Annotated in this window: 98 protein-coding genes, 1 tRNA gene and 3 pseudogenes (2 of these 102 cut by a window edge); 44 read left to right on the top strand and 58 right to left on the bottom strand. The window is 61.6% G+C overall.

Annotated elements, in window-relative coordinates; genetic code table 11:
* The 8 genes and pseudogenes from gltB to pilM form a co-directional block, all read right to left on the bottom strand.
* Positions 1–3,385, bottom strand: partial view of a glutamate synthase large subunit gene (gene gltB / locus FX984_RS28875; protein WP_027605001.1) — the 5' portion only. Its footprint begins 1,061 nt before the window's first position; only the first 3,385 of its 4,446 coding nucleotides appear in the window; it begins with the start codon at positions 3,383–3,385; the stop codon falls past the left edge of the window.
* A 351-nt stretch (positions 3,386–3,736) separates the two neighbouring features.
* The gene (locus FX984_RS28885) at positions 3,737–5,281 is read right to left on the bottom strand and encodes an SPOR domain-containing protein (protein ID WP_027605003.1); all 1,545 of its coding nucleotides are present in this window, start codon (positions 5,279–5,281) and stop codon (positions 3,737–3,739) included.
* Between the two features lie 10 nt (positions 5,282–5,291).
* Positions 5,292–6,392: a 3-dehydroquinate synthase gene (gene aroB / locus FX984_RS28890; protein WP_027605004.1), complete on the bottom strand. Its 1,101-nt coding sequence runs from the start codon at positions 6,390–6,392 to the stop codon at positions 5,292–5,294.
* A 125-nt stretch (positions 6,393–6,517) separates the two neighbouring features.
* Entirely contained in the window at positions 6,518–7,036 is a 519-nt protein-coding gene (aroK, locus tag FX984_RS28895; RefSeq protein ID WP_003171222.1) for a shikimate kinase AroK, read from the bottom strand.
* Between the two features lie 4 nt (positions 7,037–7,040).
* Positions 7,041–8,306 (bottom strand): annotated as a pseudogene (locus tag FX984_RS28900) (type IV pilus secretin PilQ); the annotation flags it as partial.
* A 129-nt stretch (positions 8,307–8,435) separates the two neighbouring features.
* Positions 8,436–9,407, bottom strand: a complete 972-nt coding sequence (locus tag FX984_RS28905; protein WP_092358753.1) for a pilus assembly protein PilP — start codon at positions 9,405–9,407, stop codon at positions 8,436–8,438.
* A complete protein-coding gene (locus FX984_RS28910; protein WP_065940788.1) occupies positions 9,404–9,955 on the bottom strand; it encodes a PilN domain-containing protein in 552 nt (183 codons plus the stop codon). The genes FX984_RS28905 and FX984_RS28910 overlap by 4 nt, the downstream gene beginning before the upstream one ends.
* Positions 9,952–10,608 carry a type IV pilus biogenesis protein PilM gene (pilM, locus tag FX984_RS28915; protein ID WP_027605008.1) on the bottom strand — a complete coding sequence of 219 codons (657 nt, stop codon included), beginning with the start codon at positions 10,606–10,608 and terminating at the stop codon, positions 9,952–9,954. Before pilM ends, FX984_RS28910 begins: the two co-directional genes overlap by 4 nt.
* A gap of 221 nt (positions 10,609–10,829) precedes the next feature.
* Here pilM and FX984_RS28920 point away from each other — a divergent pair, with 221 nt between their 5' ends.
* Positions 10,830–13,289, top strand: a complete 2,460-nt coding sequence (locus FX984_RS28920; RefSeq protein WP_371263358.1) for a penicillin-binding protein 1A — start codon at positions 10,830–10,832, stop codon at positions 13,287–13,289.
* Positions 13,290–13,489: 200 nt separating this feature from the next.
* Here FX984_RS28920 and FX984_RS28925 read toward each other — a convergent pair whose 3' ends face one another.
* The 3 genes from FX984_RS28925 to rpmE form a co-directional block, all read right to left on the bottom strand.
* A complete protein-coding gene (locus FX984_RS28925) occupies positions 13,490–14,758 on the bottom strand; it encodes a malic enzyme-like NAD(P)-binding protein (protein ID WP_146476829.1) in 1,269 nt (422 codons plus the stop codon).
* 181 nt (positions 14,759–14,939) lie between these two features.
* Positions 14,940–15,746 carry a thermonuclease family protein gene (locus FX984_RS28930; RefSeq protein ID WP_146476828.1) on the bottom strand — a complete coding sequence of 269 codons (807 nt, stop codon included), beginning with the start codon at positions 15,744–15,746 and terminating at the stop codon, positions 14,940–14,942.
* 14 nt (positions 15,747–15,760) lie between these two features.
* Positions 15,761–15,994, bottom strand: a complete 234-nt coding sequence (gene rpmE / locus FX984_RS28935; protein WP_005784030.1) for a 50S ribosomal protein L31 — start codon at positions 15,992–15,994, stop codon at positions 15,761–15,763.
* 230 nt (positions 15,995–16,224) lie between these two features.
* On the opposite strand from rpmE, the gene FX984_RS28940 reads away from it, so the two are divergent.
* From FX984_RS28940 to FX984_RS28985, 10 genes are all read left to right on the top strand, one after another.
* Entirely contained in the window at positions 16,225–18,444 is a 2,220-nt protein-coding gene (locus FX984_RS28940; protein ID WP_027605012.1) for a primosomal protein N', read from the top strand.
* A 110-nt stretch (positions 18,445–18,554) separates the two neighbouring features.
* The gene (gene argS / locus FX984_RS28945) at positions 18,555–20,291 is read left to right on the top strand and encodes an arginine--tRNA ligase (protein ID WP_098480515.1); all 1,737 of its coding nucleotides are present in this window, start codon (positions 18,555–18,557) and stop codon (positions 20,289–20,291) included.
* 1 nt (position 20,292) lies between these two features.
* Positions 20,293–20,994 (top strand): SPOR domain-containing protein, encoded by a 702-nt coding sequence (locus tag FX984_RS28950; protein ID WP_027605014.1) that lies wholly within the window; start codon positions 20,293–20,295, stop codon positions 20,992–20,994.
* 258 nt (positions 20,995–21,252) lie between these two features.
* Positions 21,253–21,783 (top strand): ATP-dependent protease subunit HslV, encoded by a 531-nt coding sequence (gene hslV / locus FX984_RS28955; RefSeq protein ID WP_010563201.1) that lies wholly within the window; start codon positions 21,253–21,255, stop codon positions 21,781–21,783.
* A 37-nt stretch (positions 21,784–21,820) separates the two neighbouring features.
* Positions 21,821–23,158 carry an ATP-dependent protease ATPase subunit HslU gene (gene hslU, locus FX984_RS28960; protein WP_027605015.1) on the top strand — a complete coding sequence of 446 codons (1,338 nt, stop codon included), beginning with the start codon at positions 21,821–21,823 and terminating at the stop codon, positions 23,156–23,158.
* Between the two features lie 149 nt (positions 23,159–23,307).
* Entirely contained in the window at positions 23,308–23,685 is a 378-nt protein-coding gene (locus FX984_RS28965) for a gamma-butyrobetaine hydroxylase family protein (RefSeq protein WP_027605016.1), read from the top strand.
* Positions 23,686–23,934: 249 nt separating this feature from the next.
* Complete coding sequence (gene phaC, locus FX984_RS28970; RefSeq protein ID WP_108573662.1) at positions 23,935–25,614, top strand: class II poly(R)-hydroxyalkanoic acid synthase; 1,680 nt, start codon at positions 23,935–23,937, stop codon at positions 25,612–25,614.
* A gap of 137 nt (positions 25,615–25,751) precedes the next feature.
* Positions 25,752–26,597: a poly(3-hydroxyalkanoate) depolymerase gene (gene phaZ, locus FX984_RS28975; RefSeq protein ID WP_027605018.1), complete on the top strand. Its 846-nt coding sequence runs from the start codon at positions 25,752–25,754 to the stop codon at positions 26,595–26,597.
* A gap of 88 nt (positions 26,598–26,685) precedes the next feature.
* Positions 26,686–28,368, top strand: a complete 1,683-nt coding sequence (gene phaC / locus FX984_RS28980; protein ID WP_027605019.1) for a class II poly(R)-hydroxyalkanoic acid synthase — start codon at positions 26,686–26,688, stop codon at positions 28,366–28,368.
* A 27-nt stretch (positions 28,369–28,395) separates the two neighbouring features.
* On the top strand, positions 28,396–29,016 hold the full coding sequence (locus FX984_RS28985) for a TetR/AcrR family transcriptional regulator (protein WP_027605020.1): 621 nt from the start codon (positions 28,396–28,398) through the stop codon (positions 29,014–29,016).
* 38 nt (positions 29,017–29,054) lie between these two features.
* Here FX984_RS28985 and FX984_RS28990 read toward each other — a convergent pair whose 3' ends face one another.
* Complete coding sequence (locus FX984_RS28990) at positions 29,055–29,717, bottom strand: response regulator transcription factor (RefSeq protein WP_043293466.1); 663 nt, start codon at positions 29,715–29,717, stop codon at positions 29,055–29,057.
* 370 nt (positions 29,718–30,087) lie between these two features.
* On the opposite strand from FX984_RS28990, the gene FX984_RS28995 reads away from it, so the two are divergent.
* From FX984_RS28995 to FX984_RS29020, 6 genes are all read left to right on the top strand, one after another.
* Positions 30,088–30,669: a fimbrial protein gene (locus FX984_RS28995; protein WP_027605022.1), complete on the top strand. Its 582-nt coding sequence runs from the start codon at positions 30,088–30,090 to the stop codon at positions 30,667–30,669.
* Positions 30,670–30,759: 90 nt separating this feature from the next.
* The gene (locus tag FX984_RS29000; protein ID WP_027605023.1) at positions 30,760–31,536 is read left to right on the top strand and encodes a fimbrial biogenesis chaperone; all 777 of its coding nucleotides are present in this window, start codon (positions 30,760–30,762) and stop codon (positions 31,534–31,536) included.
* An 8-nt stretch (positions 31,537–31,544) separates the two neighbouring features.
* Positions 31,545–32,312: a fimbrial biogenesis chaperone gene (locus tag FX984_RS29005; protein ID WP_098480519.1), complete on the top strand. Its 768-nt coding sequence runs from the start codon at positions 31,545–31,547 to the stop codon at positions 32,310–32,312.
* Positions 32,313–32,470: 158 nt separating this feature from the next.
* Complete coding sequence (locus tag FX984_RS29010) at positions 32,471–35,056, top strand: fimbria/pilus outer membrane usher protein (RefSeq protein WP_146476827.1); 2,586 nt, start codon at positions 32,471–32,473, stop codon at positions 35,054–35,056.
* Complete coding sequence (locus FX984_RS29015; protein ID WP_315899008.1) at positions 35,043–36,062, top strand: fimbrial protein; 1,020 nt, start codon at positions 35,043–35,045, stop codon at positions 36,060–36,062. Before FX984_RS29010 ends, FX984_RS29015 begins: the two co-directional genes overlap by 14 nt.
* 18 nt (positions 36,063–36,080) lie before the next feature.
* Positions 36,081–36,602, top strand: a complete 522-nt coding sequence (locus FX984_RS29020) for a fimbrial protein (protein ID WP_027605026.1) — start codon at positions 36,081–36,083, stop codon at positions 36,600–36,602.
* A 69-nt stretch (positions 36,603–36,671) separates the two neighbouring features.
* Here FX984_RS29020 and FX984_RS29025 read toward each other — a convergent pair whose 3' ends face one another.
* From FX984_RS29025 to FX984_RS29035, 3 genes are all read right to left on the bottom strand, one after another.
* On the bottom strand, positions 36,672–37,640 hold the full coding sequence (locus tag FX984_RS29025; protein WP_146476826.1) for a phasin family protein: 969 nt from the start codon (positions 37,638–37,640) through the stop codon (positions 36,672–36,674).
* A gap of 12 nt (positions 37,641–37,652) precedes the next feature.
* Positions 37,653–38,075 carry a phasin family protein gene (locus FX984_RS29030; RefSeq protein ID WP_027605028.1) on the bottom strand — a complete coding sequence of 141 codons (423 nt, stop codon included), beginning with the start codon at positions 38,073–38,075 and terminating at the stop codon, positions 37,653–37,655.
* Between the two features lie 105 nt (positions 38,076–38,180).
* A complete protein-coding gene (locus FX984_RS29035) occupies positions 38,181–38,456 on the bottom strand; it encodes a polyhydroxyalkanoic acid system family protein (protein WP_027605029.1) in 276 nt (91 codons plus the stop codon).
* Positions 38,457–38,600: 144 nt separating this feature from the next.
* Between FX984_RS29035 and ubiE the strand changes: the two genes are divergently transcribed.
* From ubiE to FX984_RS29090, 12 genes and pseudogenes are all read left to right on the top strand, one after another.
* Positions 38,601–39,371, top strand: coding sequence for a bifunctional demethylmenaquinone methyltransferase/2-methoxy-6-polyprenyl-1,4-benzoquinol methylase UbiE (ubiE, locus tag FX984_RS29040; RefSeq protein WP_003171186.1), 771 nt, complete (start codon positions 38,601–38,603; stop codon positions 39,369–39,371).
* The gene (locus FX984_RS29045; RefSeq protein WP_027605030.1) at positions 39,371–39,994 is read left to right on the top strand and encodes a ubiquinone biosynthesis accessory factor UbiJ; all 624 of its coding nucleotides are present in this window, start codon (positions 39,371–39,373) and stop codon (positions 39,992–39,994) included. Before ubiE ends, FX984_RS29045 begins: the two co-directional genes overlap by 1 nt.
* Entirely contained in the window at positions 39,991–41,595 is a 1,605-nt protein-coding gene (ubiB, locus tag FX984_RS29050; RefSeq protein WP_027605031.1) for a ubiquinone biosynthesis regulatory protein kinase UbiB, read from the top strand. Before FX984_RS29045 ends, ubiB begins: the two co-directional genes overlap by 4 nt.
* A 41-nt stretch (positions 41,596–41,636) precedes the next feature.
* On the top strand, positions 41,637–42,029 hold the full coding sequence (hisI, locus tag FX984_RS29055) for a phosphoribosyl-AMP cyclohydrolase (protein ID WP_012721796.1): 393 nt from the start codon (positions 41,637–41,639) through the stop codon (positions 42,027–42,029).
* A gap of 2 nt (positions 42,030–42,031) precedes the next feature.
* A complete protein-coding gene (locus FX984_RS29060; RefSeq protein ID WP_027605032.1) occupies positions 42,032–42,364 on the top strand; it encodes a phosphoribosyl-ATP diphosphatase in 333 nt (110 codons plus the stop codon).
* Positions 42,365–42,390: 26 nt separating this feature from the next.
* The gene (locus FX984_RS29065; RefSeq protein ID WP_003171180.1) at positions 42,391–42,669 is read left to right on the top strand and encodes a twin-arginine translocase TatA/TatE family subunit; all 279 of its coding nucleotides are present in this window, start codon (positions 42,391–42,393) and stop codon (positions 42,667–42,669) included.
* Positions 42,670–42,679: 10 nt separating this feature from the next.
* Positions 42,680–43,102, top strand: a complete 423-nt coding sequence (gene tatB, locus FX984_RS29070; RefSeq protein ID WP_027605033.1) for a Sec-independent protein translocase protein TatB — start codon at positions 42,680–42,682, stop codon at positions 43,100–43,102.
* The gene (gene tatC / locus FX984_RS29075) at positions 43,099–43,890 is read left to right on the top strand and encodes a twin-arginine translocase subunit TatC (protein WP_027605034.1); all 792 of its coding nucleotides are present in this window, start codon (positions 43,099–43,101) and stop codon (positions 43,888–43,890) included. Before tatB ends, tatC begins: the two co-directional genes overlap by 4 nt.
* Positions 43,887–44,594, top strand: a complete 708-nt coding sequence (locus FX984_RS29080) for a 16S rRNA (uracil(1498)-N(3))-methyltransferase (protein WP_092358737.1) — start codon at positions 43,887–43,889, stop codon at positions 44,592–44,594. The genes tatC and FX984_RS29080 overlap by 4 nt, the downstream gene beginning before the upstream one ends.
* Positions 44,595–44,871: 277 nt before the next feature.
* Positions 44,872–45,840 (top strand): annotated as a pseudogene (locus FX984_RS33315) (methyl-accepting chemotaxis protein); the annotation flags it as partial.
* A 144-nt stretch (positions 45,841–45,984) separates the two neighbouring features.
* On the top strand, positions 45,985–46,698 hold the full coding sequence (locus tag FX984_RS33320) for a methyl-accepting chemotaxis protein (RefSeq protein WP_370671261.1): 714 nt from the start codon (positions 45,985–45,987) through the stop codon (positions 46,696–46,698).
* Positions 46,699–46,863: 165 nt separating this feature from the next.
* Positions 46,864–48,771 carry a methyl-accepting chemotaxis protein gene (locus tag FX984_RS29090; protein ID WP_027605037.1) on the top strand — a complete coding sequence of 636 codons (1,908 nt, stop codon included), beginning with the start codon at positions 46,864–46,866 and terminating at the stop codon, positions 48,769–48,771.
* A gap of 12 nt (positions 48,772–48,783) precedes the next feature.
* On the opposite strand, the gene FX984_RS29095 is transcribed toward FX984_RS29090, so the two are convergent.
* The 22 genes and pseudogenes from FX984_RS29095 to hutC all read right to left on the bottom strand — a co-directional run bounded on the left by FX984_RS29095 (position 48,784) and on the right by hutC (position 75,424).
* Positions 48,784–49,518: an amino acid ABC transporter ATP-binding protein gene (locus tag FX984_RS29095; RefSeq protein WP_027605038.1), complete on the bottom strand. Its 735-nt coding sequence runs from the start codon at positions 49,516–49,518 to the stop codon at positions 48,784–48,786.
* On the bottom strand, positions 49,511–50,470 hold the full coding sequence (locus FX984_RS29100) for an amino acid ABC transporter permease (RefSeq protein WP_065925730.1): 960 nt from the start codon (positions 50,468–50,470) through the stop codon (positions 49,511–49,513). Before FX984_RS29100 ends, FX984_RS29095 begins: the two co-directional genes overlap by 8 nt.
* 94 nt (positions 50,471–50,564) lie before the next feature.
* Positions 50,565–51,362: a transporter substrate-binding domain-containing protein gene (locus tag FX984_RS29105; RefSeq protein ID WP_027605040.1), complete on the bottom strand. Its 798-nt coding sequence runs from the start codon at positions 51,360–51,362 to the stop codon at positions 50,565–50,567.
* A gap of 210 nt (positions 51,363–51,572) precedes the next feature.
* On the bottom strand, positions 51,573–52,382 hold the full coding sequence (locus tag FX984_RS29110) for a transporter substrate-binding domain-containing protein (protein ID WP_027605041.1): 810 nt from the start codon (positions 52,380–52,382) through the stop codon (positions 51,573–51,575).
* Positions 52,383–52,557: 175 nt separating this feature from the next.
* Positions 52,558–55,130, bottom strand: a pseudogene (gene mdoH / locus FX984_RS29115) (glucans biosynthesis glucosyltransferase MdoH); the annotation flags it as partial.
* Entirely contained in the window at positions 55,123–56,802 is a 1,680-nt protein-coding gene (locus FX984_RS29120; RefSeq protein ID WP_222935589.1) for a glucan biosynthesis protein G, read from the bottom strand. The gene FX984_RS29120 and the pseudogene mdoH, both read right to left, overlap by 8 nt.
* Positions 56,803–57,125: 323 nt before the next feature.
* A complete protein-coding gene (dtd, locus tag FX984_RS29125) occupies positions 57,126–57,563 on the bottom strand; it encodes a D-aminoacyl-tRNA deacylase (RefSeq protein ID WP_027605044.1) in 438 nt (145 codons plus the stop codon).
* Positions 57,560–58,531: a prolyl aminopeptidase gene (gene pip / locus FX984_RS29130; protein WP_027605045.1), complete on the bottom strand. Its 972-nt coding sequence runs from the start codon at positions 58,529–58,531 to the stop codon at positions 57,560–57,562. The genes dtd and pip overlap by 4 nt, the downstream gene beginning before the upstream one ends.
* A 103-nt stretch (positions 58,532–58,634) precedes the next feature.
* Positions 58,635–59,564, bottom strand: coding sequence for an alpha/beta hydrolase (locus tag FX984_RS29135; protein WP_027605046.1), 930 nt, complete (start codon positions 59,562–59,564; stop codon positions 58,635–58,637).
* 337 nt (positions 59,565–59,901) lie between these two features.
* On the bottom strand, positions 59,902–60,849 hold the full coding sequence (locus FX984_RS29140; RefSeq protein ID WP_027605047.1) for a choline ABC transporter substrate-binding protein: 948 nt from the start codon (positions 60,847–60,849) through the stop codon (positions 59,902–59,904).
* Between the two features lie 131 nt (positions 60,850–60,980).
* The gene (gene hutG, locus FX984_RS29145) at positions 60,981–61,781 is read right to left on the bottom strand and encodes an N-formylglutamate deformylase (RefSeq protein WP_027605048.1); all 801 of its coding nucleotides are present in this window, start codon (positions 61,779–61,781) and stop codon (positions 60,981–60,983) included.
* Between the two features lie 11 nt (positions 61,782–61,792).
* Positions 61,793–62,998 (bottom strand): imidazolonepropionase, encoded by a 1,206-nt coding sequence (gene hutI / locus FX984_RS29150; protein WP_146476825.1) that lies wholly within the window; start codon positions 62,996–62,998, stop codon positions 61,793–61,795.
* A 15-nt stretch (positions 62,999–63,013) separates the two neighbouring features.
* Entirely contained in the window at positions 63,014–64,423 is a 1,410-nt protein-coding gene (locus tag FX984_RS29155; protein WP_027605050.1) for an amino acid permease, read from the bottom strand.
* Positions 64,424–64,582: 159 nt separating this feature from the next.
* Positions 64,583–66,121 (bottom strand): histidine ammonia-lyase, encoded by a 1,539-nt coding sequence (gene hutH, locus FX984_RS29165; protein WP_146476824.1) that lies wholly within the window; start codon positions 66,119–66,121, stop codon positions 64,583–64,585.
* A 33-nt stretch (positions 66,122–66,154) separates the two neighbouring features.
* Positions 66,155–67,663: a histidine ammonia-lyase gene (gene hutH, locus FX984_RS29170; RefSeq protein ID WP_146476823.1), complete on the bottom strand. Its 1,509-nt coding sequence runs from the start codon at positions 67,661–67,663 to the stop codon at positions 66,155–66,157.
* 117 nt (positions 67,664–67,780) lie between these two features.
* Positions 67,781–68,605, bottom strand: coding sequence for a quaternary amine ABC transporter ATP-binding protein (locus FX984_RS29175; RefSeq protein WP_108573672.1), 825 nt, complete (start codon positions 68,603–68,605; stop codon positions 67,781–67,783).
* Positions 68,602–69,453 carry an ABC transporter permease gene (locus FX984_RS29180; protein ID WP_027605053.1) on the bottom strand — a complete coding sequence of 284 codons (852 nt, stop codon included), beginning with the start codon at positions 69,451–69,453 and terminating at the stop codon, positions 68,602–68,604. The genes FX984_RS29175 and FX984_RS29180 overlap by 4 nt, the downstream gene beginning before the upstream one ends.
* A gap of 71 nt (positions 69,454–69,524) precedes the next feature.
* Positions 69,525–70,490, bottom strand: a complete 966-nt coding sequence (locus FX984_RS29185) for an ABC transporter substrate-binding protein (protein ID WP_027605054.1) — start codon at positions 70,488–70,490, stop codon at positions 69,525–69,527.
* 70 nt (positions 70,491–70,560) lie between these two features.
* Complete coding sequence (locus FX984_RS29190; protein ID WP_146476822.1) at positions 70,561–72,009, bottom strand: purine-cytosine permease family protein; 1,449 nt, start codon at positions 72,007–72,009, stop codon at positions 70,561–70,563.
* Between the two features lie 69 nt (positions 72,010–72,078).
* Positions 72,079–73,749 carry a urocanate hydratase gene (gene hutU, locus FX984_RS29195; RefSeq protein WP_027605056.1) on the bottom strand — a complete coding sequence of 557 codons (1,671 nt, stop codon included), beginning with the start codon at positions 73,747–73,749 and terminating at the stop codon, positions 72,079–72,081.
* A gap of 407 nt (positions 73,750–74,156) precedes the next feature.
* Positions 74,157–74,717, bottom strand: coding sequence for a HutD/Ves family protein (locus tag FX984_RS29200; RefSeq protein ID WP_027605057.1), 561 nt, complete (start codon positions 74,715–74,717; stop codon positions 74,157–74,159).
* Complete coding sequence (gene hutC / locus FX984_RS29205; RefSeq protein WP_223841674.1) at positions 74,714–75,424, bottom strand: histidine utilization transcriptional repressor HutC; 711 nt, start codon at positions 75,422–75,424, stop codon at positions 74,714–74,716. The genes FX984_RS29200 and hutC overlap by 4 nt, the downstream gene beginning before the upstream one ends.
* Before the next feature lie 147 nt (positions 75,425–75,571).
* Between hutC and FX984_RS29210 the strand changes: the two genes are divergently transcribed.
* A complete protein-coding gene (locus tag FX984_RS29210) occupies positions 75,572–76,936 on the top strand; it encodes a formimidoylglutamate deiminase (protein ID WP_146476821.1) in 1,365 nt (454 codons plus the stop codon).
* A gap of 54 nt (positions 76,937–76,990) precedes the next feature.
* Here the strand turns inward: FX984_RS29210 and FX984_RS29215 are convergent, their stop codons facing one another.
* From FX984_RS29215 to FX984_RS29240, 6 genes are all read right to left on the bottom strand, one after another.
* Positions 76,991–77,560: a lipocalin family protein gene (locus FX984_RS29215; RefSeq protein ID WP_027605060.1), complete on the bottom strand. Its 570-nt coding sequence runs from the start codon at positions 77,558–77,560 to the stop codon at positions 76,991–76,993.
* Between the two features lie 30 nt (positions 77,561–77,590).
* Positions 77,591–77,845 (bottom strand): hypothetical protein, encoded by a 255-nt coding sequence (locus FX984_RS29220; protein WP_027605061.1) that lies wholly within the window; start codon positions 77,843–77,845, stop codon positions 77,591–77,593.
* A gap of 176 nt (positions 77,846–78,021) precedes the next feature.
* Positions 78,022–79,032: a class 1 fructose-bisphosphatase gene (locus FX984_RS29225; RefSeq protein ID WP_027605062.1), complete on the bottom strand. Its 1,011-nt coding sequence runs from the start codon at positions 79,030–79,032 to the stop codon at positions 78,022–78,024.
* Between the two features lie 108 nt (positions 79,033–79,140).
* Entirely contained in the window at positions 79,141–80,493 is a 1,353-nt protein-coding gene (locus FX984_RS29230; protein ID WP_146476865.1) for a DUF3999 domain-containing protein, read from the bottom strand.
* Positions 80,493–84,008 (bottom strand): DUF2339 domain-containing protein, encoded by a 3,516-nt coding sequence (locus FX984_RS29235; RefSeq protein ID WP_146476820.1) that lies wholly within the window; start codon positions 84,006–84,008, stop codon positions 80,493–80,495. Before FX984_RS29235 ends, FX984_RS29230 begins: the two co-directional genes overlap by 1 nt.
* A gap of 157 nt (positions 84,009–84,165) precedes the next feature.
* Positions 84,166–86,616: a glycogen/starch/alpha-glucan phosphorylase gene (locus FX984_RS29240; RefSeq protein WP_027605065.1), complete on the bottom strand. Its 2,451-nt coding sequence runs from the start codon at positions 86,614–86,616 to the stop codon at positions 84,166–84,168.
* A 240-nt stretch (positions 86,617–86,856) separates the two neighbouring features.
* Here FX984_RS29240 and FX984_RS29245 point away from each other — a divergent pair, with 240 nt between their 5' ends.
* Entirely contained in the window at positions 86,857–87,291 is a 435-nt protein-coding gene (locus tag FX984_RS29245) for a YkgJ family cysteine cluster protein (RefSeq protein WP_024072902.1), read from the top strand.
* Positions 87,292–87,484: 193 nt separating this feature from the next.
* Here FX984_RS29245 and typA read toward each other — a convergent pair whose 3' ends face one another.
* A complete protein-coding gene (gene typA, locus FX984_RS29250; RefSeq protein ID WP_034117299.1) occupies positions 87,485–89,305 on the bottom strand; it encodes a translational GTPase TypA in 1,821 nt (606 codons plus the stop codon).
* A gap of 139 nt (positions 89,306–89,444) precedes the next feature.
* Entirely contained in the window at positions 89,445–90,899 is a 1,455-nt protein-coding gene (gene thiI / locus FX984_RS29255) for a tRNA uracil 4-sulfurtransferase ThiI (protein WP_065940748.1), read from the bottom strand.
* Positions 90,900–91,233: 334 nt separating this feature from the next.
* On the opposite strand from thiI, the gene glnA reads away from it, so the two are divergent.
* The 4 genes from glnA to ntrC all read left to right on the top strand — a co-directional run bounded on the left by glnA (position 91,234) and on the right by ntrC (position 96,083).
* Positions 91,234–92,640: a glutamate--ammonia ligase gene (glnA, locus tag FX984_RS29265; protein WP_024072899.1), complete on the top strand. Its 1,407-nt coding sequence runs from the start codon at positions 91,234–91,236 to the stop codon at positions 92,638–92,640.
* An 85-nt stretch (positions 92,641–92,725) separates the two neighbouring features.
* Positions 92,726–93,262, top strand: a complete 537-nt coding sequence (locus tag FX984_RS29270; RefSeq protein WP_146476818.1) for a chorismate mutase — start codon at positions 92,726–92,728, stop codon at positions 93,260–93,262.
* Positions 93,263–93,564: 302 nt separating this feature from the next.
* Complete coding sequence (gene glnL, locus FX984_RS29275; protein WP_024072896.1) at positions 93,565–94,650, top strand: nitrogen regulation protein NR(II); 1,086 nt, start codon at positions 93,565–93,567, stop codon at positions 94,648–94,650.
* Complete coding sequence (gene ntrC, locus FX984_RS29280) at positions 94,647–96,083, top strand: nitrogen regulation protein NR(I) (protein ID WP_027605069.1); 1,437 nt, start codon at positions 94,647–94,649, stop codon at positions 96,081–96,083. The genes glnL and ntrC overlap by 4 nt, the downstream gene beginning before the upstream one ends.
* A gap of 529 nt (positions 96,084–96,612) precedes the next feature.
* On the opposite strand, the gene FX984_RS29290 is transcribed toward ntrC, so the two are convergent.
* Entirely contained in the window at positions 96,613–97,053 is a 441-nt protein-coding gene (locus tag FX984_RS29290; protein ID WP_092358719.1) for a hypothetical protein, read from the bottom strand.
* Here FX984_RS29290 and FX984_RS29295 point away from each other — a divergent pair.
* Positions 97,052–97,507, top strand: coding sequence for a tRNA (cytidine(34)-2'-O)-methyltransferase (locus tag FX984_RS29295; protein WP_046070509.1), 456 nt, complete (start codon positions 97,052–97,054; stop codon positions 97,505–97,507). The two genes, FX984_RS29290 and FX984_RS29295, sit on opposite strands and share 2 nt — an antisense overlap.
* A 126-nt stretch (positions 97,508–97,633) precedes the next feature.
* Here FX984_RS29295 and secB read toward each other — a convergent pair whose 3' ends face one another.
* The 3 genes from secB to FX984_RS29310 are packed head-to-tail and all read right to left on the bottom strand — an operon-like array spanning position 97,634 to position 98,825.
* Positions 97,634–98,113: a protein-export chaperone SecB gene (secB, locus tag FX984_RS29300; RefSeq protein WP_014716520.1), complete on the bottom strand. Its 480-nt coding sequence runs from the start codon at positions 98,111–98,113 to the stop codon at positions 97,634–97,636.
* 42 nt (positions 98,114–98,155) lie between these two features.
* Positions 98,156–98,410, bottom strand: coding sequence for a glutaredoxin 3 (gene grxC / locus FX984_RS29305; RefSeq protein WP_010213876.1), 255 nt, complete (start codon positions 98,408–98,410; stop codon positions 98,156–98,158).
* Position 98,411: 1 nt separating this feature from the next.
* Positions 98,412–98,825 (bottom strand): rhodanese-like domain-containing protein, encoded by a 414-nt coding sequence (locus FX984_RS29310; protein ID WP_027605071.1) that lies wholly within the window; start codon positions 98,823–98,825, stop codon positions 98,412–98,414.
* Between the two features lie 151 nt (positions 98,826–98,976).
* Between FX984_RS29310 and gpmI the strand changes: the two genes are divergently transcribed.
* From gpmI to FX984_RS29330, 4 genes are all read left to right on the top strand, one after another.
* Entirely contained in the window at positions 98,977–100,503 is a 1,527-nt protein-coding gene (gene gpmI, locus FX984_RS29315) for a 2,3-bisphosphoglycerate-independent phosphoglycerate mutase (RefSeq protein WP_146476817.1), read from the top strand.
* Positions 100,504–100,749: 246 nt separating this feature from the next.
* Positions 100,750–102,045, top strand: coding sequence for a murein hydrolase activator EnvC family protein (locus FX984_RS29320; RefSeq protein ID WP_146476816.1), 1,296 nt, complete (start codon positions 100,750–100,752; stop codon positions 102,043–102,045).
* A gap of 30 nt (positions 102,046–102,075) precedes the next feature.
* Complete coding sequence (locus FX984_RS29325; RefSeq protein ID WP_027605074.1) at positions 102,076–103,392, top strand: S41 family peptidase; 1,317 nt, start codon at positions 102,076–102,078, stop codon at positions 103,390–103,392.
* A gap of 1 nt (position 103,393) precedes the next feature.
* Positions 103,394–104,173 carry a divergent polysaccharide deacetylase family protein gene (locus tag FX984_RS29330; RefSeq protein WP_098480537.1) on the top strand — a complete coding sequence of 260 codons (780 nt, stop codon included), beginning with the start codon at positions 103,394–103,396 and terminating at the stop codon, positions 104,171–104,173.
* Here the strand turns inward: FX984_RS29330 and FX984_RS29335 are convergent.
* From FX984_RS29335 to FX984_RS29365, 7 genes are all read right to left on the bottom strand, one after another.
* Positions 104,164–104,919 carry a substrate-binding periplasmic protein gene (locus FX984_RS29335; protein ID WP_027605076.1) on the bottom strand — a complete coding sequence of 252 codons (756 nt, stop codon included), beginning with the start codon at positions 104,917–104,919 and terminating at the stop codon, positions 104,164–104,166. The genes FX984_RS29330 and FX984_RS29335 overlap by 10 nt on opposite strands.
* A 66-nt stretch (positions 104,920–104,985) precedes the next feature.
* Positions 104,986–105,756, bottom strand: a complete 771-nt coding sequence (hisF, locus tag FX984_RS29340) for an imidazole glycerol phosphate synthase subunit HisF (RefSeq protein WP_146476815.1) — start codon at positions 105,754–105,756, stop codon at positions 104,986–104,988.
* A 9-nt stretch (positions 105,757–105,765) separates the two neighbouring features.
* Positions 105,766–106,503 carry a 1-(5-phosphoribosyl)-5-[(5-phosphoribosylamino)methylideneamino]imidazole-4-carboxamide isomerase gene (gene hisA / locus FX984_RS29345; protein ID WP_027605077.1) on the bottom strand — a complete coding sequence of 246 codons (738 nt, stop codon included), beginning with the start codon at positions 106,501–106,503 and terminating at the stop codon, positions 105,766–105,768.
* A 39-nt stretch (positions 106,504–106,542) separates the two neighbouring features.
* Complete coding sequence (locus FX984_RS29350; RefSeq protein WP_027605078.1) at positions 106,543–106,800, bottom strand: DUF2164 domain-containing protein; 258 nt, start codon at positions 106,798–106,800, stop codon at positions 106,543–106,545.
* Entirely contained in the window at positions 106,801–107,439 is a 639-nt protein-coding gene (gene hisH, locus FX984_RS29355) for an imidazole glycerol phosphate synthase subunit HisH (protein ID WP_027605079.1), read from the bottom strand.
* Positions 107,439–108,032 carry an imidazoleglycerol-phosphate dehydratase HisB gene (gene hisB / locus FX984_RS29360; RefSeq protein ID WP_017849940.1) on the bottom strand — a complete coding sequence of 198 codons (594 nt, stop codon included), beginning with the start codon at positions 108,030–108,032 and terminating at the stop codon, positions 107,439–107,441. The genes hisH and hisB overlap by 1 nt, the downstream gene beginning before the upstream one ends.
* Before the next feature lie 168 nt (positions 108,033–108,200).
* Complete coding sequence (locus FX984_RS29365; RefSeq protein WP_027605080.1) at positions 108,201–109,862, bottom strand: OFA family MFS transporter; 1,662 nt, start codon at positions 109,860–109,862, stop codon at positions 108,201–108,203.
* Positions 109,863–110,187: 325 nt separating this feature from the next.
* On the opposite strand from FX984_RS29365, the gene FX984_RS29370 reads away from it, so the two are divergent.
* The 4 genes from FX984_RS29370 to FX984_RS29385 all read left to right on the top strand — a co-directional run bounded on the left by FX984_RS29370 (position 110,188) and on the right by FX984_RS29385 (position 113,910).
* Positions 110,188–112,398: an AsmA family protein gene (locus FX984_RS29370; RefSeq protein WP_146476814.1), complete on the top strand. Its 2,211-nt coding sequence runs from the start codon at positions 110,188–110,190 to the stop codon at positions 112,396–112,398.
* Positions 112,395–113,462: an A/G-specific adenine glycosylase gene (gene mutY, locus FX984_RS29375; RefSeq protein ID WP_027605082.1), complete on the top strand. Its 1,068-nt coding sequence runs from the start codon at positions 112,395–112,397 to the stop codon at positions 113,460–113,462. The genes FX984_RS29370 and mutY overlap by 4 nt, the downstream gene beginning before the upstream one ends.
* Positions 113,459–113,731: an oxidative damage protection protein gene (locus FX984_RS29380; protein ID WP_027605083.1), complete on the top strand. Its 273-nt coding sequence runs from the start codon at positions 113,459–113,461 to the stop codon at positions 113,729–113,731. The genes mutY and FX984_RS29380 overlap by 4 nt, the downstream gene beginning before the upstream one ends.
* 103 nt (positions 113,732–113,834) lie before the next feature.
* Positions 113,835–113,910: transfer RNA gene (locus FX984_RS29385), tRNA-Phe, on the top strand.
* A 129-nt stretch (positions 113,911–114,039) separates the two neighbouring features.
* Here the strand turns inward: FX984_RS29385 and FX984_RS29390 are convergent.
* Together FX984_RS29390 and FX984_RS29395 are read right to left on the bottom strand one after the other, a co-directional pair.
* Entirely contained in the window at positions 114,040–114,309 is a 270-nt protein-coding gene (locus FX984_RS29390) for a hypothetical protein (RefSeq protein ID WP_027605084.1), read from the bottom strand.
* A gap of 94 nt (positions 114,310–114,403) precedes the next feature.
* A protein-coding gene (locus FX984_RS29395) for an ArnT family glycosyltransferase (protein ID WP_146476813.1) crosses the window boundary here: on the bottom strand, positions 114,404–115,343 show its 3' portion. It continues 665 nt past the right edge of the window; only the last 940 of its 1,605 coding nucleotides appear in the window; its start codon lies beyond the right edge, outside the window; its stop codon occupies positions 114,404–114,406.

Raw genomic sequence — 115,343 nt, forward strand, 5'->3', positions numbered from 1 at the left:
TGTAGTGATCCTTGCGCAGCTTTTCGTTCTGAGTGGCGACGCCGGTGGCGCAGTTGTTCAGGTGGCAGATGCGCAGGTATTTGCAGCCCAGGGCGATCATCGGCGCGGTGCCGAAGCCGAAGCTCTCGGCGCCGAGGATGGCGGCCTTGATCACGTCGAGGCCGGTTTTCAGGCCACCGTCGGTCTGCACCCGCACTTTGCCGCGCAGATCGTTGCCGCGCAGGGTCTGGTGGGTTTCCGCCAGGCCCAGTTCCCACGGTGCGCCGGCGTACTTGATCGAGGTCAGCGGCGATGCGCCGGTGCCGCCGTCGTAGCCGGAGATGGTGATCAGGTCGGCATAGGCCTTGGCCACGCCGGCGGCGATGGTACCGACGCCCGCTTCTGCGACCAGTTTCACCGAGACCAGGGCCTGCGGGTTGACTTGTTTCAGGTCGAAAATCAGCTGCGACAAATCTTCAATCGAGTAGATGTCGTGGTGCGGCGGGGGCGAGATCAGGGTCACGCCCGGTACCGCATAACGCAGCTTGGCGATCAGGCCATTGACCTTGCCGCCCGGCAGCTGGCCGCCCTCACCGGGCTTGGCGCCCTGGGCCACCTTGATCTGCAGCACTTCGGCATTGACCAGGTATTCCGGGGTCACACCGAAACGGCCAGTGGCAACCTGCTTGATTTTCGAGCTCTTGATCGTGCCGTAGCGCGCCGGGTCTTCACCGCCTTCACCGGAGTTGGAACGCGCGCCCAGGCGGTTCATGGCTTCGGCCAGGGCTTCGTGGGCCTCAGGGGACAAGGCACCGAGGGAAATACCGGCAGAGTCGAAGCGCTTGAGGATCGATTCCAGCGGTTCGATTTCGCTGATGGCCAGCGGCGTATCCAGGGTCTTCACCTTGAACAGGTCGCGGATCATCGACACCGGGCGGTTATCCACCAGCGCGGTGTATTCCTTGAACTTGGCGTAGTCGCCCTGCTGCACGGCGGCTTGCAGGGTGCTCACCACGTCCGGGTTGTAGGCGTGGTATTCGCCACCGTGCACGAACTTGAGCAGGCCACCTTGCTGGATCGGCTTGCGCGCGCTCCAGGCTTCGGCGGCCAGGGCTTTCTGTTCGGCTTCGATGTCGACGAACCGCGCACCCTTGATGCGGCTCGGCACGCCACGGAAGCTCAGCTCGCAAACTTCTTCCGACAGGCCGATGGCTTCGAACAGCTGCGCGCCACGGTAGGAGGTGACGGTGGAGATACCCATCTTCGACAGGATCTTCAGCAGGCCCTTGGTGATGCCCTTACGGTAGTTCTTGAACACCTCGTAGAGGTCGCCCAGTACTTCACCGGTACGGATCAGGTCACCCAGCACTTCATAAGCGAGGAACGGGTACACCGCCGAGGCGCCGAAGCCGATCAACACCGCAAAGTGGTGCGGGTCGCGGGCGGTGGCGGTTTCCACGAGGATGTTGGAGTCGCAGCGCAGGCCTTTTTCGGTCAGGCGGTGGTGCACCGCGCCGGTGGCCAGCGAAGCGTGGATCGGCAACTTGCCTGGAGCGATATGACGGTCGGTCAGCACGATCTGGGTACGCCCGGCGCGCACGGCTTCTTCGGCCTGGTCGGCGACGTTGCGCACAGCGGCTTCAAGGCCGAGGCTCTCGTCGTAGTTCAGGTCGATGATCTGGCGGTCGAAACCCGGGCGCTCCAGGGTCATCAGCGAACGCCACTTGGCCGGGGAAACGACCGGCGAGCTGAGGATCACGCGGGAGGCGTGCTCAGGCGACTCCTGGAAGATGTTGCGCTCGGCACCGAGGCAGACTTCCAGGGACATCACGATGGCTTCGCGCAGCGGGTCGATCGGTGGGTTGGTCACCTGGGCGAACTGCTGGCGGAAATAGTCGTACGGCGTGCGCACGCGCTGGGACAGCACGGCCATCGGCGTGTCATCGCCCATGGAGCCGACCGCCTCGTAGCCTTGCTCGCCGAGCGGGCGCAGCACCTGGTCGCGCTCTTCGAACGTGACCTGGTACATCTTCATGTACTGCTTGAGCTGGTCGATGTCGTAGAACGCCGAACCGTGGTCGTTGTCTTCCATGGTCGCCTGGATGCGCAGGGCGTTCTTGCGCAGCCATTGCTTGTACGGGTGACGGGACTTCAAGCGATTGTCGATGGCATCGGTGTCGAGGATCTGGCCAGTTTCGGTGTCCACGGCGAGGATCTGCCCAGGGCCTACACGGCCTTTGGCGATCACGTCTTCCGGCTTGTAGTCCCACACGCCGATTTCCGAGGCCAGGGTGATGAAACCGTTAGTGGTCGTGACCCAGCGGGCCGGGCGCAGACCGTTACGGTCGAGCAGGCACACCGCGTAGCGACCGTCGGTCATGACCACGCCGGCCGGGCCGTCCCACGGTTCCATGTGCATCGAGTTGTACTCGTAGAATGCACGCAGGTCCGGGTCCATGGTCTCGACGTTCTGCCACGCAGGCGGAATGATCATGCGCACGCCACGGAACAGGTCGATGCCGCCGGTGACCATCAGTTCGAGCATGTTGTCCATGCTGGAGGAGTCGGAACCCACACGGTTGACCAGCGGGCCGAGTTCTTCCAGGTCCATCAAATCGTTGGCGAACTTGGTGCGACGGGCCACGGCCCAGTTGCGGTTGCCGGTGATGGTGTTGATCTCGCCGTTGTGGGCGAGGAAGCGGAATGGCTGGGCCAGCGGCCATTTCGGCAGGGTGTTGGTGGAGAAGCGCTGGTGGAACACGCAAATGGCGGTTTGCAGGCGCTCATCGCTCAGGTCTGGATAGAAGGCGGTCAAGTCCGCCGGCATCATCAGGCCTTTATAAATGATGGTCTTGTGGGAAAAACTGCAGATGTAGTGGTCGGCATCGGCGGCGTTGGCCACGGACGAGCGACGACGGGAGGTGAACAGCTTGATCGCCATATCCTGGTCGCTCAGGCCGTCGCCTGCGATGAACACTTGTTCGATCTGCGGCAGGCGCTCCAGGGCCAGGCGGCCGAGCACGCTGGTGTCGATCGGCACTTTGCGCCAGCCCACCAGCTGCAGGCCGGCAGCGACGATCTCGCGGTTCATGTTCTCGCGAGCGGCTTCGGCTTTGGCCGGGTCCTGGTTGAAAAACACCATGCCCACGGCGTACTGCTTGGGCAGGTCGACCGCGAAATGCTCTTTGGCGACCGCGCGCAGGAACTGGTCGGGCTTTTGAATCAGCAAGCCGCAACCGTCACCGGTCTTGCCATCGGCGTTGATCCCACCGCGGTGGGTCATGCAGGTCAGGGCCTCGATGGCCGTTTGCAAAAGGGTATGACTGGGCTCGCCCTGCATATGGGCTATCAGGCCGAAACCGCAGTTATCCTTGAATTCATCGGGTTGGTACAGACCTGCTTTCATAGACACTTTCTCACCAGGCTGCCTCTTATATCGAGGCAAATTTCTTTTCAATTCAACCGGTTACCTTCCACGCCGAACGTACGCCGGCTTAGCGGGGGCAAAAGGGAGGTCATTGTACACACCGACACGAACGCTCACAAATTTAGCGACGAAATGTCGCAAATCTATGTCGCATTTATGAAAGGTTTAAAGCGATATGCTGTGCTAGTCAAAACTTTTTTAATTCTGACCGCTACGACTCAAAAGCTACTGTAACGCAGACACCACAAAGCGCGCGGCCTGGAGGGGCTGCACGCCTTGCGATCTTTTTTGAGGTGCCGGGAGGGCGGCCTGGGTAAGGCCGCCGGATCTTCAGCGAGTTGCTGCCAGTTCTTGTTGAACGCTGGCGACAGTGCGAGGCCAAGGTTTACCAGCCTGAACCTTCGCTGGCAAGGCTTTGATGGCGGAATCAGCTGCGGCACGGCTTGGGAAGCTGCCGTAGGTGATCACGTAGAGAGGCTTGCCGTTGAGCACTTTCTTGAAATAACGGTATTCGCCGCCCTGCTCTTTCACGAACGCCTGGGCGTTCGCTTCGGAGCTGGTGCCGAGGATCTGCACGACGAAGTTGCCGGTGGGCTGGCTGCTGTACCAGCTGCTGCCGGCCTTGGCGACGGTGGCTGCCGGTTTTTCCGCCGGTTTGGCGGCTGGCGCCGGAGCCGGCTTCGCCACTGGCGCCGCAGGCTTGGCAGTGGCCACGGTCGGTGCCGGGGTCGGCTTGGCGGCTGGCGCCACAGGGGTCGCTGGCGTACCCGCGGGAACGCCCGCAGGTGGCGCAGTAGTGGTCACGGTCGGCGGTGTGGCGCTGGAGCCTTCCACCGGCACACCGTCGTCGCCTTCGGAGATACCACCGGCTTCTTCGGCGAGCGGGCCACGCATCACCGGCTGGCCCACCATCGGCAGGTTGGTCGGCTGACCGGAATTGGCGAACTCGACATTCGGCGTGGGCTTGCCCAGTGGCAACTGCGCCTGTTCGGTTGGCGCACCGGCGGTGGTCGGTGCCTTGCTGCGACCCGGAATCAACCAGGCGGCGGCAACCGCAACCACGACAACGGCGGAAATTGCCAATACGTGCTTCTTAGGCATAGTGAACCCCATCTTTGGACGCTTGACCGCAGAGCGGCTGGCAATCATGGCTTCGATCATGGCATCGCGGGCGACCTGGTTGATGGTGCCAGGCCAGCCGTCGGAGCTTTCGTGAATATCAGAGATCTGCGCAGCGGAGAAAAGTTCGATGCCCTGCCCTGCGCCTTCGAGGCGTTGAGCCAGGTATTCCCGGGTTTCGTCCTCTTCGTACGGCTGCAGTTCGATAACGTGGAACAGCTCCTGATCACCGCTGATCTGCTCCAGATCGGCGATCAACGACGATTCACCGAACAGGAACACATGGGGGCGACCTTCCGGCGTGCCCGCCGCCAGCGCCAGCAGCGCTTCCAGGGCGGATTCGTCGAGCTGCTCGGCGTCATCCACCAGCAGGTAGACTTCCTGGCCGGTCAGACCCAGTTGCACCACCTGCTTGAGGATCGCATTCGGCTCGGCAGTGGCGACGTCCAGCGCCTGGGCTACCTGACGCAGCACGCCCGCCGCATCACCGGCACCACGGGCCGACACCACCACGCTCTGTACGGACTGTTTGTTGGTGCTGGCCACCAGGGCCTGGCGCAGCAAGGTCTTGCCGCTGCCCAACGGGCCCGTGACGACCAGCAGCAGTTGGCTGTAGCGCGCGAGATGGTGCAGTTGCCCCAGCACCGGCTTGCGCTGGGCCGGGAAAAATTTGAAACCAGGCACCCGTGGAGCAAAAGGGTCGTGGCTTAACTGGTAATGGCCGAGGAACGCCTCGTCGGCATGCAAACTAGTCATCGGGATCTTATTAACCTTTCAGCTGAGCCAGGGCGCGGTAATCCGCTCCCAGCGTGGCCTGTAAAATCTCTTTCGGATAATCGTCGGTCACCACCGCTTCGCCCATATGGCGCAACAGCACCAGTCGCAGGCGACCGTCGATCACTTTCTTGTCTATTGCCATATGTTCGAGGAAGTCCGCCTCGGTCATCTCTTCCGGCGGGATAACCGGCAAACCGGCACGCTGGAACAGGCGAATACCGCGATCACGCTCCTGGGCGCTGATCCAGCCCAGACGTTGCGACATCTCCAATGCCATCACTGTGCCAGCCGCTACGGCCTCTCCATGCAACCACACACCATAGCCCATGTGGGTTTCGATCGCATGGCCGAAGGTGTGGCCCAGGTTCAAGGTGGCCCGTACACCGGACTCCCGTTCGTCGGCGTTCACCACCAACGCCTTGGCGGCGCAGGAGCGGGAAATCGCCTCGGTGAGCGCCACCTGGTCGAGTGCGCGCAGGGCGTCCACATGTTCTTCCAGCCAGGCCAGGAAGGGTTCGTCGCAGATCAACCCGTACTTGATGACTTCCGCCAGGCCCGCCGACAGTTCCCGCGGTGGCAAGGTGTTGAGGGTCGCGGTGTCGATCAGCACGGCCTGGGGCTGGTAGAACGCGCCGACCATGTTTTTGCCCAGGGGGTGATTGATGCCGGTCTTGCCGCCCACCGACGAATCGACCTGGGACAACAGGGTGGTCGGCACCTGGATAAAGTCCACGCCGCGCTGGTAGCAGGCCGCTGCAAAGCCGGCCATGTCGCCGATCACACCGCCGCCCAGGGCAATCACGGTGGTTCGGCGGTCATGGCGCGCGGTCAGCAGGCCGTCAAAGATCAGTTGCAGGGTTTCCCAGTTCTTGTGGGCTTCGCCATCGGGCAGAATCACGGAGATCACTGAGTACGCCGCCAGGCTGCGGCTCAGACGCTCAAGATACAGCGGCGCGACCGTCTCGTTGGAGATGATTGCCACTTGCCGCCCGGCAATGTGCGGGGCCAGCAATTCGGGCTGGTCCAGCAGACCTTCGCCAATATGGATCGGGTAGCTGCGCTCGCCTAGATCGACCTTAAGTGTCTGCATGTGTCCCCGCGTTGAAGATGTATTGACGACCGGTAACGTCGAGATCAGACGTTGCCTGATGGCTCTACGCCACACCCCGCAGGGTGATAGCGCGCCGCCGAGAATAGCGCATTTCGGGCCTGGCTTTAACGGGGTGGCAGCCGTTGCAGGCGCTCGAGAATGTCGAGAACCACCATCCGAGGCGGCCGCTCATCGGTTTCCACCACCAGATCGGCGATTTCCCGATACAGCGGATCGCGCAGCGCGAGCAGGTCGCGCAAGGTTTTTTCCGGGTTCGCCGTGCGCAGCAAAGGACGATTGCGATCACGAGCGGTACGCCCCACCTGCTGCTCGACCGACGCATGCAGATAGACCACCCGACCACCGGCATGCAGCGCCCGCCGATTTTCATCGCGCATCACCGCGCCGCCGCCGGTGGCCAATACCACGCCATCGCAGCCGCACAGCTCGGCAATCATCGCCTGCTCGCGGTCGCGAAAGCCCAGCTCGCCTTCCTTATCGAAGATCCATGGGATATTGGCACCCGTGCGCAATTCAATTTCCTTGTCGGAATCTTTGAATGGCAGGCGCAGCTCTTTGGCCAGCAATCGGCCGATGGTGCTTTTTCCAGCCCCCATCGGTCCTACAAGAATCAAATTTCGCACAGAATCAACGACTCACAGCAATCGCCTGGTTATTCATAATACGCGGAGTCAGGAATACCAGCAGCTCGGATTTTTTCTCCGCCAGCACATCGCGCCGGAAAAGGCGGCCAAGATACGGCACATCGCCCAAAAATGGCACTTTATCTACCACTTTGCTTTGGGTATTGGAGAAAACCCCGCCGATGACGATGGTCTCGCCATCCTTGACCAGCACCTTGGCATTCACCTCGTTTTTCTTGATCGGCGGTACGTCATTGAGTTTGTTGAGATAGTCGGGCTCGTCCTTGGTGACCTTGACCACCATGATCACATGGTCATCGGGGGTGATCTGCGGCGTGACCTCCAACGACAGGGACGCCTCCTTGAACGACACCGAGGTAGCACCCTGGGAGGTGGATTCCTGATAGGGAATTTCGGTGCCCTTCAGAATGCGCGCGGTTTCCTTGTCGGAAGTGACCACCTTGGGCTGCGAGACGATTTCGCCATTGCCGGTTTTCTCCATGGCGGTCAGTTCCAGGTCCAGCAGGAGGTTATCGGTGATAAAGGCGATGCCCAGTCCCGATGTACCCGTGAGTGAACCCAGGTCGACAAATGGCGAGCCGGGCACGTTTTCCGGCGCCTGGGCACCGTCCGGCAAAGGCTTCTGGATCCCCCCGGCAGCCCAATTCCCGCGAGTGAGCCGCCCACCCCAGCGCGCGCCCAGGCTTTTGTCGTAGTCGACATTGGCCTCGACAATCCGCGCTTCGATCATCACCTGGCGCACCGGCACATCCAGTTGCGCCACGATCCGCCGCAACTCTTCCAGGCGCTCGCCGGTCTGGAAGGCAATGATGTTATTGGTGCGGTCATCCACTGCGACTGAACCACGCTCATCGGTCGTGCCTTCAAAGCCGCTCACCGACTGAAACAGCTTGGCCAGGTCTGCCGCCTTGGCATGGTTGACTTGCAGTAGCTCACGGCGCAGCGGCGCCAGGTCGGCCATCTGCTTGCGCGACTCCAGCGCCAGCAGTTCCCGTGCAGCCAACTCCTCGGCCGGCGCCACCAGCAGGACACCAGCCTTTATCCGTTTATCCAAGCCTTTGGTTTGCAGCACCAGGTCCAGCGCCTGATCCCAGGGCACGCCTTTGAGCCGCAGGGTGATAGAGCCCTGTACGTCATCGCCGACCACCAGATTGAGGCCCGCCACGTCGGCAATTTGCTGCAAGGCAGCACGTAGTCCGATGTCCTGGAAGTTGAGGTTCAACTTTTCACCGCTATAGACACCCGAATCCGCGCTGCCGGGAGGCGGTAGCTGGATCAGGTCCACACGATTGGGCACAGCAGCAGCCATCGGTGCCGTGAACGCTATCCATAGCGCCACACCGAAGGACGAGAAAGTCCTTTTCATTGTTTGATTCCGTTATGAGTTGACGTTTAGCACGAGGGTTCGCGGACGCTCCAGCCATCCCCCCTGTTCATCGGGAAACAACTCGACCAGTTCGATATGGCCGTCATGAATCGCTGTAACTCGACCATGGTCCGGCCCCAGATAGTCGCCGACTGCCAGGCGATGCACGGTCGAGGCCTGGCGCAGCAAGGCGAAGGTCTGCGCCCCACGGGACAACGTGCCGACCATCTCGAACTGATCCATTGGGTGGCCTTCCAAGGCTTCCCGCGGGCGAGCGAGGTCCGGCGCAGCGGCCGTCCGCCCTGGCGCGCGGTCGACTTGCAGGGCAATGGGCTGGAACGGATCGCGAATACCAGAAGCACCGTATACAAACGGTTGCCCTTGCATGACAGCCGCGTCCCGCTTGATGCCTCGTCGCTCATGCCAGTACGTCTTGGTCAGCAGATCAAGGCGCAGCAGCTTGCCATCCCGCCTTATGGCAATGTCGTGCGCCGTGGCGATTCGCGAAAGGCCGCCCAGGGCACTCACAAAGGTCGCCAGGTCGTGATAGGTACCGGTGGCGCCGATGCGAACGGGCTGTTCGTGATAGAACGGCCTAGACAGCTTATCCAGCGGAGTGACGCTCTCAATCACCAAACCGTTGGCCAGCGCCATCCTGGCGATGTCCTCAAGAAAGCCGGGCATTTCGGACTCTTCGGGCATTTGCTGCAAAAGCCCGCTGACCTTTTCCTGCATAAGCTGGACCTGGCGAGCCCGCTCTTCAAGGTCCGCAGCCAGGACGGCTTTTTCCGCAAGTTGCTGCTGCAAGCTCACTTCCTGCACCTCGACCTCGCGCAAGCGCTCCCGCGACGGGCTGAGGTACACAAGGTCGCCCAACAGCATCACCACGCCGGCCAGCGCACAGCCCAGCAAGATCCTGCCAGGTAAGGGCCATTTGGCAGCATTGTGAGTCAGCGCGGAAAATTCGAGCCAGGACCGGCTCATGGCTGGGCCTCGGAAGATTCTCCCTGGCGCACCATCAACTGGAATTCATTGTTGCCGCGAGTGCCTTCGGTTCGTACATGCTGCAGGCGAGTGGCGTGGGCGCCTTCGGATGCCTCCAGGCGACGCATCAGTTGGGCAATATCCTGGCTGGATTCAGCACTGCCGCTGATACTCACCGTATCGCCCTTCGCCACGACCTCATGCAAATGCACACCGTCGGGCACCGCACGGGCCAACTGATCCAGCAGCTGTGCACCGGCGGAGCGATTATCGTGCAGGTCCTGCACGACTTTCATGCGCTCCGCCAGTTGCTGGCTTTGCACCTGGAGGTCGTCAATGGTCTGGATACGCGAGTCCAGGACGCCGACGTCCTTGCGCACATGATCGTTTCGCGTCACCTGCCGGTCGATCGCCTGGTCGATCACCTGGTCCGCCAGCCACACCGTCGCGAGCGCGACACAGGCAAACGCCACCAGCAGTATCAGGAAATATTTACGCCTGCGCTCCGCCAGCGCCTGGCGCCAAGGCAAAAGATTGATTCGTGTCATCCAGCGAAACTCCTCAGGGCCAACCCGCAAGCGACTCCCATCCCAGGGGCATCCACGATCCACTGGGCACCATCGACTCGATGACCCGGCGTGAAGCTGGCGAAATCCTGACGGCAAGCGCGCGCCAATGCAAACCCTTCGACATCCACCACCCTGGGCACCAGCCCCGCCAGGGCCAACACGGCTTCACGGACCTCGACGTGCTCCTTCAGACACGCGGCCAGCAACACCTCGACCCGCGCGGGATCCTGCGTCGACGGCCCCTGGACCTGAAAGTCCAGCGCCACCTCGTCCAGCGGGTAGGGAATGTATTGCTCTGCCTCCACCTGGATCCTCCGGGCCATTTCGTCGTCGCCAAGCCCCGCCTGCATTTCAATGACCCGTGTAATGACCGAAGGACCGGAAACGGCGACCGCCGCCTGCCTGGCCGACGTGCGCAGCCGGGACAGCGCCGTGTACAGCGCATGGCCTATGCCTTCCAGGTCCAGCCAGACGCCGTCGACCACCGCCTGGGCCGGCAGCGCCTGTGTGGCGTAGCCCTGCACGGTGTAACGGTTGGCTGAACAGTTCAGCTCTACCAGCCTGATCCCTGCCTCATTGATGTCGACGCCAAGGACGGTGTCGACTTTGCGCCTGAAAAATCCCTTTCCCATAAAACTCCCCAAAGCTTTGCCTGTCTTAACGCCTGATTGCCGCCGGAAGCCCTGCATTCGGTCGACTTGTTGAGCCGGCGCGAATGACGCCCCAAGGCGAAAAATGCTTTAATGCCCAGCGTTTTTCCCCGCTTTTTATCTGCAGCTCGGGTCGATCCATCGTTTGCCATGCATGCCCCGACGCGTAACCCATTCTTTTCTCTGGAAATCCAAAAGCCTTGATCCGTCTGCTGAAGTTTTTCGGGTACTCCATTGTCGCGATCGTCTGCGGGCTGCTGCTCGTACTCAGCGGGGCCTACCTCTACCTTAGTCCGGGTTTACCCTCCGTAGAGGCCCTCAGAAGTATCCAGTTGCAGATTCCTTTGCGGGTCTACAGCAGCGATGAAAAGCTGATCGCGGAGTTCGGCGAAATGCGCCGCACACCGATCCGTTTTGCCGACATTCCACCTAATTTCATCAGCGCATTGCTGTCGGCCGAAGACGATAATTTTGCCAACCACTATGGCGTCGACCCCAGCAGCCTGGTGCGTGCGGCCACACAACTGGTAAAAAGCGGACACATTCAATCCGGCGGCAGCACCATCACCATGCAGGTGGCGAAGAACTTCTTCCTCACCAGCGAGCGCAGTTTTTCGCGCAAAGCCACTGAAATCCTGCTGGCATTGCAGATCGAACGTCAGCTGACCAAGGACGAGATCCTCGAGCTGTACGTCAACAAGATCTACCTGGGCAACCGTGCCTACGGGATCGAGGCGGCCTCCCAGGTCTACTACGGCAAGTCGATTCGTGACGCCAGCCTGGCGCAGATGGCGATGATTGCCGGCCTGCCCAAGGCCCCTTCGCGCTTCAACCCCCTGGCCAACCCGGCGCGCAGCAAAGAGCGCCGCGACTGGATCCTGGGGCGCATGTACAAGTTGGGCAAGATCGACCAGGCCGCCTATGAAAGTGCGGTGGCCGAGCCGTTGAACGCCAGCTACCACGTGCCGACGCCGGAAGTGAATGCCCCGTATATCGCCGAAATGGCGCGTGCCGAGATGGTCGGTCGTTACGGCAGCGAGGCCTACACCGAAGGCTTCCGCGTGACCACGACGGTTCCGAGCGACTTGCAGGAGATCGCCAATGACTCCGTGCATTCCGGCCTGATCACCTACGACCAGCGCCACGGCTACCGAGGGCCTGAGTCGCGCCTGCCAGGCAAGACCCTGAGCGCCTGGACGGCCGAGCTGGGCAAACAGCGTGCGATCAGCGGCCTGGAGCCGGCCATCGTCACCCAGGTGAAGAAAGATGGCGTGCAGGTACTGACCCGCACCGGCGAAGCCCACGTGGCCTGGGACAGCATGAAATGGGCGCGCCCGTTCCTGAACACCAACAGCATGGGCCCGATGCCGAAGCAACCGTCGGATGTCGCGCAAGTGGGTGACCTGATCCGCGTGCAACGCCAGAAGGACGACAGCCTGAAATTCAGCCAGGTGCCGCTGGCCCAGGGCGCCCTGGTATCGCTGGACCCGCAGAACGGTGCAATCCGCGCCCTGGTGGGTGGCTTCGCATTCGAGCAGAGCAACTACAACCGGGCCACCCAGGCCAAGCGCCAGCCGGGCTCGAGCTTCAAGCCGTTCATCTACAGCGCCGCCCTGGATAACGGCTACACCGCCGCCAGCCTGGTCAACGATGCACCCATCGTGTTCGTCGACGAGTACCTGGACAAAGTCTGGCGCCCGAAGAACGACACCAACACTTTCCTTGGCCCTATCCGTATCCGTGAGGCGCTGTACAAGTCACGCAACCTGGTGTCCATCCGCCTGCTGCAGGCGATGGGTGTCGGCAAGACCATCGACTACATCACGCGCTTTGGCTTCAACAAGTCGGACCTGCCGCCGAACCTGTCCCTGGCCTTGGGTACCGCGACCCTCACGCCGATGGAAATCGCCACCGGTTGGAGCACCTTTGCCAACGGCGGCTACAAGATCGCGCCGTACCTGATCGACAAGATCGAAAGCCGCAACGGCGACACCCTGTTCACCGCCAACCCGCCACGCGTGCCGGGTGATGTGGTCAACGGCATCGCTGCAACGGATGGCCTGGCGGCGCCAGGCAATGGCGGTATCACCATCGAGCCGACCCCAGGAACCGCGCCAGCCACCAACCCCGCTGCAACCGAACCGCAGGCACCCGCCGTGGCCGAGCGCATTGTGGATGGCCGTACCACCTATATCCTCAACAGCATCCTGGAAGACGTAATCAAGAAAGGCACCGGCCGTCGTGCCCTGGCCTTGGGGCGCGCGGACATCGCGGGCAAGACCGGTACCACCAACGAATCCAAGGATGCCTGGTTCTCCGGCTACAACGCCGACTACGTGACCACTGTGTGGACCGGCTATGACCAGCCGGAAAGCCTTGGCCGCCGCGAGTTCGGCGGTACCGTAGCGCTACCGATCTGGATGAGCTACATGGGCGCGGCCTTGAAGGATAAGCCGCTGCACACCCAACCGGAGCCGGAAGGCATCCTCAGCCTGCGGATCGACCCGGTCAGTGGCCGTGCGGCCTCCCCGAGCACGCCGAATGCGTACTTCGAACTGTTCAAGAGCGAAGATACGCCGCCGTCGGTCAATGAACTGGGCAACGGCGTCGTACCGGGCAGCCCGCTGCCGGCGGATGAGGCGGCGCCGATCGATCTGTTCTGACAGAGCCTGTGTTTAAACACAGATCCAATGTGGGAGGGGGCTTGCCCCCGATAGCGGTGGACCAGCCAGTTTATCTGTAGCTGACCCACTGCAATCGGGGGCAAGCCCCCTCCCACATTCGGTTCTCCGAGTTAATTACCACACAGCAAAAAGCCCCGACTCGCGAGAGCCGGGGCTTTTGGTTGGTGCGCTACAACGGCTTAGCCGTTGAACACATCATCCACGCTTTGCAGCGGGTAGTTTTTCGGATACGGCAGGGTGGCCACACCGGTCTCGATCGCGGCCTTGGCCACGGCATCGGAGATCAGGGTGATCAGGCGCTTATCCATTGGTTTCGGGATGATGTACTCACGACCGAATTCCAGCTTGGCGCCACCGTAGGCGTCGCACACGTCCTGAGGCACCGGCAGCTTGGCCAGTTCACGCAGGGCGTTGGCGGCAGCCACTTTCATCTCTTCGTTGATGCGCTTGGCGCGAACGTCCAGGGCACCACGGAAGATGAACGGGAAGCCCAGCACGTTGTTGACCTGGTTCGGGTAGTCCGAACGACCGGTGGCCATGATCACGTCGTCGCGGGTGGCGTGGGCCAGTTCCGGGGCGATTTCCGGATCAGGGTTGGAGCAGGCGAACACGATCGGGTTGGCCGCCATGGACTTCAGGCCTTCAGCGCTCAGCAGGTTCGGGCCGGACAGGCCGACAAACACGTCGGCACCGTTCAGGGCGTCAGCCAGGGTACGCTTGGAGGACGGGTGAGCAAACATCGCCTTGTACTGGTTCAGGTCGGTACGCTCGGACTGGATCACGCCCTTGCTGTCGATCATATAGATGTTTTCCAGCTTGGCGCCCATGCTGACGATCAGCTTCATGCAGGAGATGGCCGCAGCGCCGGCGCCCAGGCAGACGATCTTGGCGTCAGCCAGGGTCTTGCCGGCGATTTCCAGGGCGTTGATCATGCCGGCCGCGGTGACGATCGCGGTGCCGTGCTGGTCATCGTGGAATACCGGAATGTCGCACTGCTCGATCAGGGCCTTTTCGATCTCGAAGCACTCAGGTGCCTTGATGTCTTCCAGGTTGATGCCACCGAAGGTGATGGAAATGCGCTTGACCGTGTCGATGAAAGCCTGCGGGCTCTCGGAGTCGACTTCGATATCGAAAACGTCGATGCCGGCGAAGCGCTTGAACAGCACGCCCTTACCTTCCATGACTGGCTTGGAGGCCAGTGGGCCGAGGTTACCCAGGCCGAGAATCGCGGTGCCATCGGAAATCACTGCAACCAGGTTGCCTTTGCCGGTGTACTTGTACGCCAGTTCGGGGTCGCGGGCGATTTCACGTACGGGCTCGGCCACGCCAGGGCTATAGGCCAGCGACAGGTCGCGGGCGGTGGCGGTGGCTTTGGTGAGCTCTACACTCAGCTTTCCTGGACGAGGATGGGCATGATATTCGAGAGCGGCAGTTTTCAAATCAGACATATCGGCATTCCGCTTTTACTGTTGGTCGACGGACCGCCGAGGATACTCGTGTCGTAAAGTCCCTACAAGACTGGGCAGTCACAGGTGTCAAGGGCCCTGCACTAAGACTTTCGGCCAAGAGCCACGGGATACAAGGGCTCAACTGTTCACAATCGACTTAAAAAATGTCTACAATTTTTTCTCAAGGCGTCGATTTGAGCATGCCCGGATCGGTCAACGGCAGAAGCCAGCGCGCCTGACCTTTTTTCAGCCCGCCGCGTCGCGAGCGATCCTGTACCCAGCCCCGCGCCTCAACAGTGCGGCCTTGCAGACCATTGAGCGTGGCAGCATCGAATTGGCTGACCAGAACAGGGGCGATGCGTAATACCAGTGATCCCTGCATTTCAATCCAGATACCGCCACGATTGCGCTTTACCTGGCTGACCCGGCCACTGAGCACGGCAAACCCGGAGCGTTTGAGCTGCGCCACAGACTGTACCGGCGATTGGCGCCACAGGCCCAGGCGCGCTTTACGGGCGCTGTTTTCAGCCGCCTGCTGACAGGCGACGAGATCGACATTCGGCGCCACGCCGACCTGGAACCCCAGGCCCTCGGCCAACAGTTGCGCCTCCAGGTTCTCACCGTCGGCACCATAGAGGTGGGCCAGGGTGCGGCCGTAATGATCCTTGCGATCACGCCCCGGCACCAGGCCGACACGACCACCGCTGGCATCCACCAACGCCTGCAGACGTTGGCGCGCGGCGACCGCGAAAGGCTCGTCGGCGCGCCCCTTCTTGCCGGTTTCCGGGGCATTGATACCGATCATCCGCACACTGCGGCCATCCTTGAGGCGCACCGTATCGCCATCCACCACCCGCTGCACGTCCACGCGGGCCAGGGCCGTCGGCGCGGGGCAGAATACCTCGGCCTGCACGGCCGTCACCCAAATCGCAGGCACAAAAAAGGCGCCCGCAAGGGACGCCTTTTTCAACAGCTGGCAAAAGCCCATAAGGCTTTTGAGCCTTACTCTGCTGGAGTAGCAGCAGGCTTCTTGCCGAAAGCACCAAAGCGATCTGCGAAGCGCTGTACACGGCCGCCGGTGTCCAGAGTTTTCTGCTTACCGGTGTAGAACGGGTGGCACTCGTTGCATACGTCAGTACCCAGTGGCTTGCACAGGTTCGAGCGAGTTTCGAACTTGTTGCCGCAGCTGCAGGTTACTTCGATGGTTTCGTACGCTGGATGGATATCGGCTTTCATGGTGACTTCCTCGGGCTAGCGTGCCGCCACTCGACACTATTGTCGAATACCGCACGTAATTAGGCCGCGGATTCTACCAGACCTTTTTAAACGCGCAAGCGGCGACACCCATCGCGTGTCAACATAAAAGCACCTTTCATCAGAAAACTGGCGGCTACCCCAAGCCTCTCCCGGTCTGCTAGGCTCCCGCCCCTGCGCCACCGCCTGCCTTTATAGATGAGACCTCTCGCGTGCCCGACGCCATTTTGCGCCTAGCCCTGCCCTCGCCCCTGCGCCGCCTGTTCGACTACCGGGCCCCGGCCGGTGTGCTGCGTGCGCAGTTGCAGCCGGGCATGCGCGTGCGCGTGCCGTTTGGCCGTCGGGAGATGATCGGCATCCTGGTGGAAGTCGCCGACCACAGTGAAGTGCCGGCCGAGAAGCTCAAGCCGGCCATCGCCCTGCTCGATGCCACGCCGCCGTTGCCGCCCGCGCTGTTCAAGCTGTGCCTGTGGACCGCCCAGTATTACCAGCACAGCCTCGGTGACACGCTGAGCTGGGCACTGCCGGTGCTGTTGCGCCAGGGCGAACTGGCCGAAACGCGCCAGGAGCGCTTCTGGTCGACGGTGCCCGGCGCACGCCTCGACGACCCGCGCATCGCCCGCGCCCCGCGCCAGCGTGAAGCCCTGGCGACCCTGGCCCAGCATCCCCACGGCGTCGCCCATCAGCTATTGAGCAAGCTGATGCTGAGCAAGGACAGCCTCGACCTGTTGCTGGCCAAGGGCCTGGTACAGGTGGAAATCCGCAGGCACGCCCCCGACCCGCGCCACGAACACTGGCTGGCCCAGCCCGAACTGCCGCTGAACCCTGAACAACGCGCCGCCTATGAAGCGATTCGCGCAGGTTTCGACAGCTTCCATGCGTTCCTGCTGGCGGGCGTCACCGGCAGCGGCAAGACCGAAGTCTATTTGCAGCTGATCCGCGAAACCCTGCAGGCCGGCAAACAGGCACTGGTGCTGATCCCCGAGATCAACCTGGGCCCGCAGACCCTGGCGCGCTTCGAGCAGCGTTTCAATGCGCGCATCGCCCTGGTGCACTCGGCGGTCAATGACCGTGAACGCCTGGAGTCGTGGCTGGCGGCGCGGGATGGCGAAGCCGACATTATTATCGGCACCCGCTCGGCGCTGTTCACGCCGATGAAAAATCCCGGGCTGATCATCATCGACGAGGAGCACGACGGCTCCTATAAACAGCAGGAAGGCCTGCGCTACCACGCCCGCGACCTGGCGCTGGTGCGCGCGCGCCAGGAAGACATCCCGATTGTGCTGGGCTCGGCCACACCCTCCCTGGAAAGCCTGCACAACGCCTACACCGGTCGTTACGGGCTGCTGCGCCTGAACGAGCGCGCCGGCGGCGCCAAGCAACCACGCTTCCTGCGCCTGGACGTAAAAAGCCGGCCGCTGGACAGCGGCATTTCCGGGCCGATGCAACAAGCTATCGGCCAGACCCTGGCGGCCGGCCAGCAGGTCTTGGTGTTTCTCAACCGCCGGGGCTTTGCGCCGACGCTGCTGTGCCATGACTGCGGCTGGATGTCCGAGTGCGAGCGTTGCGATGCGCGCATGACCGTGCACCAGCGCCATGGCGAACTGCGTTGCCACCATTGCGGCCATGTGGAACGTGTACCGCGCCATTGCCCGCAGTGCGGCAAGGTCGACCTGCGTCCGGTGGGCGCAGGCACCGAGCGCGCCGAGGAGCGCCTGGGCATTCTGTTCCCGGACTACCCGGTTTTGCGGGTCGACCGCGACAGCACCTCGCGCAAGGACGCCATGAACCAGCTGTTCGCCACCATCCAGAAGGGCCAGCCGTGCATCCTCGTGGGCACACAGATGCTCGCCAAAGGGCACCACTTCCCCCGGGTGACCCTGGTGTCGATCCTGGATGCCGACGGCGGCCTGTTTTCCGGCGACTTTCGCGCCAGCGAGCGCATGGCGCAGCTGATCGTGCAGGTCGCCGGGCGTGCCGGGCGCGCCGAGGAGCCGGGCAAGGTGATTATCCAGACCCACCTGGCCGACCATCCGTTGCTGATTCAACTGACCGAACAAGGCTACTTTGCCTTCGCCGAACAGGCGCTGAGCGAACGCCGCTCCGCCGGCCTGCCGCCCTTTGCGCACCTGGCGCTGTTGCGCGCCGAAGCCCATAAACCGGGGCAGGCCGAGGGTTTTCTGGATGAAGCCTGCAGCGCCGCCGAACGCTTGCTCGGCGAGCTGGGGCTGAGCGGCATCGAATTGCTCGGCCCGGTACCCGCGCCCATGGAGCGTCGTGCCGGGCGTTATCGTGCCCAGCTACTCTTGCAGGCCACGTCCCGCGCACCGTTGCATCGCCTATTAAGTAGCTGGTTACTTGCGCTGGAGCAAATGCCCAGTGGCCGCCAGGTGCGATGGTCGTTGGATGTAGACCCGGTAGATTTGTATTAAGCCTGGCCATAGGTCCTGCGAAGGTTGGCAAGCCCGCCCTCGCCACGGATAATGCCCAGTTTTTCCACCTGCGCATCGCGCGCCGCCGCTTGCGGTCGAAAGAGAACACCATGAAAGACACCATTCGCCAGCTGATCCAACAAGCCCTCACCCAACTCGTCAACGAAGGTGTGTTGCCTGAAGGCCTGACGCCGGCGATCCAGGTGGAAAACACCCGCGACAAGACCCACGGCGACTTCGCCAGCAACATCGCGATGATGCTGTCCAAGCCGGCCGGCATGAAGCCGCGCGACCTGGCGGAAAAAATCATCGCCGCGCTGCCTGCCGACGAGAGCGTTACCAAGGCCGAAATCGCCGGCCCGGGCTTTATCAACTTCTTCCAGAACACCCAGGCCCTGGCTTCACGCCTGGATGCGGCCCTGGCCGACGCCAGGATCGGCGTACGCAAGGCCGGCCCGGCTCAGCGCGTGGCCATCGACCTGTCGGCGCCCAACCTGGCCAAGGAGATGCATGTCGGTCACCTGCGCTCGACCATCATCGGCGACGGCGTGGCCCGGGTCCTGGAGTTTCTCGGCGACACCGTGATCCGCCAGAACCACGTAGGCGACTGGGGCACTCAGTTCGGCATGCTGATGGCCTACCTGCAGGAAAACCCGATCACCAGCAACGAGCTGTCGGACCTGGAGAACTTCTACCGCGCCGCCAAGAAGCGTTTCGACGAATCCGAAGAGTTCGCCGATCGCGCCCGCGGCCTGGTGGTCAAGCTGCAAGCCGGCGACAAGGAATGCCTGGAACTGTGGGGCCGCTTCCGCGAGATCTCGCTGTCCCACTGCCAGGAAATCTACGAGTTGCTCAACGTCAAGCTGACCATGGCCGACGTGATGGGCGAAAGCGCCTACAACGACGACCTGATCAACGTGGTCAACGACCTCAAGGCCAAGGGCCTGCTGGTGGAGAGCAACGGCGCGCAGTGCGTGTTCCTCGATGAATTCAAGACCGCCGACGGCGAGCCGCTGCCGGTGATCATCGTCAAGGCCGATGGCGGCTACCTCTACGCCACCACCGACCTCGCGGCCGTGCGCTACCGCAGCGGCGTGCTCAAGGCCGACCGTGCGCTGTATTTCGTCGACCAGCGCCAGGCCCTGCACTTCCAGCAGGTGTTCGAAGTGGCACGTCGCGCCGGTTTCGTCACCCATCCGATGCACATGGAGCACATGGGCTTCGGCACCATGAACGGCGCCGATGGCCGCCCGTTCAAGACCCGCGATGGCGGCACCGTCAAGCTGATCGACCTGCTCAACGAAGCCCAGGACCGCGCCTACAACCTGGTGAAGGAAAAGAACCCGGAGCTGGCCGAGGCCGACCTGCGCAATATTGCCCGCGTGGTGGGGATTGGCGCGGTGAAATACGCCGACCTGTCCAAGCACCGCACCAGCGACTACAGCTTCAACTTCGAACTGATGCTCAACTTCGAGGGCAACACCGCGCCGTACCTGCTGTACGCCTACACCCGCGTGGCCGGTGTGTTCCGCAAGCTGGGCAAGGACTTCAGCGAAGTCGAAGGCCGCATCGTGCTGGACGCGCCCCATGAACAGGAGCTGGCCGCCAAGCTGGCGCAATTCGGCGAAGTACTGAACAGCGTCGGCGAGAAAGGCACGCCGCATATCCTGTGCACCTACCTGTACGAAGTCGCCGGGTTGTTCTCCAGCTTCTACGAGAACTGCCCGATCCTCACCGCCGACGACGAAGCCCAGAAGCAAAGTCGCCTGCGCCTCGCCGCACTGGCTGGACGGACCCTCAAGCAAGGCCTGGAACTGTTGGGCCTGGAAACTCTGGAGCGTATGTAAGTTGGCTGCCAAGAAAAAACCTGCACCCAAGCGCGGCGCCAGCCGCTACCAGGCCCCGGCGAAGAAGCCGATCCCAGGCTGGTTGTGGATGGCCATCGGCCTCACGGTCGGCGCGTTTATCGTGTTCCTGATGAAGCTGGACCCAGGCCAGGGCGATGACGTCAAACGGGTCAAGCAGGAGCAGCAGAAGGCCACGAAAATGGCCGAAGCCAACAAGACTGCACCGAGCCCGACAGCACCGGTAAAGCCGAAGTACGACTTCTATACGCTGCTGCCGGAATCGGAAGTGATCGTGCCGCCTGACGCCGTGCCGGAGAAAACCCTGCCGACGCCGCAAGTGCCGACCACCCCGGTAACCCCGGCAGAAGCCGCGAAAATCGATACCGCCCGGGCCCAGGCGGCGTTGGCCGGGATTACTCCGCCGCCAGCACCACCGGTTGCCGAAACCAAGGCCGCGCCGGTGACCAAGTTCTTCCTGCAGGCGGGCTCGTTCCCGAAGCAGGCCGATGCGGATCGCGTGCGTGCGCAGATCATTCTGTTGGGCCAGACTGTGACGGTGGAGTCCGGCACGGTGAAGGACGCGACCTGGTATCGCGTGCTGGTGGGGCCGTTCAGCAACCGCGAACAGCTCACCGTGGCGCAGAAGCAATTGGCCGGCGCCGGGTTTAGCAACCTGTTGTTACAACAGCGCCAGAGCCGCTGATTCGGGCTCAACTTCGATAAAAATGTGGGCGGGGGCTTGCCCCCGATGGCGGTGTATCAGTCGCCGAAAATATTGACTGATCTACCGCTATCGGGGGCAAGCCCCCTCACACAGTTGGTTTTGCAGCGCTCTGAAATGGGTGTCAGACCGATAAACACCACTCGTCCGCCATAAACCCCCATGGTTGAAATCCCCCCCGCCACCCCCATATGAGTTTCCATCAGGGCATTTTCGCCCCGCTGCGTGGAGACTCTCCCCTTGACCACCATCGTTTCAGTACGTCGCCACGGCAAAGTCGTCATGGGCGGCGACGGCCAGGTTTCCCTGGGCAATACCGTGATGAAAGGCAATGCGAAAAAAGTGCGTCGCCTGTATCACGGCCAGGTCCTCGCCGGTTTTGCCGGTGCAACCGCCGACGCCTTCACCCTCTTCGAGCGTTTCGAAGGCCAGCTGGAAAAACACCAGGGCCACCTCGTACGCGCCGCGGTCGAACTCGCCAAGGAATGGCGCACCGACCGCTCCCTCAGCCGCCTGGAAGCCATGCTGGCCGTCGCCAACAAAGATGCGTCCCTGATCATCACCGGTAACGGCGATGTGGTTGAACCTGAACATGGCCTGATCGCCATGGGCTCCGGCGGCGGGTATGCACAAGCCGCAGCCAGCGCACTGTTGAAGAAAACCGACCTGTCGGCCCGCGAAATCGTCGAGACCGCCCTGGGCATCGCCGGCGATATCTGCGTGTTCACCAACCACAACTTCACCATTGAGGAGCAGGACCTCGCCGAGTAAGCCACAGGCTTATTCCCGCTTGAGGCCGCCAAACACTATGTCCATGACTCCCCGCGAAATCGTCCATGAACTCAATCGCCATATCATCGGCCAGGACGATGCCAAGCGCGCCGTTGCCATCGCGCTGCGTAACCGCTGGCGCCGGATGCAACTGCCCGAAGAATTGCGCGTTGAAGTAACACCGAAGAACATCCTGATGATCGGCCCGACCGGCGTCGGTAAAACCGAGATCGCGCGACGCCTGGCCAAGCTGGCCAACGCGCCGTTCATCAAGGTCGAAGCGACCAAGTTCACCGAAGTCGGCTATGTGGGCCGCGATGTCGAGTCGATCATTCGTGATCTGGCCGACGCTGCCCTGAAGCTGCTGCGCGAGCAGGAAATGACCAAGGTCAGCCACCGCGCCGAAGACGCCGCCGAAGAACGCATCCTCGACGCCCTGCTGCCACCGGCGCGCATGGGCTTCAACGAAGATGCCGCACCGGCCTCGGATTCCAACACCCGCCAGCTGTTCCGCAAGCGCCTGCGTGAAGGCCAGTTGGACGACAAGGAAATCGAGATCGAAGTCGCTGAAGTCTCTGGCGTCGACATCTCCGCACCGCCTGGCATGGAAGAAATGACCAGCCAGTTGCAGAATCTGTTCGCCAACATGGGCAAGGGCAAGAAGAAAAGCCGCAAGCTCAAGGTCAAGGACGCGCTGAAGCTGGTACGCGATGAAGAAGCGGGACGCCTGGTCAACGACGAAGAGCTCAAGGCCAAGGCCCTGGAAGCCGTTGAGCAGCATGGCATCGTGTTTATCGACGAGATCGACAAGGTCGCCAAGCGCGGCAACTCCGGCGGCGTCGATGTATCCCGCGAAGGTGTGCAGCGCGACCTGCTGCCGCTGATCGAAGGCTGCACCGTCAATACCAAGCTGGGCATGGTCAAGACCGACCACATCCTGTTTATCGCTTCGGGTGCGTTCCACCTGAGCAAGCCAAGCGACCTGGTGCCCGAGCTGCAAGGCCGGCTGCCGATTCGCGTAGAGCTGAAGGCGCTGACCCCCGGCGACTTCGAGCGCATCCTCAGCGAACCCCATGCGTCGCTCACCGAGCAGTACCGTGAGCTGCTGAAAACCGAAGGGCTGGGCATCGAGTTCCTGCCGGACGGTATCAAGCGCCTGGCGGAGATTGCCTGGCAGGTCAACGAGAAGACCGAGAACATCGGTGCGCGCCGCCTGCACACCTTGCTTGAGCGCCTGCTTGAGGAAGTGTCCTTCAGCGCCGGCGACATGGCCGGGGCGCAGAATGGCGTAGCGATCAAGATCGACGCCGACTACGTCAACAGCCACCTGGGCGAATTGGCGCAGAACGAGGACTTGTCGCGGTATATTCTGTAAGCCTCACACAGAACTGCTTTGCTTCAAATGTGGGAGGGGGCTTGCCCCCGATAGCGGTGGATCAGTCAGCTTATCTATAGCTGACCCACTGCAATCGGGGGCAAGCCCCCTCCCACATTTTTAAGCCGGTTTATTCAAGAGCACCTCATATGGCCAAGTTTCCTACCGCTGTAAACCTGCACAAAACCTCCAACACCCTCGGCCTCACCTATGGGCCCGACGAGGTCTACCAGTTGCCCGCCGAACTGCTGCGGGTGCATTCGCCTTCCGCCGAGGTCCAGGGCCACGGCAAGCCCATCCTGCAATTCGGCAAGCTCAACGTGCGCCTGACCAAGATCGAACCGGCCGGCCAGTACGCACTGAAATTGACCTTCGACGACGGACATGACAGCGGACTGTTCACCTGGGACTACCTCTACCAATTGGCCGTGCGTCAGGACGCGTTGTGGGCCGATTATCTCGCCGAGCTCAAGGCAGCCGGCAAAACCCGTGATCCGAGCGAGTCGGTCGTGCGGCTGATGCTCTAGTCCAGGCTTCTTGCTCTTTAGAGGGCATTTTCTAATTTCATCTGCTTGAATGCCCTGTCGCGTGGCCAACGATTGGCCCGCTTGCGAAAAAAATTAAACTCGGGTAACCAATGGAACTGGCAAGTTCCCTGCATTTGACGATGCGGTATCAACGGTCACCCGAGTCGCAGTACCTGGCTTGTGTTGTGTATCGAAACCTGGTGCGCAGCGGTACCCGGTACTCGTCTTTCGGACAATGGAGCGTCGTAGATGAGTAACAAGAACAACGATGACTTGAAACGCCAGGCCTCGGAAAACACCCTGGGGCTCAACCCGATCATCGCGTTACGTAAAAAGGATTTACTGGCCTCGGCCAAGATGGTGCTGACCCAAGCCATCAAGCAACCGTTGCACAGCGTCAAGCACGTCGCCCATTTTGGCGTTGAATTGAAGAACGTGATGTTCGGCAAATCGCAGCTGCAGCCCGAAAGCGATGACCGTCGCTTCCACGACCCAGCCTGGAGCCAGAACCCGCTCTACAAACGCTACCTGCAAACCTACCTGGCGTGGCGCAAGGAACTGCACGACTGGATCGGCCACAGTAACCTGTCGGAACAGGACATCAGCCGCGGCCACTTCGTAATCAACCTGATGACCGAAGCCATGGCCCCTACCAACAGCGCGGCCAACCCGGCGGCGGTCAAACGCTTCTTTGAAACCGGCGGCAAGAGCCTGCTCGACGGCCTGTCACACCTGGCCAAGGACATGGTGCACAACGGCGGCATGCCGAGCCAGGTCAACATGGGCGCGTTTGAAGTGGGCAAGACCCTGGGCATCACCGAAGGGGCGGTGGTATTTCGCAACGACGTGCTGGAGTTGATCCAGTACAAGCCGATCACCGAACAGGTGCACGAACGCCCGTTGCTGGTGGTACCGCCGCAGATCAACAAATTCTATGTATTCGACCTGAGCCCGGAAAAGAGCCTGGCGCGCTTCTGCCTGCGCAATGGGCAGCAGACCTTTATCGTCAGTTGGCGCAACCCTACCAAGGCCCAGCGCGAATGGGGCCTGTCGACCTATATCGAGGCGCTCAAGGAAGCGGTCGACGTGGTCACCGCGATCACCGGCAGCAAAGACGTGAATATGCTCGGCGCCTGCTCCGGCGGCATCACCTGCACCGCGCTGCTGGGCCACTACGCGGCGCTGGGGGAGAAGAAGGTCAACGCCCTGACCCTGCTGGTGAGCGTGCTGGACACCACCCTGGACACCCAGGTAGCGCTGTTCGTGGATGAGCAGACCCTGGAAGCGGCCAAGCGCCACTCCTACCAGGCCGGTGTACTGGAAGGCCGCGACATGGCCAAGGTGTTCGCCTGGATGCGCCCCAACGACCTGATCTGGAACTACTGGGTCAACAACTACCTGCTGGGCAATGAGCCGCCTGTGTTCGACATCCTGTTCTGGAACAACGACACCACGCGCTTGCCTGCGGCCTTCCACGGCGACCTGATCGAACTGTTCAAAAACAACCCGCTCGTGCGCGCCAATGCCCTGGAAGTGTGCGGCACGCCGATCGACCTCAAGCAGGTCACGGCCGATATCTATTCACTGGCCGGCACCAACGACCACATCACGCCGTGGCAGTCGTGCTACAAATCGGCCCAGCTGTTTGGCGGCAAGGTGGAATTCGTACTCTCCAGCAGCGGGCATATCCAGAGCATCCTCAACCCGCCCGGCAACCCCAAGGCGCGCTACCAGACCAGCGACAGCCTGGCGGGCAAGCCACTGGAGTGGCAGGAGAATGCGACCAAGCATACTGACTCGTGGTGGCTGCATTGGCAGGCGTGGCAAGCGGAACGGGCGGGCAAGCTGAAGAAGGCACCGACGACTTTGGGTAACAAGACCTATGCCGCAGCGGAAGCAGCCCCCGGGACTTACGTACACGAACGCTGAATTGAAATGCGTTCAAATGTGGGAGGGGGCTTGCTCCCGATGGCCGTGTGTCAGCCATCTGATCAATTGCAATCGGGGGCAAGCCCCCTCCCACCGTTGGCCTGCATTCCAACCGTCACATCTCACAGGGCTTGAGCATGCCGCAACCGTTCATCTTTCGTACCATCGACCTGGATGGCCAGACCATCCGCACGGCGGTACGCCCGGGCAAGCCCCACTTGACGCCGTTGCTGATCTTCAACGGCATCGGCGCCAACCTTGAGCTGGTGTTTCCGTTCGTCCAGGCCCTGGACCCGGACCTGGAAGTGATCGCCTTCGATGTGCCGGGCGTGGGTGGCTCCTCGACGCCCAACCGGCCTTATCGTTTTCCCGGCCTGGCCAAGCTCACTGCGCGCATGCTGGACTACCTGGACTATGGCCAGGTGAATGCGGTGGGCGTGTCCTGGGGCGGCGCCTTGGCACAGCAGTTTGCCTACGACTACCCGGAACGCTGCAAGAAACTGATCCTGGCGGCGACCGCGGCCGGTGCCTTTATGGTGCCAGGCAAGCCGAAGGTGCTGTGGCTGATGGCCAGCCCCCGGCGCTATATCCAACCGTCCCACGTGGTGCGCATCGCACCGATGATCTATGGCGGTTCGTTCCGCCGCGATTCGAAACTGGCGGCCGAGCACGCGAGCAAAGTGCGCTCGGCCGGCAAGCTGGGCTACTACTGGCAACTCTTCGCGGGGTTGGGCTGGACCAGCATCCACTGGCTGCACAAGATCCGCCAGCCGACCCTGGTGCTGGCCGGGGACGACGACCCGCTGATCCCGCTGGTCAACATGCGCATGCTGGCCTGGCGCATTCCCAACGCACAGTTGCACATCATCGATGACGGCCACCTGTTCCTGATCACCCGGGCTGAAGCCGTGGCGCCGATCATCATGAAGTTTCTCGAGGAGGAGCGCATGCGGGCCGTGATTCACCCGCGACCTGCGGTGTAAGGACCACACCGCCGCGCAACTTGCCGAGAACCGACTATGGTTCTGAATTGGCGTGCCTGTTGATGGCTTGACGAAGGAGTGTTGGCTCATGCGAGAAAGACCCGTGACGAACCCGGCGCCCACCCCTGCCGCGTTCATCAACGCACAAAACGCGATCACCGGCCTGCGCGGTCGGGATTTGCTGTCGACCTTACGCAGCGTTGCCGCCCACGGCTGGCGCAACCCGGTGCATACCGCCCGTCACGCCCTGGCCCTGGGCGGTCAACTGGGTCGTGTGCTGCTGGGTGAGACCGTGCACGAGCCCAACCCACGGGACAGCCGCTTCAGCGACCCGACCTGGACGCTCAACCCGTTCTACCGACGCAGCCTGCAAGCCTATTTGAGCTGGCAGAAGCAGACCCGCCAGTGGATCGATGACAGCTCACTGAGTGACGACGACCGCGCCCGCGCGCACTTTGCCTTCGCCTTGATCAACGACGCCGTGTCGCCCTCCAACACCCTGCTCAACCCGCTGGCCGTCAAGGAACTGCTCAACTCCGGCGGCAACAGTGTGGTGCGCGGCGTGAGCAACCTGTTCGACGACCTGCTGCACAACAACGGCCTGCCGCGCCAAGTGAGCAAACAGGCCTTTGAAGTCGGCAAGACCGTGGCCACCACCCCAGGCTCGGTGGTATTTCGCAATGAGCTGCTTGAGTTGATCCAATACAAGCCCATGAGCGAAAAACAGTACGCCAGGCCGCTGCTGATCGTGCCGCCGCAAATCAACAAGTACTACATCTTCGACCTGAGCCCGGCCAACAGCTTCGTGCAGTACGCCCTCAAGAACGGCCTGCAGACCTTCATGGTCAGTTGGCGCAACCCGGACGTGCGCCACCGCGAATGGGGCCTGTCCACCTATGTGGCGGCGCTGGAGGAAGCACTCAACGTCTGCCGGGCCATCACCGGTGCCCGCGAGGTCAACCTGATGGGCGCCTGCGCCGGTGGCCTGACCATCGCCGCCCTGCAAGGCCACTTGCAAGCCAAGCGCCAGCTGCGCCGCATCTCCAGCGCCAGCTACCTGGTGAGCCTGCTGGACAGCCAGATCGACAGCCCCGCCATGCTGTTCGCCGATGAGCAAACCCTGGAAGCCGCCAAGCGTCGTTCCTACCAGCAAGGCGTGCTGGACGGCCGCGACATGGCCAAGGTGTTCGCCTGGATGCGTCCCAACGACCTGATCTGGAACTACTGGATCAACAATTACCTGCTGGGCAAGGAACCGCCGGCCTTCGACATTTTGTACTGGAACAACGACAACACGCGCCTGCCCGCCGCACTGCATGGCGACCTGCTCGATTTCTTCAAGCACAACCCGCTGAGCCATCCCGGCGGCCTGGAAGTGTGCGGCACGCCCATCGACCTGCAGAAGGTCACGGTGGACAGCTTCAGCGTGGCCGGGATCAACGACCACATCACGCCGTGGGACGCGGTGTATCGCTCCACGCAATTGCTCGGTGGCGAGCGGCGCTTCGTGCTGTCCAACAGCGGGCATATCCAGAGCATCCTCAACCCGCCGGGCAACCCCAAGGCCAACTACGTCGAAAATCCCAAGCTGAGCAGCGACCCGCGTGCCTGGTACTACGACGCCAACCACGTCGAGGGCAGTTGGTGGCCGCAGTGGCTGGCGTGGATCCAGCAGCGCTCGGGCGTACAGCGCGAAACCCTCACCGCCCTGGGCAACCAGAATTACCCACCGATGGAAGCGGCGCCCGGCACCTATGTGCGAGTGCGCTGAGCTCAACGATCAGATTAAGAAGACTGGATGAAGACCCGCGACCGTATCCTTGAATGTGCCTTGCAGTTGTTCAACCAGAAGGGCGAGCCGAACGTGTCGACCATGGAGGTGGCCAATGAAATGGGGATCAGCCCCGGCAACCTCTACTACCACTTCCATGGCAAGGAACCGCTGGTGCTGGGGTTGTTCGAGCGCTTCCAGGGCGAATTGGCGCCGCTGCTCGACCCACCGGCGGACGCGCAACTGCAGGCCCAGGATTACTGGCTGTTCCTGCACCTGATCATCGAACGCATGGCCCAATACCGGTTTTTGTTTCAGGACCTGTCGAACCTGGCGGGGCGCCTGCCGAAACTGGCCAAGGGCATTCGCAACCTGCTGACAGCACTCAAGCGCACCCTCGCGTCCTTGCTGGCGCGCCTGAAGGCGGACGGGCAACTGGTCAGTGACACCCAGGCGCTGGGCCAGTTGGTGGAGCAGATCACCATGACCCTGCTGTTCTCCCTGGACTACCAACGCATTCTCGACCGTGAGGGCGAGGTGCGGGTGGTGGTGTATCAGGTCATGATGCTGGTGGCGCCGCATCTGCTACCTGCGGCGCGGCAGGCCACGGAGCGATTGGCGCTGCGCTATCTGGACGATCATGTTTAAGCATTATCCGGAAATCTGCGGCTGACAGTTGAGCCGAATCATTCAAACTCCCCGAATTGCTGGGTAAACTTGAATAACTCACTGTCATTCTTGATTCCCAATTTTCTATAAGCCGATTGTTTCTGCGTACTGATCGTACTCGCACTGCGTGAAAACTTTGCGGCAATCGAATTCACCGACATTCCATCCAGAAAACATCGCAGCACCTCCTGTTCTTTAGGCGTAAGACAGGCGTTCAAGCGCAACGGCGTTGCATAGTCCATTTTCGACTTCATACTCACGACTTCCAGCATTGATTGCATGCCCTGCAAAGCAGGCACCATGCAAGGCTGCAGATAAATTCGACCTTGGGCGACGGTTCGAATAGCCGTGATCAACTCCGTCAGGTTCTGGGTTTTACCCAGGATTCCCCAACAGCCAGCCTTCAGCGACAGTGATACGGTAGCGGGCGTGTAATGCGAACAGACAATCAACGGCCGGCACTGGCTGAAGCGCCGGTTCAGCGCTTGTATAAGACTCAGGCCATCGTTGTCCGAAGGGGCCAGGATGAAGTCCATTACCACCACATCCGCCGGGCGCCGCGCAAGGGCTTCCAGTAATTCCTTGGCCGTCCCGAAAGAGCCGACCACATGGAGGTCGGCCTCGTTGCTCAACCCCAACTCGATCCCCTGCCGAAGCATCGCATGGTCATCTAGCAGCATGACGGTATACGTAGTGGATATTGAAGTAGGCATAAATAAACCCGCATAAGTAAATACAACACCGCAACATTATTCGCTGCTGCGAGCACGGTATACCCTGCCCCATCAAGGGATCAACATAGCGGGGCAATAAGCGTTACCCCTTCAGCAACATCCTACAGATAATTCCCAGTACTACAGACAATTCCTAAGTTAACCCGATTATTTTTCGAACTATCACGAGATAAAACTCGCCACTTCACTATAGATGCCATCTGGCACTGCACGCCAAATTATATAACCGCCATTAGAGACTAGTTCGAAACGAACTACAGGTGCTGCTTTTTACCTGTGGCGGCTCTCGTTTATTAAAATCACGACCGGAATCATCATGAAATTTACCGCTATCTCCACCGCTGCAACACTTCTTGCCCTGACAGCTGCGTTATCACGGCCCGCATTCGCCACCAACGACGGGGTCATCAACTTCACGGGGTTGGTGACCGATGTGACCTGCACCGTCGAGGGTGCCGCACCTGGCACAGGCGCAGTGGTCAAGGACGTCAACCTGGGCGGCGTCTCTGCTTCACGCCTGGCAACCGCTGGCAGTCGCGCCAACCTCACCGGTTTCACCATTCGCATTGGCGGGCCCGGCGAAGGCAGTTGCACCAACGGCCGCACCGCCATGGTGGCGTTCGACCCAACCAGCCCGGCCATTGACGTGGCGACCGGGCGCTTGAACATCGACGGCTACGACGACCCTTCCGACACTACCAATGCCAAGAACGTACAGGTCGAAGTCACTAACCGCGACGGCTCCCCGATCAACGTCTACACCGATAAATCCGAGGGCGTCGTGATCGCCGATAACCAGGCCATTATCCCGCTGGCAGCCCAAATGTACGCCAGCGGCGCCGCAACCGAAGGCACGGTGAAAACACGCGTCGGCTTCCTGGTCGAATACGCCGAGTAAGGGACAACACGTCTGCATACGCAGACCTCGAAGCCCGGGACCTGCAATTGCATTGCGGGTCCGCCCCCAGACTCGAAGAGACTTCAAATGATTAAAAGAATGGCCTGCCGTGCTCTCGCCACCTGTGCCCTCGGGCTGCTATCGCTGCACGCGCTCAACGCCCATGCCGGCATCATTGTCCATGGCACACGCGTGATCTACCCCGCTGAGCAGCAGGAAGTGGTTGTGCGCCTGGAAAATAAAGGCGATCGCCCGGCACTGGTACAGACCTGGCTGGATACGGGCGACCGAAACTCGACACCAGCGACTGCGCGGACTCCGTTCACCCTCTCACCGCCGATGTTTCGCATCGAACCGCACCAACAACAGGCATTGCGCCTGCGTTATTCCGGCGCCCCGTTGCCTACTGATCGCGAAAGCCTGTTCTGGTTGAACATATTCGAAGTGCCGCCGACTTCCGCCGACGCCGCGCAAAACAACCAGATCGAATTGTCGTTTCGCACTCGCTTGCGGGTGTTCCTGCGCCCACAAGGGTTGCCATACCCCGTCAGCAGCGCGGCAACCAGACTGCAGTGGAAACTGGTCCCCCATGACAATGGGTTCGCCCTGCAAGCGACCAACCCCACGCCCTACCATATTTCGCTGGCATCGGTCGCGTTGCTGAGCGAAGGCAAACGGTTCAACAAGGCGCCGAGCCAGGCGGCCAATGACGGTCTGTTATTGCCGGCCGGAGACATGAAACTGTTTGCATTGCCCCAGTTGCGTATTCGTCCCAACGGCAACCCCAAGGTCGAGTTCGTTTCCGTCAGCGATTTTGGCGCCCGCGTGCAGCACACGACGGCTGTCACCCTTTCGTCCGCAGGATAACCCGCAGCATGAACGCGACTTTGATCTCACATTGGCTAACCAGACTCAGCCTGTTGACGCTTGCACTGATCTGTCCCGTCATGGCGCAGGCAAGCGTTGTGATCAGCAGCACACGGATCATCTATCCGCAACAGGACAAGGAAGTCACAGTAAGGCTGGAAAGCAAGAATCAGGTACCCGTCCTGATGCAGGCATGGCTGGACAAGGGTGACGAGCACTCTACCCCGGACGCCGGCGGAATCCCCTTTGTTGTCACGCCGCCGATCTTTCGTATCGAGCCAGGCCGGCAACACGTCGTGCGCCTGGCATACACCGGCGAAACGCTGCCGTCTGCGCAGGAAAGCCTGTACTGGTTCAACTTACTCGAAGTGCCTTCGCAGGCCGAAGATGCCGCCCAGGGCAACCAGTTGCAACTTGCCTTCCGCTCCAGGATCAAGGTGTTTCTCCGACCGCCCAGCCTGCCCTTTGCGGCCGAAGCCGCGCCGGCCAAATTGCAGTGGCGCAGCGTAACCACCGAGCACGGCCCGTCACTGGAGGTCTATAACCCGACCCCCTATTACGTGAATTTCGACAAGATCGAAGTGGTCGCGAAGGGGCAGCGCCATGCGCGCAAATCCGCTGCATCGAGCGGAGACAATATGGTGGCGCCCGATAGCCGCAACCACTTCCAGATTGCAGGGCTTGCGTCGTTGCGTACGGCCGAGATGACCGTGGAGTTCCAGACGCTCGACGACTTCGGGCTCACGATCCAGCACAGCGCCAAGGTGTCGCCATGATCGCCCCACCCTGAGTTCATCAGGGTCCAGTCCCTGCCTCTCGAGGTTGATTGACCCGCCGCAGCACAAATCAAACACGTCCGTTCAGTACTTGTTCGTCAGGACAGGGCCGCGCTTTGTCGCAATTCGGACCACAACTTTCCCCGGGAACGGTATCCATGAGTTCGAAAACACCGGCCAGACCCGAAAACGGGTTTATATCGCCTTTCAGGTTGACGCTTGTAGCTCAAGGTCTATTGCTGTTGGGTGGCGCCCACACTGCAGCGGCCCAAGACGCCACGCATTCTGTATTCAACCCGGCCTTTTTTCCCGGCGGGGCAGCGGGCTTGCAGGTCGACATTTCAAAGTTCAACCAAGGCAACGTCGTGCTACCCGGCAGCTACCGTGCGGAGGTTTATCTCAACGGCCAATGGATAGGCAGAGAGACGCTATCGTTCAAAGCGATGGACGGACAAGACACTGCGCAGATGTGCCTTGAGCGTGACGCGCTCTTCAGGTTCGGCATCGACATGGAGGCGGTCGACAGGCAATCGACCGACGCCGTATTTTCCGCATGCGCCGATATTGCCAGCTACCTGCCAGGCGCCAGCGGCCGGTTCGATTCCGGTGAAAATCGCCTTGACCTGCAGATTCCGCAGATTTACCTCGCACGCAAGGCTCGGGGTTATATCGATCCCAAACACTGGGACAGTGGCATCGACGCTGCCTTCGTGCGTTACAACGCCAACACCTTTGCCACCCAAACCAGGCATCAGTCGCTCAACTCCAACTACGTCGGCCTGAACACCGGGCTCAACCTGGGCGACTGGCATTGGCGCCACAACGGCAGCTACAGCCAATCAAAGGTGGGCACTGGCTACCAAAGCAGCAGCACCTACGTTCAGCGTGAAATGAGCTCGCTGCAGTCTCAATTGATGGTCGGCGAAATCTACACGCCGGGCGAGCTGTTCGACAGCGTCCGCCTGCGGGGTGCGAGCCTGTTCAGCGATGACCGGATGCTGCCTGATTCCCAGACCGGTTTTGCCCCCGTGGTGCGCGGCGTTGCCGAGACCAACGCGCGGGTTACCGTGCGCCAGCGCGGGGTACTGCTGGATGAGGTGTCGGTGGCGCCTGGGCCGTTTGTACTCAATGATTTATTCCCTACCGGATATGGCGGCGACCTGACCGTCACGATCACCGAGGCGGATGGCCGTCAGCGGGAGTTCATCGTCCCCTTTGCGGCCAACGCCAACCTCCTGCGACCCGGCCACCACCGCTATTCGCTGAGCATCGGCCAGCTCGACGAGCTTGGCCTTCGGCACCCACCCACACTGATGCAGGCGACCTACCAGCATGGCCTCAGCAATCTACTGACCGGCTATACCGGTGCGGTCGTGGGCCAAGACTACAACTCACAATTATTGGGAACGGCACTCAACACGCCATTGGGTGCGGTGTCATTTGACTTGACCCACTCCAATGCCCATGTACCTGGACACGGTTCGCGTGAGGGACAAAGCCTGCAACTGCGCTACAGCAAGAATTTCGCAGACACCGGCACTCACTTCGCATTGGGGGCCTACCGCTATTCCACTGAAGGGTTCCTGAGCGTGGGCGATGCCGCACGGGTTCGCGACCTTGCCATCGACGGACTCAGCCTCGACAGCGTCTCGCGCCTGCGCGACAGAATGGACATAAGCCTCAACCAGAGCCTGGGCAACGGCTCGGTTTACCTGACCGGTTCTTCGCAAAACTATTGGAACCGCACAAGTGGCAACCTGACCTTTACCGCGGGATACAGCGGCACCTGGAAGGGCCTTCACTATACCGTCAGTGCACAGCGCACCCGTGACCTGTTGAGCGACCGAGTCGACAAGCAGGTGGATCTGACCTTGAGCCTGCCACTGGGCAGCGGCGCGCGTTCGCCGACCCTGACCACCACGGTCTATCACGGCGACCAAAACAGTGGCGAGCGCGTGAACGTCGGCGGCAGCCTTGGCGAACGCAGCGAATTCAGCTATGGCCTTGGTGCCAGTCGAACCCGAGGCAGTGGCAACGCCGCGAGTGCCGATATGAAATACCAGGCCAGCCACGGCGTGCTGTCTGCCGGTTACGGGCAGAGCAGCGACTACCGCTCGGTATCGCTGGGGATGACCGGCGGCATCGTTGCCCACGCCGGCGGCGTGACCTTCGCCCCGGAGTTGGGCGACACCATCGGCATCGTCCAGGCGCCCGACGCCCAGGGTGCGCGGATCAACGGTAACCACAGCGCGCAAGTCGGTAACAGCGGCTACGCCGTGGTACCCCACCTGACCCCGTATCGCCAGAACGTCGTGGAGCTGGACCCGAAGGACCTTTCGGTCGATGTGGAACTCAAGACCGCCGCCCAGAACGTAGCGCCCCGTGCCGGTTCGGTGGTGAAGCTTAAGTTCGAGACGGTCAGCGGCCAGGCCATATTGATCACGGCACTGCGCGAGGATGGCAGCCCGCTGCCGTTTGGTGCGGATGTGTTCGATGAGGACGGCGCGAGCGTCGGGGTGGTCGGGCAGGGTGGTCAAGCCTTTGTTCGAGTGTCTCGTACACAGGGACCATTGACGATCAAGTGGGGCCCCCATGCCGGCGCCGCATGCCAGTTGCATTACGACTTGGGCGCACAGTCGAACATTGCCGGCACCCAACGCTTGCTTAATCTCGACGCGGGCACCTGCCGGCTCGATACAGCACAGCACATGCCACCGTCGAGCGAGCGCAATGCAAGCAGTTGATCCGGCGCAGGCGAGCACGCCCAGCGCACTGCTTGCCTGCAACCGCCCTATTTCTTTTGCGGGACTGAAGATGAAACGCGCCATACAACTCATGTCAACAGTGCTGGTCCTCGGCTCGCCGATTGCGGCTCAAGCGGCGTGTGACAGGTATCAGAACGACACATTCACACTCACCCTTCCGTCCACAATCGTCGTGCCGGACAGCCTCCCGGTGGAGTCTGAAATTGTCATTAAGGAATTCACTGGTACGGCACCCTCTTACACCATGAATTGCGGCCACACTTTATTAACGATTACCGGGCGCTACAACGCAAGGTCTCACTCAAAGTACTACGAGACCGAGGTTCCTGGCGTGGGCGTGCACATGCGCATCCGACATTCCGGCTCGCTTTACCCTTTCTTTGGCATGCATAACCAACAACGCACATTCAGCGGCCCCCTCACCAGCTTCATGGCCGCGGAGTTGAGGTTCTATAAAGCCGGGCCTGTAACAGACGGGACAGTGCCTGCCGGTAACATTTGGGTGCAGAGACTGGATAACCGTCCGGAGAGTTTTACCCTGAGGCTCGGCAACGCAGTGCGCTTTGTCAGGCCCGCCGCCACCTGCGACCTGGCAACCGGCGACGTCAACCGCACGATCTCGCTCGACCCGGTGCAAGTCGGCGCATTCAACAACGCAACGACCGCGGGCCCACGCAACTTCGAGTTAACCGCAAACTGCACCAACGCTTCCAACGTGACCTTCCGCTTTTCCGGTACCCCCGCACCTGGCAATGATCGGCTCTTCGCCAATACGGGCACTGCCGGTGGCGTCGCCCTGTGGCTGTATTCGCGCATTGGCGGCGGTATCCAGAACATCCTCGCCAACGGCACCGAAAACACCCGCACGGTGCCGGTCTCCGGGGGGCGCGCGGTGCTGCCGCTGGGTGCGGCCTATCACAAGAACGGCACGGTCAGCCAAGGCAGGCTCGAAACGACCGCGACCGTCAACATCACCTATAACTAAAAACCTGAGGAGTATGTAATGAGGATTCGAGCCCTGCCCCTGCTGCTGGCTATCACCGCGAGCCTGGCCGCCACTGCGGTCCAGGCCGCAACCACGGGCACCTTGCGCTTTACCGGCCAGGTCAACGCCGGCACCTGCAACCTGGCCGCCGGTGATGTGACCCGCACCATCACCCTGCCCTCGATCAAAGTATCGGATTTTGATTCATCCGAAGAAGTGGGTACGACAAATTTCGACATTACCGCCGAGTGCGAATCGGACATTCAAAATGTGTTCTTTCTGTTCGCGGGCACTCCGTCCAGCGGCAATGGCGCATTGTTCGCCAACACCGGAACCTCAGCCGGGACGGCGCTCTCGCTTTCCCACCGAAACGTCGCTGACATTCCCGCCAATGGTTCTGTCGCCGAGCGCACCCGCCAGATCGCCACAAGCGGCGCAAGAGCGTTGTTACCGATGAATGCGTCGTACCGAAAAACCGGCACCCCAATTACCGCGGGTACCCTGGACAGCACTGTCACCGTTTCCATTACTTACAATTGATGGGGAACCGCGCACAAAAAAAATGCCCAGCCTTTGCAGGCCGGGCATTTTTTACGCGTCCCGGAAAAATCAGGACTGACTGGTTGGCGTCGGGGTGACCGGCGTTGCAGTCGGGGTGGCGGCTGGCGTGGGTGCCGACACCGAGTTGGCCGCCGAAGCAGCCGGTGCCGTGGTTGCCGGCTTGGCGGCAACAGCAGGCTTAGGCGCTGCCGGTTTTTTCGCTGCAGCTGGCTTCTTCGCCGCAGCAGGTTTGGCGGCTGGCTTGGCCACCGGTTTCGCGGCAGCTGGCTTGGCTGCAGGTTTAGCAGCGGCAGGCTTGGCCGCGGGTTTGGCGGCTGCGGGCTTAGCGGCCGGTTTTGCGGCGGCCTTGACTGCTGGCTTGGCCGCAGGTTTGGCAGTTGCTTTCGCAGCCACGGGTTTAGCGGTGGCCTTGGCAGCCGGTTTGGCCGCTGCGGTTTTGGCAGCCGGTTTAGCGACTGCTTTTACAGCTGCCTTGGCCGCGGGTTTTGCAGCTGGCTTGGCGGCAGCTTTCACCAGAGGTTTGGCAGCCGTTTTAGCCGCTGGTTTGGCAGCGGCCGTTTTTGCAGCAGGCTTGGCAGCCGGTTTAGCGGCGGCCGCTTTCACTGGAGCCACTTTGGCACCGGTCAGTTTTTCGATTTGCTTTGTCAGGGTATCGACCTTGCTGTGCAGGGTCTTCAGCTCAGCTTTACTCGGCACGCCCAGGCGCGAAATAGCACTGTTGAGGCGCTTGTCCAGAGCCCCTTCGAGTTCGCCCCAAGTACCCAATACCTGTTTCTTCGCATCACTGATGCGCGAACCGGCAGTGGCTTTAGCAGCACCTACTTGTTTACCCACTGCGCTCTTGGTCAACTTCTCGGCTTTCTCGCCGTCCTTAACCAACGTCTCGAAGAGTTTACTGCCGTCACTGTCGATCTTCGAGTAAACGCCTAAACCAGCCAGCCAGATCTTGCGGGAATACTCTTCAACTTTCCCGACCCACGAGCTGCCTTCTTTCTGAGTAGTCTTTTTAACAGCCATCCCGATGTCTCCTTAGTGTTTACGCGCGACACGTTCGAGCAATGCCGTCAGCTCTTCGAGCTTAGCAGAGAGTGTCTCCACGTCATGTTTAGACGCAATGCCAATTCGATTCAAGGCACTGGCAACGCGAGTATCAAAAGCTTTTTCAACTTTATCCAGCTGAACTTCTACCAGACCTTTGACCGCGGAGACATTACTCTTTACTTGATCAATCTGACTGTTGGCTGCATCAAGTTGTTCCACTGCAACTTTTTTGCCTTTACTTTCAACATGTTGACCGGTTTTAACCAGCTCTTTGAAGTAGTCGCCGCCCTCGCTGCCGACCTTCGCGTAGGCACCAAGACCCGCCAACCAGATCTTGCGGGCGTAGGTTTTAACGTCACTCAACGCGCCGGTCTGAGCATCGATTTTTTTCTTCAGGATAACTTTGGCCATGGTGCACCTCACGCAGAAAAGGGGGGAGGAACGGCCCGCAGGAGTTGAGGACCTGGGCACAAAGTAGGCTGGAAAATTAGAATCGGCACCCTAAGTACTCGCGGATCAGGCCAAGGCTTTATCCAGGGCTTTCTCGATTTCGGACTTGATGGTGCCACTCATGGCCGACATCAACAGGCCCAGTTCCACATCAATGCGCAGCGAATCATCCGCCACCAACACGGTGCCTTTAACCCCCGAACGCTTGAGGTTCAAGGTATCGCCGGACCACGAGGGCTCCAGGCCATATTGCTCCTGGAGTTTATGCGCCAACTTCTCGGCCTTTGCGCGTGCCCCTTCTTTACCCAGGGAATGTGCACGCTCAACGGTTATACGGGCCATTACGATGACTCCTCTTTATAGGGATTTGAATACCTTGAATGCGGCAAAAGGTCTCGGTGCCTGCCTATCTTACCTGCAGCCTTGCCAAGACAAAGCAGGCCTTGGGGATTATCATGTCCCGCATTCTCTTTTGGTGACAGCGATATGACTGATCAGCGCAAAGGCAGCGATGCCGAACCCACCACTCACTTCGGTTTCAAGAACGTCCCGGAAAGCCAGAAGGCGGAAAAAGTCGCTGAGGTGTTCCACTCCGTGGCAGCCAAGTACGACCTGATGAACGACGTGCTCTCCGGCGGCATGCACCGCCTGTGGAAACGCTTCACCATCGAGCTGTCGGGGGTACGCACCGGCAACCGCGTGCTGGACATCGCCGGCGGTACGGGTGACCTGGCGGCCAAGTTTTCCAAGCTTGTCGGCCCTACCGGCCAGGTGGTGCTGGCGGATATCAACGGCTCGATGCTCAAGGTCGGCCGTGATCGCCTGCTCGACAAAGGCGTGGCCGGCAATATCGAATTCGTCCAGGCCGACGCTGAAAAGCTGCCGTTCCCCGACAACCATTTCGACTGCGTGACCATCGCCTTCGGCCTGCGCAACGTGACCCACAAGGAAGACGCGATCCGCTCGATGCTGCGCGTCCTCAAGCCGGGTGGCCGCCTGTTGGTACTGGAGTTCTCCAAGCCGACCAACGCGCTGATGTCCAAGGTCTACGACACCTACTCCTTCGCCTTCATGCCGTTGATGGGCAAGCTGATCACCAATGACGCCGAAAGCTACCGCTACCTGGCCGAATCGATCCGCATGCACCCCGACCAGGAAACCCTGAAGTCGATGATGGTAGAAGCCGGTTTCGACCGCGTGACCTACCACAACATGACTTCGGGCATTGTCGCCCTGCACCGTGGCATCAAGCCCTGATGCTGCTCAAAGGCCTTCTCGCCAGCGTCGAACACGGGATCAACCGTGTACTGCGCCTGGACAGCACCGCCCTGGCACGGCTCGCGCACTTGAACGGCAAGGTCATCGCCGTGGACTGCAGCAGCCCCGCCCTGCAGCTGTTTATCCTGCCCAGCGATGAAGGCCTGCTGCTCGCCACTCAATGGGCTGCCGAAGCCGACTGCACCCTGCGTGCACCCGCCTCCAGCCTGTTGCACCTGGCGCTGAGCCGCAACAAGACCGCCATCCTCCACGGCCCCGAAGTGCACCTGGAAGGCGACAGTGCGGTCCTGATGGACCTGGCCGCCGTGCTGCAGGACCTGGAACTGGACTGGGAATACGAGCTGTCCCGCTGGATCGGCCCCGTCGCCACCCAACTGATCAGCGGGCACCTGCGCAGTCGCACGCGCTGGTACCAGCAGGGGTTCGCCAGCCTCAACCAGAACCTTGCCGAATACTTGAGCGAAGAATCGCGCACCCTGGTCGGCGAACGAGAAGCGCAAGCGCGCTTTCGTGAGCTCGACAAGGCCAAAATCGACCTGGAACGCCTCGAGGCCCGCTTCGAGCGCCTGAGCCGTTCCCTTGATCCAAGCGATAACGCATGAAGCTGCTCGCCGTCCGCCGTTTGTTCCGTATCCAGCGCGTCGTAATCCGCTACCGCCTCGATGACCTGCTGTTCGCCCTGCCCTTGCCATGGTTCCTGCTGGCGGTGCGCTATGTGCTGCCTTGGCGCTGGTTCCCGCGCAAACAGCTGGAGTTGAGTCGAGGCGCGCGCCTGCGCCTGGCGTTGCAGGACCTGGGGCCGATTTTTATCAAGTTCGGGCAGATCCTCTCCACGCGCCGCGACCTGCTGCCCGAAGACATCGCCGACGAACTGATGCTGCTGCAGGATCGCGTGCCGCCGTTCGATTCCCAGCAGTCGATGAAGCTGATCGAAGAGCAACTGGGCAAGAAGATCAGCGAGGTGTTCAGCCGCTTCGACGTCGAACCGCTGGCCTCGGCCTCGGTGGCGCAAGTGCACGCCGCGCAGTTGAAGAGCGGCGAAGAAGTGGTGGTGAAGGTGATTCGCCCGGGCCTCAAGCCGATCATCGGCCAGGACCTGGCGTGGCTGTTTATCCTGGCCCGCGCCGCCGAACGTTTCTCTGCCGATGCGCGCCTGCTGCACCCGGTGGACGTGGTCGCCGACTACGAAAAAACCATCTACGACGAACTCGACCTGCTGCGCGAAGCGGCCAACGCCAGCCAGCTCAAGCGCAACTTCGAAGGCTCGCCGCTGCTGTACGTGCCGCAGGTGTACTGGGACTGGTGCCGCCCGAAAGTGCTGGTGATGGAGCGCATCTACGGCGTGCAGGTCACCGACCTCGCGACCCTGGCCGACCAGCGCACCGACATGAAGATGCTTGCCGAGCGCGGCGTGGAGATCTTCTTCACCCAGGTGTTCCGCGACAGTTTCTTCCACGCCGACATGCACCCCGGCAATATCTTCGTCAGCACCGTCAACCCGTGGAGCCCGCAGTACATTGCGATCGACTGCGGCATCGTCGGCAGCCTGACCCCGGAAGACCAGGACTACCTGGCGCGCAACCTGTTCGCCTTCTTCAAGCGCGACTACCGCCGCGTGGCGCAGTTGCACATCGATTCGGGCTGGGTGCCGGCGGAAACCAAGCTCAATGAATTCGAAGCGGCGATCCGCACCGTGTGCGAGCCGATCTTTGAAAAACCCCTGAAAGATATCTCCTTCGGCCAGGTGCTGATGCGCCTGTTCCAGACCGCGCGGCGCTTCAATATGGAAGTGCAGCCGCAACTGGTGCTGCTGCAAAAAACCCTGCTCAACATCGAAGGCCTGGGCCGTCAGCTGTACCCGGACCTCGACCTGTGGAACACCGCCCAGCCGTTCCTGGAACGCTGGATGCGCGAGCGGGTCAGCCCGAAAACCCTGCTGGGCAACCTGCACAGCCAGTTCGAACAGCTGCCGCACCTGGCCAACATGACCCGCGACCTGCTGGAGCGCATGTCCCAGCCCCATGCCAAAGACCCCGCACCGCCCTGGCAGAAGCGCAAGGACGACTGGTTCCTGCGCCTGCTGGGGGCCGCGCACCTGGTCGGTGGCGTGATGCTGGCCATTGGCGGGCCGCTGAACCAACTGGGCCACTGGCCGGCCGGCATCATGGTCGCCGTGGGTGTTTATCTGATCGTGCGTCGATAGCCAATCCGGTTATACACTGTCGCAAATTGCCGGAGCCGAAAATGAAAGACTGGCTGGACGAGATCAAGTGGGACAGTGACGGCCTGGTGCCGGCCATTGCCCAGGACTACAAGACCGGGCGCGTGCTGATGATGGCCTGGATGAACCGCGAGGCCCTGAGCCTCACCGCCACTGAGCAGCGCGCCATTTACTGGTCACGTTCCCGTGGCAAACTGTGGCGCAAGGGCGAAGAGTCCGGGCACGTGCAGACCCTGCACGAGATGCGCATCGACTGCGACGCCGACGTGGTGATCCTCAAGGTCGAGCAGATCGGCGACATCGCCTGCCACACCGGCCGCCACAGCTGCTTCTATCGCGTGTTCGAGAACGGCGAATGGAAGGTCGTGGAGCCGGTGCTCAAAGACCCGCACGCCATCTACTCGGCAGGACACTGACCATGAGCGATACCCTCAACCGTGTGGCCCAGGTGCTGGAGGACCGCAAAGGTGCGGACGCCGACAGCTCCTACGTCGCCAGCCTGTACCACAAGGGCCTGAACAAGATCCTGGAAAAACTCGGCGAAGAGTCCATCGAGACCATCATCGCGGCCAAGGACGCGCAAATCAGCGGCGATTGCAGCGATGTCATCTATGAGACCGCCGACTTGTGGTTCCATAGCCTGGTCATGCTCGCCCAACTGGGGCAGCATCCACAGGCCGTGCTGGATGAACTGGACCGTCGCTTCGGCTTGTCCGGGCACGCCGAAAAGGCATCGCGCCCGTCCGCCTGAATAACTTTTACTAGAGGATTTGCAGCATGGGCATTTTTGACTGGAAACACTGGATCGTCATTCTGGTAGTGGTGGTACTGGTATTCGGCACCAAGAAACTCAAAAACCTCGGCACCGACGTGGGCGAGTCGATCAAGGGCTTCCGTAAAGCCATGAACGACGATGAGAAGCCTGCCGACCCGGCCGCCAACCCGGTGCCACCGGCCCAGCCTGTACACCCCCAGGCCACCCAGCCGATCACCGAGCGTCGCACCTTCGACGTGCAGGCTGAAAAAGTCGAAGAGCCGACCCGCAAAGACTCGTGAGCACTGACTAATGTTTGGTATCAGCTTCTCTGAACTGCTGCTCGTCGGCCTGGTTGCCTTGCTGGTACTGGGGCCGGAACGCCTGCCCGGTGCCGCACGCACGGCCGGCCTGTGGATCGGGCGCCTGAAACGCAGTTTCAACGCCATCAAACAGGAAGTTGAACGGGAAATCGGCGCCGACGAGATCCGTCGCCAACTGCACAACGAACATATTCTGTCGTTGGAACAGGAAGCCCGGAAGATCCTGTCGCCGGTGCAGGAGCCCGCCAAACCGGTGGAGCCTGTGGCCGAGCACAGCATCGCGCCTGCGCCAGCGGTGGATACCCAGCCCGCCGCCCCGACCCCGACCCCGACCGCTGCAACCGAGCCTGCGCCGACGCCCGCTGCGTCGCCCGCGCCCCATGACCCTACATTGCCGCCGCGAGCCCCATGAGCGCTGATAAACCGGAAAACGACCAGCATATGCCGCTGGTCTCGCACCTGACCGAGCTGCGGACCCGCCTGCTGCGTTGCGTGGCCGCGATCTTCGTGATCTTTGCCGGGCTGTTCGCCTTTACCCAGCAGATCTACACCTTCGTCTCCACGCCGCTGCGCCAGTACCTGCCGGCCGGCGCGACGATGATTGCCACCGATGTGTCATCGCCCTTCCTCACACCGTTGAAGCTGACGATGATGGTCTCGCTGTTCCTGGCGATCCCGGTGATCCTGCACCAGATCTGGGGCTTTATCGCGCCGGGCCTGTACAAGCATGAGAAGCGCATCGCCGTGCCCTTGCTGGTGTCGAGCATCCTGCTGTTCTACACCGGCATGGCCTTCGCCTACTTCCTGGTGTTCCCGTTGATCTTCAAGTTCTTCGCCGCCGCCACCCCGGCCGGCGTGGAGATGATGACGGACATCACCAGCTACCTCGACTTCGTGATGACGCTGTTCTTCGCCTTTGGCGTCGCCTTCGAAATCCCCGTGGCCGTGGTGTTGCTGGTGTGGATCGGCGTGGTCAACGTGCAGTACCTGAAGAAGATCCGCCCGTACGTGATCATCGGCTGCTTCGTGGTCGGCATGATCCTCACGCCGCCGGACATCTTCTCCCAGACCCTGCTGGCCGTGCCGATGTGGATGCTGTTCGAGATCGGCATCCTGTTCAGCGGCCTGATCAGCAAGCGTGGCGATCACCCGGATGACCAACCCGCAGACGACGACCAGCCGCCAGCGACCCAGCCGTGAACCTGCTGCTGCTGTTCGATGCCGACTTTATCGCGGCCGACCGGGTGATCCTGCGTGATCGGCGCCTGGTGCATATGCAGGAAGTCCACCGCGCCGCCGTAGGCGACAGCCTGCGGGTCGGGCGCCTTGGCGGGTTGATGGGCAACGCGCAATTGCTGCGCCTGGAAGCCCGTGAAGCCGAACTGCAAGTGAGCTTCGACCAACCACCGCCGGCCAAACTGCCCCTGACCCTGCTGCTGGCCCTGCCACGTCCGAAGATGCTGCGTCGGGTGCTGCAAACCGTGGCGGCCATGGGCGTGCCGAAAGTGGTGCTGGTCAATAGCTACCGGGTGGAAAAAAGCTTCTGGCAGACCCCCTTCCTGGAGCCCGAGGCCATTCGCGAACAACTGATCCTCGGCCTGGAACAGGCGCGGGACACGGTACTGCCGGAAATCCTTATCGAAAAGCGCTTCAAGCCCTTCGTCGAAGACCGCCTGCCGGCCATGACCGCAGGCACCTTTGGCCTGATTGGCCATCCCGGCGACTACCCACCCTGCCCACGCGGCCTGGACGAACCGGTCACCCTGGCCATAGGCCCGGAAGGTGGCTGGATCCCCTATGAGGTGGACCTGCTGGCCAAGGCCGGCTTGCAGCCGGTGCAATTGGGCGCCCGCATCCTGCGCGTCGAAACGGCCGTCACCGCCCTGCTCGCCCGCCTTTTCTAACCACACCGCATAACCCTTTGGGAGGGGGCTTGCTCCCGATAGCGGCGGGTCAGTCAGCATTTCTGATACTGAACCACCGCTATCGGAGCAAGCCCCCTCCCACAGGGGACAGCGTCGCTACAGAATTCCGTATGCAAGCCGATAACCCGTGAATAAGTCCAAGCCTTGTTCCAGGGGAGTTCGCAACATGTATCGTTGGTTAGCCGAAAAGCTGGGGAATGTCAGCGTCAAAACCAAGCTGGCGGTGGGCTTTGGCCTGGTATTGCTGTTGACACTGATGATCACCTTCACCGGCTGGAGCGGCCTGGGCGACGTGATCAGCCGTGGTGACAAGCTGGGTTACATCTCCAGCCTCAACGGCTTGACCAAAGACCTGCGCCTGGCACGCCTTGACTACGAGATGCGCCGTGGCGAACAAGGCCCGACCGCCGTCAGCGAACTGCTGAACAAGCTGGACACTGGCCTGAAGACCGCACGCAGCCTGATCGAACAACCCACGGATGCCGCCCTGGTCGATGAGCAATTGGCCGCCGTGGACCAGTACAAGCGCGCGTTCAACGATATGGTGCAGGCAGGCACCAACCGCGAAAATGCCCGCAGCAAGCTGGGCGATACCGCCGATAATGCGGTACTCAAGGTCAGCGAAGTGGAGAAATCCCTGCTGCAAGGCGACAGTGTCACGCTGTTCAACAGCGTGGTGGACCTGAGCAAACTGATCCAGCAAGCACGCTTCCAAGTACGGGGCTACACCTACAGCGGCAAGGTGGAGGCCGAGCAGCCCGCGCTGGATGCCATCGACAACGCGCTGAAAAAAATCACCAGCCTCACCAGCCAAATACCTGATCAGTATTCAGCCAACCTGCAACAGGCCAGCGTCTCACTGCAAGCCTACCGCGCCGCCGTCAGCCAATACCGCGACTCTCAAGTGGCCAGCGCAGCGGCACTCAAGACCATGTCTGCCCAGGGCGATATCCTGCTGGGCCACAGTGACAAACTGACGGTTTCCCAGACCGCGGTACGCGATGCGGATGCCGCGCAAGCCAAATACTTGCTGCTAACGGCCACCGTGCTGGCGCTGATCTTCGGCCTGGTTGCCGCCTGGGCCATCACCCGCCAGATCATCCTCCCCCTGAACCAGACCCTGCAGGTCGCCGAGCGTGTCGCGTCGGGCGACCTGAGCCACAACCTCACCTCCTTGCGCCAGGATGAGCTGGGCCAATTGCAACGCGCCATGCAAAGCATGACCGTGGGCCTGCGCGAGTTGATCGGCGGCATCAGCGAAGGGGTCACCCAGATCGCCAGCGCTGCCGAGCAACTGTCGGCCGTGACCGAACAGACCAGCGCCGGGGTCAACAGCCAGAAAGTCGAGACCGACCAGGTGGCCACCGCCATGAATGAAATGGCCGCTACCGTGCAGGAAGTGGCGCGCAATGCCGAGGAAGCCTCGGAAGCCGCGCTGGCCGCCGACCAGCAGGCCCGCGAAGGCGACAAAGTGGTCGGCGAAGCGATCGCCCAGATCGAACGCCTCGCCACTGAAGTCGGCAACTCCACGGTCGCCATGGCCGATCTGAAGCGCGAAAGCGACAAGATCGGCAGCGTGCTCGATGTGATCAAGTCCGTGGCCCAGCAAACCAACCTGCTGGCGCTCAACGCAGCCATTGAAGCGGCACGGGCCGGTGAGGCCGGACGCGGTTTCGCGGTGGTGGCCGATGAAGTACGCAGCCTGGCCCAGCGCACCCAGAAGTCCACCGAAGAGATCGAAGAGCTGATCGTCGGCCTGCAAAGCGGCACCCAGCAGGTAGCGAACATCATGGACAACAGCCGTGGCCTCACCGACAGCAGTGTCGAGCTGACCCGCCGCGCCGGCAGCGCCTTGGAGAACATCACACGTACGGTCTCGACCATCCAGGCGATGAACTCCCAGATCGCCACCGCCGCCGAGCAGCAAAGCGCCGTGGCGGAAGAGATCAATCGCAGTGTGTTGAACGTGCGCGATATCTCCGAGCAGACGGCTTCGGCCAGTGAAGAGACCGCCGCATCGAGTACCGAACTGGCGCGCCTGGGCACTCATCTCCAGGCGCTGGTCGGCCGCTTCAGGGTCTGACCCCTTCCCCGCGTGGCGACCCGCCCTGGGTCGCCGCCTGCAATCTGTGAAATTTCCTACGCATTTATCAGCCCCACCTCTGCGCCGAGAGAACTAGCGTTCAATTCAGCTCAATGTGCCTGCGCACGTTGAGAACGCCCACTGTTCACTTGTCGGAGGTTGATCATGCTTCGTCGAATGACTTACCTGCTGGGTGACGCCAGTGTCACTCTCAAACTGGCCCTGGGCTTCTCCCTGGTCCTGGCATTGAGCCTTGTGATTGCCGTGACTGGCTGGCAAGCGCTGGCCGCGTCCCTTTACCGCTCGCAGACCCTGACCGTGCTCGCGCAACTGGCCGTGACGGGTGAAGAACTGCGGGCCGACAGAATCGTCTACCGAACCCTGGACGATACCAACAGCCTCAACAAATTGAGCGTGAGCATAGAAAAAATCGACGGATTCCTGAGCGAGCTTTCCAACCGGCTCAAAGTCCCCAAATCCATTCAATACCTGCAGGAGATGACCCGCCTCTCCGCAACGTTCAAAACCACGCTCAAGGAGGTGCCCGCCCTGGTCGAGAAACGTGAGAGTGCCCGTGAACAACTGAAGCAGAGCTCCGTACGCACCGGCGACGTGCTGGCACAACTGGCCAGCGACTTACCCGACCAGGAGGATGAAAAAGCCCTCGATGCCATCGAAAACCTGCGCCAGGCCATAGAGCAGGCGGAGGATCGCGCCCAAACCCCTGCCTGGGCCGCCAGCTCGCTGGATGCCTACGCCCAGGCCGTCAGCGACGCCGAGCGCAACCTCGAACTCGCCCAGGCTGGCGTAGCAAAATTGCCGGTCGACAGCGGCGCCCTGAAAAATACCGTGCTCAGTATCCGCACCCACCTCACACGCCTCAAGGACACGCAACTCACAACCGAGGGCGCGCAAAAGCAATTGGAACAGCAACTGGACGAACTGCTCGCCCAGAGCGACCTCTTGAGCCAGGACCAGACTCAGCGGCGCGAACGCGAAGCCGAACAGGCCCGCACCCAAACCCTTGGTACGACCGCTGCCGCCTTGCTGCTGGGCACTCTGGCAGCCTGGCTGATTGCCGGGCAAATCGTGAAACCGCTGCGCAAAGCGCTGTCCGCTGCCAATCGCATTGCCCAAGGCGACCTGAGCCAAGATGTGCAGTCCCGACGGCGTGACGAGTTGGGTCAACTGCAACGCAGCATGAGCCAAATGACGCTGAACCTGCGGGGGCTGATTGGCAACATCAGCGACAACGCGCGGCAAATTGCCAGCGCCGCCGAGGAGCTCTCCACCGTGACCGAACAAACTCGCGCAGGGGTGAATAATCAGCGCGATGAAACCGAGCAGGTCGCCGCCGCCATGAATCAGATGCTCGCCACCGCCCAGGAGGTTGCGCGCCACGCCGAGCAGGCTTCGCTCGCCGCCGGACAGGCCAATCAACAGACTGAGCTGGGCGATCAGGTGGTGACGGATGCCGTGGCGCAAATCGAGCACCTTGCCCATGAAATGGCGCGCGCAGGCCAGGCCATGATTGGGCTGCAACGGGAAAGCCAGAAAATCAGCAGCGTGCTGGATGTGATCAAGTCCGTGTCACAGCAGACCAACCTGCTGGCGCTCAACGCCGCGATAGAAGCCGCACGGGCCGGCGAGGCCGGTCAAGGCTTCGCGGTGGTCGCCGATGAGGTGCGCGGTCTCGCCCAACGGACCCAGCAGTCCGCCGAGGAAATCGAAGAGCTGATTGGCGGCCTGCACAGCGGTACACAACAGGTGGCCGACATCATGGACTACAGCCGCACCCTGACCGACAACAGCGTCGGCCTGGCCCGTAATGCCGGGGACTCCCTGACGGAGATCGCCCGCACGGTGTCGGTCATCCAGGAGATGAACCCGCAGATCGCCGCTGCCGCCGAGGAGCAAAGTGCGGTGGCCGAAGAGATCAACCGCAGCGTATTGAAAGTACGCGACGCCTCGGAGCAAACCGCCGCCGCCAGTGAACAGACGGCAGCGGCCAGTATCGAACTGGCGCGGCTGGGAACGGATTTGCAGCAATGCGTGGGGCGGTTCAAGGTATGAACGCCCCGCGCCCTATAGCACCTGGCGCAGGAACGCCTGGGCGCGCGGGTCTTTGGGCGCCGCGAAGAACTCGGCCGGGGCCGCATCCTCCAGCAACTTGCCATGATCGAAGAACAGCACCCGGTCCGCCACTTCACGGGCAAAACCCATCTCGTGGGTGACGCAGACCATGGTCATGCCTTCAAGGGCCAGGGTCTTCATCACGTCCAGCACCTCGCCGACCATTTCCGGGTCGAGGGCCGAGGTGGGCTCGTCGAACAGCATCACCTTGGGCTCCATCGCCAACGCCCGGGCAATCGCCACCCGCTGTTGCTGGCCGCCGGAAAGCCGCGACGGGAACTCGTTGGCTTTCTGCGCAATGCCGACCTTTTCCAGCAGCGCCAGGGCCTTGGCTTCGCGCTCCTTCTTGCCGCGCTTGCGCACGACTTTCTGCGCCAGGCACAGGTTTTCCAGCACGGTCATGTGGGGGAACAGGTTGAAGTGCTGGAACACCATGCCGACTTCACGGCGATAGGCATTCACATCGGTTTTCGGGTCGGCCAGTTGCAGGCCATCGATGCTCACCGAGCCCGAATCGAATTCTTCCAGGCCATTGAGGCAACGCAGGAACGTGGACTTGCCGGAGCCGGACGGGCCGATCACCACCAGCACTTCGCCCTTGGCCACCTGGGTGGTCACATGGTCCACCGCGCGCACCACATGCCCGCGGGTATCGAAGACTTTTACCAGATCGCGGACTTCAATCACTTTGGGCGAGCCTCCGCTCAAGCCGGCTGGCCATTTTCGACAGCGGCAGGTTGATCAGCAGGTACAGCCCTGCGACGCAGAACAGGATTTCAAACGGCGAGAACGAGGTGGTGATCACTTCGCGACCGCTTTTGAGCAGCTCGGTAATCGCGATCACCGAGACCAGCGAGGTGTCTTTCACCAGGCTGATAAATTGCCCGGCCAGCGGCGGCAACACGCGCTTGAAGGCCTGCGGCAGCACCACATGACGCATCGACTGGCTGGCGCTCAGGCCCAGGGAGCGAGCCGCCTCGTTCTGGCCACGGGTGATGGACTGCACGCCGGCACGGACGATTTCCGCCACATACGCGCCGGTGAACAGCGACAGCGCGGCGATCCCGGCGAATTCCCGGGACAGGTTGAGCACCGTGCCGATAAAGAAGTAGAAAATAAAGATCTGCACCAACAGCGGCGTGCCACGCACCAGCTCGACGTAGATCGTCGACAGATCGCGCAGGGTCGGGTTATTGGACAGTCGGCACAACCCGGTGGCAAGACCGATCGCCAGGCCGAGAATCCCGGATACCACCGACAGCCACAACGTGGTCCACAGGCCCCACATCAAGGGGCCCAACGCCCAATGGCGGTTAACCCCGATGACGTCGCCTTCGGCCACATCATCGCCGCGCGCCACTTGCAGGCTGTTGTCGGCCACGCTCACACGCTGTTCGACGCCGGCATCGTTGCGCAGGGTGACTTCGGCCACATCGCCCTTGCGGACCAGCTCCACGACAGTGGAGATGTCCGCAGCGCGCTGGGACTCTTCGGCCTGGTAGGCGAAGTATTGCGGGACCCGGTTCCAGCGCCACTCGTAGGACATCAGCGAGGTGGCGTAATACAAGGCGCCGGCCAGGCCGACCAGCACGACGACGGTCAGCAGGTGCCAGGGCCATTGGGCTTTTTTCTGTTTCATCTACTCAGCATCCAAAAAAATCGAGGCCCGCACACCTGATGTGGCGAGCGGGCTCCCCACATCAAGCCCTCTCACACCAGAAAACAGTCCCGCTTTATTCCATGTCCTTGAGCCACTCGGAGCTCTTGAACCACTTGTCATGGATGCGATCGTAGGTGCCGTCGTTCTTGATCTGGTGCAGGAAGTTGTTGATGAAGTTGATGCTGTCGTAGTCACCCTTCTTCAGGCCGAACGCCAGGGGTTCAAAGGTGAAGGGTTCTTCAAGGAACACCAGCTTGCCGTTACCGACTTTTTTCTCGGCGACCACGTTGTACGGCGCGTCATACACGAAGGCATCGGCCTTGCCGTTGACCACGTCCAGCACACCTTCCTGCTCGTTGTCATAGCCGTGGTACTTGGCCTTGGAGATCAGCTTCTTGGCGACCATCTCACCGGTGGTGCCGAGCTTGGAGGTCAGGCGGTACTTCTCGTCGTTCAGGTCTTTGTAGGACTTGATGGTGCCTTCCAGGTCCTTGCGGATCAGCAGGGTCTGGCCAACCACGATGAAGGGTTCGCTGAAGTTCAGGCGCAGGTTGCGTTCCTGGGTCAGGGTCATGCCGCTGCCGATCATGTCGAACTTGCCGGTGAGGAACGCCGGGATGATGCCGTCATAGCCGGTGGACACCAGCTCCAGCTTGACGCCCATGGACTTGGCCATGGCCTTGAGGATATCGACCTCGAACCCAATGATTTCGCCGCGTTTGTCGGTCATTTCGAACGGCATGTAGGTCGGGTCCATGCCGACTTTCAGCGTGCCGCGCTTGACCGCATCATCGATGGCACCGGCCTGGGCGGCATTGGCCGAAACCAGCGCGGCGACACCGAGCAGCAGCATCGAAAGATACTTTTTCATCATCAAGTCCCCTGAACGATTCTTATACGGTCGGCGCGCAAAAGGGCTGCACCAATTCGGGGTGCGATCCTAACCCACTCATTGCCTGTCACAAAGGTTTCACGGGTATTTGTTATCTGCGTATGTCGGAAAAGTCCCACAACAACGCAGCCAGCTGCTGGGATAGACGCTTGCGTTGGCAGCGCTGGCAACGGATTGATGTGTAAGAAGTTATGACTTCCAGTCGACCTCTACCAGCCAGTCCATGTCCTTGAACCACTTGTCGTGCAAGCGATCGTAGGTCCCGTCCTGGGCGACTTGATTGAGGAAATGGTTGATCCAGTTGAGGCTGTCAAAATCGCCTTTCTTCACGCCAAACGCCAAGGGCTCAAAGGTGAACGGCTGTTCAAGCGCCAGCAGCTCGCGGTTTTCCGGCAGGCTCAGGGCGATCAGGTTGTAGGGCGCATCATAAATAAAGGCATCGGCGGCACCGTTCACCACTTGGCGCACAGCTTCCCGGGGCGTTGCAAAACTGCTCAAGCGCGCCGCCCCCAGGAAGCGTTGCGCCGCCGCCTCGCCAGTGGTGCCCTGGACGGTGGTGACACGGTAAGTGGCGTCGTCCAGGTCTTCGACACTGGCGACCTTGTCCTTCAGGCTGGGGTGCAGCAACACGGTTTGCCCCACCACGATAAAGGAGTCGCTGAAATTCAGCTTCAGGTTGCGCTCCTGGGTGACGGTCATGCCGCTGCCGATCAGGTCGAACTTTTTCGCCTGCAGCCCAGGCAGCAACTCGGTATAGGGCACGCTGACCAATTCAAGCTCAACGCCCAGGGCCTGGCTCATCACCTTGAGCAGGTCGATTTCAAAGCCAACGATACGACCCTCTTTATCGGTCATTTCAAAGGGGACATAGGTGGGCGTAGTACCCACTTTCAACACACCACGCCGAACCGCATCGTCGATGGCACCGGCCTGCACCAGACCAGCGTGAATCAATGCAATAACGCCGATCAGCAATGCCGAACAATACCTTTTGATCATGAATCCCCCTGTGACCAAGTCAAATTTGGGGGGCGATCCTACCCCACTCGCGGGTACGCAAATACGCCTCGCACAAGGGACTTTTGTTTCGAAATAACAAGGAGTTAGGGCGGTAGAAAAACGCTGTAGGACCAGCGCTTCGAACGCCCCCGAAGTGAACCCTCGGGGGCGTCTGAATCAGGCCGGTTGGGCCTGGGACGACAGCGGTTGCAGCGGCAGTAACGGCGCGTGCGGGTCGGCCTTGATCGAGTTCCGCCAGGCAGCGAGCCACTCGGCATGCCCTTCGCTCCAGACCTGCTCATGCAAGCGGGCCAGGGCTACCGGGTCGCTGAGCAACGCCAGGCGTTCGCCGTTGTTGAGGCCGGCAGGGCCGACTTTCAACGCGTGGCGCACACGTTCGGTACGCAGGTACTCGATGGGCTCGGCCTGACCGTGACGCGAGGTCGCCAGGGCACAGGCCAGTGCGTTCTGCTGCGGGTCGACCACCGAGCGCACAAAGCCGTCTTTCAGCGCGTGCCAACGGTTTTCGTGGGTGTACTTGTCGGTGGACAGCAACGCTTGCGGCGGATTGTATTCCTCAGGGATCAGGAACAGGCTCTCATCGCGGGACTTCAGTCCGAGGTTGACCCGGCTGGAGATCACCGACACCGGGATCGACAGCATCAACGAACCCACGATCGGCACCAGCCACCACAGGAAGCTCGGGTTCAACCACACCACCAGCAGGGCCCAGAAGAAGCCAAGCAAGGTCTGCGTGCCGTGACGCTTGATCGCTTCGCCCCACGGGGTGGAGTCGTCGTCACGCTGCGGCGAGTTCCAGGTCGCGGCCCAGCCGAGGAACGCGGCGAGCACGAAACGGGTGTGGAAAATCATCCGCACCGGCGCCAGCAGCATGGAGAACAGCATCTCCAGCAGCATGGACATCGTCACCTTGAACTTGCCACCGAACTCTTTCGCGCCCTTGGCCCAGATCAGGATGATGCTCAGCAATTTCGGCAGGAACAGCAGCACGATGGTGGTGGAGAACAGCGCCACCGCCTTGTCCGGGTGCCATTGCGGCCACAGCGGGTACAACTGGCGTGGCGCCATGAAGTACTGCGGCTCCATCAGGGTGTTGACCGCCAGCAAGGCCGTCGACAGCACCAGGAACAGGAACCACAACGGCGCCGACAGGTAGGACATCACACCGGTCAGGAACACCGCGCGGTGCACCGGGTGCATGCCCTTGACCAGGAACAGGCGGAAGTTCATCAGGTTGCCGTGGCACCAGCGACGGTCACGCTTGAGTTCATCCAGCAGGTTCGGCGGCAGTTCTTCGTAGCTGCCCGGCAGGTCGTAGGCAATCCACACGCCCCAGCCGGCACGGCGCATCAGCGCCGCTTCAACGAAGTCGTGGGACAGGATGGAGCCGGCGAATGCACCTTTACCCGGCAATGGCGCCAGGGCGCAGTGCTCGATAAACGGTTTCATGCGGATGATCGCGTTGTGACCCCAGTAGTGGGATTCACCCAACTGCCAGAAGTGCAGGCCGGCGGTGAACAGCGGGCCGTACACCCGGGTGGCGAATTGCTGCATGCGCGCATACAGGGTGTCCATGCCCGACGCACGCGGCGCGGTCTGGATAATCCCGGCATCCGGCGTGGCTTCCATCAGGCGCACCAGGCTGGTCAGGCATTCGCCGCTCATCACGCTGTCGGCGTCGAGAACCACCATGTACTTGTAGTCGCCGCCCCAACGACGGCAGAAGTCGTCGAGGTTGCCGCTTTTACGCTTCACGCGACGGCGACGGCGGCGATAGAAGATCTTGCCGAAGCCACCCGCCTCACGGCAAACGTCGAGCCAGGCTTGCTGCTCGGCGATGCAGATGTCGGCCTCGTTACTGTCGCTGAGCACGAAGAAGTCGAAACGATCGAGGTCACCGGTGGCGGCCACCGATTCGAACGTCGCGCGCAAACCGGCGAATACCCGCGGCACATCTTCGTTGCAGATCGGCATGACCAGCGCGGTGCGCGCGTCTTTCGGGATCGGCTCGTCGCCGGCACTTTTACCGGAAATCCGGTATTTATCGTGGCCGGTGAGCAGTTCGAGGAAGCCCATCAATGCAGTCCAGAAACCGGCCGAGACCCAGCAGAACAGGATCCCGAACATGATCAGGATGCTGGTCTGCAGGGCGTAAGGCAGCACCTGGGTGGCGGTTTGCAGCAGGGTCTGGTTGCGGATCTCGTCGAAGTCGACCAGCGACCAGCCCTGGTACGGCATGATGCCTTTCATGTACCAGCCGGCCACGATGGTCTGGCCGAGCATCAGCACCAGCAGGATATAACGACGAATCGAACCCACGGTACGCCAACGGGCTGCCGGCAATACGCGCTCATCCTTCGGCGGGGTCGGCGGGTTGCTGCGGCCGGTGATCCGCCGCCAGCCGCGCACCAGGATATTGGTGCGCCACGGTTCAGGCACCACGCGGGTACGGCGGATGGGCGGCGTGGCCTTGAGGCACACGCGCCCACTGGCGTCGAGCCCGAGCATTTCGGCGTCTTGCAGCTCTTCGGCCGTGCTGAGGGTCAAGCGGGGACCCACCGACGCCTGGGCGGCGTCGACGGGTGCATCGAACGCCTTGGACGACAAGCGCTCGTGCAACTCGGTGAAGGATGTGCAGCCCGCCAACTCGGCGCGCTGCTCAGCGGTCATCGGAAGATGCGCCAGGTACTCGGAGAGAGTCTCTGGCTGGACTTGAGAATTACTCATCGGCAGGCAACTGATAGCTCCAGGTTTCGGTCAGGACTTGCTCGGTCTTGATCGGCTCCGGTGTGGCTGGGGCAGCTTCTGGCTGCTTGGCTTCCTTGTCTTTCGCGTCTTTCTTGGCCTGTTTCTCGTGTTGCTTGGCCAGGACCTTGTCGGCCTTCAGCACCTGGGTCGAAACATGCTCAGGCTCAGGCGGCGTGATGTCCTGGACCAGGGCTGCACGCATCTCGGTCGGCTTGCCTGCGTCCTTGATCTTCATACGCAGGGTCAGGCGCCAGCCTTTGGTGTGTTCGTTGTAGCGCACGCTGTTTTCTACCAGCTCGGCATTGTCACTCACGCTCACCTGGCTGCGCACCGGGGCGTCCGGCAGCAGTTTCTTCAGGGACGGGCCCTCGAAGTCCACCAGGTACGCCACGCTGCCATCCGGCTGACGGATCAGGTTGGATTGCTTCACATCACCGGTGGAGCGCAGGGTCTGCTTGACCCAGGCGCTGTCCGGCGAGTGGAACGCGGCATCATCGAGGGTCCAGTGCAGGCGGTAGGCCACTTCCAGCGGCTTGCCGACTTCCGGCAACTCCGCCGGGCTCCAGAATGCAACGATGTTGTCGTTGGTTTCGTCGGCAGTCGGGATCTCGACCAGGTCGACGGAGCCCTTGCCCCAGTCGCCTTCAGGCTCGATCCACGCGCTTGGACGCTTGTCGTAGTTGTCGTCGAGGTCTTCATAGTGGCTGAAGTTGCGACCCCGTTGCAGCAGGCCGAACCCACGCGGGTTCTCCACGGTGAAGTTGCTGACCGACAGGTGTTTAGGGTTGTTCAGGGGGCGCCAGATCCACTCGCCGTTGCCGGCATGGATCGACAGGCCGCTGGAGTCATGCAGCTCGCGACGGTAGTTGAGCACCTTGGACGGCTGGTTGGCGCCGAACAGGAACATGGAGGTCAACGGGGCAACGCCCAGTTTGCTGACCTTGTCACGCAGGAACATCTGGGATTTCACATCGACAACCGTGTCGGTGCCCGGACGCAGGATCAGGCGATAGGCGCCGGTCGCACGTGGGGAATCCAGCAGGGCAAAGATCACCAGGTGCTTGTCACCCGGTTTTGGACGCTCGATCCAGAACTCGGTGAAACGCGGGAATTCTTCACCCGACGGCAGCGCGGTATCGATCGCCATGCCACGGGCGGACAGGCCATAGACCTGGTCCTTGCCGACGACGCGGAAATAGCTGGCGCCGAGCATGGTCATGATTTCGTCTTGCTTGTCGCCCTTGTTGATCGGATACAGCACACGGAAACCGGCGTAACCCAGCTGCTCGGTGGCTTTAGGATCAAACTTCACGTCACCGAAATCGAAGCGAGTCGGGTCGTATTTGATTTCCTGGACGCTGTCGGCGGTCACTTCGTTGATTTTCACCGGTGTATCGAAATGCATACCCTGGTGATAGAAGGACAACTTGAACGGGGTGTTCTGATCGGCCCATTCGGCTTTTTCGTTGCGGAAACGAATCTTCTGGTAGTCCGCGAACTTCATTTCGCGGAATTCGTTCGGCAGATTGCTGCGCGGAGCTTCGTATTTCTGCCCGGCCAGCTCTTTTGCCTTGGCCGACACATCATCCAGACTGAATGCCCACAGTTGACCCGCGCCGAACAGGCAAAACAGGGCAGAGCCCGTCACCAGTGCGTTTCGTAACCGTTTGGCAGACAATTTTGGTGCATTACAGGGACTAACAATCACGAGCAACCCTCGCCGAAAACAGATCAAAAAACCAACGGCCAGCTATCTATATGCCAGGTTGGCGAGCATTGTTCCGACTCCCCTGGGGCAAAATGATTCCCCAGTGGTTACCGGACAAGTCTCTACCTAAGTCAAAAATGGACCAAACAACGCTGATCCCCGTAGCGCGCGATTATCTAGTAGCCCGCGAGACAACGCATCAGGGACAACGAAGTATTTGTAGCGAAACCCTACGTTTTTAGGCATTAAAGTCGTTTTTAATACATTCATGTCTGTAAGAGAAAGGTCACAGGGCCATCATTGACCAAATGCACCTGCATATCCGCACCAAAACGCCCCGAGGCCACCTTGCCATGCAATTGTTGCGCTTGTAACAGCAAGTGATCAAAAAGCGCCGCTCCCAGGGCCGGCGGCGCAGCGGTTGAGAAGCTTGGCCGCAGGCCGCTCTTGGTATCCGCCGCCAGGGTGAACTGCGACACCAGCAGCAATCCCCCATCGATATCCTTCAACGACAGGTTCATCTTGCCCTCGTCGTCGCTGAATACCCGGTAGTTAAGCAGCTTGTGCAGCAGTTTGTCGGCACTCTCGGGCGTATCTGCAGGTTCGACGGCCACCAGCACCAGTAAACCCTGGTCGATAGCCCCGACGATTTCGCCCGCCACTTCGACCCGGGCGCCACGCACCCGTTGCAGCAAGGCCTTCATGCTTCTTCTGGCGGCAGATCAAGCAGGCGCCGTGCCATTTCGCCGGTCGCGCGCACCAGTGCATCGGTAATCCCGGGCTCGGACGCCGCATGGCCCGCTTCACGGATGACCTGCAGTTCGCTGTTCGGCCAGGCCTGATGCAGCTCCCAGGCGTTATCCAGCGGGCAGATCATATCGTAGCGGCCATGGATGATGACGCCAGGCAGATGGGCGATCTTGTGCATATCGCGAATCAGCTGGTTGGGCTCCAGGAAGGAGTTATTGGTGAAGTAGTGGCATTCGATACGGGCGATGGACAGCGCGCGCTGAGGCTCGGAAAAGCGCTCCACGTGCTGCGGGCTCGGGCACAGGCCGAGCATGCGCCCTTCCCAGCCGGACCAGGCCTTGGCGGCGTGCATCTGGGCGATCTGGTCGTTGCCGGTCAGGCGCTTGTGGTAGGCCGCGATCATGTCGTGACGCTCATCGGCGGGAATCGGCGCGATGTAGTCCTGCCAGTAGTCCGGGAACAAGCGGCTGGCACCGGCCTGGTAGAACCATTCGATGTCCTGGGGGCGGGCGAGGAAAATACCGCGCACGATCAGGCCATGCACACGCTCGGGGTGGGTTTGCGCGTAGGCCAGGGCCAGGGTCGAGCCCCAGGAGCCGCCGAACAGCACCCATTTGTCGATGCCAAGATGTTCGCGGATGCGCTCGAGGTCGGCGACCAGGTCCCAGGTGGTGTTGTTTTCCAGGCTGGCGCGCGGGGTGGAACGGCCGCAGCCACGCTGGTCGAAGGTGACGATGCGGTACAGGTTGGGATCGAAATAGCAGCGGCTCTGGGCATCGCAACCGGCGCCAGGGCCACCGTGGATGAATACGACAGGCAAGCCTTCGGGGGAGCCACTTTCATCGACATACAACGTGTGGGTGTCATCGACGGCCAGATCGTGCCGGGCGTAGGGTTTGATCTGCGGGTACCAAGTCTGCATTGCGCGCTCCGTAGGGGGTCGGGTTCATCCCTGGGGGGACGTCTTTTATTTTGCCGTCTGGCACTATAAACCCGAATTGTGCAATGAGCATGTCCTTGAGCGCTTAGAGCTGCGTCAGCAGTTCGCTCCTCAGGTAATCCAACAGGTAGCCGTACAGCCGATCCACCTCCGGGGCCTGGCCCTTTGCGCGTAGACAGCCGTGGACCAGGCCTTTGCCCGGATACAACAGTGCAGGCACACCGGCCTGTTGCAGGCGCTCGGCGTACAGCATGCCGTCGTCGCGCAGCGGGTCGAATTGGGCGACTGCGATCAAGGCCCTGGGCAAACCACTGAGATCCTCGGCCAACAGCGGCATGGCATAGGCCGATGGTTTATCCAAACCGCGCAGGTAGAGCGCCAGGTAGTAGTCGGTGTCGGCAGTGCTGAGCAGCGGCGCGTCCATGCAGTCACGGCGCGAGGGCAAATCGGCCGGGCCGCCCAGCCCGGGGTAAATAAGGACCTGGGCCCGCGGCATAGGCTGGCCATCATCGCGCAACCCCAGGCACAACGCCGCCGCCAGGTTGCCGCCCGCACTGTCACCGACCACTGCCAGGCGTTGCCGATCGATGGCGTGTGGCGCCTGTCCTTTCTGGATCGCCTGCCACACTGCGCGGCAATCGTCGTAGGCGGCCGGGAATGGGTGCTCGGGCGCCAGGCGGTAGTCGATGGCGATCACCAGCACCCGGAGGGCATTGGCCAGCTCGAAGCAGATGAAGTCATGGGAATCCAGGCCGCCGACCACCCAGCCACCGCCGTGTATATAGAGGAGACATGGCCAGCCATCGGCGGGTGGCGGTGCAGGGGGCAGATAACTGCGCACGTCCACGCCGGCCAGGGTGAAGTCCGTGAGCTGCAAGCCTTCCGGTTTCGGCGGGGTGAATGCCTGGCACATGCGCTGGTAACTTTGGCGCTGGCTCGTCAGGGAAGAGTCGGCGCAGGTGAAGGACTCGGTTTTTGCGACGAAGGCGGCGAGTTGCGGGGATATCGGGTACATACGCGATGATCTCTGGCGCGGCAGGTTCAAGGTCGGGGGTTTCCGATTGCGATGGATCAGTCACTTGATAGGTTGCCCGGCATGGCGCTATCGGGGCAGTCGTATCTACACATCTTCGGTGAAAGAATAATCTAAGGTAATGAAGTCCTTGTGGTGAGCGGGCTTGCCCCGCGCTGGGCTGCGAAGCAGCCCTAAAACCCCACACGCTGAGTACTAACAGAAAATCCCGGCGCCTTTATTGGGGCTGCTTCGCAGCCCAGCGCGGGGCAAGCCCGCTCACCACAGCGTTATGCGTCAACCCTCAAGATACCCATGGCTATCGGGGGCTGCACTTGGCTTAGGGTTTGAGGTAGGCCTGGAGCGACGCCAAGCCGTCGCTGCCATCAAATGCTGTAACCCCGGCCAACCAGCGCTGCAAATCCTCGGGGTGGTCGCGCAGCCATTGCCTGGCCACGTCCTGCGGTGACTGGCGCTCCATGATCGGCACCATCAACTGGCTTTCCTGGGCGGCGGTGAAGGTCAGGTTCTCGAGCAATCGGTTAGCGTTGGGGCAGCGTTCGGCAAAGTCCGGCGCGGTCACGGTGGAGACCGTGGCGCGCCCTTCGTCAGGACCGAACACGTCTTCGCTGCCAGTGAGATAGGCCATTTTCATATTGATGTTCATGGGGTGCGGGGTCCACCCGACAAATACCACGAACTCCTTGCGGTTCACTGCGCGCTGCACCGCCGCCAACATGCCAGCCTCACCGGAAGCCACCAGCTTGAAGCCGCCCAGGCCGAAGTGGTTGGTGTCGATCATTTTCTGGATATCGGTATTGGCGCCGCTGCCGGGCTCGATGCCGTAGATCTTGCCGCCCAGCTTGTCCTTGAAGCGGGCGATGTCGGCAAAGGTCTTCAGCCCGGCGTCAGCCACGTATTGCGGCACGGCCAGGGTGGCCTGGGCATCGGCGAGGCTGGGTTTATCAAAGACCTTGACCTGCCTGGCGGCCAGAAACGGCGCGATGTTGTTGTCCATCGCCGGCTTCCAATAGCCGAGGAACACGTCCAGGCGTTTATCGCGGATACCGGCAAAGATGATCTGCTGCACGGCGCTGGTCTGCTTGCTGTCATAGCCCAGGCCGCTGAGCAGCACGTCGGCCATGCCCGAGGTGGCGACTACATCGGTCCAACTGACCACGCCCATGCGAATGGATTTGCAGGAGACCGGTTCGGCGGCCATGGCTTGGGCACTGAGGAGTGCGGCGCCGGTGAGGGTCAACAGGTAACGGTTGAACAGTCTTTTCATGAAAGAGGTCTCACTCGGCAGCTTTTATTATGGGAAGTGGCGTCTGGTGCGCCATAACCACAACCTTACCGAGCGAGGCCTCTCCCAACACGACCTGTGGCGACTGTGAGTTGCACAGGGGCGACCGTTCGTCACTCGTAGCGCTTGCGCCCCCACGCCAGCAAGCCTTCCAGCAGCTGCTTCAACACCACTTGCGTCGGCTCGGCCAGATCCGGGCGATAGCGGAACGGCTCGAACTCTTCCATATACGTGCTCTGGCACAATTCCAGCTGCACCGCATGGATATCCTGCGCCGGATTGCCGTAATGGCGAGTGATATGCCCGCCCTTGAAGCGCCCGTTCAGCACATGGGTGTACTGAGGATGGGTGGCACAAATGGCCTCGAGCTGGCTCGCCAGTTCCGGATCGCAGGCGGCGCCGTTGAAGGTGCCGAGGTTGAAGTCCGGCAGTTTGCCGTCGAACAGGTGCGGGATCACCGAGCGGATCGAGTGCGCATCGAACAGCAGCGCATAACCGAACTCAGCCTTGAGCCGCGCCAGTTCCTCTTGCAGCGTGCGGTGATACGGGCCCCAGATCTTTTGCAGGTAACTGGCGCGCTCTGTCTCGCTCGGCTCCAGACCTTCGCGGAACAACGGCACGCCATCGAACAGGGTCGCCGGGTACAGGCCGGTGGTGGCACCGGCGTACAGCGGCTTGTCGTCCGAAGGCCGGTTCAGGTCAATGACAAACCGCGAGTACTCCGCCGACAGGGTGCTGGCGCCCAGTTCATCCGCGAAGTCATACAGCGTGGGGATGTGCCAATCGGTGTCCGGCAGGCTTTGCGCTTCGGGGATCAACCCGGCTTCCACCGCAGGCGTCAGGCGCAGGCCGGCGTGGGGCATGCTGATCAGCAGCGGCACACGGCCTTGTTTGAAGTTCAGAACCTTATCCACAGCAGTGCTCCTTATACAGTGACGTCGACGCCGTGGCGCACGACGCGTTTATCCAGCTCACCGCCCAGCCAATAGGCGAGGTCGGCGGGGCGATCAATCTGCCAGGCGACAAAGTCGGCCACCTTGCCCACTTCCAGGGACCCATGGGTGTCGCCCATGCCCAGGGCGGTGGCCGCATGTTGCGTGACACCGGCCAGGGCTTCTTCCGGGGTCATGCGGAACAGGGTGCAGGCCATGTTCAGCATCAGGCGCACCGACAACGCCGGCGAGGTGCCGGGGTTGAGGTCACTGGCGATGGCGATCTTCACGCCGTGCCGGCGCAGGGCGTCCATCGGCGGCAGCTGGGTTTCGCGCAGGAAGTAGAACGCCCCCGGCAGCAACACCGCAACGGTGCCGGCAGCGGCCATGGCGATGGCGTCTTCTTCGGTCATGAATTCCAGGTGATCCGCCGACAGCGCGTGGTAACGCGCCGCCAGGCTGGAGCCGTGCAGCGACGACAACTGCTCGGCGTGCAGCTTCACTGGCAGGCCGAGTTGCCGGGCGACCTTGAACACCCGCTCCACCTGCTCGGTGGAAAACGCCAGGTATTCGCAGAACGCATCCACCGCGTCCACCAACCCCTGCGCCGCCAAAGCCGGCAGCATTTCATTGCAGATGTGCTCGATGTAATCGTCGGCGCGGTCCTTGTACTCCGGCGGCAATGCATGGGCCGCCAGGCACGTGGCACGCACGCTGACCGGCAGCGCTTCGCCCAGGCGCCGAGCCACCCGCAACATCTTGCGCTCGTTGGCCAGGTCCAGGCCGTAGCCGGACTTGATCTCCACGGTGGTCACGCCGTCACGCAGCAGGCTGCGCAGGCGCTTATGGGCGCTGGCGAAGAGTTCATCCTCCGTGGCGGCGCGGGTGGCACGCACGGTGCTGGCAATACCGCCGCCCTTGGCCGCGATGTCGGCATAGCTCACGCCCTCGAGGCGCTGCTCGAATTCGCCGCTGCGATTGCCGCCAAACACCGCGTGGGTGTGGCAGTCGATCAGCCCGGGGGTGACCCACGCGCCTTGCAGGTCATGCACCTGGGCGTAATCCGCCGTCGGTACTTCGCTGCGCGGACCGATCCACTCGATGAGCGAACCGGCGGTGACCAGGGCGGCATCCTCGATGATCGAGTATTTGCCCTGGGCCATGGTTGCGACGTGGCAGTGTTGCCAAAGGGTTTTCATCAACGCCTCCCTAAGTTATCGATGAGACAAGGCCGGGTCGTAATGGACCTTGGCCGCTTGCCCGGCGGCGGGCTTGACCCACAGCAGGTAGGCAACGACCAGCAACACGATCCACACCGCACCGACCAGCAAGGCCGCCTGGGTGTCCGGGAAGTAACCGAGCACGCCAAACACAAACAGCATGAACACGATGGCCGCAGCCGGCGCGCAGGGCCAGAACGGCACCGGGAATTTCAATTCGGCCACCTGCTCTTTCGTCATCGAGCGGCGCATGGCGACCTGGGTGAACAGGATCATCAGCCACACCCATACGGTGGCGAAGGTGGCAATCGACGCGATCAGCAGGAACACGTTTTCCGGGATCAGGTAGTTGAGCAGCACACCGCCGAGCAAGGCGGCGCCCATCACCACCACCGTCATCCACGGTACGCCTTGCCTGGACAACCGGGCAAAGCCCTTGGGCGCCTGCCCTTGCTGCGCCAGGCCGTACATCATGCGGCCGGCACCGAAGATGTCGCTGTTGATGGCCGACACGGCCGCCGAAATCACCACGATATTGAGGAGGGTCGCCGCCGAGCCTATCCCGAGGTTGCTGAAAATCTGCACGAACGGGCTGCCCTGGCTGCCGATCTGCGGCCATGGGTAGATGGCCATCAAGACAAACAACGTCAGCACGTAGAACAACAGGATGCGCAGCGGCACGGCGTTGATCGCCTTGGGGATCACGCGCTGCGGGTCCTTGGCTTCACCGGCGGTGATGCCGATGATCTCGATGCCGCCAAACGCGAACATCACCACGGCAAACGAGGCGATCAGCCCACCAATGCCGTTGGGCATGAAGCCGCCGTGGGCCCACAGGTTGCTCAGGCCGCTGGCCTGGGTTTCGCCGGCCGAGTGGATGCCGAACAGCATGATGCCGAAACCGCCGAGGATCATCGCCACGATGGCGCCGACCTTGAGCAGCGACAGCCAGAACTCCATCTCGCCAAAGACCTTGACGTTGCACAGGTTCAGGCCGCCGATCAAAAACACGATGCCGAGCACCCAGACCCAGCGTGCGACCTCGGGAAACCAGAAGCCCATGTAGATGCCGAAGGCGGTGACGTCGGCGAGACAGACGATGATCATTTCAAAGGCGTAGGTCCAGCCCAGGATAAAACCGGCCAACGGGCCCAGGTAGGTGCTGGCGTATTGGCCGAAGGAGCCGGAGACCGGGTTGTGCACGGCCATTTCACCGAGGGCGCGCATCACCATGAACACCGCGGCGCCGCCGATCAGGTAGGCCAGCAGCACGGCGGGGCCAGCCATCTGGATGGCCGAGGCGGAACCGTAGAACAGCCCGGTGCCGATCGCGGAACCGAGGGCCATGAAGCGAATATGTCGGGCGCTCAGCCCGCGTTTCAAACCCTTTTCTTGCTGGTGCATTTCTCGTCCCTAATTATTTTTATCCTGAGAAAGTTGTTTGTGGTGAGCGAGCTTGCTCGCGCTCGAGTGCGAAGCGCTCGCGGCCTTTTTGGGGCTGCTGCGCAGCCCGGCGCGAGCAAGCTCGCTCGCCACAGAGAGCCATGCCGTCCTCCGAGCCGCTTACAGGCTCGGCAGCAACGTGGCCGGCACCAGCTCATTCAGGCAGCGGCTGGCGAGCAGTTCGCTGGCGGCGATGATGTCCGGGGCGAAGAAGCGGTCCTTGTCGTAGAACGCCACTTTGTCGCGCAACAAGCCACGGGCTTTTTCCAGTTTCGGCGAGGTTTTCAGGCCTTCGCGCAGGTCCAGGCCCTGGCACGCGGCCAGCCATTCCACCGCGAGGATGCCGCGGGTGTTCTCGGCCATTTCCCACAGGCGCTTGCCGGCCGCCGGGGCCATCGACACGTGGTCTTCCTGGTTGGCGGACGTCGGGATGCTGTCGACGCTATGGGGATGAGCCAATGCCTTGTTCTCACTGGCGAGGGCGGCGGCGGTCACCTGGGCGATCATGAAACCGGAGTTCACCCCGCCATTGCCCACCAGGAACGGCGGCAGTTGCGACATGTGCTTGTCCATCATCAGCGAGATGCGACGCTCGCTCAGGGAGCCGATTTCGGCGATGGCCAGGGCCATGTTGTCAGCGGCCATGGCCACCGGTTCGGCGTGGAAGTTGCCACCGGAGATCACGTCACCCTCAGCGGCAAATACCAACGGGTTATCGGACACGGCGTTGGCTTCGACCACCAGTACCTCGGCCGCCTGGCGCAACTGGGTCAGGCAGGCGCCCATGACTTGTGGCTGGCAGCGCAGGGAGTACGGGTCCTGCACCTTGTCGCAGTTCTGGTGCGACTGCGACACCTGACTGCTCTCACCGAGCAGGTCACGATAGGCCGCCGCCGAATCGATCTGCCCACGTTGACCGCGAGCCGCATGAATACGCGCGTCGAACGGCGAGCGCGAGCCCAGCACCGCTTCCACGGTAAGGCCGCCGCACGCCAGGGCGCCGGCGAACAGGTCTTCGCCTTCGAACAGGCCACGCAGGGCATAGGCGGTGGACACCTGGGTGCCGTTGAGCAGTGCCAGGCCTTCCTTCGCGGCGAGGGTCAGCGGCGTCAGGCCGGCGACTTTCAGCGCGTCGGTGGCTTCCAGCCATTCGCCCTTGTAGCGCGCCTTGCCTTCGCCCAGCAGCACCAGGGACATATGCGCCAATGGCGCCAGGTCACCGGAAGCACCAACGGAGCCTTTCAGGGGAATATGCGGGTACACCTCGGCATTGATCAGCGCGATCAGTGCGTCGATCACCTGCCGGCGAATCCCGGAGAACCCACGGCTGAGGCTGTTGACCTTGAGTACCATGACCAGCCGCACCAGCGCATCGCTGATCGGCTCACCGACGCCGGCGGCGTGGGACAACACCAGTGAACGCTGGAGGTTTTCCAGGTCTTCGCTGGCGATGCGGGTCGAGGCCAGCAGGCCGAAACCGGTGTTGATGCCATAGGCGGTGCGGTTCTCGGCGAGAATCTGTTCCACGCAGGCCAAACTCGCTTCGATCTGGGCCGAGGCACTGTCATCCAGACTGAGGGTTACCGGCTGCTGGTAGATGGCCCGCAGTTGGGCGAGGCTCAGTTGGCCTGGAATCAGGTTTAGCGCAGTCACATTCATACTCCTTGTGAATTATTCTTTTGAAATAAGTGTTCAGTGCAGATTCGGTAATACGGTGTCCTTGAGCACCTTGGCGGCGGCCGCAATATCCGGCGCCAGCCAACGGTCCTGCTCATAGGCCGGCACCACTTCACGCAACAGGCGCCAGGCGCGAGCGGTACCCGCGCCGAAGCGCTGGTCTTTCAGGAATTCGAAGGCCTGGGCCGCCAGCAGGTACTCGATGGCGAGGATCTGGGTGACGTTGGACACTACCTGGTGCAGCTTGAGCGCGGCGTTGGTGCCCATGCTCAGGTGGTCTTCCTGCAGCCCCGAGGTGACGAAGTTGTCGAGCACCGCCGGTTGCGCCAACTGGCGGTTCTGTCCGCACAGCGAGGCGGCGACGTACTGCACGATCATCATCCCGGAGTTGACCCCGGGGTTGCTCACCAGGAACGCCGGCAGGCCACTGACGTGGGGGTTGATCAGGCGGTCGAGGCGGCGTTCGGCGACCGAGCCGATTTCGGCCAGGGCAATCGCCAGCAGGTCGGCGGCCAGGGCGACGGACTGGCCGTGGGGGTTGGCCTGGGACACCACGCGGTAGTGGTCCGGTGTGCCGAGCACCAGCGGGTTGTCGGTGGCGCTGTTGAGTTCGGTCTCGATCTGGCGAGTGGCGTGTTCCACCTGGTCGCGCGCCGCGCCGTGGATCTGCGGGATCGAGCGCAGGCTCAGGGCGTCCTGGGTGCGGATGCCTTTGCTGCTCGCAATCACTTCACTGCCATCGAGCAACGCACGCAGGTTGCGGCCGACATGCTGCATGCCCGGGTGCGGCTTGAGGGCGATGATTTCTTCGTCGAAGGCATCGATCTGGCCGCGCTGGGCCTCGAAGCTCATGGCGCCGATCACGTCGGCCCATTGCAGCAAGTGATGGGCGTCGGCCAGGGCCAGGCAGCTCAGACCGGTCATGCACGGCGTGCCGTTGACCAGGCACAGGCCGTCCTTGGCGCCGAGGACCACAGGCTGCAAACCTTCTTCGTCCAGGGCTTGTTGCGCCGGCACGATCCGGCCGCCATAGCTCACATTTCCGACACCCAGCAGCGCCACACCGACATGGGCCATATGGGTCAGGTAACCCACCGAGCCCTGGGACGGTACTTGTGGCGTGATGCCGTGGTTGAGCAGCGCCAGCAGCGAATGCACCACCTGCGGATGCAGGCCGGATTTGCCGTGGCTGTAGTTGATGACCGCCGCGCAGATGATCGCGCGGGTCTGCTCGTCGCTGAGGACCGGGCCGACGCCACAGGCGTGACTCAACAGGGTATTGCGCGACAGCTGGCTCAGTTGCTCGCCCTCAAGGGACACGTTGCACAGCGCGCCCAGCCCGGTGTTCACGCCGTAGGCACGTTCGCCGCTGGTGACGATGCGCTGCACGATGGCCTGGGCATTGTCGATCCGCGCCCAGGCCTGGCCCGAGAGTTCGAGCACCGCACCGTGACGGGCCACGGCGACCACGTCCTGCCAGCGCAGGGGGGTGTCGGCGATGATGATTTTTGCTGCCTGGGACATTGTTGACCTCTTCATATTCTCTACAGCTTTGCCGGCCTCATCGGGGGCAAGCCCCCTCCCACAGGGGAATGCATTGCAAATGTGGGAGGGCGCTTGAGCCTCACCACAGAACCTGGGTCAGACCACCGCCGCACGCCGCTGGACAAACCGGTCCACGTACTCATCCGCCGGCGAATGCAGGATCTCCCTCGGCGTGCCGACCTGGATCAGCCTGCCGTCCTTGAGAATCGCAATGCGGTTGCCGATACGCACGGCCTCGTCGAGGTCGTGGGTGATGAATACGATGGTCTTGTGCAGGGTCTTTTGCAGCTCGAGCAACTGGTCCTGCATCTCGGCGCGGATCAGCGGGTCGAGGGCGCTGAAGGCTTCGTCCATCAGGATGATGTCGGTGTCAGCGGCCAGGGCGCGGGCCAGACCGACACGCTGGCGCATGCCACCGGAAAGCTGGTGCGGGTACTTGTTTTCGTAGCCCTTGAGGCCCACGGTTTCGATCCAGTGCAGCGCGCGCTCGGCGCAGACCTGCTTGGTTTCGCCACGCACCTTGAGGCCGTAGGCGACGTTGTCGAGCACGCTCTTGTGGGGCAGCAGGCCAAAGCTCTGGAACACCATGCTGATCTTGTGCCGACGGAATTGGCGCAGGGCGTCCATGTCCAGCTGCAGGATGTCTTCGCCGTCCACCAGGATCGCGCCGCTGGTGGGGTCGATCAGGCGGTTGAAGTGGCGCACCAGCGTGGACTTGCCCGAGCCCGACAGGCCCATGATCACGAAGATCTCACCGGTGCCGATGCTCAGGGACAAATCGTTCACGCCGACCACGCAGCCGGTCTCGGCCAGCACCTGGTCCTTGGTCTTGCCCTGGCCGACCATGGCCAGTGCGTCCTTGGCGCGGGCGCCGAAGATCTTGAAGACGTTTTTAACTTCGATTTTGCTGACAGTAGTCATTTGCTCGCCTCATGCCGTGGACGACCATAGGCCTGGGTAATGCGGTCGATGACCACGGCGAGAATCACGATCGCCAGCCCGGCTTCGAGGCCACGGCCGACGTTGAGGGTCTGGATGCCGACCAGGACATCTTCACCCAAGCCACGGGCGCCGATCATCGAGGCGATCACCACCATCGACAACGCCATCATGGTGGTCTGGTTGATACCGGCCATGATGCTCGGCAGCGCCAGCGGCAATTGCACGCCGAACAGCTGTTGCCAGCGGTTGGCACCAAAGGCGTTGATGGCTTCCATGACTTCGCCGTCGACCTGGCGAATCCCCAGGTCGGTGAGGCGAATCAGTGGCGGCGCGGCGTAGATCACCGTGGCGAAAATCGCCGGCACCTTGCCCAGGCCGAACAGCATCAGCACCGGGATCAGGTACACGAAGCTGGGCATGGTCTGCATGATGTCGAGCAGCGGCATCAGCACCGAACGCAGGCGATTGCTGCGCGCCGACAGGATGCCCAGCGGGATGCCGATCAACACCGAGATCACCGTGGCAACCATCATCAGCGCCAGGGTCTGCATCAGCTTGTCCCACAGGCCGACCGCGCCCACCAGGAACAGCAGACCGACGATCACCGCCGTGGTCAGCACCTTGCGGGTGGCATGCCAGGCAACGGCGCCGACGATGGCCAGCATCAGCCACCATGGGGCGGCGCGCAGCAGCCCTTCCAGGTTGACGATGGCCCACAGCAGGGTGTCGGAGATGTGCCGGAACACATCGCCGTAATTGGTAACCAGTGAATCCACCCAACCATTGACCCAGTCGGCGATGGAAAACGTAAAACTCTCAGGAAACATAGCGTGCTCTCGATCCAGTGGGTTGTGGCCAGGCGCCCGGCCACCCCTGAGGGTAGCCGGGCACACTTGACCTACAAGGCCGCGTCGATTTTCTTGGCTGCCTCGTCACTCACCCAGGCGTGCCAGACTTCAGGATGTTCCTTGAGGAAAATTTTCGCCAGTTTCGGCGACTCAATGCGCTCCTTGGCCATGCGCCCCAGGTTCTGGTTCAGCAGGTCGATGGGCAGGTTGACTTTTTCCAGCACGGCCACCAGTTCCGGGGCTTGCTCGTGGAAGGTCTTGGACAGGCCTACCTTGATGCTCACGGTCTTATCCACACCGGGTTTTTCTTCCAGCTTGACCAGGTCGACCTGGCCCATCAGCGGGGTTGGCGACCAGTAGTAGAACAGGATCGGCTCGCCACGCTTGTAGCTCGACAGCACCGCCGCATCCAGCGCCGGGCCGGTGCCTGGGCGGAAGTTGGTGTAGGTGCTTTCCAGGCCGTAGCTCTTGAGCATTTCGCTGTTGTCCAGCTCGCAGGTCCAGCCGGCCGGGCAGTTGTAGAAACGGCCCTTGGACGGTTCTTCCTGGTCCTTGAACACCGCGGCGTACTTGGCCAGGTCGGCGATGTTTTTCAGGTCCGGCGCCTTGGCTTCCAGCTTGCGCTTGGCGTCGCCTTCGATCACGTAGCGCGGTACGTACCAGCCTTCGACGGCGCCCACCACCGGGGCACCGACACCGACGACTTTGCCGGCCTTCTCGGCCTTGTTCCAGACTTCGCTGCGGCCGACCCACTCTTCGGCAAACACTTGGATGTCGTTGCTGCTCAGGGCGTTTTCCATGGTGATGGAGTTGCCCGGCAAACTGTCGGTTTTGCAGTCGTAGCCTTTTTCCAGCACGGTTTGCAGGATGTCGGTGAGCAACATGCCGCTTTCCCAGTTCAGGCCGGCGAATTTCACCGGTTTGCCGGATTCACACCAACCGGCCGCCTGGGCGCCAGCAGTGGCCAGCAAGCCCGCGGAAAACACGGTGGCCAACAGGGTCTTATGCATTTTCATTGTTGTGACGCTCCCAAATCTTGAAATGGATTACGGCAGTCAGTAGGCATCCTGCCCTGTCCACGTCCCATCAGGCCTGTGCAACCAGCCCGTTTGTCGTCGTCGGTGCAGCGCCCTGCTCTGTCGGCAGGGTCAGGTGTTCAGGCGTTGCGCGAGGCCACTTTTTCGCCGCCCAGTAATAGAGCGCGGCGGGAAGAACCAGGCCGATGATCCAGGAAATATCCACATCCCCCAGGGCCGCCACCAGGGGACCGGTGTAGAACTTGGTGGAGATGAACGGCAATTGCACCAGCACACCGAAGACATACACGCTGATACCGAGCAGGTTCCAACGGCCATAGCGCCCGTTCGGATCGGCCAGCGCCGGCACGTCGTAGCGATCGCGGGTGATGCAGTAGTAGTCGACCAGGTTGATCGCGCTCCATGGGGTAAAAAACGCCAGCAGGAACAGGATGAAGGACTTGAACGCCCCCAGGAACGAGTGCTGCCCGAGCAAGGCGATCAGGGTCGCCGTACCGACGATGGCCAGTACGAAAAACAGGCGCTGCAAGCGCGTGACCTCGAGGCGACCGCGGAAGCCGCTGATGATCGTGGCAATGCACATGAAGCTGCCGTAGGAGTTCAGCGTGGAGATGGTGACCTTGCCGAACGCGATGCTGAAATACAGCAGCGCCGCAGTGGCTCCGGTACCGCCCAGGCCGACGATGTAGGCCACTTCGTGACCGGCAAATTGCCCGTTGGACATGGCCGCGGCAAACACGCCGAGGATCATCGCCACCTGCGCGCCAACCACCGAACCTGCGCCTGCGGCAAGAAAGGTTTTCAGCGAGGACGTGTTGCTCGGCAGGTAGCGTGAATAGTCCGCCACGTACGGGCCGAAGGCGATTTGCCAGGATGCCGCGAGCGACACCGCCAACAGGAAGCTGCTCCAGCTGAAGTGGCGGATTTGCAGGAGCGCGCCTACGTCGGCCTGGCTCATCAGACGGCTGAACAGGTAGACAAAGGCAATCACGCCAATGACGCTGGCAACGCGGCCGATGAAGTGGATCACCCGGTAACCGAGCACCGTGACCAGCACGATGACACTGGCGAAGATCAGGATCCCGACGCTGTCGCTGACACCAAACAACTGGCCCAGGGCCTGGCCGGAAAGCACGGTGCCGGTTGCGGTGAAACCGAGGTACATCAGGCACACCAGCACGATCGGAATCGCCGCGCCGTACACACCGAACTGCACCCGGCTGGAGATCATCTGCGGCAGGCCCAGCCTGGGCCCTTGCGCCGCATGCAACGCCATCACGCCACCGCCCAGCAGTTGACCGAGCAACAGACCGAGCAACGACCAGAACACATCACCGCCCAGCACCACGGCCAGGGCCCCGGTGACGATCGCGGTGATCTGCAGGTTGGCACCCAGCCACAGGGTGAACTGGCTCAATAGACGACCGTGTCTTTCCGCTTCCGGGATGTAGTCGATCGAACGCCTTTCGATCAACGGGGTGGTGTCGTTTGCAGCCATGTGTATTCAACCTCTGATGGATTGTCCTGGGTTCGCCGCCATCGGGGGCAAGCCCCCTCCCACATCGGGTTACTTGATCATTGGAAGATTGAGGCCCTGCTCTTTGGCGCAGTCGATGGCGATCTGGTAACCGGCGTCTGCGTGACGCATCACACCGGTGGCCGGGTCGTTGTGCAGCACGCGGGCAATGCGCTCGGCCGCTTCGTCGGTGCCGTCACAGACGATGACCATGCCGGAGTGCTGGGAGAAGCCCATGCCCACACCGCCGCCGTGGTGCAACGAAACCCAGGTCGCGCCGCTGGCGGTGTTGAGCAAGGCGTTGAGCAACGGCCAGTCGGACACGGCGTCGGAACCGTCCTGCATGGATTCGGTTTCGCGGTTCGGGCTGGCGACCGAGCCGGAGTCCAGGTGGTCACGACCGATCACCACCGGCGCCGACAGCTCGCCGCTGCGCACCATCTCGTTGAACGCCAGGCCGAGCTTGGCGCGCTGGCCCAGGCCAACCCAGCAGATACGCGCCGGCAGGCCCTGGAAGCTGATGCGCTCGCGCGCCATGTCCAGCCAGTTGTGCAGGTGGGCGTCGTCGGGGATCAGCTCTTTGACCTTGGCGTCGGTCTTGTAGATGTCCTGCGGGTCGCCCGACAGCGCAGCCCAGCGGAACGGGCCGATGCCACGGCAGAACAGCGGGCGGATGTACGCCGGTACGAAGCCTGGGAAGTCGAAAGCGTTTTCCACGCCCTCTTCCTGGGCCATCTGGCGGATGTTGTTGCCGTAGTCGAAGGTCGGGATGCCTTGCTTCTGGAAGTCCAGCATGGCTTTGACGTGCACCGCCATCGACTGCTTGGCGGCCTTGATCACGGCAGCCGGTTCGGTCTTGGCGCGGGCGCGGTATTCGTCCCAGGTCCAGCCGGCCGGCAGGTAACCGTTGAGCGGGTCATGGGCGCTGGTCTGGTCGGTGACCATGTCCGGGCGCACGCCGCGCTTGACCAGTTCCGGCAGGATTTCCGCGGCGTTACCCAGCAGCGCGATGGAGATGGCCTTGCCTTCCTTTGTGTACTTGGCGATGCGGGCCAGGGCGTCGTCGAGGTCGGTGGCCTGCTCGTCGACGTAGCGGCTGTTGAGGCGGAAATCGATGCTGACCTGCTGGCATTCAATGTTCAGCGAGCACGCGCCGGCCAATGTCGCGGCCAGAGGCTGGGCACCGCCCATGCCGCCGAGGCCGGCGGTGAGGACCCAACGGCCCTTGAGGTTTGAATCGTAGTGCTGGCGACCGGCTTCGACGAAGGTTTCGTAGGTGCCCTGGACGATGCCCTGGCTGCCGATGTAGATCCAGCTGCCGGCGGTCATCTGGCCGTACATGGCCAGGCCCTTGGCGTCCAGCTCGTTGAAGTGTTCCCAGCTGGCCCAGTGCGGCACCAGGTTGGAGTTGGCGATCAGCACGCGTGGGGCATTGCTGTGGGTCTTGAACACGCCGACCGGCTTGCCGGACTGCACCAGCAGGGTTTCATCGTCATTCAGGTGGGTGAGGCTCTCGACGATCTGGTCGTAGCACTCCCAGTTGCGCGCTGCACGGCCAATACCGCCGTACACCACCAGCTCCTTGGGGTTCTCGGCCACTTGCGGGTCGAGGTTGTTCATCAGCATGCGCAGCGGCGCTTCAGTCAGCCAGCTTTTGGCGGTGAGCTTGTTACCGCGAGCGGCGCGGATTTCGACGTCACGGTATTTTGTAGGCTTGGTCACAACAAGAACTCCTCGGCGATCGATGCGCGAACATGGATGGTGCGAAGGAGAGTCTTACGCACACATCTTTACTTGTACATACAAGCATATGCAATCAAGCGGCCAACTTTCCGAGGGAGGTGTTAGGATTTTTCCGAAAAGCGTGTGCGAGCCTTGGAAATTAAGGCTTCGAGCCGTGATGAAATTTCTTGCGAAGGGGGGTTTATAGCGAAGGAGGTGTGTCACGACAGCGCGGTTTTGCGCCGAGCTGGGGCGTTCGGTAACAAATTGGTGCAGGGACTGGAAACAGATTCTATAAGCGACACAAAAACAAATGTGGGAGGGGGCTTGCTCCCGATTGCGGTGTGTCAGCCCAGGATATACCGACTGATCCACCGCTATCGGGGGCAAGCCCCCTCCCACATTTTTTAATCGCGCTGAGTCAGTTCGATGATGCAGCTACGGCCAGTGATAGAGATGTCCAGCAAGCCAGCGTTACCGTCCACTTGCAGGCAATCGTGATGGCCCAGTACCTCGTCCAGCACCTTCACTTCATCCGCCACGCTGAACACCAGCACCGTCTGCGCCGTAGTGAAGAACCGCTGCACACCATCTACCCATTGCAACCGCGCATGGTAACGCTGGGGTGAGTAGATCAGGTTGAAGTCGCGGATCGGCCCGGTAATCAAGCGGCATGAAACCTGGCTGTCGCCTTTGAAGGCGAACGGTTGCAGCGGTAACAACCCGCGCTGCTCCTCGCCATCCACGGTCAGCACCATGCCTGCGCCTTTGATCACGGTGATCACGCGCTGGTAGCCGGCAAAGGTGGAAAACCCGCCAGACTCGCCGATATCGGCAATCGACAGGCGCCAGCCGAAGCCTTCCAGGCCCTCGCCGGCATCGCGGGTGATTTCTTCGGTACTGCCGCCGCCGTTTTTCCACGGCATGCGCACGTAATCGGCGGCGCGCCAGACTTTTACTGCACTCATTTACTGAACCGTCCTTCCAGGCTGTGGCGAGAACCGGGGTGGATCAAACGCGCGGCAGTCACCGGCTGACGGCCGGACCAGGTACGCCGGCGAATCAACAGGCACGGCTCGCTCGGCTCGATCTGCAGCAACTTGCACTCGGCAACGTCGGCGAGAATCGCCTCGACCACGTGCTCGCCTTCGGTCAACGGCGCCACCTGGTTGAGATAGGCATAGGGGGTTTGCAGGGTGAAGTCCTGTTGCAGGTATTCCGGCGCGACCAGGGCGTTGACGAAACGGTCCTCGATTTGCACGGGAATATCGTTTTCGTAATGCACGATCAGCGAGTGGAACACCCGCCCGCCTTCACGCATTTCCAGGGCGACGGCGCGTTCGGAACCGGCAGCCTCTTCACCCAGGGTGATGACCTGGCAGGTATGCCGATGACCGCGGGAGGCGATCTCATCGGCAATGTTGTGCACTTCGAACAGCGCCGACTGGCTCTTGGGCTCGGCGACGAACGTGCCGACGCCTTGCATGCGCACCAGCAAACCTTCGGCGGTGAGCTCGCGCAGGGCACGGTTGATGGTCATGCGGCTGAAGCCCAACTGGCTGACCAGTTCGCTCTCCGACGGTACGCGGTAATGGGGCGGCCAGTTGCCGTTGAGGATCTGCTGGCTGATCATCTGTTTGACGCGGGCATACAAGGGCGCCGGACTTTCGTCCATGTGGGCAGCCAGTGAAGACTTGGCGGGCGGAGTCGGCACAGGGAATCCTTGCAAGGGGAAAAGATGCATAGATTGCCGGAGTTTACCGAGCAGGCAAACGTCTGTATATGTATATACAAATAAACACACGACCGGGGTGCTCTAATCATGTCCGCTTTCTTTGCCGAACGCGCGCTGCTGCCTAGTGGATGGGCCAACGATGTACGTCTTGAAGTCAGCGCCGATGGCCTGCTGACACAGGTTGAGGCCAACGCCAGCGCAGCCGGTGCCGAACGGCTCAGGGGCCCGGTATTGGCGGGCGTGCCGAACCTGCACTCCCACGCCTTCCAGCGCGCCATGGCCGGGTTGGCCGAAGTGGCCGGCAACCCGAATGACAGTTTCTGGACCTGGCGCGAACTGATGTACCGCATGGTCGGCAAGATCAGCCCGGAGCAACTGCAGGTGATCGCGCGGCAGTTGTATATCGAGATGCTCAAGGCCGGCTACACCTCGGTGGCCGAATTCCACTATGTGCATCATGACGTCAGCGGCCAGCCGTACGCCGACCGTACGGAACTGTCGCGGCAGATCAGCCAGGCCGCAGCGAGTAGCGGCATCGGCCTGACGCTGGTGCCGGTGCTCTATACCCACTCAGGGTTTGGCGGCCAGGCGCCGAATGAGGGGCAGCGACGGTTTATCAACAGCACCGAAAACTACCTGGACCTGCAGGCGCGCCTCAAACCGATTCTGGCGGCGCAGCCGGCGCAGCAACTGGGGCTGTGCTTCCACTCCCTGCGCGCGGTTACACCACGGCAGATCAATGAAGTATTGGCCGCCAGCGACAAGACGTGCCCGGTGCATATCCATATCGCCGAACAGCAAAAGGAAGTCGACGACTGCCTGGCCTGGAGCGGCAAACGCCCGTTGCAATGGCTGTACGACAACGTCGAGGTCGATGAACGTTGGTGCCTGGTGCACGCGACCCACGCCAACCCGGAAGAAGTGACGCGCATGGCCAAGAGTCGCGCGATTGCCGGCTTGTGCCTGACCACCGAAGCCAACTTGGGCGACGGGATTTTCCCGGCGGTGGATTTTCTCGCCCAGGGCGGACGCCTGGGCATCGGTTCCGACAGCCATGTGTCCCTGAGCGTGGTGGAAGAGCTGCGCTGGCTGGAATACGGCCAACGCCTGCGCGATCAACGGCGCAATCGCTTGTATCGCAGCGACCAGCCGATGGTCGGCCGTACGTTGTTCGATGCGGCGCTGGACGGCGGCGCACAAGCGCTGGGGCAGCCGATAGGTCGACTGGAAGTGGGCAAGCGTACGGATTGGATCGTGCTGGACGGTGACGACCCTTACCTGGCGACAGCGACACAGGACGGCATCCTCAATCGCTGGCTGTTTGCCGGCGGTGATCGGCAGGTGCGCGATGTGCTGGTCAACGGCAAGTGGGTCGTGCGGGATGGGCGACATGCCGGCGAGGAAGAGAGTAGCCGGGCGTTTACACAAGTATTGAAAGACCTACTCGGTTAAACATGCGGAAGGGGGCTTGCCCCCTCCCACCATTGGATCTGTGGCGATCCAGAATTACTGCGAAGTCTTCGCCATCTGCTTATCCGACGTGCGCCAGATCAACCGCGTGGTGTCATACCCTTGCTGCCGCGCCCTGCTCAACAGGTCTTCACGGGTGTCCGCACTGACCGTCGGCGTGCGCGACAGGATCCACATATAGCGCCGGCTCGGGCTGCCGACGATGGCGGTCTTGTAGTCATCGCTGACGTACAGCACCCAGTAATCGCCCTTGGCGACGCCTGGCAGCAGTGACGTAAACCAGTTGTTGAATTCCACCCAGAGCTTGTCGGTCTTGCCAGGCACCTGCGGCGTGGCCGTGCCCTTGGCTTCTTCCCACTTCCACTCGGTGGTGAGGCAGCGGTTGAATACCGACATATCGCCATCAGGCAGCAATGTGTAGCGGGCTTCGGACTGCGCGCAGTTGCGCTGGAAGTACATCGGCAATCGAGCCAACTCATACCAGGTGCCCTGGTAACGCTTGAGGTTGACGTTGCTCGCTGTCTTGGGTTGCAGATCATCGCCAGAATGGCTGGCGCAGCCCGCCAAAAACAGGCTGGCGCAAAGGAACAAAACAAAACGCATCATTCTTCTTCTCCCGCAGGCTTTCGCCCCGGTTTACTTCAGGCCTTGCCCGGAAAACATCAGAACTTTGTCACCGGCATATTGAACGCTGATAAAGCTGTTTTTATCGCCCCATGTGCAGCTGGACATGCCCAGTGCGCCGGAACAATCGGTCGGTTTGCCCAGCAGCGACTCCACCTCGGCCTTAGGCATGCCGGCCGACAACTTTGCGTAGTTTTCTTGATTGACCTTGCTGCAAGCGGCCAACAGCACGCAAAAGGCCAGCAAAGCGAGACGGCGTAACGACATGGAATAACTCCTGGAGGGACGAAGCAGCTTGGGTATCTGCCAGAAGCTTAGAAGGGAAAAGAGGTGTCTGGTTCCCGACGAACGAAAACAAAAAAGCCCCGAAAACGCTGAAACGTTTCGGGGCTTCTTTAAGGGTGAACCGGCTCACAACAACGCCGTTCACTTATCGCCGCAGCTTACTTCTTGTGGTAAGCGGTCACACGCTCAACTTCTTCCTTGGAACCCAGGAACACCGCCACACGCTGGTGCAAGCCGTCGGGCTGGATGTCGAGGATGCGCTGGTGGCCGTCAGTGGACGCACCGCCCGCCTGCTCGACCAGGAAGGACATCGGATTGGCTTCGTACATCAGGCGCAGTTTGCCCGGCTTGGACGGCTCGCGGCTGTCGCGTGGGTACATGAACAGGCCGCCACGGGTCAGGATACGGTGCACATCGGCCACCATCGCCGCGACCCAACGCATGTTGAAGTTCTTCTTCAACGGGCCTTCTTCGCCTTCCATCAACTCGTTCACATAGCGCTTGACCGGTTCTTCCCAGTGGCGCTGGTTGGACATGTTGATCGCGAATTCCTGGGTGGAAGCCGGAATGGTGATGTCTTCATGGGTGAGGACAAAGCTGCCCATTTCACGATCCAGGGTGAAACCCTTGACGCCATCGCCCAGGGTCAGCACCAGCATGGTCTGTGGGCCGTAGATCGCGTAGCCGGCAGCGACCTGCTCGGTGCCTGGCTGCAGGAAGGCCTTTTCGTTCAGGGCTTCGTTCTGGCTCAGGTATTCGTTCGGGCAACGCAGTACCGAGAAGATGGTGCCGACCGGGGCGTTGATGTCGATGTTGGACGAACCGTCCAATGGATCGAACACCAGCAGGTAGGCGCCTTTCGGGTATTTGCCCGGGATCTGGTAGGCATTGTCCATTTCTTCGGACGCCATGCCGGCCAGGTGACCGCCCCATTCGTTGGCTTCGAGCAGGATCTCGTTGGAAATCACGTCGAGCTTCTTCTGCACTTCGCCCTGCACGTTTTCAGTGCCCATGCTGCCCAGGACACCACCCAATGCGCCTTTGGACACGGCGTGGCTGATTTCCTTGCAAGCACGCGCCACCACTTCGATAAGGAAGCGCAGATCGGCAGGCGTGTTGTTGCTGCGGGTCTGCTCAATCAAATAGCGACTCAAGGTAACGCGGGACATGGAAGGCTCCGATGAAGGGGGGGCTAAAAACCCGCGCAGTTTAACGCGAGTCGGGGCGTATTTCCTCCTATCAGAGGATTTAAACCCAATAGAGTTCATGGACTTTATTTAACGTGCCTCCGGCGGCTTGCGCAGCAAACTGTAGGCCATGGCTCCCAGCGCCGCCACGCCGAGCAGTAATACGGCCCAGAGTCCGAATTTTTTCCAGTTCGGCCCGCTGTCGACAGCCGCCGGCACCGGTGGCGAAGTGACCGCGACGGCCCCGGCCACCTTGGCCTGTCCCAAGGTGTTGAGGCGCTCGGCGGTGTAATCCGGGATCAGCGTCGACAACGGCAGGTTCGCCGCCTTCACCGAGGCATTCCCCAGCGCCAGCGTGAACGGCGGCTCGCCCCGCGCCAGGAACACCAACTGCGTGGCGCGCACCGCGAAGTGCAGGGCCGGCGCTTCGACGCCCAGGCCGCCGCCGCGCTCGTCGACCTGCAACTTGAGTTCGGTGACCGTCTGGCCGGGCAGTTGCAACTCGTCCTGCACCACATCCTGGCCATTCTGGGTCAGGCGGTAGAGCAGACCATTGCTCAACGGCTGCCAGGCTTGATTGCCATCGCGTCGCCCCGCCAAGGTCACCGGCGCCAGCGTATTGGCCTGCTTCAGCTCGATACGCAAGCGTTCGACACCCAGCCCGGTGGGCAACGTCCAAGTGTACTCACCCGCCTTGAGCCGCGTGCCCGAGAGCGGCTGCGACCAAACCAGCGGCAGCGGCAGGCTGCTGCTGGTGGCACTGGCCAACCTGGCCGAGGTCAGCAACGGCGCCGCCTGCCCCTTCCACACCAGGCGCAGGTAACGCGCGGACTGGCCCGGCAAACTGACGTCATGCTGCTCGACCCGCTCTTCGGCAAACGACAAACGCGCCACTTGTCCATCGCCCCAGGATTGCCAGTGCTGCAAGTCATCACTGGCTTCAATGCTGAAGCGCTGGAAGCCCTCCTGCTCGCGGCTCCAGTCCAGGCTCAACTGCTGCAACGGCGCCTTGATTTTACTGGCATCGAGCACCCAGCCACGCAGCACCTGCTTGCCGGGCTTGGGTGCGGTGGACGGTTTGATTTCCACCAGGGTGCCTTCGGCCGTGGTTTTCATCACCACACCGGGTAAGGTTGCCTGGGTGTCGGCGGCGTACAGCGGGAACCACTTCACGTCGGTGACTTCACGACTTTCGGTGCGTTGCGACGCTTGACGCGCCAGCGCGTAGGCCTGGGGTTCACCGGCGGCGTTGAACACGCGCACATCGCTGAGGTCAGCCTGGCGCGCATTCAGTTGCACGGCCAAGGGCAACTCAAGGCGATACCAGGGGCCGTTGCCGCTGACGCTCAGCGGCACCTGGCTGCTGAAGTCGGCCGGCGTTTCCTGCGCCCACGCCGACAACGCCGTACACATGCCCAGCACGACCACGCTCAACTTACCGATCAAGAGGATGCTCCTTCAGTTTCCAACACAGGTTCGGCACGCTTGGGCGGCAGCGGCGCAAAGTAGCCCACCACCAGCAACAACCCGCCCACGCCGATAAACGACACGATCCGCGCCAGGCCGCCACGGTTGCTCAGCTCGACAAAGAACAGCTTGGCCACCACCACCGCGATCAGCGCCGCGCCGATCAGCCACACTTCGCGGCGATGGCGCAGGTGGCCGCCGATCATCAGGCCGAGGGCGATCAGGGTCCAGACAATCGACAGGCCGGCTTGCACCAACATCGATTCCAGCAACCCATCCAGATGGAACGGTACGCCGCCCCAGTGATGTGCGGTGCGCATCACCAGGGCCGTAAAGAACGCGAACAGCGAAATACCGGCAATGCCCTGGGCGATCAATTCAGCACGCGGCCCGCGTTGCGGCGCCACGCTGCGCGACCACAGGTACACGCCCAGCAGCGCAAACAGCAAGCCCAGGTCCAGCGGGTTGAGCAACGGCACATAGGGCAATGGCCTGGCCGTGCCGTCACTGAAGGTATTCGCCAGCCAGAACCAGCCCAGCATCAGCACCGCCAATGGGAGTGCCGCCAGCACTCGATATTCCCGTGGGTACGCCGACACCGGCCATGGCCAGTTGCGCGGTGCAGCAGCCAGCACCAGGTACAGACTTGGCAGGATCGCCCAGCCCAGCCAGCGCCAGGCGTTGTATTCGCTCGACAGCAACAACAGGCCGTAGCGCAGCTCCAGCGCCAATACGCCGATCAACATCCAGCAACCCAACACGTGAGCAACGCTCAGGACGGTGGCCGGCACCAGCGTCGCCAAACGCCGCAGCGCGATGAAATGCACCCCGAACACCGCCAGCCAGGCCAGCCAGCCGTAGTGCGCCGCCGGGTGGTAATAATTATGCGCAGACACCAGCAAAACCATCCCCGCCGCCGGCATCAACAGGGTGCAGAGCATACCCAGGGACGCCCAACGCAGGCGCGTCGCGAGCAACGCCCAGATCGCCACGCTGACCGCGGCAATACCCAGCAGGAACGCACCCCGCAGCTCATCGGGTATAAACCGCAGCACTTCAGCGATCAGCGCCAACGCCCACCACGCCGCGCCCCACACCAGCAGCAGGTCAGACAGGCGTTGCAGCTTGAGTACGGCAAACACCGGCGCATGGGGTTCACGCTGCAGGCGCCAGGCACCGATCAAGGCGGCCAGGCCCAGCACCATCGGCGTCCAGAACCCGCTATGTCCCAGGGGACGCAGGCCTTCGCTGGCCAAAGGCCCGAGCAGCTCCGGCACCGCCAGCAGGAACGACGCGCCGCCGATAACCTGCAGCAGTAACCCGAACACAAAACTGACGCGCTGTTGCAGGTACAGGCTCAACCAGATGATCAACAACCCACTGGCCGCCCACACACCGCTGGCGCTTTCCCATGGCAGTACAAACAGCACGGCGAGGTTGATCAGCACCAACCCGGCCAGCAGCACCACGGACAGCCCGCGCAACAGCCGTACATCGCTACGCACCATGTCGTCGCGCGCCGCCAGCAGCATGCCGCCGATCAACGCCAGGCCGATCAACGACGCGCTGAGCAGGCCGCTCCAGCCGGCGTTGAATACCGCTGCCGAGTCGCCGCCTTGCAAGCGCAGCAGGAACAACGTCCCGCCCAGCAGTTGCACGGCGAACGCCGTGAACAGGAACGTGCGCGAGCCAATCCGCAAGCCGATGAACAGGGTCGCCAGGCCGGCGAGCGCCCAACTGATGGCAGTGCCTTGAGTCAGCAACAGCAGCGGCGCGAGCAGGTACACGAAAGTCAGGCCGAGGCTGGCCAGAACCGGCAGGCCCTTGCGCTCCCACTCCGCCGCCTGCTGCGTCGCGGCCCTGCGCAGTTGGTCGAAGCTGAACAGCAAGGCCGCGCCCAGCAGCAACGCCCCCAAGGGCGCCCCCTCCAGCAGCGTGTGCTCGCCGATGCGCAGCTCACTGAGAAACGCCAGCGCCGAGCCCAATTGCAGCAACAGGCCAAATGCCCGCGCCAACGGCCGCTGCTGGCGCAAGCCGAGCCAGAAGATCCCGGCACCTTCCACGGCCCAGGCGGCTGCGGTCCAACGCGCATCGAGCCCCAGGGGAATCGCCAGGCTGGCAAAGATCACCCCCAGGGCCAGGCAGGTTTCCGCCAGCAGCAAGGCGCGCCCGCCACTGAGCACGCGGGCCAGGCCCATGTAGAGGATGCCCAGGCCCAGCGCGCTGAATGCTGCGGCGAACTCAAGGTGCTGCACCAGCGCGAACTGCAGGCCAAACCCCGCCAGCGGCGGGCCGAACAGCATGCTGCCGTCGACGTAGTCGCCTTTGGATGCCGACCAGCGCAACAACGCATCACGGCCTTCGGGCGCGTCGCCCATCTCTCGCAATTTGCGCCGGGCGAACAACAGGCCGATAGCCAGGTACATCAGGAAAAACAGGATCAGGAACGGCTCGGTACTCCACAGCAGTTCCGGCGTGTAGGAGCGCATGCCCCAGGCAAAGCCGATGCCGAAGGTGCCGACAAAGCCGATCAGGTTGAGCAAGCGCCAGGCCTTGAACCAGGCGATGGCGAGGATACCGGCGTTGAGCAGGGCAAAATAACTGAACAGCGCGACATGATTACCGGCGCCGGTGGACGTGAGGATCGGCGCCGCGAAGCCGCCGAGCGCGGCCGCACAGGCCAGTCCCAACGCATCCTGGGTAATCGCCAGGATCGCCGAGAACACCGTGACCGCCACCAGCAGGCCCAGCGCCGCGCTCGGGTCGATCAACGGGTGCAGGCGCATCGCGGCAAACACCGTCAGGTACAGCACCGCGATCCCGGTGCCTTGCAGCATCAAGCCGTAGTTGCTGTTACGCAACCGCAGCCACCAGCCCAGGCCCAACAGGCCAAGGGCCGCCGCGGCAACGCCGGCGTAACGCAGTTCGATCGGCACCACCATGCCTTCGGTGGCGTAGCGCAACAGGAAGGCCAGGCCGAGAAACAGCAGCACCACACCGACACGCAGCACGGTGTTGCCACCAAACAGCCAATTGCGTGCGCCGCTGATGGCGCGTTCGATCAGGTTTGGGTCACGGGGAGCGGCAGGTTCTTGAGGCGGACGTGGCGTCGGGGCAGGCGTCCAGACGTCATCCGGCAATGGCTGGCTCGGTTCGGCGACCATGGCGACAGGCGCCAATTCAGCCGGCAGCTCCCACACCAGTTCAGGCGCCTTGGCGACAGGTGCCGCCTCAGGCACAGGCGGCTCGACGATGACAGTGCGTGTCGGCGTGGGTACTTCCAGTTGCCGCAGGCGCTCACCCAGGGCGATCAACGCCTTCTGCGTGGTTTCCAACTGAACAGCCTGCTGCTGCGCCTGGGTCGCCAGCTTCGACAGGCGAATCGCCTGGCCGATGCCCAACCCCAACAGCGCACCGATGCCCGCATCATAGAACGACTCATCGAGCGTCCAGCCGAGCACCAGGCCAATCAGCATGAAAATCCATTGCATGGTCGATATTCCCTAAGCAAACCGGCGCTCAGTATATCGACGCGCAACTAATGTGGGAGGGGGCTTGCTCCCGATAGCGGTGTACCAGTCGACATATTTGTCGACTGACACTCCGTCATCGGGGGCAAGCCCCCTCCCACATTTTGTATTGCGGTGTTTAGTCGAGGGCTTTCCAGATTTCAGTGGCGTACTCGCGGATCGTCCGGTCCGACGAGAACCAGCCCATCCGTGCGGTATTGAGCACCGCCGAACGCCACCACGCCTTGGAATCATGCCAATGCGCTTCGACCCGCGCCTGGGCGTCCCAGTAGGAATCGAAGTCGGCGCAGACCAGGAAGCGGTCGTAGTCGATCAACCCGTCGATCAAGCCCACATAGCGGCCCGGATCGTCCGGCGAGAACACCCCGCCGCGAATCGCTTGCAGCACATCGCTCAGACGATGGGACGCCGCAATATCGGGCCCGGCGTTGAATTCACCGGCATGTTTACGTGCCTCCACCTGTTGCGCACTGAGGCCGAAGATAAACATGTGATCGGCGCCCACGCGCTCGTGCATCTCCACGTTGGCGCCGTCCATGGTGCCGATGGTCAGCGCGCCGTTGAGGCCGAACTTCATGTTGCTGGTGCCCGAGGCTTCAAAGCCGGCGGTGGAGATCTGCTCCGACAAATCCGCCGCCGGGATGATGCTTTCCGCCAGGCTGACGTTGTAGTTGGGCAGGAACACCACCTTGAGCAGCCCGCGTACGGTCGGGTCGTTGTTGACGGTGCGTGCGATGTCGTTGGTCAGCTTGATGATCAACTTGGCCTGGTGATAGCTGGCCGCCGCCTTGCCCGCGAAGATCTTCACCCGTGGTACCCAGTCGGTGCCCGGCTCGGCACGGATCGCCTGGTACAGCGCCACGGTGTGCAGCAGGTTGAGCAACTGGCGCTTGTATTCGTGGATACGCTTGACCTGCACGTCGAACATCGCCGCCGGGTTCACCGAAATGCCCAGGCGCTCATGGATGATCTCGGCCAGCGCACGCTTGCTGTGCAGGCGCTGGTCGGCAAAGGCTTTGCGGAACGTCTGTTTCTCGGCGAAGGTTTCCAGCTCGCCCAGGCGGGTTTCGATGGTGTCGAGAATGTCCGGGCCCAAGGCTTCCACCAGCATATCGGTGAGCTTGGGGTTGGCCTGGTACAGCCAGCGGCGGAAGGTAATGCCGTTGGTCTTGTTGTTGATGCGCTCCGGGTAGAGCTTGTGCAGTTCGGAGAACACGGTGCTGCGCATCAGTTGGGTGTGCAGGCCGGACACGCCGTTGACGCTGTGGGAGCCGAGGAACGCCAGGTTGCCCATGCGCACACGGCGGCCGTTGTCTTCTTCGATCAGGGACACGGCGCGCAGCACGTCGAAGTCATGGATGCCCTTGGCGCGCAACGCATCGATGTGCTGGGCGTTGATCAGGTAGATGATCTGCATGTGCCGGGGCAGCATGCGCTCCATCAGGCCGACCGGCCAGGTTTCCAGAGCCTCGGGCAACAGGGTGTGGTTGGTGTACGACAGGGTTTCGACGGTCACATCCCACGCGGCTTCCCACGGAATGTCGTGCAGGTCGACTAACTGGCGCATCAACTCGGCCACGGCGATCGAGGGGTGGGTGTCGTTGAGCTGGATCGCCGCGTGTTCGCCCAGGCTCAGGACCGAGCCGTGCATGTTCTTGTGGCGACGCAGCAGGTCCTGCAAGGAGGCGGCGACGAAGAAGTATTCCTGGCGCAGGCGCAGTTCCTGCCCCGCTTCGGTGCTGTCCGCCGGATAAAGCACTCGGGAGATACTCTCGGCGCGGGCCACTTCGGCGACGGCGCCCAGGTGGTCACCGGCGTTGAAGCGCTCCAGGTGCAGGTCTTCCACCGCACGGGCACGCCACAGGCGCAAGGTATTCACGCTGGCGCCGCGCCAACCGACCACCGGGGTGTCGTAGGCAACGGCGCGCACGGTTTCGTTGGGCGTCCACACCTGGATCAGCTTGCCGGAGGCATCCGGCAGGGTCTCGACGCTGCCGCCAAAGCCAATCGGGTAAATCACCTCGGCCCGCTCGAATTCCCACGGGTTGCCGAAATCCAGCCAGCGTTCGGTCTGTTCCTGCTGCCAGCCATCGACAATCGCCTGGCGGAACAAGCCGTGCTCATAACGAATGCCATAACCGTGGCCGGCGATGCCCAAGGTCGACATGCTTTCCATAAAGCATGCCGCCAGACGGCCGAGGCCGCCGTTGCCAAGCGCCGCGTCGGGCTCCAGCAGGCGGATGCGTTCGAGGTCCACACCCAGCTCAGACAAGGCTTCGCGAGCGATCTCCAGCACGCCGAGGTTGCTCAGGCTGTCGTAGAGCAGGCGGCCGATAAGGAATTCCAGGGAGAGGTAATACACCCGCTTCTGGCCTTTGCGGTAGATACGCCGCGTGTGATCCATCCAGTGGTCGACCATCTGGTCGCGGGCGGCCAGGGCAATGGCTTCGAACCAGTCGTGGTCGAAGGCATGGTCCGGGTCTTTGCCCACCGCGTAGGTGAGTTTGGTCAAGACAGCATCGCGGAATGCGGCTACCTCTGCTTCTCGTGCAAGCGGTTCCTGAGACATCGGTGTGACCTCGGGCGAGATTGAAGGAGTTGCTAGAGCCTAGTCGGTCTGACAGACGGTAGACGCTCTGGTTCGGCAGTTTTTTAACTCATTCACCTTTAATACGCTTTTGATGCAGGGGTCGTGCCCGATCAGCCCTCATCCGCGCCTTTGAGCTGAAATCCGTAAAATATTGTTCAAAAAACCACCAATCCCGGTATGATCGCGCGCCCGGATACCGCCCCACCTTTTGGAACCCTGATGAAGCCTCAACTGATCGCCGCTGCGGAACTCGACCGTCTCGAGACTTGGCAGAAATACTCCGCCCATATGTGCGGCGGCTGCGTGTCCAGCTGCTGCACGCTGCCGGTTGAGGTGAAGATCAAGGACCTGATCCGCATTGGTATCGTCGATGAATTCGAGCGCGGCGACCCGCCGAAGAACATCGCCAAGCGGTTGCAGAAGGAAGGCATCGTCGAGCGCTACAACAACAAATCCGAGATTTTTACCCTGCAGCGCATGAGCAACAACGACTGCCTGTACCTGGATCGTAAGACGCGCTTCTGCACTATTTATGACAAGCGCCCGGATACTTGCCGCAACCACCCGAAGATCGGGCCGCGCCCGGGGTATTGCGCGTACAAGCCGAAGGAAGTAGTGCGCGAGACCAAGTTCAAGACCCTCGACAAGTTCTGATCCGGGTTTTGTGGGACTCTCAAGGGCCCTATCGGGGGCAAGCCCCCTCCCACATTTTGATCTGTGAACACATTCAAAGGTGGGAGGGGGCTTGCCCCCGATGAGGCCAGTACAGCCACCACAGAAACTGCAGGCATAAAAAAACGCCCCCGGCCTTTCGACCGGGGGCGTTTTTCATTCAGCCTGAGTTAACTCAGTTCTTGGCTTTCTTGGCAGCGCGGGTACGCTCGCCTTCGTCCAGGATCTTCTTACGCAGGCGGATCGACTTCGGCGTCACTTCGCACAGTTCGTCGTCCTGGATGAATTCCAGGGCCTGTTCCAGGGTGAAGCGAACAGGTGGAACCAGGGCGATGGTTTCGTCTTTACCCGAAGCACGCATGTTGTCGAGCTTCTTGCCTTTGGTTGGGTTGACGCCCATGTCGTTGTCACGGCTGTTCAGGCCAACGATCTGACCGTTGTAGATCTCTTGACCGTGCTCAACGAACAGCTTGCCACGCGCCTGGAGGGTTTCCAGGGAGTAGGTCAGCGCCTTGCCGGTTTCTACCGATACCAGGACACCGTTCTGACGGCCGGACATGTCGCCGGACTTCATGGTGTCGTAGCGATCGAAGATCGAGGTCAGGATGCCAGCACCGTTGGTCAGGGTCAGGAACTGGTTACGGAAACCGATCAAGCCACGAGCAGGGATGTTGTATTCCAGACGCACACGGCCTTTGCCATCCGGCACCATGTTGGTCAGGTCGCCCTTACGCAGGCCCATCTCTTCCATGACCTTGCCCTGGGATTCTTCAGGGGTGTCGATGGTGACGTTTTCGAACGGTTCCTGCTTCACGCCGTCAACCTGACGGATGATCACTTCAGGACGACCAACGCCCATTTCGAAGCCTTCGCGACGCATGGTTTCGATCAGTACCGAGAGGTGCAGCTCACCACGGCCGGAAACCTTGAACTTGTCAGCCGAGTCGCCTTCTTCAACGCGCAGTGCAACGTTGTACAGCAGCTCTTTGTCCAGACGTTCCTTGATGTTACGGGAAGTCACGAACTTGCCTTCTTTACCGCAGAAAGGCGAGTCGTTTACCTGGAAGGTCATGGAAACGGTTGGCTCGTCGACGGTCAGAGGCTTCATTGCCTCGACAGTGTCCGGCTGGCACAGGGTGTCGGAGATGAACAGCGAGTCCATGCCGCTGACGCACACGATGTCGCCGGCGAAGGCTTCTTCAACGTCGATACGGTGCAGGCCGTGGTGACCCATCAGCTTCAGGATACGACCGTTGCGCTTCTTGCCGTCGGCGCCGATTGCCACAACCGGGGTGTTCGGCTTGACGCTGCCACGGGCGATACGGCCAACGCCGATCACACCCAGGAAGCTGTTGTAGTCCAGTGCCGAGATTTGCATCTGGAACGGACCGTCACGGTCAACCTTCGGTGGTGGAACGTGGTCAACGATCGCCTGGTACAGCGGGGTCATGTCTTCCGCCATGGCGGTGTGTTCCAGACCGGCAATACCGTTCAGGGCCGAGGCGTAGATCACTTGGAAATCAAGTTGCTCTTCGGTGGCACCCAGGTTGTCGAACAGGTCGAAGATCTGGTCCAGAACCCAGTCCGGACGCGCGCCTGGACGGTCAACCTTGTTGATGCACACGATCGGACGCAGGCCGGCTTCGAACGCCTTCTTGGTCACGAAACGGGTTTGCGGCATAGGGCCGTCTTGAGCGTCAACCAGCAGCAGAACGGAGTCAACCATCGACATTACGCGTTCTACTTCGCCGCCGAAGTCGGCGTGGCCCGGGGTATCCACGATGTTGATGTGGTAGCCGTTCCAGTTGATGGCGGTGTTTTTTGCCAGGATGGTAATACCGCGCTCTTTTTCCTGGTCGTTGGAGTCCATCACGCGCTCGTCGTTGAGCTCGTTGCGCTCCAGGGTGCCGGATTGACGCAGGAGTTTGTCTACCAGGGTGGTTTTACCATGGTCAACGTGGGCAATGATGGCGATGTTACGTAGATTTTCGATCACTTGTGTATCTCGATCAGAGGATTCGGTGTGCTGACAGGTCGTGGCAGCGATTAACAGTAGAGTCAGGCCTTGCCGTTACAGCTTGACGGCAGAGTCGGGGGGCCGGTGACGCAGGCCACAGGCAAACAGCCCCGGGCTCTTAGCTCGGTCGATAAACGCGCACATTGGCATGCCCCTCACTGAGCAAATGGTGGGCATGCAGGCGACTCATCACGCCTTTGTCGCAATACAGCAGGTACTGACGGCTGTTATCCAGTTCCTTGAAACGCGCGTTCAATGCATAGAACGGCAGCGTTTGTACGTCGATGCCGGCGATTTCCAGCGGCTCATCTTCAGCGGCATCCGGGTGACGGATGTCGATGACGATCTGGCCGGCCAGGGCTTCGCTGACTTCTTCGATCTGCACATCCTGGCCCAGTTCGTCGATAACACGATCGATCGGGACCAGCTTGGCGTTCTCGAGCGCACGCTCCAGAACCGCCATATCAAACTGTTGTTCTTCGTACTCCACGCGGTTGCGCTTGGCGTGGGTCTTGGGGTTCACCGAAATGACCCCGCAGTATTCAGGCATATGCTTGGCAAAGTCGGCGGTGCCGATTGTTTCTGCCAAGTCGATGATGTCCTGCTTGTGGCTGGCGATCAGCGGGCGCAGTACCAGCTTCTCGGTCACGCAGTCGATCAGCGACAGGTTCGGCAGCGTCTGGCTGGAAACCTGGGAAATCGCTTCACCGGTCACCAGCGCGTCGATCTGCAACTGATCGGCGATTCGGGACGCAGCGCGCAACATCATACGCTTCAAAACTACGCCCATATGACTGTTATCGACTTTACCGAGAATTTCGCCCAGCACTTCCTCGAACGGTACGCTCACAAATAGCACGCGCTGGGAGCTGCCGTACTTCTTCCAGATAAAGTGCGCAACTTCCATCACGCCCAATTCGTGTGCACGCCCGCCCAGGTTAAAGAAGCAGAAGTGGCTCATCAGGCCGCGGCGCATGATCTGGTAGGCCGCCACCGTGGAATCGAAACCGCCGGACATGAGGACCAGGGTCTGTTCCAGGGCGCCCAGCGGGTAGCCGCCGATGCTGTCGTGCTGGCTGTGAATCACAAACAACCGTTGGTCGCGAATTTCCATGCGCACTTCAATTTGCGGCGCCTTGAGGGAAATTCCGGCGGCGCCGCACTCGCGACGCAGCTTGCTGCCGACGTATTTCTCGACGTCCATGGAACTGAACGGGTGCTTGCCGGCACGCTTGCAGCGCACCGAAAAAATCTTGCCTTCAAGGCTGTCGCCGAAGTGCCGTTTGCATTTCTCGGTGATGTCGTCGAAGTCCCCCAGCGGGTACTCATCCACCTGCAGGAAATGCGCGATACCCGGCATGCAGCTCAGGCGCTCGGTCATGTCCTTCAAGGCTTTGGCGTCGGTCAGGCGGGTTTCCAGCTCGAGGTTGTCCCACACACCGTTCACCACCACAGCCGGGTCCAGATCGCGGAGCACGGCACGGATGTTCTTGGCCAACTGACGGATGAAACGCATCCGTACCGGTCGGCTCTTGATGGTGATCTCGGGGAAGACTTTAACGATTAATTTCATGGAAACAGCGCGCGCAGGGCCTGCCGAAAAAGGGGGGCGCGGATTATAGCGGAAATCGCTCAAGGTTTAACCAGTTAATATGCACAACACTCGACTCGCACTAAAGAGGTGCATTTGCACTCGCGCGCGCCACATTGCGGTGCGCTGATTTCGGGCATTTGTCGCAATGCACCTTTATAGGGGCGTTTTTGGAGCAAAAAACCCATGTTGGCGCACTGGCATGCAATTTGCTCTCTTGTGAGGCAGGTTGCCATGGCGGACTATCCGCGCCGGCATCACCCACATTCTAAGGGCTAACTCCACTACCCCAGCCCGAAGCCACCCGGAGGACACTATGTCGAAGTCGGTTCAACTCATCAAAGATCATGACGTTAAATGGATTGATCTGCGCTTCACAGACACCAAAGGCACTCAGCACCACGTGACCATGCCGGCTCGCGACGCGCTGGATGATGCTTTCTTCGAAGAAGGCAAAATGTTCGACGGCTCCTCCATCGCTGGCTGGAAAGGCATCGAAGCCTCCGACATGATCCTGATGCCGGACGACAGCACTGCCGTCCTCGACCCGTTCACCGAAGACCCAACCCTGATCATCGTCTGCGACGTGATCGAGCCTTCGACCATGCAAGGCTACGACCGCGACCCACGTGCGATCGCCAAGCGTGCCGAGGAATACCTGAAGTCCACCGGTATCGGCGACACCGTATTCGTAGGCCCGGAGCCGGAATTCTTCATCTTTGATTCGGTCAAGTTCAAGTCCGACATCTCCGGCTCCATGTTCAAGATCTTCTCCGAACAAGGTTCGTGGATGTCCGACCAGGACGTGGAAGGCGGCAACAAAGGCCACCGTCCAGGCATCAAAGGTGGCTACTTCCCGGTTCCGCCGTTCGACCATGACCACGAAATCCGTACCTCCATGTGCAACGCCATGGAAGAAATGGGCCTGGTCATCGAAGTTCACCACCACGAAGTGGCGACTGCCGGCCAGAACGAAATCGGTGTGAAATTCAACACCCTGGTCGCCAAGGCTGACGAAGTCCAGACCCTGAAGTACTGCGTACACAACGTGGCTGATGCCTACGGCCGTACCGCTACCTTCATGCCTAAGCCGCTGTACGGCGATAACGGTTCGGGTATGCACGTTCACCTGTCCATCGCCAAAGAAGGCAAGAACACCTTCGCTGGCGAAGGTTATGCCGGCCTGTCCGACACCGCCCTGTACTTCATCGGCGGCATCATCAAGCACGGTAAGGCCCTGAACGGCTTCACCAACCCGTCGACCAACTCCTACAAGCGTCTGGTCCCAGGTTTCGAAGCACCGGTCATGCTGGCCTACTCGGCTCGCAACCGTTCCGCCTCGATCCGTATTCCTTACGTATCCAGCCCGCGCGCTCGCCGTATCGAAGCTCGCTTCCCGGATCCAGCAGCCAACCCATACCTGGCTTTCGCTGCCCTGGTCATGGCAGGCCTAGACGGTATCCAGAACAAGATCCACCCTGGCGACGCCGCCGACAAAAACTTGTACGACCTGCCGCCTGAAGAGGCCAAAGAGATCCCACAAGTGTGCGGCAGCCTGAAAGAAGCCCTGGAAGAGCTGGACAAGGGCCGTGCGTTCCTGACCAAAGGCGGCGTATTCAGCGACGACTTCATCGATGCCTACATCGAGCTGAAAAGCGAAGAAGAAATCAAAGTGCGCACCTTCGTACACCCACTGGAATACGAGCTGTACTACAGCTGCTGATCCGGTAGCGCTGCTTGACGCAGCGTGATGAAAAAGGCCTCCTTCGGGAGGTCTTTTTTTTGCCCGCACCCTAGGAGGTCACCTCTTGAAGCGTCTACTTGCATTCACTTTATTGTTCGCCAGCGCCAGTGCATTCGCTGCACCGCCGACACTGGAGCCATTGCTCAACAGCATCGCCGAACGCCTGGCCATTGCCGACCAGGTGGCCCTGAGCAAATGGGACAGTAAAAAACCGGTAGAAGACAAAAAGCGCGAGCAGGACGTGCTCGCCAGCGTCATTGCCCAGGCACCGAGTTACAAACTGGAGCCCGCCGCCGCCGAGCAATTTTTCTCGGCGCAGATCGAGGCAAACAAGCTGGTGCAATACACCCACCTGTCCGACTGGCAGTTCCAGGGCAAGGCACCCGACGACCCGCGCCCGGACCTGGTGAAGCTGATTCGCCCGCAACTGGATCAATTGCAAAAACGCCTGCTGCAACAGCTCGCGGACTTCACGCCACAACGCAGCGACCCGCAGTGCCCTCAATGGCTGGCTGAAGCGGTGCATGAACCGCTGAACGACCCGTTGCGGCAGCTGGCGATGATTCGCGCCACGGCCGAGCTATGTATCCACAAAGACTGAAGCTGTAACCCGAGCCGAACATGTGGGAGTTCCTCCCACATTGGATTTGTGTGAATTCGGCACTTCCTGAACAACCTTCACAAAACCGCACTATATTGGTGCGACATCCCGCACCCTTCCCACTGACTCACACCATTTTGGTTCGAAACTTCCCGAGCGGGCTGGCAGAACGCCACAGTTTCGCGCCTTAATCCCTTATTTCAGGGGATTCACGCTTCTTTTCGGAGCCTTGGTTTGGTTTTTGCATTTTCCTTGTATCAGCGTGTGCCTCAAGCCCGCGCCTTGCTCCAAAAGAGGTCCCGATGACCATCAGCGATGCACTGCACCGTTTGCTACTCGACAACCTGACCACCGCGACCATCCTGCTCAATGACGACCTGCGCCTTGAGTACATGAACCCGGCGGCAGAGATGCTCCTGGCCATCAGCGGTCAGCGCAGCCATGGGCAGTTCATCAGCGAATTGTTCACCGAGTCGGCCGAAGCCTTGAGTTCGTTGCGCCAGGCAGTGGAGCAGGCACACCCGTTCACCAAGCGTGAAGCGATGCTCACGGCACTCACCGGCCAGACGCTGACCGTCGACTACGCCGTGACCCCGATCCTGAGCAACGGCGCCACGCTGCTGCTGCTCGAAGTGCACCCCCGCGACCGCCTGTTGCGCATCACCAAGGAAGAAGCCCAGCTGTCCAAGCAGGAGACCAGCAAGATGCTGGTGCGCGGCCTGGCCCATGAGATCAAGAACCCGCTGGGCGGCATTCGCGGCGCGGCGCAGCTGCTGGCCCGTGAACTGCCGGACGAGCACCTCAAGGACTACACCAACGTCATCATCGAAGAGGCCGACCGCCTGCGTAACCTGGTGGACCGCATGCTCGGCTCCAACAAGCTGCCGTCGCTGGCGATGACCAACGTGCACGAAGTTCTGGAGCGCGTCTGTCAGTTGGTAGAAGCCGAAAGCCAGGGCTGCATCACCCTGGTGCGCGACTACGACCCAAGCATTCCCGACGTGTTGATCGACCGCGAGCAGATGATCCAGGCGGTGCTCAACATCGTGCGCAACGCCATGCAGGCCATCAGCAGCCAGAACGAGCTGCGCCTTGGCCGCATCAGCCTGCGCACCCGCGCCCTGCGCCAGTTCACCATCGGCCACGTGCGCCATCGCCTGGTGACCAAGGTCGAGATCATCGACAACGGCCCGGGCATTCCTGCGGAACTTCAGGAAACCATCTTCTTTCCCATGGTCAGCGGCCGCCCGGACGGTACCGGGCTGGGCCTGGCCATTACCCAGAACATCATCAGCCAGCACCAGGGTCTGATCGAATGTGAGAGCCATCCCGGCCACACCACATTCTCGATCTTTCTGCCTCTGGAACAAGGAGCCCCATCGACATGAGCCGTAGTGAAACTGTGTGGATCGTCGATGACGACCGTTCTATCCGCTGGGTCCTCGAGAAAGCCTTGCAACAGGAAGGCATGACCACCCAGAGCTTCGACAGCGCCGACGGGGTGATGAGCCGCCTGGCGCGCCAGCAGCCCGACGTGATCATCTCCGACATCCGCATGCCCGGCGCCAGTGGCCTGGACCTGCTGGCGCGGATTCGCGAGCAGCACCCGCGCCTGCCGGTGATCATCATGACGGCGCACTCGGACCTGGACAGCGCTGTCGCGTCCTATCAGGGCGGCGCCTTCGAGTACCTGCCCAAGCCGTTTGACGTGGACGAGGCCGTGGCGCTGGTCAAGCGCGCCAACCAGCACGCCCAGGAACAGCAGAACCAGGAAGCTCCGCCGACCCTGACCCGCACCCCGGAAATCATCGGTGAAGCGCCGGCGATGCAGGAAGTGTTTCGCGCCATCGGGCGCTTGAGCCATTCCAACATCACCGTGCTGATCAACGGCGAGTCGGGTACCGGTAAAGAGTTGGTGGCCCACGCCCTGCACCGCCACAGCCCGCGGGCGGCCTCGCCGTTTATCGCGCTGAACATGGCGGCGATCCCCAAGGATCTGATGGAGTCCGAGCTGTTCGGCCATGAGAAAGGCGCATTCACCGGCGCAGCCAACCTGCGTCGCGGCCGCTTCGAACAGGCGGACGGCGGCACGCTGTTCCTCGATGAAATCGGCGACATGCCGGCCGACACCCAGACCCGCCTGCTGCGCGTACTGGCGGACGGCGAGTTCTACCGCGTGGGCGGGCACACACCGGTCAAGGTCGATGTGCGCATCATCGCCGCGACTCACCAGAACCTGGAAACCCTGGTGCACGCCGGCAAGTTCCGTGAAGACTTGTTCCACCGTCTCAACGTGATCCGCATCCACATCCCACGGATGTCGGACCGCCGCGAAGATATCCCGACCCTCGCCCGCCACTTCCTCAGCCGCGCCGCCCAGGAGCTGGCCGTCGAGCCGAAGCTGCTGAAAAGCGAGACCGAGGAATACCTGAAGAACCTGCCGTGGCCCGGCAACGTGCGCCAGCTGGAGAACACCTGCCGCTGGATCACCGTGATGGCGTCCGGCCGCGAAGTGCATATCGGCGACCTGCCGCCGGAACTGCTGAGCCTGCCGCAGGATTCGGCCCCGGTGACCAACTGGGAACAGGCGCTGCGCCAATGGGCCGACCAGGCCCTGGCACGCGGCCAGTCGAACCTGCTGGACAGCGCCGTGCCGGCCTTCGAGCGGATCATGATCGAAACCGCCCTCAAGCACACCGCCGGCCGCCGTCGCGATGCCGCCGTGTTGCTGGGTTGGGGTCGCAATACCCTGACGCGCAAGATCAAGGAGTTGGGCATGAAGGTCGATGGTGGGGATGACGATGAGGGCGACGACGCCTGATCTCCAATCTACCGAGGCCAAATGTGAGAGGGGGCTTGCTCCCGATGGCGGTGGATCAGTCAGATAGATATCGACTGACACTCCGCCATCGGGAGCAAGCCCCCTCTCACATTTGGCCCCCCACACGGACTCAGAACCGTGCACCGCTTCAATGCACCCTGTTCTAGCATCGCGCACACGTTCCAAGCCCGAAACATGCGTTTTGTTAAGAAAATACTGAACCCCGAAAACACCAAAGCCCCGTATTCCGGGGCTTTGCGCTTTCTGGAGAAATTTTTTGGCACAACTCAGCCACTCTGGCACGCGCCCTGCAATAACCCCAGTACAACCCAGTTTCGGGGACCTTGGTACAGGCAGGCCGAGAATCCCCTCTTTACACCCGGGGTGCTTGATGCGAACCGCGTCGCGCTCCACACCGCTTTCGGGAACCTCGGTACAGGCAGGCCGGGGATTCCCTCTTTAACACCGAAGCCTCTGGCTTCACCCCGTTTTGGGAGCCCTGGTACAGGCAGGCCGGGAACTCCCTCTTTTATTGCTCTTGGAGATGGATCTCCAGCCGCCAGCGGTCATCCACCTCCTCGCCCTTCCACTCCCCGCGCAACGGCCGAGCCGCCACCAGGTTCAGCAGCAAGCCCGCATCGGTCTTGCGCACGCGCCAGTTCACATCCTTGTCGTTGACCTTGAGCTGCCCACTGGCGGCTTTGCCTTGTGCATCGAACAACAGCGCCACGGTGCCGTCAATGTGCTCGCCGTGCAGCTTGGGTTCGCGGTTGAACCACACCACCACACCGTCCGCCGCCGTCTCTATCTGCTGCAACTCGACCGGGTCAGGGGTGGTCAGGCGACCGATCATCAGGCCCACCATCAGGCCGACAATCGCCAATGAGCCCATGACCCTCGGCATTAGCTTCGGCCTTGGGTCTTCTTCAGGGGTAGAATGCAGCGCATCTTTGCCTTCGGAGCCGTGCATGTTTCACGTCATCCTTTTTCAACCAGAAATTCCGCCGAATACCGGCAACGTTATCAGGCTGTGCGCCAACAGTGGCTGCCACCTGCATTTGATCGAGCCCCTGGGCTTCGACATGGACGACAAACGCCTGCGCCGTGCCGGCCTGGACTACCACGAGTACGCCACCCTCCAGCGCCATGCCGACCTGGCCAGCTGCCTGGAAAGCCTGGGCCACCCACGGCTGTTCGCGTTCACCACCAAGGGTTCGCGACCGTTCCATGATGCCAGCTTCGCCGAAGGCGACGCTTTCCTGTTCGGCCCGGAAAGCCGCGGCCTGCCGGCCGACGTACTCGACGCCCTGCCGGACGGGCATCGCCTGCGCCTGCCGATGCGCGAAGGCTGCCGCAGCCTGAACCTGTCGAACACCGTCGCCGTGGCCGTCTACGAAGGCTGGCGCCAACTCGGCTTCAAGTAACACACATAACAAATGTGGGAGGGGGCTTGCCCCCGATGGCGGAGTGTCAGTCGACATCTACGTGACTGATCCACCGCCATCGGGAGCAAGCTCCCTCCCACATTGGGTTCTGCGTCGGGTTCGAGATTACTGAACCGTCGGCGCGCCTTCCTGTTGCATGCGCTGCAGCTCTTGGGCGTACAGAGCATCGAAGTTCACTGGAGCCAGCATCAACGCCGGGAACGAACCACGGGTGACCAGGCTGTCCAGGGTCTCGCGGGCATACGGGAACAGGATGTTCGGGCAGAACGCACCCAGGGTGTGGCTCATGGACGCTTCGTCCAGGCCCTGGATCAGGAAGATACCGGCCTGTTGCACTTCAGCGATGAAGGCCACTTCTTCGCCATTCTTGACGGTGACCGACAAGGTCAGCACGACTTCGTGGAAATCGCCTTCCAGTGCCTTTTGACGGGTGTTCAGGTCCAGGGCAACGCTTGGGGTCCATTCCTGGCGGAAGATAGCCGGGCTTTTAGGCGCTTCGAACGACAAGTCACGCACATAGATACGCTGCAGCGAAAATTGTGGGCCTTGGGCTTCTGCTGCTTCGGTGTTCTGTTGGTCAGTCATCGCAGATCCTTCTTGATCTTGGGGTCTTTTAGGGGTTAGGAGTCAGACGAGCAGCAGCGCATCGAGTTTACCGGCGCGCTCCAGGGCAAACAGGTCGTCGCAACCACCGATGTGTTTGGCGCCGATCCAGATCTGCGGCACTGACGTGCGCCCCGCCTTCTGGGCCATTTCGGCACGCACCTGGGGTTTGCCATCGACCTTGATCTCTTCGAAGGCAACGCCCTTTTTCTCCAGCAGGGCCTTGGCCCGCATGCAGTAAGGGCACCAATCGCTGGAATATACGACGACCTGGCTCATATCACTTCACCAGCGGCAGGTTATCGGCGCGCCAGCTGCTGATGCCACCGGACAGCTTGGCGGCGGTGAAACCGCTCTTGAGCATTTCGCGGGCGTGGGTACCGGCGTGCTGGCCCTGGGCGTCGACCAGGATGATGGTCTTGGCCTTGTGCTTTTCCAGCTCGGCCAGGCGCGCGATCAGCTTGTCCTGAGGAATGTTCAGGGCACCGACGATGTGGCCGGCGGCGAAATCCTTGACTGGGCGGATATCCACCACAATGGCCTCATCCTTGTTGACCAGCGCGGTCAGCTCCGACGTGCTCAGGCTGCGGCCACCACGGCTCAATTCGTGAGCGATCAGCAGCGCCAGCAGGATGACGAAGGCACCCACGAGCAGATAGTGGGCAGTGGCAAATGCAATCAGGTGATCAACCATCAAGGAGGTTCCAGGGCGTTAAAATGGCGGTAAGTATACACAGCCGTCAGGGGGGGCCAACCCCCGTAAGGCGGTGACGTGGTCGGAACTTCGCTTTAAACTGCCACTCCCTTTTCAATTGCCTTCCTTTATTACCGCCGCGAGAGGATCTATGACTACTACGCCTAAACCTTTGGTCCTGATAATTCTCGATGGCTTCGGACACAGTGAAAGCCACCACGACAACGCGGTGTACGCGGCCAAGAAGCCCGTACTCGACCGCCTGACCGCGACGGTGCCCAACGGCCTGATCTCCGGCTCGGGCATGGACGTGGGCCTGCCGGACGGCCAGATGGGCAACTCGGAAGTCGGCCACATGAACCTCGGCGCCGGACGAGTGGTCTATCAGGACTTCACTCGCGTGACCAAATCGATCCGCGATGGCGAGTTCTTCGAGAACCCGACCCTCTGCGCAGCGGTAGATAAAGCCGTGGCCGCCGGCAAAGCCGTGCACTTCATGGGCCTGCTGTCCGACGGCGGCGTACACAGTCACCAGGACCATCTGGTGGCGATGGCCGAACTGGCCTTCAAGCGCGGCGCCGACAAGATCTACCTGCACGCCTTCCTCGATGGTCGCGACACCCCGCCAAAAAGCGCGCAATCCTCAATCGAGCTGCTGGACGCCACCTTCGCCGCCCTGGGCAAGGGACGCATCGCCAGCCTGGTGGGGCGCTACTTCGCCATGGACCGCGACAACCGTTGGGACCGCGTGTCCCAGGCCTACAACCTGATCGTCGACGGCCAGGCCGAATTCCACGCCGCCACCGCCCAGGAAGGCCTGGAAGCCGCCTACGCCCGCGGCGAGAGCGATGAATTCGTCAAGGCCACCACCCTCGGCGAGCCGGTCAAGGTCGAAGACGGCGACGCCGTGGTGTTCATGAACTTCCGCGCCGACCGTGCCCGCGAGCTGAGCCGTGTGTTTGTCGAAGACGGTTTCAAGGAATTCGAGCGGGCGCGCCAGCCAAAAGTCCAATACGTCGGCCTGACCCAATACGCCGCCAGCATCCCGGCCCCCGCAGCGTTTGCTGCCGGCAGCCTGGACAACGTGCTGGGCGACTACCTGGCGAAGAACGGCAAGACCCAGCTGCGTATTGCCGAAACCGAGAAATACGCCCACGTCACCTTCTTCTTCTCCGGCGGCCGTGAAGAACCGTTCCCAGGCGAAGAACGCATCCTGATCCCTTCGCCGAAAGTCGCCACCTACGACCTGCAGCCGGAAATGAGCGCGCCGGAAGTCACCGACAAGATCGTCGACGCCATCGACCACCAGCGTTACGACGTGATCGTGGTCAACTACGCCAACGGTGACATGGTCGGCCACAGCGGCAACCTGGAAGCTGCGACCAAGGCCGTGGAATGCCTGGACCTGTGCGTCGGCCGCATTGTCGAGGCCCTGGAAAAAGTCGGCGGCGAAGCGCTGATCACCGCCGACCACGGCAACTGCGAGCAGATGTCCGACGAAACCACCGGCCAGGCTCACACGGCTCACACGACCGAGCCGGTGCCGTTCATCTACGTCGGCAAGCGCAACTTCAAAGTACGCGATGGCGGCGTACTGGCGGATGTGGCGCCGACCATGCTGATGCTGATGGGGTTGGAGAAGCCCAAAGAGATGACTGGCACCTCAATCCTGGTCTGATCTAAACAACAGTGTGGGAGGGGGCTTGCCCCCGATAGCAATGGGTCAGCCAACACCTATTCAGCTGACACACCGCAATCGAGGGCAAGCCCCTCCCACATTGGATCTCCGGTGTTTGGTAGATATCTTTTTGCCATACCACCGCCGCTCGGCACCTATCTTGCCTTCCAGGCCGAATTGGGCGTTTTTTTTGCAGCGCTTGGCGGGCATACTAGGCCGTCCCTTTCCCTGGTGTCGCCCGCCTCTATGCTTCGCGCCTTGATTACCCTCGCTCTTGTCTGCCTGCTCCAATCGGCGTTTGCCGACGAGCGCGCACAAACTCAACAACAGTTGGACGCTACGCGTCAGGACATTACCGAGCTGAAAAAACTGCTCGGCAAGCTCCAGGAAGAAAAATCCGGGGTGCAGAAAGACCTGCGCGGCACGGAAACCGAAATGGGCAAGCTGGAGAAGCAGGTCCAGGAGCTGCAAAAAGAACTAAAGAAGAGCGAGTCGGAACTGGAGCGACTCGACGCTGAGAAAAAAAAACTCCAGAGCGCACGCGTTGAACAGCAACGCTTGATCGCGATCCAGGCCCGCGCCGCCTACCAGAGCGGCCGCCAGGAATACCTCAAGCTGCTGCTCAACCAGCAGAACCCGGAGAAATTCGCGCGCACCCTGACCTACTACGACTACCTGAGCAAGGCCCGCCTGGAGCAATTGAAAAGCTTCAACGAGACCCTGCGCCAGTTGGCCAACGTCGAACAGGAAATCGCCAACCAGCAGTCGCAGCTGGAGGACCAGAAAGCCAGCCTCAACGCCCAGCGCGACGAGCTGGACAAGGTCCGCAAGGAGCGCCAGCTGGCCCTGGCCAAGCTCAATGACGACGTGAAGGCGCGCGACGCCAAGCTGCAGGCCCGCGAGCAGGACCAGGCCGACCTGGCCAAAGTGCTCAAGACCATCGAAGAAACCCTGGCACGCCAGGCACGCGAGGCCGAAGAAGCGCGACAGAAAGCGCTGATCGCCCAGCAGGAAGCGGAAAAAAAGCGCCAGCGTGAGGCCGAACTGGCAGCCACCAGCGATGCCCCCGCACCGCGTAAACCGGCACATGCCGCCCCTGGCCCGCTGGTTTCCAGTGCCGGCGAGTCGTTCGGCGGGCCTTTTGCTTCAGCCCGCGGCAAACTTCCATGGCCGGTTGATGGTCGACTACTGGCACGCTTTGGGGAAACCCGAGGCGACGATACCCGCGCCAAGTGGGATGGGGTGATGATCAGCGCCTCTGCCGGCAGCCAGGTCCACGCCGTACATGGCGGGCGCGTGGTGTTTGCCGATTGGCTGCGGGGCGCCGGCTTGCTGGTGATTCTCGACCACGGTAATGGCTATTTAAGCCTTTATGGCCACAATCAGACGTTACTCAAGTCGGCAGGTGATGTTGTAAAAGCCGGTGAATCCATCTCCACTGTCGGTAACAGTGGTGGCCAGGACACCCCGGCGCTGTACTTCGCTATTCGTCAGCAGGGTCGCCCGAGCGATCCCGCACAATGGTGCCGGTCCCAAGGATAGGGTCGCATCTACATTAGGAGTTCGTTCGACATGCTGCATTTGTCCCGCCTCACTTCGCTGGCCCTGACGATCGCCCTGGTCATCGGCGCGCCTCTGGCTTTTGCCGACCAGGCCGCCCCGGCTGCACCCGCCGCCACGGCCGCGACCACCAAGGCGCCATTGCCGCTGGACGAGCTGCGCACCTTTGCCGAGGTCATGGACCGGATCAAGGCCGCCTATGTCGAACCTGTAGACGACAAGACCCTGCTGGAGAATGCCATCAAGGGCATGCTCAGCAACCTTGATCCGCACTCCGCCTACCTGGGTCCGGAAGATTTTGCCGAGCTGCAGGAAAGCACCAGCGGTGAATTCGGCGGCCTGGGCATTGAAGTCGGCGCCGAAGACGGCAATATCAAGGTGGTCTCGCCCATCGATGACACCCCGGCGTCCAAGGCCGGCATCCAGGCCGGTGACTTTATCGTCAAGATCAACGGCCAGCCGACCCGCGGCCAGACCATGACCGAAGCCGTCGACAAGATGCGCGGCAAGATCGGCCAGAAAATCACCCTGACCCTGGTGCGCGACGGCGGCAACCCGTTTGACGTGACGCTCACCCGCGCGACCATCGTGGTCAAGAGCGTGAAGAGCCAGCTGCTGGAGTCGGGCTACGGTTACATCCGCATCACCCAGTTCCAGGTCAAGACCGGCGACGAAGTGGCCAAGGCCCTGGCCAAGCTGCGCAAGGACAACGGCAAGAAACTCAGCGGCATCGTGCTCGACCTGCGCAACAACCCGGGCGGCGTGCTGCAGTCGGCGGTGGAAGTGGTCGACCACTTCATCACCAAGGGCCTGATCGTCTACACCAAGGGCCGTATCGCCAACTCCGAGCTGCGCTTCTCGGCCACCGGCAACGACCTCAGCGAGAACGTGCCATTGGCCGTGCTGATCAACGGCGGCAGCGCCTCGGCCTCGGAAATCGTCGCCGGCGCCCTGCAAGACCAGAAGCGCGGCGTGCTGATGGGCACCACCAGCTTCGGCAAAGGCTCGGTACAAACCGTGCTGCCGCTGAACAACGATCGCGCCCTGAAGATCACCACCGCGCTGTACTACACGCCGAACGGCCGCTCGATCCAGGCCCAGGGCATCGTGCCGGACATCGAAGTGCGCAAGGCCAAGATCACCAACGAAATCGACAGCGAGTACTACAAGGAAGCCGACCTGCAAGGTCACCTGGGCAATGGCAACGGCGGTGCCGACCAGCCAACCGGCAGCAGCAAGAAAGCCAAGCCGATGCCGCAGGACGATGACTACCAGTTGGCCCAGGCGCTGAGCCTGCTCAAGGGCCTGAGCATTACGCGCAGCCGTTGATATGCGTGTTGCCCTGATCATCGCTGTGCTGTGCAGCCTGGCAGGGGTCGCCCAAGCGACCCCTGTCGGCGAATCCCACAAAGCCTACCTGACCCTTATCATCGACGACCTGGGGCAAAACCTGCCCCGGGATCGTCGCGTGCTGGCCCTGCCTGGGCCAGTGACCACGGCGATCATGCCCGACACGCCCCACGCCGCCGAATTCGCCCGCGAAGCGCACAAGGCCGGCAAGATCGTGATCCTGCACATGCCCATGGACCCCGCCACCGGCCCGTTCGCCTGGCACCCTGAACTCTCCCTCGAAGAACTTGGCCAACGCCTGGACGCCGCCTTCAAGGCCGTGCCCTACACCGCCGGCATCAATAACCATATGGGCAGTCGCATGACCGCCCAGCCGGCCGCCATGGCCTGGCTGATGGCGGAACTGCAGCGGCGCAACAAATTCTTCGTCGACAGCCGCACCAGCGCACAGACCGTGGCCGCCGCCGAGGCGCAGAAGATCGGCCTGGCCCATGTCTCGCGGGATGTATTCCTCGATGATGAGCGCACCGAAGCGGCGATTGCCACGCAGCTGCAAACCGCGATCAAGCTGGCGCATAAACAGGGTTCGGCGGTGATGATCGGCCACCCCTATCCGCAGACGCTGGCGGTGCTCGAGCGCGAATTGCCCAAGCTCCAGGCCCAGGGTATCGAGTGGATTGATATCAAGCTGATGATCAGTGTGCGCAGCAATCAAGCCATGGCGGGGCACGGCAAGAACGGCGTCTACCGCTACAAATAGTCCGCCATGATCTGTTCCACCCGCCCTTCAGAGCGCAACTGATCCAACGCTGCCTGCAGCCTGGCCACCGTCTCATCCGGCACATCCTTGTTCAGCGCCAGGTACAACTGGGCACTGTTGAACCGCAGCACAGTCTTGAGCCCGGTCACACCGACCTGGCGCGCCAGGTAACGTCCGGCCGGGTCGCCGGTGGCCCACAGGTCGATCTGGCCATCCACGAGCTTTTGCGCGTTGTCCTGGTCACGCAACACCACCACCGGGTTAAGGCCCTGCTTCTCCAGGGTCTCGGCGATGGCATCGCCTTTATAGGCGCCGATCCTGTAGCGGCGCGCGTGCTCCAGGTCGTCGAGCTGGATCTTGCTGTCGGCCTTGGCCAGCAGCACCCAGTCGTCCGGACCGATGGGGCCGACCCACTTGAACAGCGCTTCACGATCCGGCAGGCGCGCCATCACAAACACGCCATAGCCGGGTTTCTCCAGGGCGAGCTTGTAGATTCGCTCCCAGGGAAAACGCAGGGTGAGATTGTAGGAAATGCCGGCACGCTTGAAGGTTTCGCGCACGATGTCCACGGCGATGCCTTCGATGTTCTCGTCCCGGGCGAAGTTCTTGCCGTTCTTGGCCATGTTGTAGGGCGGGAAATTTTCCGTCAGCAACACCAGGGAGGCGTCGGACGGCTCTTCGGCGTGGGCCGCACTCACCATGAAGATGGAGGCGCTGGCGAGGGCAAGCAGCAGGGTCTTGAACATGAAGGCTACCGGAATCCATGGCAAGCGCAGAGAGTGCCGCGCGCCTGCCATGGTGTCCAGCAACGTTTAGCGAACCACGATACCGCGCGCCGCCATGTAGGCCTTGGCCTCGGGAACGGTGTATTCGCCAAAGTGAAAAATACTCGCCGCCAGCACCGCGCTGGCATGGCCTTCGATCACGCCGTCAGCCAGGTGTTGCAGGTTACCGACACCGCCGGAGGCGATCACCGGAATACCCAGCGCATCGCTGATGGCGCGGGTCACGCCCAGGTCGAAGCCGTTCTTCATGCCGTCCTGGTCCATGCTGGTCAGCAGGATTTCCCCGGCGCCCAGGCCTTCCATCTTCATCGCCCACTCCACCGCGCCCAGGCCGGTCGGCTTGCGACCGCCATGGGTGAAGATCTCCCAGCGCGGGGTTTCGCCCGGGCCGGAGACTTTCTTGGCGTCGATGGCGACCACGATGCATTGCGAGCCGAAGTGCTGCGCGGCTTCGCCGACGAACTCCGGGTTGAACACCGCAGCCGTGTTGATCGAGACCTTGTCCGCACCGGCATTGAGCAGGTTGCGGATGTCCTGCACGGTGCGCACGCCACCGCCCACGGTCAGCGGGATAAACACCTGGCTGGCCATGCGCTCGACGGTATGCAGCGTGGTGTCGCGGCCGTCGACGCTGGCGGTGATGTCGAGAAAGGTGATCTCGTCGGCACCCTGCTCATCGTAGCGACGGGCGATTTCCACCGGGTCGCCGGCGTCACGGATGTTCTCGAACTTGACGCCCTTGACCACGCGACCGTTGTCGACGTCCAGGCAAGGGATGATGCGTTTGGCCAGCGCCATGGTCAGTCCTCAGCCGTTGTAGGCATCGCAGTAAGCCTGGGCTTCGGCGACGTCCAGGGTACCTTCGTAGATCGCGCGGCCGGTGATGGCGCCGATGATCCCTGGCGCCTTGGCGTCCAGCAGCGACTTGATGTCACCCAGGTTGTGAATGCCGCCGGAAGCGATCACCGGAATCTTCGTCGCCGCCGCCAGCGCCGCGGTGAACGGCACGTTGCAGCCCTGCATCATGCCGTCTTTGGCGATGTCGGTATAAACGATGGCGGACACGCCGTCGGCTTCGAACTGCCTGGCCAGGTCGATGACTTGCACGGTGCTGATTTCAGCCCAGCCGTCGGTGGCGACGAAACCATCCTTGGCGTCCAGGCCCACGATCACCTTGCCCGGGAACGCGCGGCAGGCTTCGGCGACGAAGGCCGGGTCTTTCACGGCCTTGGTGCCGATGATCACGTAGCTCACGCCAGCCTTGACGTAATGCTCGATGGTTTCCAGGGAGCGGATACCGCCGCCGATCTGGATCGGCAGGTTCGGGTAGCGCCTGGCGATCGCGGTGACCACCTCGCCGTTGACCGGCTGGCCTTCGAAGGCGCCGTTCAAGTCCACCAGATGCAGACGCCGGCAGCCCCCTTCCACCCATTTGGCAGCCATGCTCACCGGATCATCGGAGAACACGGTGGAATCTTCCATACGGCCTTGGCGCAGACGGACGCAGGCGCCGTCCTTGAGATCGATAGCGGGGATAATCAGCATCTGGCAAACCTTATTCGATATTCAGCAATGCTTGGGAAATCAGGGTTTCTCAAGCGACCACAGGTCGCTTTCGATGCTTTCGAACCTTTCTTTAAGGAGCGTCTGCGTATCGAAAATCGCCCTGTTGTAATAGTGCGGAGCCACTTCGGTGGTGAACAGCTCAAGAATCTCGGCGACCTCGAACGAGCCCAGCTTGAGCTCGAAGCGGTCTTCCATGAAGCGCTTGATCTTGAGGGTAGCCTCACTTTCCTGCTCCGGCGTGAGGGTCAAGATCGGCAGCTTCGGCTTCCTGGCCATTTACCAGCGCCCATCCCAGGCGGCGAAGTTCTGCAGCAATTGCAGGCCATGGGTATGGCTCTTCTCCGGGTGGAACTGCACGGCAAAACGCGAACCTTCGGCCAACGCTGCGGCGAATTCGACGCCGTAGTGCCCACCACCCACCACCTGGCGCGGTTTACCGGCGGCGATGTAGTAGCTGTGCACGAAGTAGAAGCGCGCCATGTCCGGGATGTCGTGCCACAGCGGGTGATCCACCGCCTGGCTGACTTCGTTCCAGCCCATGTGCGGGACTTTCAGGTGGGCGCCGTCTTCGTGCAGGTCCTTGCCGAAGAACTTCACCTGGCCGGGGAACAGGCCGATGCAGTCGACGCCGTCGTTCTCTTCACTGCGATCGAGCAAGGCTTGCATGCCCACGCAGATGCCGAGGAACGGACGATCCTGGCTGACTTCGCGCACCAGGCTGTCAAAGCCCAGGCGACGGATCTCCGCCATGCAATCGCGGATCGCCCCCACACCGGGGAACACCACGCGGTCGGCTTCGCGAATCACGCTGGCATCGCTGGTGATCAGCACCTTGCCGGCCCCTACGTGTTCGAGGGCCTTGGCCACCGAATGCAGGTTGCCCATGCCGTAATCGATAACCGCGACCGTCTGCATTACAAGACGCCCTTGGTCGAGGGCATCTGCCCGGCCATGCGCTCATCCAGCTCCACGGCCATGCGCAGCGCGCGGCCGAAAGCCTTGAACACGGTTTCGATCTGGTGGTGGGTGTTGGTGCCGCGCAGGTTGTCGATGTGCAGGCTGACAAGTGCGTGGTTGACGAAGCCCTGGAAGAATTCCTGGAACAGGTCGACGTCGAAGCCGCCCACGGTGGCGCGGGTGTATGGCACGTGCATCTGCAGGCCTGGGCGGCCGGAGAAGTCGATGACCACACGCGACAGCGCTTCGTCCAGCGGGACATAGGCGTGACCGTAGCGACGGATGCCTTTTTTGTCGCCGATGGCCTTGGCAAACGCCTGGCCGAGGGTGATGCCTACGTCTTCCACCGTGTGGTGGTCGTCGATATGCAGGTCGCCCTTGCTGACGATATCCAGGTCGATCAGCCCGTGACGGGCGATCTGGTCCAGCATGTGCTCAAGAAAAGGTACACCGATATCAAATCGGGCCTTTCCGGTGCCATCCAGGTTGATCGAGGCTTTGATCTGGGTTTCCAGAGTGTCGCGCTCGACGGACGCCTTACGTTCGGCCATCACCAGCTCCGCAAAATCATTGGGCGAAAAAGGCAGCCATTATAGGGGCGCGGGCGCTAAACAGAAACATCGAAGGGGATAAGACTGACGAGTTGAGGCGGGGAATGTCGGGATAGACATGTATACACAAGCGGGCGCTCCAGGATGGTGCGCCCGCTTGTATTCAACTTAGTGGAACAGTACCGCCGTCTTCTGCAGGGTCACCCACACACCCCACGCCAACGGAATACCCACCACCAGCCAGGCCGCGATCGCCAACGGCACGGTGCCGGGCGCCGCTTTCCACTCCAGGGAAGTGCTGGCATCGGCACCCTTGTCATGGCCCAGCGCCTGCTCGGCGGCCAGTTCCGCGTCGGTCATGAAGTACTTGTCGGCCACCGGGCGGACCAGCATGTTGCAGATAAAGCCCAGCACCAGCAGGCCGGCGAGGATGTACAAGGTGATGTCATAGGCTGCAGCGCGTTCAACGCCGATGCTCAGTTGATACTCACGCAGGTAGTTCACCAGCACCGGGCCCAGCACGCCCGCCGCTGCCCAGGCGGTCAGCAGGCGACCGTGGATCGCGCCGACCATCTGGGTACCGAACAGGTCGGCCAGGTAGGCCGGGACCGTCGCAAAGCCACCGCCGTACATCGACAGGATGATGCAGAACGCCGCCACGAACAGCGCCACGTTGCCCAGGTGCCCCAGGTTCGGGATCAGCGCATACAGGGCAAAGCCCAGGGCGAAGAACACAAAGTAGGTGTTTTTACGCCCCAGGTAGTCGGAGAACGACGCCCAGAAGAACCGACCACCGATGTTGAACAGGCTCAGCAGGCCGGTGAAGCCCGCAGCGATGGCGGCAATCGACGCCAATTGCCCGGCGTCCAGTTGGCCAAACGGCACATCGACACCCAGCAGCTTGCCACCGAACACTTCCTGCAGCAGCGGCGAAGCCATGCCGAGGATGCCGATACCGGCCGACACGTTCAGGCACAGCACCAGCCATACCAGACGGAATTGCGGGGTTTTCCACGCCACATTCACGTGCACGTGACGGTGGGTGATCATCGCGTTACTGGCTTTTTTCGCCGGTGCGGTCCAGCCCTCAGGCTTCCAGCCAGTGGGTGGAACGCGGTAGGACAGCGCGCCGCCGATCATGAACACGAAGTAGATCGCAGCCATGACCAGGAAACTCTGCCATACGCCTACGCTGGTCGGCGAAGCAAAGTGCCCCATCAGCGCAGCAGCCAGCGGGGCGCCCACCATTGCGCCGCCGCCGAAGCCCATGATCGCCATGCCGGTGGCCATGCCGCGCTTGTCCGGGAACCACTTGATCAGGGTCGATACGGGCGAGATATAGCCCAGGCCCAGGCCGATACCGCCAATGACCCCGGAGCCGATCCACATCAGCCAGATCTGGTGGGTATAGATACCCAGCGCCGAGATCAGCAGGCCGCCGCACCAGCACAACGCCGATACAACACCGGCCTTGCGCGGCCCGGCATGTTCCAGCCAGCCACCCCAGATCGCTGCCGAGCAGCCCAGGAAGATGAAGAACAGGGTGTAGATCCAGCCCAGCATGGAGATGGGCCAGTCGCATTGGGATGAGAAGACCTGGGCGATAAAGCTCATGTCCGGTGCACAGGCGACAGGCTTGGTGATACCCAGCGCCTTGGACAACGGCAACCAGAACACCGAGAAGCCGTAGGCCATGCCGATGCACAGGTGGATGGCCAGGGCGGCCGGTGGAACCAGCCAGCGGTTGAAGCCGGGCTTGGCGATAATGCGCTCCTTGGACAGGAACGCAGGCTGTGGGGCGGTAGTGCCCGCCACAGTGCTGCTGCTCATTGATGTATCCCCCAGTTATTAGTATGCGTTCGTCAGGCGCTCTCTCCCTCGGCCTTGCACGCAAAGCGTGGCCGTTTTTGTAGAGTGAAGCTCCATTTTGGCGCGACGATAAGTCGCAGAAGGCGAACGAACGGCTGAAGATTAGCATTAGCGAGTGACAGAAAAACCAAAATGACATCATCTTTTTGCGATTTTTCGGTTTTATTGGCGTCAAAAACCCGTTTTCACCCCTATGGATACAATGTAACGATCGGTGACCTGACGCAGGCCGTCGGGCGTTATACTCTGCGGCTAAATTTTGAAATCGACATACAAGGACTCGCCCATGAAAGCGTTCGGCAAAATCCTGGGTCTGGTACTTCTCGGGCTGTTGCTGATCATTGTGGCTCTGGGCTTTGCCCTGACCCATCTCTTCGATCCCAACGACTATAAAGACGAGATTCGCCAGATTGCCCGCGACAAGGCCCACATCGAGCTGACGCTCAATGGCGATATCGGCTGGAGCCTGTTCCCCTGGCTCGGCCTTGAACTGCACGAAGCCAGCGTGGCGACCCTGACCACGCCGACCCAACCCTTCGCCGACCTGCAAATGCTTGGCCTGTCGGTGCGCGTCCTGCCGCTGCTGCGTCGCGAGGTGCAGATGAGCGATGTGCGGGTCGAAGGCCTGAACCTGCGCCTCAACCGCGACAAGCAGGGCCATGGCAACTGGGAAGACATCGGCAAGAACGCGCCGGTGGCAACTGCCGGAACCCCCGCGCCAGCGCAAGCGCCTGCCGAGCCCGAAGCAGAAAAACCGTCCAAGCCGATCCGCCTGGATATCGACAGCCTGACGGTCAACAACGCCCGCGTCGAATACAACGATGAACAGACCGGCAAGCAATTCAGCGCCGAAAGTATCCAGCTGAGCACCGGCGCCGTGCACGAAGGTGCGAGTATCCCGGTGAAACTCACCGCCTTCTTCGGCAGCAACCAGCCGGTGATGCGCGTCAAGACCGAGCTCAACGGCAACCTGCGTATCGAGCGCGCGCTCAAGCGCTACCAGTTCGAAGACATGAAAGTCACCGGCGAAGCCACTGGCGAGCCGCTGCAAGGCAAGACCGTGACCTTCTCCACCCAGGGCCAGCTACTGGTGGACCAGGCGGCCAATATCGCCGAATGGACCAACCTGAAGCTCGCGGCCAACCAGTTGCGCGCCCTGGGCGAGCTGAAGGTCAACGACCTGGACAAGACCCCGCAGCTCAGCGGCGCGCTGTCCATCGCCCAGTTTGACCTGGCCAAGTTCCTCGACAGCGTCGGCAACCCGCTGCCGCCCATGGCCGAGGGCAGCCTGAGCAAGGTCGAGCTGGTCAGCCGCCTCAAGGGCACGCCGACCAGCCTGGCGCTGGAAGACCTGAACCTGAAACTCGATGGCAGCACCTTTACCGGTCGCGTCGCCGTGGACGACTTTGCCAAGCAGGCGCTGCGCGTGCAGCTCAAGGGCGATACCTTCAACGCCGACAACTACCTGCCGGCCAAGTCCGAATCCGCCAAGGGCGCGACCGCCGCCCGCCAGGCCGAAGTGCAGAACAGCGAAGCCGGCGCCATGGCGGCCGGGGGCACCACGCCACTGCCGGAAGCACCGACCAAAGGCGCCTGGAGCACGGACAAACTGCTGCCATTGGCCCACCTGCGCAAGCTGGATGTGAATGCCGACCTCGCCTTCGGCCAACTGACCCTGAGTAAATTGCCGATCCAGAATGCCGTGCTGAAAGCGTCCGGCGTCGACGGCCAACTCAAGCTCGAGACCCTGAGCGGCGGGCTCTACAACGGCACCTTCCAGGCCAATGGCAGCCTGGACGTGCGCCAGGACATTCCGCTGCTGGCCCTGCAAAGCCGGATCAGGCAGGTGCCGGTCGAACGCATCCTGCAGGCCCAGGGGCAAACGCCGCCGGTGAAAGGCCAGGTCACCCTCGACAGCAACCTCAGCGGCCGCGGCAACAGCCAGAAAGCCCTGATCGACAGCCTCAACGGTACCGCCAGCTTTGTGATCAACAACGGCGTGCTGCTCAACGCCAACCTCGAGCAGCAACTGTGCACCGGTATCGCCCTGCTCAACCGCAAGACCTTGAGCGGCGAACAACGCGGCAAGGACACACCGTTCCAGGAGTTGAAGGGCAACCTGACCTTCCGTAACGGCGTCGCCAACAACCCCGACCTGAAAGTGCGCATCCCCGGGCTGGCGGTCAATGGCAACGGTGACGTCGACCTGCGCGTACTGGGCATGGATTACCGCGTCGGCATCATCGTCGAAGGCGACCAGCGCGAAGTACCGGACCCGGCCTGCGAAGTCGGCGCCAACTTCCAGGGCATCGAAGTGCCGCTGCGCTGCCGTGGCCCGCTGGAGCTCGGCGCCAAGGCCTGCCGCCTGGACAAGGACGGCCTGAGCCAGGTCGCGATCAAGGCGGCCGGCAACAAGCTCAGCGAGAAGCTGGAAGAGAAGCTCGACAAGGTCAATCCGCAGCTCAAAGATGCTTTGAAAGGCCTGTTCAAACGATGAAAAACGAGCAGTTTTCAACGGCGGTGCTGGACTGGTACGACCGCCACGGCCGCCATGACCTGCCCTGGCAGCAGGGCATCACGCCTTACCGGGTGTGGGTTTCGGAGATCATGCTGCAGCAGACCCAGGTCAGCACGGTGCTCAATTACTTCGACCGCTTCATGGCCTCCCTGCCAACGGTCGAAGCCCTGGCCGCCGCGCCGGAAGACGAAGTGCTGCACCTGTGGACCGGCCTGGGTTATTACACTCGGGCGCGCAACCTGCAAAAGACCGCGAAAATCATCGTGGCCGAGTACGGCGGCGAGTTTCCCAGGGATGTGGAAAAACTCACCGAGTTGCCCGGTATCGGCCTGTCCACCGCCGGCGCGATTGCCAGCCTGAGCATGGGCCTGCGCGCGCCGATCCTCGACGGCAACGTCAAACGCGTGCTGGCGCGCTTCACCGCACAAGAGGGCTACCCCGGCGAGCCCAAGGTGGCCAAGCAGCTGTGGGCCACCGCGGAGCGCTTCACACCCCATGACCGTGTCAACGCCTACACCCAGGCGATGATGGACATGGGCGCCACCCTCTGCACCCGCAGCAAGCCCAGTTGCCTGCTGTGCCCGCTGGAAAAAGGCTGCGAAGCCCACCTGCTCGGCCTGGAGACACGCTACCCGATCCCCAAGCCGCGCAAGAGCATCCCGCAGAAGCGCACGCTGATGCCGATGCTGGCCAATGCCGAAGGCGCTATCCTGCTTTACCGTCGCCCTTCCACCGGCCTGTGGGGCGGCTTGTGGAGCCTGCCCGAACTGGACGACCTGCAAGACCTCGAACACCTGGCCAACCAGCACGCACTCGAACTGGGCAAGCATCAGGCACTGCCGGGGCTGATCCACACCTTCAGCCACTTCCAACTGGCCATCGAACCCTGGCTGGTCCAGGTCGAGGAATCCGCCCATCACGTGGCCGAGGCCGACTGGCTCTGGTATAACCTCGCCACCCCGCCGCGCCTGGGCCTTGCCGCCCCGGTAAAGAAACTGCTGAAACGCGCGGCCGATGTATTGAACGCAGGAGAGTCGTCATGACCCGCACCGTAATGTGCCGCAAGTACAACGAAGAATTGCCAGGCCTGGAACGCCCTCCGTACCCAGGTGCGAAGGGCCAGGACATTTTCGATCATATCTCCGCCCAGGCATGGGGCGACTGGCTGAAACACCAGACGCTGCTGATCAATGAAAAACGCCTGAACATGATGAACGCCGAAGACCGTAAATACCTGTCAGGCGAAATGGACAAGTTCTTTTCCGGCGAGGATTACGCCAAGGCTGACGGCTACGTGCCGCCTGCTCAATAATTGATCAAAAATCGGGGTCGGCACGTAAGCGACGGTAATAATTAAATTTTTTTTGAAAACTTGCTTGACGACCCCCTGAAAAACCCGTTTAATGCGCCCCGTTGCCCAGATAGCTCAGTCGGTAGAGCAGGGGATTGAAAATCCCCGTGTCGGCGGTTCGATTCCGTCTCTGGGCACCACTAATTAGTTTCAGGTGGTGCAAAAACCACCCGAAAGCCCACAAGAAGCCCGCCCAGTGCGGGCTTTTTGTTGTCCGGGATTTATAGATGCCGCCTGGGGCGATCGAGCATCGCCCCAGGGGATTTCAGCTAGCTGCGATCCGACATCAATGTGAACACTGCCACCCGCTCCTGATCGGATATCTCAAAGCCGCGCTCTTCCACCCGATCCAGCCAGCCCTGGGCTGACAGCTGCTCGCCAAAGCGTACCAGGCGCCCGTAACGCTCGAAGACCGCCCTCAACACATTGATCATCGCCGGATAGCTGCAACCGCCATCAAAGCCAATGCTCAGCCTTCCGATTCGCGAGCGCTCAATTACGTAGCCACTGACGGGCCGCTTAAAGTCCTTTTTCGTCATATCCCTGTGCTTCCAATACGGCAAGTTCAAAAAACGGCACGGCCAATTTGACCGACCGGTCACTCGATCGGCAAACATACAGCAAGGTGCCAGGTCACTTCAGCAAAAACACCACCAGCGGGTTGTCGTTCAATCGCCCCTCTAGGCTCGGCTGCAGGCGATCCAGGGGCGTTCCCGGCAACAGCGCCGTTTCCCTGCGTGCCACGATCACCCAGGCAGGACGGGGCAAAGCATCCAGCCGTCCAACCTCGTTACCCGCGATAAACACGGGCTGCTCGTCGTGGTCCAGGTTCATCATGTAGCGCACGGCCCAGGTATCACGCCCCAGATTGAGAAACACCAAGGTACCCGGCTGCTTCACGCGAAGCGCCTCCACCTGCCCCACGAATCTCCGGGTATCGAACTGCAAATCCTTGGCCGGCTCCACGACAGCCACCAACACCAGCCATTGCGCCGCCAATGCAACGAGGCTGAGCCACACCAGTCGCTGCGGCCGTCGCCAGACACCCAGCGCCGCCACTTGCAGCACCAACAGGACAGCAATCAGTAGCGGCAACGAAACGTTAGGCCAGTAACCGTGCTTCTGCCACCCATGCCGACAGACAAACACGGCAACCACGCACAGCGCCGGCAGCGCCGCGACAAGCCACTCATAGCCCCTGCGCACGCCCGAGAGCCAGCCTTGCGCCTGAAGCAGCCCATAGGCCGCGACAGCCGCAAACATCGGCACCATGGGCAGGATGTAATAGGCACGCTTGAAATGCGGCACCGACAAGCCCAGCAGGATCATCAACCCACAGGCACCGAGCCGCACCACCAATTGCACCGGATCATCAAACCGCTGCGCCCAACGATGACGCAGCGCAACCAATGTGACCAACGCCAGCGGCACCACGGGGAAGTAACGGTACAGGCTCAGCTGGAAGTAGAAATAGAACGGCTCGCCGCTTTCATCAAGGCGCCCGCCCACTTGCATCTTGAACACTTCATCGGCAAACCCATCGCCGCCGCTGATGCGCGCCAGCTTCATCAAC

This window comes from Pseudomonas marginalis (genome assembly GCF_008692035.1).
In the GTDB taxonomy this organism is placed as follows: domain Bacteria; phylum Pseudomonadota; class Gammaproteobacteria; order Pseudomonadales; family Pseudomonadaceae; genus Aquipseudomonas; species Aquipseudomonas marginalis.

Excerpts from the sequence above, each read along its gene's own strand:
- FX984_RS28885 (WP_027605003.1), bottom strand. The coding sequence starts at position 5,281 with ATGACTAGTTTGCATGCCGACGAGGCGTTCCTCGGCCATTACCAGTTA.
- aroB (WP_027605004.1), bottom strand. The coding sequence starts at position 6,392 with ATGCAGACACTTAAGGTCGATCTAGGCGAGCGCAGCTACCCGATCCAT.
- FX984_RS28905 (WP_092358753.1), bottom strand. The coding sequence starts at position 9,407 with ATGAGCCGGTCCTGGCTCGAATTTTCCGCGCTGACTCACAATGCTGCC.
- FX984_RS28910 (WP_065940788.1), bottom strand. The coding sequence starts at position 9,955 with ATGACACGAATCAATCTTTTGCCTTGGCGCCAGGCGCTGGCGGAGCGC.
- pilM (WP_027605008.1), bottom strand. The coding sequence starts at position 10,608 with ATGGGAAAGGGATTTTTCAGGCGCAAAGTCGACACCGTCCTTGGCGTC.
- FX984_RS28925 (WP_146476829.1), bottom strand. The coding sequence starts at position 14,758 with ATGTCTGATTTGAAAACTGCCGCTCTCGAATATCATGCCCATCCTCGT.
- FX984_RS28930 (WP_146476828.1), bottom strand. The coding sequence starts at position 15,746 with ATGGGCTTTTGCCAGCTGTTGAAAAAGGCGTCCCTTGCGGGCGCCTTT.
- rpmE (WP_005784030.1), bottom strand. The coding sequence starts at position 15,994 with ATGAAAGCCGATATCCATCCAGCGTACGAAACCATCGAAGTAACCTGC.
- argS (WP_098480515.1), top strand. The coding sequence starts at position 18,555 with ATGAAAGACACCATTCGCCAGCTGATCCAACAAGCCCTCACCCAACTC.
- hslU (WP_027605015.1), top strand. The coding sequence starts at position 21,821 with ATGTCCATGACTCCCCGCGAAATCGTCCATGAACTCAATCGCCATATC.
- FX984_RS28965 (WP_027605016.1), top strand. The coding sequence starts at position 23,308 with ATGGCCAAGTTTCCTACCGCTGTAAACCTGCACAAAACCTCCAACACC.
- phaC (WP_108573662.1), top strand. The coding sequence starts at position 23,935 with ATGAGTAACAAGAACAACGATGACTTGAAACGCCAGGCCTCGGAAAAC.
- phaZ (WP_027605018.1), top strand. The coding sequence starts at position 25,752 with ATGCCGCAACCGTTCATCTTTCGTACCATCGACCTGGATGGCCAGACC.
- phaC (WP_027605019.1), top strand. The coding sequence starts at position 26,686 with ATGCGAGAAAGACCCGTGACGAACCCGGCGCCCACCCCTGCCGCGTTC.
- FX984_RS28985 (WP_027605020.1), top strand. The coding sequence starts at position 28,396 with ATGAAGACCCGCGACCGTATCCTTGAATGTGCCTTGCAGTTGTTCAAC.
- FX984_RS28990 (WP_043293466.1), bottom strand. The coding sequence starts at position 29,717 with ATGCTGCTAGATGACCATGCGATGCTTCGGCAGGGGATCGAGTTGGGG.
- FX984_RS28995 (WP_027605022.1), top strand. The coding sequence starts at position 30,088 with ATGAAATTTACCGCTATCTCCACCGCTGCAACACTTCTTGCCCTGACA.
- FX984_RS29005 (WP_098480519.1), top strand. The coding sequence starts at position 31,545 with ATGAACGCGACTTTGATCTCACATTGGCTAACCAGACTCAGCCTGTTG.
- FX984_RS29010 (WP_146476827.1), top strand. The coding sequence starts at position 32,471 with ATGAGTTCGAAAACACCGGCCAGACCCGAAAACGGGTTTATATCGCCT.
- FX984_RS29015 (WP_315899008.1), top strand. The coding sequence starts at position 35,043 with ATGCAAGCAGTTGATCCGGCGCAGGCGAGCACGCCCAGCGCACTGCTT.
- FX984_RS29020 (WP_027605026.1), top strand. The coding sequence starts at position 36,081 with ATGAGGATTCGAGCCCTGCCCCTGCTGCTGGCTATCACCGCGAGCCTG.
- FX984_RS29025 (WP_146476826.1), bottom strand. The coding sequence starts at position 37,640 with ATGGCTGTTAAAAAGACTACTCAGAAAGAAGGCAGCTCGTGGGTCGGG.
- FX984_RS29030 (WP_027605028.1), bottom strand. The coding sequence starts at position 38,075 with ATGGCCAAAGTTATCCTGAAGAAAAAAATCGATGCTCAGACCGGCGCG.
- FX984_RS29035 (WP_027605029.1), bottom strand. The coding sequence starts at position 38,456 with ATGGCCCGTATAACCGTTGAGCGTGCACATTCCCTGGGTAAAGAAGGG.
- ubiE (WP_003171186.1), top strand. The coding sequence starts at position 38,601 with ATGACTGATCAGCGCAAAGGCAGCGATGCCGAACCCACCACTCACTTC.
- FX984_RS29045 (WP_027605030.1), top strand. The coding sequence starts at position 39,371 with ATGCTGCTCAAAGGCCTTCTCGCCAGCGTCGAACACGGGATCAACCGT.
- ubiB (WP_027605031.1), top strand. The coding sequence starts at position 39,991 with ATGAAGCTGCTCGCCGTCCGCCGTTTGTTCCGTATCCAGCGCGTCGTA.
- hisI (WP_012721796.1), top strand. The coding sequence starts at position 41,637 with ATGAAAGACTGGCTGGACGAGATCAAGTGGGACAGTGACGGCCTGGTG.
- FX984_RS29060 (WP_027605032.1), top strand. The coding sequence starts at position 42,032 with ATGAGCGATACCCTCAACCGTGTGGCCCAGGTGCTGGAGGACCGCAAA.
- FX984_RS29065 (WP_003171180.1), top strand. The coding sequence starts at position 42,391 with ATGGGCATTTTTGACTGGAAACACTGGATCGTCATTCTGGTAGTGGTG.
- tatB (WP_027605033.1), top strand. The coding sequence starts at position 42,680 with ATGTTTGGTATCAGCTTCTCTGAACTGCTGCTCGTCGGCCTGGTTGCC.
- tatC (WP_027605034.1), top strand. The coding sequence starts at position 43,099 with ATGAGCGCTGATAAACCGGAAAACGACCAGCATATGCCGCTGGTCTCG.
- FX984_RS33320 (WP_370671261.1), top strand. The coding sequence starts at position 45,985 with ATGAATGAAATGGCCGCTACCGTGCAGGAAGTGGCGCGCAATGCCGAG.
- FX984_RS29090 (WP_027605037.1), top strand. The coding sequence starts at position 46,864 with ATGCTTCGTCGAATGACTTACCTGCTGGGTGACGCCAGTGTCACTCTC.
- FX984_RS29100 (WP_065925730.1), bottom strand. The coding sequence starts at position 50,470 with ATGAAACAGAAAAAAGCCCAATGGCCCTGGCACCTGCTGACCGTCGTC.
- FX984_RS29105 (WP_027605040.1), bottom strand. The coding sequence starts at position 51,362 with ATGAAAAAGTATCTTTCGATGCTGCTGCTCGGTGTCGCCGCGCTGGTT.
- FX984_RS29110 (WP_027605041.1), bottom strand. The coding sequence starts at position 52,382 with ATGATCAAAAGGTATTGTTCGGCATTGCTGATCGGCGTTATTGCATTG.
- dtd (WP_027605044.1), bottom strand. The coding sequence starts at position 57,563 with ATGAAGGCCTTGCTGCAACGGGTGCGTGGCGCCCGGGTCGAAGTGGCG.
- pip (WP_027605045.1), bottom strand. The coding sequence starts at position 58,531 with ATGCAGACTTGGTACCCGCAGATCAAACCCTACGCCCGGCACGATCTG.
- FX984_RS29135 (WP_027605046.1), bottom strand. The coding sequence starts at position 59,564 with ATGTACCCGATATCCCCGCAACTCGCCGCCTTCGTCGCAAAAACCGAG.
- FX984_RS29140 (WP_027605047.1), bottom strand. The coding sequence starts at position 60,849 with ATGAAAAGACTGTTCAACCGTTACCTGTTGACCCTCACCGGCGCCGCA.
- hutI (WP_146476825.1), bottom strand. The coding sequence starts at position 62,998 with ATGAAAACCCTTTGGCAACACTGCCACGTCGCAACCATGGCCCAGGGC.
- FX984_RS29155 (WP_027605050.1), bottom strand. The coding sequence starts at position 64,423 with ATGCACCAGCAAGAAAAGGGTTTGAAACGCGGGCTGAGCGCCCGACAT.
- hutH (WP_146476824.1), bottom strand. The coding sequence starts at position 66,121 with ATGAATGTGACTGCGCTAAACCTGATTCCAGGCCAACTGAGCCTCGCC.
- hutH (WP_146476823.1), bottom strand. The coding sequence starts at position 67,663 with ATGTCCCAGGCAGCAAAAATCATCATCGCCGACACCCCCCTGCGCTGG.
- FX984_RS29175 (WP_108573672.1), bottom strand. The coding sequence starts at position 68,605 with ATGACTACTGTCAGCAAAATCGAAGTTAAAAACGTCTTCAAGATCTTC.
- FX984_RS29180 (WP_027605053.1), bottom strand. The coding sequence starts at position 69,453 with ATGTTTCCTGAGAGTTTTACGTTTTCCATCGCCGACTGGGTCAATGGT.
- FX984_RS29185 (WP_027605054.1), bottom strand. The coding sequence starts at position 70,490 with ATGAAAATGCATAAGACCCTGTTGGCCACCGTGTTTTCCGCGGGCTTG.
- FX984_RS29190 (WP_146476822.1), bottom strand. The coding sequence starts at position 72,009 with ATGGCTGCAAACGACACCACCCCGTTGATCGAAAGGCGTTCGATCGAC.
- FX984_RS29200 (WP_027605057.1), bottom strand. The coding sequence starts at position 74,717 with ATGAGTGCAGTAAAAGTCTGGCGCGCCGCCGATTACGTGCGCATGCCG.
- hutC (WP_223841674.1), bottom strand. The coding sequence starts at position 75,424 with ATGGACGAAAGTCCGGCGCCCTTGTATGCCCGCGTCAAACAGATGATC.
- FX984_RS29210 (WP_146476821.1), top strand. The coding sequence starts at position 75,572 with ATGTCCGCTTTCTTTGCCGAACGCGCGCTGCTGCCTAGTGGATGGGCC.
- FX984_RS29215 (WP_027605060.1), bottom strand. The coding sequence starts at position 77,560 with ATGATGCGTTTTGTTTTGTTCCTTTGCGCCAGCCTGTTTTTGGCGGGC.
- FX984_RS29220 (WP_027605061.1), bottom strand. The coding sequence starts at position 77,845 with ATGTCGTTACGCCGTCTCGCTTTGCTGGCCTTTTGCGTGCTGTTGGCC.
- FX984_RS29225 (WP_027605062.1), bottom strand. The coding sequence starts at position 79,032 with ATGTCCCGCGTTACCTTGAGTCGCTATTTGATTGAGCAGACCCGCAGC.
- FX984_RS29235 (WP_146476820.1), bottom strand. The coding sequence starts at position 84,008 with ATGCAATGGATTTTCATGCTGATTGGCCTGGTGCTCGGCTGGACGCTC.
- FX984_RS29240 (WP_027605065.1), bottom strand. The coding sequence starts at position 86,616 with ATGTCTCAGGAACCGCTTGCACGAGAAGCAGAGGTAGCCGCATTCCGC.
- FX984_RS29245 (WP_024072902.1), top strand. The coding sequence starts at position 86,857 with ATGAAGCCTCAACTGATCGCCGCTGCGGAACTCGACCGTCTCGAGACT.
- thiI (WP_065940748.1), bottom strand. The coding sequence starts at position 90,899 with ATGAAATTAATCGTTAAAGTCTTCCCCGAGATCACCATCAAGAGCCGA.
- glnA (WP_024072899.1), top strand. The coding sequence starts at position 91,234 with ATGTCGAAGTCGGTTCAACTCATCAAAGATCATGACGTTAAATGGATT.
- glnL (WP_024072896.1), top strand. The coding sequence starts at position 93,565 with ATGACCATCAGCGATGCACTGCACCGTTTGCTACTCGACAACCTGACC.
- ntrC (WP_027605069.1), top strand. The coding sequence starts at position 94,647 with ATGAGCCGTAGTGAAACTGTGTGGATCGTCGATGACGACCGTTCTATC.
- FX984_RS29295 (WP_046070509.1), top strand. The coding sequence starts at position 97,052 with ATGTTTCACGTCATCCTTTTTCAACCAGAAATTCCGCCGAATACCGGC.
- FX984_RS29290 (WP_092358719.1), bottom strand. The coding sequence starts at position 97,053 with ATGCACGGCTCCGAAGGCAAAGATGCGCTGCATTCTACCCCTGAAGAA.
- secB (WP_014716520.1), bottom strand. The coding sequence starts at position 98,113 with ATGACTGACCAACAGAACACCGAAGCAGCAGAAGCCCAAGGCCCACAA.
- grxC (WP_010213876.1), bottom strand. The coding sequence starts at position 98,410 with ATGAGCCAGGTCGTCGTATATTCCAGCGATTGGTGCCCTTACTGCATG.
- FX984_RS29310 (WP_027605071.1), bottom strand. The coding sequence starts at position 98,825 with ATGGTTGATCACCTGATTGCATTTGCCACTGCCCACTATCTGCTCGTG.
- gpmI (WP_146476817.1), top strand. The coding sequence starts at position 98,977 with ATGACTACTACGCCTAAACCTTTGGTCCTGATAATTCTCGATGGCTTC.
- FX984_RS29320 (WP_146476816.1), top strand. The coding sequence starts at position 100,750 with ATGCTTCGCGCCTTGATTACCCTCGCTCTTGTCTGCCTGCTCCAATCG.
- FX984_RS29325 (WP_027605074.1), top strand. The coding sequence starts at position 102,076 with ATGCTGCATTTGTCCCGCCTCACTTCGCTGGCCCTGACGATCGCCCTG.
- FX984_RS29330 (WP_098480537.1), top strand. The coding sequence starts at position 103,394 with ATGCGTGTTGCCCTGATCATCGCTGTGCTGTGCAGCCTGGCAGGGGTC.
- FX984_RS29335 (WP_027605076.1), bottom strand. The coding sequence starts at position 104,919 with ATGTTCAAGACCCTGCTGCTTGCCCTCGCCAGCGCCTCCATCTTCATG.
- hisF (WP_146476815.1), bottom strand. The coding sequence starts at position 105,756 with ATGGCGCTGGCCAAACGCATCATCCCTTGCCTGGACGTCGACAACGGT.
- hisA (WP_027605077.1), bottom strand. The coding sequence starts at position 106,503 with ATGCTGATTATCCCCGCTATCGATCTCAAGGACGGCGCCTGCGTCCGT.
- FX984_RS29350 (WP_027605078.1), bottom strand. The coding sequence starts at position 106,800 with ATGGCCAGGAAGCCGAAGCTGCCGATCTTGACCCTCACGCCGGAGCAG.
- hisH (WP_027605079.1), bottom strand. The coding sequence starts at position 107,439 with ATGCAGACGGTCGCGGTTATCGATTACGGCATGGGCAACCTGCATTCG.
- hisB (WP_017849940.1), bottom strand. The coding sequence starts at position 108,032 with ATGGCCGAACGTAAGGCGTCCGTCGAGCGCGACACTCTGGAAACCCAG.
- FX984_RS29365 (WP_027605080.1), bottom strand. The coding sequence starts at position 109,862 with ATGAGCAGCAGCACTGTGGCGGGCACTACCGCCCCACAGCCTGCGTTC.
- FX984_RS29370 (WP_146476814.1), top strand. The coding sequence starts at position 110,188 with ATGAAAGCGTTCGGCAAAATCCTGGGTCTGGTACTTCTCGGGCTGTTG.
- mutY (WP_027605082.1), top strand. The coding sequence starts at position 112,395 with ATGAAAAACGAGCAGTTTTCAACGGCGGTGCTGGACTGGTACGACCGC.
- FX984_RS29380 (WP_027605083.1), top strand. The coding sequence starts at position 113,459 with ATGACCCGCACCGTAATGTGCCGCAAGTACAACGAAGAATTGCCAGGC.
- FX984_RS29390 (WP_027605084.1), bottom strand. The coding sequence starts at position 114,309 with ATGACGAAAAAGGACTTTAAGCGGCCCGTCAGTGGCTACGTAATTGAG.